97 protein-coding genes (2 of these 97 running past the window's edge) are annotated in these 115343 nt (G+C 51.4%); 48 read left to right on the forward strand and 49 right to left on the reverse strand.

Annotated features, from left to right (window positions below; all coding sequences use genetic code 11):
- The 3 genes from QWY20_RS02555 to QWY20_RS02565 form a co-directional block, all read right to left on the reverse strand.
- Window positions 1-489: the 5' end (the start) of a metallophosphoesterase family protein gene (locus tag QWY20_RS02555; RefSeq protein ID WP_330127464.1), read on the reverse strand. Its footprint begins 549 nt before the window's first position; 489 of the gene's 1038 nt are visible here — the first part of the coding sequence; it begins with the start codon at window positions 487-489; the stop codon falls past the left edge of the window.
- 1 nt (window position 490) lies between these two features.
- A complete protein-coding gene (locus QWY20_RS02560) occupies window positions 491-1444 on the reverse strand; it encodes a phosphodiester glycosidase family protein (protein ID WP_330127465.1) in 954 nt (317 codons plus the stop codon).
- Window positions 1445-1516: 72 nt separating this feature from the next.
- Window positions 1517-3031 (reverse strand): C39 family peptidase, encoded by a 1515-nt coding sequence (locus QWY20_RS02565; RefSeq protein WP_330127466.1) that lies wholly within the window; start codon window positions 3029-3031, stop codon window positions 1517-1519.
- A 345-nt stretch (window positions 3032-3376) separates the two neighbouring features.
- Here QWY20_RS02565 and QWY20_RS02570 point away from each other — a divergent pair, with 345 nt between their 5' ends.
- From QWY20_RS02570 to QWY20_RS02585, 4 genes are all read left to right on the forward strand, one after another.
- Window positions 3377-3706, forward strand: a complete 330-nt coding sequence (locus tag QWY20_RS02570; protein ID WP_330127467.1) for a tetratricopeptide repeat protein — start codon at window positions 3377-3379, stop codon at window positions 3704-3706.
- The gene (locus QWY20_RS02575) at window positions 3700-3969 is read left to right on the forward strand and encodes a hypothetical protein (RefSeq protein ID WP_330127468.1); all 270 of its coding nucleotides are present in this window, start codon (window positions 3700-3702) and stop codon (window positions 3967-3969) included. The genes QWY20_RS02570 and QWY20_RS02575 overlap by 7 nt, the downstream gene beginning before the upstream one ends.
- A 118-nt stretch (window positions 3970-4087) precedes the next feature.
- A complete protein-coding gene (locus QWY20_RS02580; RefSeq protein WP_330127469.1) occupies window positions 4088-4339 on the forward strand; it encodes a type II toxin-antitoxin system Phd/YefM family antitoxin in 252 nt (83 codons plus the stop codon).
- The gene (locus tag QWY20_RS02585; RefSeq protein ID WP_330127470.1) at window positions 4336-4590 is read left to right on the forward strand and encodes a Txe/YoeB family addiction module toxin; all 255 of its coding nucleotides are present in this window, start codon (window positions 4336-4338) and stop codon (window positions 4588-4590) included. Before QWY20_RS02580 ends, QWY20_RS02585 begins: the two co-directional genes overlap by 4 nt.
- A 135-nt stretch (window positions 4591-4725) precedes the next feature.
- Here the strand turns inward: QWY20_RS02585 and QWY20_RS02590 are convergent, their stop codons facing one another.
- Complete coding sequence (locus QWY20_RS02590) at window positions 4726-5082, reverse strand: thiol-disulfide oxidoreductase DCC family protein (RefSeq protein ID WP_330127471.1); 357 nt, start codon at window positions 5080-5082, stop codon at window positions 4726-4728.
- 268 nt (window positions 5083-5350) lie between these two features.
- On the opposite strand from QWY20_RS02590, the gene QWY20_RS02595 reads away from it, so the two are divergent.
- Genes QWY20_RS02595 through QWY20_RS02605 form a run of 3 tightly spaced genes read left to right on the forward strand, consistent with a single transcriptional unit; the run spans window position 5351 to window position 12761 of the window.
- Window positions 5351-6409 carry an efflux RND transporter periplasmic adaptor subunit gene (locus QWY20_RS02595; RefSeq protein WP_330127472.1) on the forward strand — a complete coding sequence of 353 codons (1059 nt, stop codon included), beginning with the start codon at window positions 5351-5353 and terminating at the stop codon, window positions 6407-6409.
- Window positions 6410-6418: 9 nt separating this feature from the next.
- Window positions 6419-9706: an efflux RND transporter permease subunit gene (locus QWY20_RS02600; RefSeq protein ID WP_330127473.1), complete on the forward strand. Its 3288-nt coding sequence runs from the start codon at window positions 6419-6421 to the stop codon at window positions 9704-9706.
- On the forward strand, window positions 9699-12761 hold the full coding sequence (locus QWY20_RS02605) for an efflux RND transporter permease subunit (protein ID WP_330127474.1): 3063 nt from the start codon (window positions 9699-9701) through the stop codon (window positions 12759-12761). Before QWY20_RS02600 ends, QWY20_RS02605 begins: the two co-directional genes overlap by 8 nt.
- Before the next feature lie 32 nt (window positions 12762-12793).
- Here the strand turns inward: QWY20_RS02605 and QWY20_RS02610 are convergent, their stop codons facing one another.
- Genes QWY20_RS02610 through QWY20_RS02620 form a run of 3 tightly spaced genes read right to left on the reverse strand, consistent with a single transcriptional unit; the run spans window position 12794 to window position 17928 of the window.
- Entirely contained in the window at window positions 12794-14239 is a 1446-nt protein-coding gene (locus QWY20_RS02610; protein ID WP_330127475.1) for a YfcC family protein, read from the reverse strand.
- A gap of 8 nt (window positions 14240-14247) precedes the next feature.
- Window positions 14248-15126 carry an N-formylglutamate amidohydrolase gene (locus tag QWY20_RS02615; RefSeq protein WP_330127476.1) on the reverse strand — a complete coding sequence of 293 codons (879 nt, stop codon included), beginning with the start codon at window positions 15124-15126 and terminating at the stop codon, window positions 14248-14250.
- A gap of 60 nt (window positions 15127-15186) precedes the next feature.
- Complete coding sequence (locus QWY20_RS02620; protein ID WP_330127477.1) at window positions 15187-17928, reverse strand: TonB-dependent receptor; 2742 nt, start codon at window positions 17926-17928, stop codon at window positions 15187-15189.
- Between the two features lie 123 nt (window positions 17929-18051).
- Here QWY20_RS02620 and QWY20_RS02625 point away from each other — a divergent pair, with 123 nt between their 5' ends.
- The 3 genes from QWY20_RS02625 (at window position 18052) to QWY20_RS02635 (ending at window position 22097) form a co-directional block, all read left to right on the forward strand.
- Window positions 18052-18942, forward strand: coding sequence for a LysR family transcriptional regulator (locus QWY20_RS02625; RefSeq protein WP_330127478.1), 891 nt, complete (start codon window positions 18052-18054; stop codon window positions 18940-18942).
- Between the two features lie 176 nt (window positions 18943-19118).
- On the forward strand, window positions 19119-20183 hold the full coding sequence (locus tag QWY20_RS02630) for a sulfate/molybdate ABC transporter ATP-binding protein (RefSeq protein ID WP_330127479.1): 1065 nt from the start codon (window positions 19119-19121) through the stop codon (window positions 20181-20183).
- A 75-nt stretch (window positions 20184-20258) separates the two neighbouring features.
- Window positions 20259-22097, forward strand: coding sequence for an SLC13 family permease (locus tag QWY20_RS02635; protein ID WP_330127480.1), 1839 nt, complete (start codon window positions 20259-20261; stop codon window positions 22095-22097).
- A 32-nt stretch (window positions 22098-22129) separates the two neighbouring features.
- Here QWY20_RS02635 and cysW read toward each other — a convergent pair whose 3' ends face one another.
- The 7 genes from cysW to QWY20_RS02670 all read right to left on the reverse strand — a co-directional run bounded on the left by cysW (window position 22130) and on the right by QWY20_RS02670 (window position 29967).
- Complete coding sequence (cysW, locus tag QWY20_RS02640) at window positions 22130-22963, reverse strand: sulfate/thiosulfate ABC transporter permease CysW (RefSeq protein WP_330127481.1); 834 nt, start codon at window positions 22961-22963, stop codon at window positions 22130-22132.
- Window positions 22960-23805, reverse strand: coding sequence for a sulfate/thiosulfate ABC transporter permease CysT (gene cysT, locus QWY20_RS02645; protein WP_330127482.1), 846 nt, complete (start codon window positions 23803-23805; stop codon window positions 22960-22962). The genes cysW and cysT overlap by 4 nt, the downstream gene beginning before the upstream one ends.
- Before the next feature lie 18 nt (window positions 23806-23823).
- On the reverse strand, window positions 23824-24831 hold the full coding sequence (cysP, locus tag QWY20_RS02650; RefSeq protein ID WP_330127483.1) for a thiosulfate ABC transporter substrate-binding protein CysP: 1008 nt from the start codon (window positions 24829-24831) through the stop codon (window positions 23824-23826).
- A gap of 121 nt (window positions 24832-24952) precedes the next feature.
- A complete protein-coding gene (gene chrA / locus QWY20_RS02655; protein ID WP_330127484.1) occupies window positions 24953-26236 on the reverse strand; it encodes a chromate efflux transporter in 1284 nt (427 codons plus the stop codon).
- 81 nt (window positions 26237-26317) lie between these two features.
- Entirely contained in the window at window positions 26318-27409 is a 1092-nt protein-coding gene (locus QWY20_RS02660; RefSeq protein ID WP_330127485.1) for a C39 family peptidase, read from the reverse strand.
- A gap of 113 nt (window positions 27410-27522) precedes the next feature.
- Entirely contained in the window at window positions 27523-28947 is a 1425-nt protein-coding gene (locus tag QWY20_RS02665) for an aminotransferase (RefSeq protein WP_330127486.1), read from the reverse strand.
- A 120-nt stretch (window positions 28948-29067) separates the two neighbouring features.
- Entirely contained in the window at window positions 29068-29967 is a 900-nt protein-coding gene (locus QWY20_RS02670; protein WP_330127487.1) for a LysR family transcriptional regulator, read from the reverse strand.
- Window positions 29968-30129: 162 nt separating this feature from the next.
- Here QWY20_RS02670 and QWY20_RS02675 point away from each other — a divergent pair, with 162 nt between their 5' ends.
- A complete protein-coding gene (locus QWY20_RS02675; protein ID WP_330127488.1) occupies window positions 30130-32544 on the forward strand; it encodes a TonB-dependent receptor in 2415 nt (804 codons plus the stop codon).
- Window positions 32545-32605: 61 nt separating this feature from the next.
- On the forward strand, window positions 32606-33772 hold the full coding sequence (locus QWY20_RS02680) for an MFS transporter (RefSeq protein WP_330127489.1): 1167 nt from the start codon (window positions 32606-32608) through the stop codon (window positions 33770-33772).
- 82 nt (window positions 33773-33854) lie between these two features.
- Here QWY20_RS02680 and QWY20_RS02685 read toward each other — a convergent pair whose 3' ends face one another.
- The 5 genes from QWY20_RS02685 to QWY20_RS02705 form a co-directional block, all read right to left on the reverse strand.
- Entirely contained in the window at window positions 33855-35723 is a 1869-nt protein-coding gene (locus tag QWY20_RS02685) for a C39 family peptidase (protein WP_330127491.1), read from the reverse strand.
- A gap of 378 nt (window positions 35724-36101) precedes the next feature.
- The gene (locus tag QWY20_RS02690) at window positions 36102-39311 is read right to left on the reverse strand and encodes an amidohydrolase family protein (protein ID WP_330127492.1); all 3210 of its coding nucleotides are present in this window, start codon (window positions 39309-39311) and stop codon (window positions 36102-36104) included.
- 599 nt (window positions 39312-39910) lie between these two features.
- Window positions 39911-41140, reverse strand: a complete 1230-nt coding sequence (locus tag QWY20_RS02695; protein ID WP_330127493.1) for an ABC transporter permease — start codon at window positions 41138-41140, stop codon at window positions 39911-39913.
- The gene (locus tag QWY20_RS02700; RefSeq protein WP_330127494.1) at window positions 41137-41886 is read right to left on the reverse strand and encodes an ABC transporter ATP-binding protein; all 750 of its coding nucleotides are present in this window, start codon (window positions 41884-41886) and stop codon (window positions 41137-41139) included. Before QWY20_RS02700 ends, QWY20_RS02695 begins: the two co-directional genes overlap by 4 nt.
- Entirely contained in the window at window positions 41883-43322 is a 1440-nt protein-coding gene (locus QWY20_RS02705) for an efflux RND transporter periplasmic adaptor subunit (RefSeq protein ID WP_330127495.1), read from the reverse strand. Before QWY20_RS02705 ends, QWY20_RS02700 begins: the two co-directional genes overlap by 4 nt.
- A gap of 179 nt (window positions 43323-43501) precedes the next feature.
- On the opposite strand from QWY20_RS02705, the gene QWY20_RS02710 reads away from it, so the two are divergent.
- From QWY20_RS02710 to QWY20_RS02725, 4 genes are read left to right on the forward strand one after another with little or no spacing between them, the layout of a single operon-like run.
- Window positions 43502-46126: a S8 family peptidase gene (locus tag QWY20_RS02710; RefSeq protein ID WP_330127496.1), complete on the forward strand. Its 2625-nt coding sequence runs from the start codon at window positions 43502-43504 to the stop codon at window positions 46124-46126.
- Between the two features lie 29 nt (window positions 46127-46155).
- On the forward strand, window positions 46156-47847 hold the full coding sequence (locus tag QWY20_RS02715) for an NAD-dependent malic enzyme (protein ID WP_330127497.1): 1692 nt from the start codon (window positions 46156-46158) through the stop codon (window positions 47845-47847).
- 30 nt (window positions 47848-47877) lie between these two features.
- Window positions 47878-48366 carry a hypothetical protein gene (locus QWY20_RS02720; protein WP_330127498.1) on the forward strand — a complete coding sequence of 163 codons (489 nt, stop codon included), beginning with the start codon at window positions 47878-47880 and terminating at the stop codon, window positions 48364-48366.
- Between the two features lie 5 nt (window positions 48367-48371).
- Window positions 48372-49550 (forward strand): serine hydrolase domain-containing protein, encoded by a 1179-nt coding sequence (locus QWY20_RS02725; protein WP_330127499.1) that lies wholly within the window; start codon window positions 48372-48374, stop codon window positions 49548-49550.
- 15 nt (window positions 49551-49565) lie between these two features.
- Here QWY20_RS02725 and QWY20_RS02730 read toward each other — a convergent pair whose 3' ends face one another.
- The gene (locus QWY20_RS02730) at window positions 49566-49982 is read right to left on the reverse strand and encodes a DUF3429 domain-containing protein (RefSeq protein WP_330127500.1); all 417 of its coding nucleotides are present in this window, start codon (window positions 49980-49982) and stop codon (window positions 49566-49568) included.
- 50 nt (window positions 49983-50032) lie between these two features.
- Window positions 50033-50875: a putative RNA methyltransferase gene (locus tag QWY20_RS02735; protein WP_330127501.1), complete on the reverse strand. Its 843-nt coding sequence runs from the start codon at window positions 50873-50875 to the stop codon at window positions 50033-50035.
- 100 nt (window positions 50876-50975) lie between these two features.
- On the opposite strand from QWY20_RS02735, the gene QWY20_RS02740 reads away from it, so the two are divergent.
- The 5 genes from QWY20_RS02740 (at window position 50976) to QWY20_RS02760 (ending at window position 53944) form a co-directional block, all read left to right on the forward strand.
- Complete coding sequence (locus tag QWY20_RS02740) at window positions 50976-51302, forward strand: DUF440 family protein (protein WP_330127502.1); 327 nt, start codon at window positions 50976-50978, stop codon at window positions 51300-51302.
- Window positions 51303-51458: 156 nt separating this feature from the next.
- Entirely contained in the window at window positions 51459-52004 is a 546-nt protein-coding gene (locus QWY20_RS02745) for a hydrolase (protein ID WP_330127503.1), read from the forward strand.
- A 66-nt stretch (window positions 52005-52070) separates the two neighbouring features.
- On the forward strand, window positions 52071-52715 hold the full coding sequence (locus QWY20_RS02750; RefSeq protein ID WP_330127504.1) for an energy transducer TonB: 645 nt from the start codon (window positions 52071-52073) through the stop codon (window positions 52713-52715).
- Window positions 52716-52749: 34 nt separating this feature from the next.
- A complete protein-coding gene (locus QWY20_RS02755) occupies window positions 52750-53310 on the forward strand; it encodes a sigma-70 family RNA polymerase sigma factor (RefSeq protein ID WP_330127505.1) in 561 nt (186 codons plus the stop codon).
- Window positions 53303-53944: a hypothetical protein gene (locus QWY20_RS02760; protein ID WP_330127506.1), complete on the forward strand. Its 642-nt coding sequence runs from the start codon at window positions 53303-53305 to the stop codon at window positions 53942-53944. Before QWY20_RS02755 ends, QWY20_RS02760 begins: the two co-directional genes overlap by 8 nt.
- Here the strand turns inward: QWY20_RS02760 and QWY20_RS02765 are convergent.
- Together QWY20_RS02765 and QWY20_RS02770 are read right to left on the reverse strand one after the other, a co-directional pair.
- Complete coding sequence (locus QWY20_RS02765; protein ID WP_330127507.1) at window positions 53941-54735, reverse strand: S1/P1 nuclease; 795 nt, start codon at window positions 54733-54735, stop codon at window positions 53941-53943. The genes QWY20_RS02760 and QWY20_RS02765 overlap by 4 nt on opposite strands.
- 4 nt (window positions 54736-54739) lie before the next feature.
- On the reverse strand, window positions 54740-55591 hold the full coding sequence (locus tag QWY20_RS02770; RefSeq protein WP_330127638.1) for a 23S rRNA (adenine(2030)-N(6))-methyltransferase RlmJ: 852 nt from the start codon (window positions 55589-55591) through the stop codon (window positions 54740-54742).
- A 104-nt stretch (window positions 55592-55695) separates the two neighbouring features.
- Between QWY20_RS02770 and QWY20_RS02775 the strand changes: the two genes are divergently transcribed.
- Window positions 55696-56616 carry a tRNA/rRNA methyltransferase gene (locus tag QWY20_RS02775; protein WP_330127508.1) on the forward strand — a complete coding sequence of 307 codons (921 nt, stop codon included), beginning with the start codon at window positions 55696-55698 and terminating at the stop codon, window positions 56614-56616.
- A 59-nt stretch (window positions 56617-56675) separates the two neighbouring features.
- Here QWY20_RS02775 and QWY20_RS02780 read toward each other — a convergent pair whose 3' ends face one another.
- Window positions 56676-57062, reverse strand: a complete 387-nt coding sequence (locus QWY20_RS02780) for a hypothetical protein (protein WP_330127509.1) — start codon at window positions 57060-57062, stop codon at window positions 56676-56678.
- Between the two features lie 263 nt (window positions 57063-57325).
- Here QWY20_RS02780 and QWY20_RS02785 point away from each other — a divergent pair, with 263 nt between their 5' ends.
- Complete coding sequence (locus QWY20_RS02785; RefSeq protein ID WP_330127510.1) at window positions 57326-58777, forward strand: KAP family P-loop NTPase fold protein; 1452 nt, start codon at window positions 57326-57328, stop codon at window positions 58775-58777.
- 78 nt (window positions 58778-58855) lie between these two features.
- Here QWY20_RS02785 and QWY20_RS02790 read toward each other — a convergent pair whose 3' ends face one another.
- From QWY20_RS02790 to metK, 17 genes are all read right to left on the reverse strand, one after another.
- Window positions 58856-59524 carry a DNA-methyltransferase gene (locus QWY20_RS02790; RefSeq protein ID WP_330127511.1) on the reverse strand — a complete coding sequence of 223 codons (669 nt, stop codon included), beginning with the start codon at window positions 59522-59524 and terminating at the stop codon, window positions 58856-58858.
- A 446-nt stretch (window positions 59525-59970) separates the two neighbouring features.
- Window positions 59971-61197 (reverse strand): sugar phosphate nucleotidyltransferase, encoded by a 1227-nt coding sequence (locus QWY20_RS02795; RefSeq protein ID WP_330127512.1) that lies wholly within the window; start codon window positions 61195-61197, stop codon window positions 59971-59973.
- A 108-nt stretch (window positions 61198-61305) separates the two neighbouring features.
- Window positions 61306-62037: a LytR/AlgR family response regulator transcription factor gene (locus QWY20_RS02800; RefSeq protein WP_330127513.1), complete on the reverse strand. Its 732-nt coding sequence runs from the start codon at window positions 62035-62037 to the stop codon at window positions 61306-61308.
- On the reverse strand, window positions 62015-63148 hold the full coding sequence (locus QWY20_RS02805; RefSeq protein WP_330127514.1) for a sensor histidine kinase: 1134 nt from the start codon (window positions 63146-63148) through the stop codon (window positions 62015-62017). The genes QWY20_RS02800 and QWY20_RS02805 overlap by 23 nt, the downstream gene beginning before the upstream one ends.
- Window positions 63141-64379, reverse strand: a complete 1239-nt coding sequence (locus QWY20_RS02810) for an ABC transporter permease (protein WP_091342302.1) — start codon at window positions 64377-64379, stop codon at window positions 63141-63143. Before QWY20_RS02810 ends, QWY20_RS02805 begins: the two co-directional genes overlap by 8 nt.
- Window positions 64372-65082 (reverse strand): ABC transporter ATP-binding protein, encoded by a 711-nt coding sequence (locus QWY20_RS02815; RefSeq protein WP_330127515.1) that lies wholly within the window; start codon window positions 65080-65082, stop codon window positions 64372-64374. The genes QWY20_RS02810 and QWY20_RS02815 overlap by 8 nt, the downstream gene beginning before the upstream one ends.
- 1 nt (window position 65083) lies before the next feature.
- Window positions 65084-66235: an efflux RND transporter periplasmic adaptor subunit gene (locus QWY20_RS02820; RefSeq protein WP_330127516.1), complete on the reverse strand. Its 1152-nt coding sequence runs from the start codon at window positions 66233-66235 to the stop codon at window positions 65084-65086.
- Between the two features lie 12 nt (window positions 66236-66247).
- Window positions 66248-66943: a YIP1 family protein gene (locus QWY20_RS02825; protein WP_330127517.1), complete on the reverse strand. Its 696-nt coding sequence runs from the start codon at window positions 66941-66943 to the stop codon at window positions 66248-66250.
- Window positions 66936-67190: a superinfection immunity protein gene (locus tag QWY20_RS02830; protein ID WP_330127518.1), complete on the reverse strand. Its 255-nt coding sequence runs from the start codon at window positions 67188-67190 to the stop codon at window positions 66936-66938. Before QWY20_RS02830 ends, QWY20_RS02825 begins: the two co-directional genes overlap by 8 nt.
- A gap of 162 nt (window positions 67191-67352) precedes the next feature.
- Window positions 67353-67598, reverse strand: a complete 246-nt coding sequence (locus QWY20_RS02835) for a DUF1653 domain-containing protein (protein ID WP_330127519.1) — start codon at window positions 67596-67598, stop codon at window positions 67353-67355.
- Window positions 67582-68010 (reverse strand): Holliday junction resolvase RuvX, encoded by a 429-nt coding sequence (gene ruvX, locus QWY20_RS02840; RefSeq protein ID WP_330127520.1) that lies wholly within the window; start codon window positions 68008-68010, stop codon window positions 67582-67584. The genes QWY20_RS02835 and ruvX overlap by 17 nt, the downstream gene beginning before the upstream one ends.
- Window positions 68010-68567 (reverse strand): YqgE/AlgH family protein, encoded by a 558-nt coding sequence (locus tag QWY20_RS02845; RefSeq protein WP_330127521.1) that lies wholly within the window; start codon window positions 68565-68567, stop codon window positions 68010-68012. The genes ruvX and QWY20_RS02845 overlap by 1 nt, the downstream gene beginning before the upstream one ends.
- Before the next feature lie 60 nt (window positions 68568-68627).
- Window positions 68628-69581, reverse strand: a complete 954-nt coding sequence (gshB, locus tag QWY20_RS02850; RefSeq protein WP_330127522.1) for a glutathione synthase — start codon at window positions 69579-69581, stop codon at window positions 68628-68630.
- Between the two features lie 7 nt (window positions 69582-69588).
- A complete protein-coding gene (rsmE, locus tag QWY20_RS02855; protein WP_330127523.1) occupies window positions 69589-70314 on the reverse strand; it encodes a 16S rRNA (uracil(1498)-N(3))-methyltransferase in 726 nt (241 codons plus the stop codon).
- Between the two features lie 106 nt (window positions 70315-70420).
- Complete coding sequence (locus QWY20_RS02860; protein ID WP_330127524.1) at window positions 70421-71377, reverse strand: hypothetical protein; 957 nt, start codon at window positions 71375-71377, stop codon at window positions 70421-70423.
- 249 nt (window positions 71378-71626) lie between these two features.
- The gene (locus QWY20_RS02865; RefSeq protein WP_330127525.1) at window positions 71627-73198 is read right to left on the reverse strand and encodes an AbgT family transporter; all 1572 of its coding nucleotides are present in this window, start codon (window positions 73196-73198) and stop codon (window positions 71627-71629) included.
- Window positions 73199-73414: 216 nt separating this feature from the next.
- Window positions 73415-74563 carry a methionine adenosyltransferase gene (metK, locus tag QWY20_RS02870; RefSeq protein WP_330127526.1) on the reverse strand — a complete coding sequence of 383 codons (1149 nt, stop codon included), beginning with the start codon at window positions 74561-74563 and terminating at the stop codon, window positions 73415-73417.
- Window positions 74564-74887: 324 nt separating this feature from the next.
- Between metK and tkt the strand changes: the two genes are divergently transcribed.
- From tkt to QWY20_RS02945, 15 genes are all read left to right on the forward strand, one after another.
- Window positions 74888-76888 (forward strand): transketolase, encoded by a 2001-nt coding sequence (gene tkt / locus QWY20_RS02875; RefSeq protein ID WP_330127527.1) that lies wholly within the window; start codon window positions 74888-74890, stop codon window positions 76886-76888.
- Window positions 76889-76939: 51 nt separating this feature from the next.
- Window positions 76940-77962: an erythrose-4-phosphate dehydrogenase gene (epd, locus tag QWY20_RS02880; protein ID WP_330127528.1), complete on the forward strand. Its 1023-nt coding sequence runs from the start codon at window positions 76940-76942 to the stop codon at window positions 77960-77962.
- Window positions 77963-77989: 27 nt separating this feature from the next.
- Window positions 77990-79174 (forward strand): phosphoglycerate kinase, encoded by a 1185-nt coding sequence (locus QWY20_RS02885; RefSeq protein ID WP_330127529.1) that lies wholly within the window; start codon window positions 77990-77992, stop codon window positions 79172-79174.
- 64 nt (window positions 79175-79238) lie between these two features.
- Window positions 79239-80276: a class II fructose-bisphosphate aldolase gene (gene fba / locus QWY20_RS02890; RefSeq protein ID WP_330127530.1), complete on the forward strand. Its 1038-nt coding sequence runs from the start codon at window positions 79239-79241 to the stop codon at window positions 80274-80276.
- A gap of 327 nt (window positions 80277-80603) precedes the next feature.
- Complete coding sequence (locus tag QWY20_RS02895; protein WP_330127531.1) at window positions 80604-81362, forward strand: DUF3450 domain-containing protein; 759 nt, start codon at window positions 80604-80606, stop codon at window positions 81360-81362.
- A 7-nt stretch (window positions 81363-81369) separates the two neighbouring features.
- Complete coding sequence (locus tag QWY20_RS02900; RefSeq protein ID WP_330127532.1) at window positions 81370-82737, forward strand: MotA/TolQ/ExbB proton channel family protein; 1368 nt, start codon at window positions 81370-81372, stop codon at window positions 82735-82737.
- 2 nt (window positions 82738-82739) lie between these two features.
- Window positions 82740-83264, forward strand: coding sequence for a MotA/TolQ/ExbB proton channel family protein (locus tag QWY20_RS02905; protein ID WP_091342575.1), 525 nt, complete (start codon window positions 82740-82742; stop codon window positions 83262-83264).
- 12 nt (window positions 83265-83276) lie between these two features.
- Window positions 83277-83675, forward strand: coding sequence for an ExbD/TolR family protein (locus tag QWY20_RS02910; RefSeq protein ID WP_091342266.1), 399 nt, complete (start codon window positions 83277-83279; stop codon window positions 83673-83675).
- A gap of 4 nt (window positions 83676-83679) precedes the next feature.
- On the forward strand, window positions 83680-84300 hold the full coding sequence (locus QWY20_RS02915; protein ID WP_330127533.1) for an energy transducer TonB: 621 nt from the start codon (window positions 83680-83682) through the stop codon (window positions 84298-84300).
- A complete protein-coding gene (locus QWY20_RS02920) occupies window positions 84300-85574 on the forward strand; it encodes a tetratricopeptide repeat protein (protein ID WP_330127534.1) in 1275 nt (424 codons plus the stop codon). Before QWY20_RS02915 ends, QWY20_RS02920 begins: the two co-directional genes overlap by 1 nt.
- Window positions 85575-86283: 709 nt before the next feature.
- Window positions 86284-86472: a hypothetical protein gene (locus tag QWY20_RS02925; protein WP_330127535.1), complete on the forward strand. Its 189-nt coding sequence runs from the start codon at window positions 86284-86286 to the stop codon at window positions 86470-86472.
- Window positions 86473-86564: 92 nt separating this feature from the next.
- Window positions 86565-87083, forward strand: coding sequence for a glycine-rich domain-containing protein (locus QWY20_RS02930; protein WP_330127536.1), 519 nt, complete (start codon window positions 86565-86567; stop codon window positions 87081-87083).
- Window positions 87084-87100: 17 nt separating this feature from the next.
- A complete protein-coding gene (locus QWY20_RS02935; RefSeq protein WP_330127537.1) occupies window positions 87101-87286 on the forward strand; it encodes a hypothetical protein in 186 nt (61 codons plus the stop codon).
- Window positions 87287-87682: 396 nt separating this feature from the next.
- On the forward strand, window positions 87683-88924 hold the full coding sequence (locus QWY20_RS02940) for an HlyD family efflux transporter periplasmic adaptor subunit (RefSeq protein WP_330127538.1): 1242 nt from the start codon (window positions 87683-87685) through the stop codon (window positions 88922-88924).
- On the forward strand, window positions 88924-91008 hold the full coding sequence (locus QWY20_RS02945; RefSeq protein ID WP_330127539.1) for a peptidase domain-containing ABC transporter: 2085 nt from the start codon (window positions 88924-88926) through the stop codon (window positions 91006-91008). The genes QWY20_RS02940 and QWY20_RS02945 overlap by 1 nt, the downstream gene beginning before the upstream one ends.
- 3 nt (window positions 91009-91011) lie before the next feature.
- On the opposite strand, the gene prsR is transcribed toward QWY20_RS02945, so the two are convergent.
- The 3 genes from prsR to QWY20_RS02960 are packed head-to-tail and all read right to left on the reverse strand — an operon-like array spanning window position 91012 to window position 95185.
- Window positions 91012-92379, reverse strand: coding sequence for a PEP-CTERM-box response regulator transcription factor (gene prsR / locus QWY20_RS02950; RefSeq protein WP_330127540.1), 1368 nt, complete (start codon window positions 92377-92379; stop codon window positions 91012-91014).
- A 26-nt stretch (window positions 92380-92405) separates the two neighbouring features.
- A complete protein-coding gene (gene prsK / locus QWY20_RS02955; protein ID WP_330127541.1) occupies window positions 92406-94430 on the reverse strand; it encodes an XrtA/PEP-CTERM system histidine kinase PrsK in 2025 nt (674 codons plus the stop codon).
- A 14-nt stretch (window positions 94431-94444) separates the two neighbouring features.
- Window positions 94445-95185 carry a S1 family peptidase gene (locus tag QWY20_RS02960; protein ID WP_330127542.1) on the reverse strand — a complete coding sequence of 247 codons (741 nt, stop codon included), beginning with the start codon at window positions 95183-95185 and terminating at the stop codon, window positions 94445-94447.
- Between the two features lie 112 nt (window positions 95186-95297).
- Here QWY20_RS02960 and QWY20_RS02965 point away from each other — a divergent pair, with 112 nt between their 5' ends.
- The 5 genes from QWY20_RS02965 to QWY20_RS02985 all read left to right on the forward strand — a co-directional run bounded on the left by QWY20_RS02965 (window position 95298) and on the right by QWY20_RS02985 (window position 100016).
- Complete coding sequence (locus QWY20_RS02965) at window positions 95298-96140, forward strand: patatin-like phospholipase family protein (protein WP_330127543.1); 843 nt, start codon at window positions 95298-95300, stop codon at window positions 96138-96140.
- A 55-nt stretch (window positions 96141-96195) separates the two neighbouring features.
- On the forward strand, window positions 96196-97071 hold the full coding sequence (locus QWY20_RS02970; protein WP_330127544.1) for a PEP-CTERM/exosortase system-associated acyltransferase: 876 nt from the start codon (window positions 96196-96198) through the stop codon (window positions 97069-97071).
- Window positions 97072-97118: 47 nt separating this feature from the next.
- The gene (locus tag QWY20_RS02975; protein WP_330127545.1) at window positions 97119-97988 is read left to right on the forward strand and encodes a ThiF family adenylyltransferase; all 870 of its coding nucleotides are present in this window, start codon (window positions 97119-97121) and stop codon (window positions 97986-97988) included.
- A 146-nt stretch (window positions 97989-98134) separates the two neighbouring features.
- Window positions 98135-98953, forward strand: a complete 819-nt coding sequence (locus tag QWY20_RS02980; protein WP_330127546.1) for a PEP-CTERM sorting domain-containing protein — start codon at window positions 98135-98137, stop codon at window positions 98951-98953.
- Between the two features lie 307 nt (window positions 98954-99260).
- Window positions 99261-100016, forward strand: a complete 756-nt coding sequence (locus tag QWY20_RS02985; RefSeq protein ID WP_330127639.1) for a PEP-CTERM/exosortase system-associated acyltransferase — start codon at window positions 99261-99263, stop codon at window positions 100014-100016.
- Between the two features lie 97 nt (window positions 100017-100113).
- On the opposite strand, the gene prsT is transcribed toward QWY20_RS02985, so the two are convergent.
- Genes prsT through xrt form a run of 3 tightly spaced genes read right to left on the reverse strand, consistent with a single transcriptional unit; the run spans window position 100114 to window position 105611 of the window.
- Window positions 100114-102870 carry an XrtA/PEP-CTERM system TPR-repeat protein PrsT gene (gene prsT, locus QWY20_RS02990; protein WP_330127547.1) on the reverse strand — a complete coding sequence of 919 codons (2757 nt, stop codon included), beginning with the start codon at window positions 102868-102870 and terminating at the stop codon, window positions 100114-100116.
- A 24-nt stretch (window positions 102871-102894) separates the two neighbouring features.
- Window positions 102895-104139: a UDP-N-acetyl-D-mannosamine dehydrogenase gene (gene wecC / locus QWY20_RS02995; RefSeq protein WP_330127548.1), complete on the reverse strand. Its 1245-nt coding sequence runs from the start codon at window positions 104137-104139 to the stop codon at window positions 102895-102897.
- Between the two features lie 47 nt (window positions 104140-104186).
- Window positions 104187-105611 carry an exosortase gene (xrt, locus tag QWY20_RS03000; protein ID WP_330127549.1) on the reverse strand — a complete coding sequence of 475 codons (1425 nt, stop codon included), beginning with the start codon at window positions 105609-105611 and terminating at the stop codon, window positions 104187-104189.
- A 139-nt stretch (window positions 105612-105750) separates the two neighbouring features.
- Here xrt and QWY20_RS03005 point away from each other — a divergent pair, with 139 nt between their 5' ends.
- The gene (locus QWY20_RS03005; RefSeq protein ID WP_330127550.1) at window positions 105751-107049 is read left to right on the forward strand and encodes a hypothetical protein; all 1299 of its coding nucleotides are present in this window, start codon (window positions 105751-105753) and stop codon (window positions 107047-107049) included.
- A 16-nt stretch (window positions 107050-107065) separates the two neighbouring features.
- Here the strand turns inward: QWY20_RS03005 and QWY20_RS03010 are convergent, their stop codons facing one another.
- Window positions 107066-108010, reverse strand: coding sequence for an endonuclease/exonuclease/phosphatase family protein (locus tag QWY20_RS03010; protein WP_330127551.1), 945 nt, complete (start codon window positions 108008-108010; stop codon window positions 107066-107068).
- Window positions 108011-108184: 174 nt separating this feature from the next.
- Between QWY20_RS03010 and wecB the strand changes: the two genes are divergently transcribed.
- From wecB to QWY20_RS03025, 3 genes are read left to right on the forward strand one after another with little or no spacing between them, the layout of a single operon-like run.
- Window positions 108185-109336, forward strand: coding sequence for a non-hydrolyzing UDP-N-acetylglucosamine 2-epimerase (wecB, locus tag QWY20_RS03015; protein ID WP_330127552.1), 1152 nt, complete (start codon window positions 108185-108187; stop codon window positions 109334-109336).
- A gap of 23 nt (window positions 109337-109359) precedes the next feature.
- A complete protein-coding gene (tviB, locus tag QWY20_RS03020; protein WP_330127553.1) occupies window positions 109360-110646 on the forward strand; it encodes a Vi polysaccharide biosynthesis UDP-N-acetylglucosamine C-6 dehydrogenase TviB in 1287 nt (428 codons plus the stop codon).
- 16 nt (window positions 110647-110662) lie between these two features.
- Window positions 110663-111682 (forward strand): SDR family oxidoreductase, encoded by a 1020-nt coding sequence (locus QWY20_RS03025; RefSeq protein ID WP_330127554.1) that lies wholly within the window; start codon window positions 110663-110665, stop codon window positions 111680-111682.
- A gap of 82 nt (window positions 111683-111764) precedes the next feature.
- On the opposite strand, the gene QWY20_RS03030 is transcribed toward QWY20_RS03025, so the two are convergent.
- A complete protein-coding gene (locus QWY20_RS03030) occupies window positions 111765-114212 on the reverse strand; it encodes a hypothetical protein (RefSeq protein ID WP_330127555.1) in 2448 nt (815 codons plus the stop codon).
- Between the two features lie 210 nt (window positions 114213-114422).
- On the opposite strand from QWY20_RS03030, the gene QWY20_RS03035 reads away from it, so the two are divergent.
- On the forward strand, window positions 114423-115343 hold the 5' portion of the coding sequence (locus tag QWY20_RS03035; protein WP_330127556.1) for an alkaline phosphatase family protein. It continues 432 nt past the right edge of the window; only the first 921 of its 1353 coding nucleotides appear in the window; it begins with the start codon at window positions 114423-114425; the stop codon falls past the right edge of the window.

Here is a 115343-nt window from a genome sequence, read left to right on the forward strand (position 1 = left end):
GCTGTAATAAAAGGGATAATGGCTATCATCCAGCAGCTGCAAATCAGAACTCTGTGGCCGATGTCTTTGCCAAAACTGTTCGGCTTGCTGTCGCTCCATCGCAAAAAGGTAATGACCAAGGGGGCTCAAAGCACGGGAACCATCATGATTCCCTATGACGGGTAGCCACACTCCTCCTTGTTGCTGAATGGGGTGCAGCATGTATTGCTCAAACGCATACCACATGCGGTTGACTTGATGTGAAGACAGCTCTTTTTTTTGACCGGCGATAACATCCCCAATTGATAAAATCAGTTGAGGCTGACGTTCCAGCGTCAATTGCAACCATTGTTGACTTAAAAGAGGGTACTCGGTGCTGCCGTAGCGGCCATTGATATCACCCATCAGTGCAATTCGAAGTGCTGTGTTTTGCTCTGAGGCTGTTACCTCCATTGCTGTGGCAGCACCAGGCAGGAGTAGCAATAGACTGGTTAGTAACGTGGTAAACATATTACTCTTCCTGCAAGATAGTTAATGCGATAGGCACTGGTCGAAATTGATTAAATACCGATGTTTCCAGCACCTGCAGGGCACTTGAGCCGCCACCATCCAGGTTGATAGCACCTTCTATATCTAAATCAAGCAAATGTTTGGGCAGTTCTGTTAAGGTCATGGCATTGCTAACAACCAGCAGAATCTCTCCCTGTGCCGTGAAGCCGATGGCGGTTCTGGGGCGAATATCGTTCAGCTCTACGCCTGAACCCCAAAAAATTTCTTCATCGTAACTTAGGGTAACAGCACCATTTTTGAGCAACACAGGGCCTCCTCCAATTGCCATTTTCAACGCTGGTAACTGCTCCCCCTCGTCAGAGCGTGGTGCGGGAAGTGGTGTATCAGAATTGCGTTGGTAAGGAAGAGGCTGCGAGTAATGACGAATATCCGTCTTTTGATCGCCAAAATGGTAAATCCAGCCAACATCACTACGCCCTTCAGTATCCAACCAAAATAGTGCGCGCATTACTGGATAACTTTTATTGTAACGGGTTAAAGCAGCGATATTTTTGCTAAGCACTTCTTCTCCATAAACCGCAGCAGAGTATGGCTGACTTCCTCCAAAATAACCGCCATTGATAGCACCCATCAATCCAGGGAGCTGGATTTGATCCAGCGTTTGTGCCGGTGAAAGGCGAACCGGAGCCAGGGCAAGTGGAGCATTGGCGTCAAGCCGGATGTACCAGGCTGAAAATGATGTGCTTCCGGGTTTATGGCCTTGATAAAATTGCATGCCGGTGGGTAAGTTTTCATTGTCTTGCAATTGCCAGACAATACGATCGCTAATTGGCGCAGGCTCCCGGGCCACACTGTCTTCTGCGCTGCTGCCACAACCAATTAGCAAGTAAACCACAATCACTATTCCGGTTGACTTTCGAATTTGATGCAGTCTGCTTATCAATAATTGAATCATGAAAACGTTCTCCGTTTAGGGCAATGAAGCAGCACTGTAACAGCAGCGCTGCGGACCAAAGAGCAGTCAGAGCTACGGGGAAACTTGCAACAGATGAAGCCAAAGATCATCGCCTGTACTGTTATCATTAATCGCGTGCTCAAACTCGGCTTTGGGATAACGGAGATGAAATCCGGAGACCGAGGTATCGTAGCTGCCGGGCTTGGACAGATCCCATTGCCCATAGGGATCGTTGACGGTGTAATAGTCACCATCATAGCCTGTGACGACTAAAATATGGCCGGAGGCGGTGAACCAACCATGCACAATGGCTGGCAAACCTTGTGCAACGTGCTGTTGCAACTGAGAAAAAGTTCCATTGGTTAGGCCGGTAGAGCGCGCAGCAATGTTTGCTTCTTCTGCAAGGGTATTAAAAGCAGCGGTGAGCTCGGGCACCGTTTGCAGCAGGCCAAAGCGTTGATAGAGTTGATCTGGCACCCGGTTGGTATCAGATGGCGTTGTTATACCAAAAAAGTCAGTCACCATGGCCAGCGAGGTGACGCTGCAACTGGCTGCTGGTTGGTAATGATTATCCAGTTGGTGGTAGTAAGGTACCATTGGCAACGACGAACGTTCTACCAGTTGTAGGTTGTGTTCTGCACAGTTATTGGGTTGGTATTCCAGTTGCTGCCAGTTCATATTTTCCACCGCATGCGCCAGGCTGGCATCAGCAATGCGCCACAAGGATGCATTCGGGCCAGCATGCTGTACAAAGGTGTCCAACTGCTCAGCGGTTAAAATATTGTCCTCGTGCGAAACAATATGCCAGATTGGTTTTGTAGCACCTAAAGCTTGGTACTCGCAATCCCCTTGCCGAATGGTCTCGGCAATATCGCTTAGATAGTTGCCACCCCATTTTTCCACATAGGTTTGCGGCATATGCGCATCGACGTACTGATCGATAATGCCAATATTCATGCCTTGATCTTGCGGATTGCCCCAACTGGTAGCGACCAGCAAAAAGCGGTTATCCACCAGGCCCTCGGCCCTGGCCTGACGTAGCTTTAGATGGTAGGCCTGAAAGAGTTCATGCAAGGGTTCATCTTTACGGTTGAATTCTTCTTCGATGTCCAGCACAAAACCTTGGTAGCCAACCAGTGCTGCCGCATAGAGCATATCAGCTTGCTCATCATACGAATGGATATCGTTGTAGGTCCAGGCCCAGGGCTCAATGCCTGCATCTTTGTAGTACTGAAGATTGGCCGGTTCACAGGCATCCTGCCATTCACCACAAAAAACGCCGTCCTCTTCAAAACGAATTTTGTTGCTTTGCCAGCGATAGTTAATGTCGCTGATCTTGATAAAAACGCGTTTGACGCCAAGGTCAGCTAAGTAAGCCGCCATATCGGCATGATTATTTCGAACCAGGCCGGGTTGATCGATGTACCAGATCCAGGCGCCTAATTTATTCTCTGCAACGGCCACCAGTTCAACCTCATCTTCTGGTGGCGTTGGGGGCAGGGATGTCTCAGGCGCAGGAGGGCTATCATTGCTGCCGCCACATGCGGTGAGCATTAAAAAAATAACAACGAGAGTCAGCAGTTTCATCGGTTTTCCTTAGAGTATTGGTATTCTAAATGCCGATCACATGGCCTGTGCCTCTGAAGTGGTGGCTTTGCTACTTGTGCCAAGTCCACCATGGCAGTGTTGTGTCATGGGCCTAAGTCGTCATCGAGCTATCACCTTAAGGAATATAAATTCACCATAGAAATGACTTCCTATCGGCTTTTACGATAGATTCAAGACACTCCATGTGTTGATCTGTGGGGCGGTATGAATAATGCATTTTTAAAAACAGGTTACATTTTGTTTCATAATGCTGCTTTTATCTTTGTCCAGCACAGCGTTATCCTTCGTAAGGTGACCTTTTACTTTTCATAAGGAGCAGCCAGCATGGCTGGAATCAATACACTTCTTTTCAGCGCCGTACTCTGCTGGAGCGGTATCAGTTTGGCCGCTGCTTCACCCCTGGAGCAAGCCAGAGCATTATTGGAGCAAGAGGACTATCAGCAACTGAATGTGTTGTTGGAGCCGGCACAGCGCCGGTACCGGCGTGATGCCAGTTATTGGTACTTGCTGGGCCGGGCTGCTATGGGCTTGTCGGATACCGCTGCGGCAGAAAAGCACCTGAAAAAAGCCACTGAGCTGCAAAGCGATAGAGCCGAGTATCAATTCTGGACGGTCAAAGCAGCTGCAATCAGGCACAAAACGTCAATATGCTAAGAGCACGAGGCTTTGCCACTCGCTGCCGCGATGCCTTTGCGGCAGCTGCGACACTGGAGCCGGAAAATATCAGCTACCAGCGGGCGTTGGCTCAGTTTCATATTCAGGCTCCTGCCATTGCCGGTGGCGATAGAAAAGAGGCCTTATTGATTGCACAACGTATTCGGCAATTTGATGCGCTGCAAAGCGATTTGCTGGAGCCATTAAAAGCCAGCAGCCAGGATCAGCGGATTTTGGCCGAGATCAATAAGCTTTCGATTTAAATAGTGCGATGATTGGTTGCCGAAGTTGCTACCAAAATGGTTACCGGGCAGCGCATTGATAAATGCCGATTTGTACTGTATTCTGTCCATGTTCAACATCCTGTACAGGGGTAATCGAGTGGATGCCATTAGCTATACTGCCGCCAGAACCAACCTGGCAAAAACCATGCAGCAGGTCTGTGAAGACCATGCTCCGGTCATTATCACCCGCAATAAGGCGCAATCCGTGGTGATGATCTCGCTTGAGGATTATGAAGCGCTGCAAGAAACGGCTTATCTGCTTCGTGTACCCACCAATGCCCGGCGTTTGCTGGAGTCCATTGCGGAGCTGGAGCAAGGCGGGGGCCAGGAAAAGGAACTGCTTGAATGAAGCTGATCTTCTCCGAGCATGCCTGGGAAGATTATCTGTACTGGCAGAAAACCGACAAAAAGATCATCAGCCGCATCAACAAGCTGATCAAGGAAGTAGGGCGGGAACCCTTTGCGGGCGTCGGTAAACCAGAGCCGCTGAAACACAACCTTGCAGGGTACTGGTCCCGGCGTATCAACGAAGAGCACCGCATGGTGTACAAGGTCACGGATAGCGCCTTGCTGATTGCTCAGCTTCGATATCACTACTGATGTACCAGGTTAATACACTCTAAACTTACTAAGACTGAGCGATACCGCGAGCAGGTGGATTGTCGTAGCGGCAAGAGATCCAGCATATACGGCCTGCTCAAATGCCGTGCCAGCGATACGACAATTTGGAGCACTCTAGAGCCGCCCCTCCCGCGCCAGACGGCGGTGCACCCAATGCCGGTATAGCCAGGAAAGAATAGAACGTATTAGCGGCAGACCAATCAACCAGCCCAGCCAGCGGTAGCCGGGCAGGCGGGATAGCAGCAACTGGTAGGCTGGCAGGGCACAGAGTATCTGTCCTTGCTCATCCTGGACATGCAGCTCAAGGAGTGCAGCGCGCGGCTCGATGCCGAGTGCCCGTAGTTCGTCGTCACGCCCGTTGATATCCAGCCATTCGACCTGCACACCCTGACCGGCATGTTTCTGATACCAGGCCCGGTCGCGCACACAGCCCGGGCAGGCACCGTCGTAAAAAACCACTATTTTTGGCATCGCTGCTGTTCTCAAAGACACTGTCGAATCTCAAACACTATGCCATAGTGTGGCCATTAGCACCAAGCCTGGCAGGTTGCTGCATCGGTGAATAATTTGACCAAAAAAGTGGGGGATTTGACCATTTAAGAAAAAAACACCAGACATCTTATCTCATCTCTAATTAATTATTTTATTTTAATTCATGATGTTATGGTGTTTTTGTTGTGTTGGCACGATGGCTGCACTAGCTGGTGAAATGATTCAGCTCTTAGCAAGGAACACCATCATGCATAAACTTCTCTTCATCAGCGCACTATTCACCGCCGGTCTGGTTTTAACCGGTTGCAATCAGGCGCAAAGTAGTCCTAACAAAGCCTCGGCAGATGACATCGCCATTCCGGTGGAAGTGGCCATCAGTCGCCAGGGCGAAATCAGCAGCAGCTACCGCACCACCACGACTTTGGCGGCCACCGAAGAGGCGGATCTGATCAGCAAGGCCAGTGGCGTGATTGAAAAAATTCTGGTCGAAGAAGGCGATGCGGTAGAGGCCGGTCAGCTGCTGGCGGTGCTGGATAACGAGCGGCAGCGGCTGATGCTGGCCAAAGAGCGGGCCGAGCTAAGCCGGCTGGAAGGCGAGTTGCAACGCATGAGCGAAATGCATCAGCGCCAGCTGGTCAGCACCGAGGTGTACGACAAACTTCGCTGGCAGCTGGATGCCACCAAAGCAGCGGTTGATCTGGCCGAACTGGCGCTGGCTGAAACCGAAATCCGCGCCCCTTTTGCCGGGGTGATTTCGCGCCGTTATGCCAGAACCGGCCAGCTGATCAATCAGTTTACCGGCAAATCGCTGTTTCATCTGATTTCCAATCAACGGCTGGAAGCGGTGGTGCACCTGCCAGAGCAGCAGTTGGCACAGGCCAGAGTAGGCCAGGGCGTGTTGCTGCAGCTGGCCGGCCATGCGCCACTGCGGGCCGAGCTGAATCGCATTGCTCCGGTGGTGGATGCGCAATCCGGTACCGTGCGGGCGACCTTGCTGCTGGACAACCAGCATGGCCAACTGCGCCCAGGGCTCTTTGCGCAGGTCGAAGTGCAGTTTGATGTCAAAACCGATGCCTTGCTGATCCCGAAACGGGCGCTGATGAGCAGCGACAACCAGCACAGTGTCTATGTGCTGGACAGCGAAGGCCGGGTGCAGCGCCAAACCCTGGTGCTGGGCTATCAGGCTGAGCAGGCGGTAGAGGTGGTATCTGGTCTTGAGAGCGGCCAGCAGGTGGTGATTGCCGGTCATGCTGCGCTGAAAAATGACAGCCTGGTGCAGGTTGTTCACACCCGCGATTTTCACTAAGGACGCCCTATGAAACTGGTTGATGTCGCGGTTGCCCGCCCTGTTGCTATCTGGATGTTTACTTTTGGTATCCTGTTGTTTGGTCTGGTGTCGTTAAGCCGTTTGGCGGTGAATTTATTACCGGACTTGTCCTACCCAACCCTGACGCTGCGCACCGAGTTTGCTGGCGCAGCGCCGGCCGAAGTGGAGCAGCTGATCAGCAAGCCGATTGAAGAAGCGCTTGGCGTGGTCAAAGGCGTGCGCCGGGTGCAGTCGGTGTCACGGGCGGGTCGCTCCGATGTGGTGCTGGAATTTGACTGGGGCACCGATATGGATCTGGCCAGCATGGATGTGCGGGAAAAGCTCGACATTCTGATGCTGCCACTCGATAGCGACAAACCGGTGTTGCTGCGTTTTAACCCCAATCTGGAGCCGGTGCTGCGACTGGCGCTAAGCCGCGAGCAAGGCCTGCAGAGCGAACGCCAACTGGTCGAACTGCGCACCTTTGCCGACGAAGAATTACGCCGTTGGATGGAAGCCCTGCCGGGTGTGGCGGCGGTCCGGCCGGATGGTGGTCTGAGCCAGGAAATTCAGGTGCTGGTCGACCCGAACAAACTCAGCCAGTTGCAATTGGATGTGCATTTGATCAGCAGCCGGCTAAAGCAGGAAAACCTCAATCTGGCCGGTGGCCGCTTAGAAACGCCGGGCTACGATTACCTAGTACGCACCATCAATCAGTTTCAGCAACTTAGCGATATGGAAAATCTGTACCTGACCACCATTGATGGCAGCCGCATTTTACTGAAAGACGTGGCTGAAGTGCGTGATGCCTTCGCCGACAGGCGCAGTGTCACCTATGTTAATGGCCAGGAAGCGATTGAAGTCGCCATCTACAAAGAAGGCGATGCCAACACCGTCGAGGTCGCCGAGCGGGTGCTGGCCGAGCTGCCCAGGCTGCAACAGCGGCTACCGGCCGGGTATCAACTGACGCTGGTGTACGATCAGTCGGCCTTTATCAAGCAAGCCATTGCCGATGTCAAATCCGCTGCCATGATAGGTGGCGCTTTGGCGATGTTGGTGCTCTATCTGTTTTTGCGCAATGTCTGGGCAACCGTGATTATTTCGGTGTCCATTCCGGTGTCGGTGATTGCCACCTTTAATTTGATGTATGGCCAGGGCATTACCCTGAATATGATGAGCCTGGGCGGCATTGCGCTGGCGGTCGGTTTGCTGGTCGATAACGCCATCGTGGTGCTGGAGAACATTGCCCGTCACCGGGAGCTGGGTGCGGATGCGCCGACGGCGGCCCGCAAAGGCACCGGCGAGGTGGCCATGGCCATTACCGCTTCAACACTGACCACAGTAGCGGTGTTTTTCCCGCTGGTTTTTGTCGAGGGCATTGCCGGCCAGCTGTTTCGTGATCAGGCGTTAACCGTTACTTTTGCGCTGCTGGTGTCTTTGCTGGTGGCGCTGACCTTAATTCCAACCATGGCAGCGCGGCAGTTGCGCCGCCCGCAAGCTTCTGGCGATGCAGATTTATTGGCAGAACCAGCAAGTTTCCGCTGGTTGCCTGAGCGCTGGTACCAGTGGCCACTGATGCCGCTGCGCTGGGTGCTGAAAGGACTGCAGACGTCGCTGCAAGCGGTACTGGCCTTACTATTGCTGCTATGGCGGGCGCTTGGCTGGTTATTGGGACGTCTGTTCTCGCCTTTACTCTGGCTGGTGCAGGGCGCTTTGCGCCACCTGACCACGGCCTATCGCACACTGTTGGGGCTGGCGCTGCAAGCCAAGCTCGCCACTATCGGCATCACCTTGGTACTGGCCGCGCTTTGCTACAGTGTGCTGCCACGCCTCGGTGCCAATGTGCTGCCGGAAATGGCGCAGGGCGAGTTTTACGTGGAAGTGCAATTGCCGATTGGCTCGGCCATCGAGCAAACCGATGCGCTGATGACCGAACTGGCGGTCTTTGCCGCGGCCTTGCCGGAAATTGAGCGCAGTTATGGCCAGGCCGGTACTGGTAGTCAGATGACGGTGGATCCAAGCATTGGCGGCAGTCACTGGGGGCGCCTGTCGCTGGTATTGGCTGGTGGCGCCGATCCGGCGGCCGAAGCGCGTAGCATTGAGCAGCTGCGCAGCTTCCTGGCGCGTTACCCTGATGTGCAGGCCCGCTTTGAGCGGCCGCAGCTGCTGAGTTTTAGCACACCGCTGGAAATTGAGCTGGCCGGTTACGAGCTGGCCGAGCTAAAAAACGCAGCCGATGCACTGGTGCAGCGCTTGCAGCAGGAAGGACGTTTTAGCGACGTGAAAAGCAGTCTGCGTCCCGGTCAACCGGAGCTGACGCTGTACTTTGATCACAGCCGGCTGGCACAGCTTGGCCTGACGGCCCGAGAAGTGGCGCAGCGGGTGGCTGTCTATGTTGGTGGCGATGTCGCCGGTCAGTTTTCAGTGCAGGATCGGAAAATTGATATCCGGGTGCGGCTGGACGAGGCTTACCGTCAAACCGAGCAGCAGTTGGCGGAGCTGGTGATTAACCCCGGCAGTGCCACGCCACTGCCACTGGCTGCAGTAGCCGATATTCGCCGTGAACTCGGCCCCAGCGAAATCACCCGCATTGCCCAGCAGCGGGTGGCTGTGGTCAGCGCCAATCTGGCTTATGGTGATCTGGAGCAGGCCACCCAGCTGGCGCGTCAGCTGCTGGCCGAGCAAATGCTGCCCTTTGGCGTGGTGGCCGAAGTTGTCGGGCAAAGTGAAGAAATGAGCCGGGCTTACCAGTCCTTGCTGATGGCCTTGTTGCTGGCGGTGTTCCTGGTGTATCTGGTGATGGCCTCGCAGTTCGAAAATCTGCTGCAGCCACTGGTGATCCTGTTCACCGTGCCGCTGGCAGGTGCCGGTGCGATTCTTGGGCTCTGGCTGACCGGCACCGGCTTGTCGGTCATTGTCTTTATTGGTCTTATCATGCTGGCCGGTATTGTGGTCAACAACGCCATCGTACTGATTGATCGCATCAATCAACTGCGCCAAAACGGTTTGGCGCTGGCCGATGCGGTGCTGCAAGCCGGCGAGAGTCGTTTGCGCCCGGTACTGATGACCACCCTGACCACGGTGCTGGGCTTGCTGCCACTGGCTCTTGGCACCGGCGAAGGCAGTGAGGTACGGGCACCGATGGCCATTACCGTGATCTTTGGCCTCTTGCTTTCTACCTTGCTGACGCTGGTGTTTATTCCGGTGCTGTATGCGCTGGTGAGCCCGGATCGTGCGCCTGGCACTGAGCCGGCAGCAACCGATGCTGCTGATTTGCCGGAGGTGCAGCATGACTGAGCAACCATTGGCCATAACCCGGCTGGCACTCAGCCGGCCCATTACCGTCTGCATGTTGTGCATTTCGTTGCTGCTGTTTGGCGTGCTGGCCAGCCGTTTGTTGCCGCTGGAAAAATTCCCCGGCATCGACATTCCTGAGATCTACATTCAGGCGCCATACCCCAATGCCACCCCGGCCGAGATCGAGCGCTTGATCACCCGGCCAATTGAAGAAGCACTGGCAACGGTCTCAGGTATTCAGCAGATGCGCAGTTTCTCCAATGAAAACAGCGCCGATATCTCGCTAATGTTTAACTGGGACGAGCCTATCCGCAGTAAAAACATGGAAGTACGGGAGCGGCTGGATGCAGTACGCGCAGAGTTGCCAACTGATCTGGAGCGGGTTTTTGTGTTTCAGTTTAATACCGACGACATGCCGATTTTCCAGCTGCGTATTTCCAGTGAGCGGGACTTAGCCCTGGCCTACGATTTGCTCGAACAGCACATTAAGCGCCCGTTGGAGCGGGTGCCTGGGGTGTCGAAAGTCGAACTCTATGGCGTGGATAAACGTCAGGTCATTATCCGGCTCGATCCGGCCCGGTTGCATGCACTCAATGTCGATCCGGCGCAGTTGCTGGCGCAGCTGCGGCAAAGCAACTTTGCCATCACTGCCGGCAGTTTGCAAAACCCGGAGCAGCATATGCTGGTCAAGCCGGTCGGTGAGTTTCGCTCGCTGAGCGAAATTGAGCGCCTGCCCATTCGCCCCGGCCTGCAGCTATCCGATGTGGCAACGGTGGCGCTGGAGCTACCAAAACGCGAGGATGGCCGGCATTTAAACCAGACTTACGCCGTTGGCATGAATGTGTTTAAAGACTCCGGTGCCAATCTGGTCGAGGTGGCCGATGCCGCCATGGCGGTGGTGCGTGCCGCCGATCAAAATCCGGCCTTTGCCGGCATTCAGCTCTATGTGATGGACGATATGGCCAAGGGCGTGACGTCCTCGCTGCGTGATTTGCTGCTGGCCGGCAGCATCGGGGCGGGCTTGTCCTTTGTGGTATTGTTCTTATTCTTGCGCCACCTGGCCACCACTTTGGTGGTGGTGCTGTCGGTGCCTGCCGCCATCATAATGGCACTGGGTGCGATGTATTTTCTTGGGTATAGCTTAAATATCCTTAGCATGATGGGGCTGATGCTGGCTATTGGCATGCTGGTGGATAATGCCGTGGTGGTGACCGAAAGCATTTTCCGTGAGCGCGCCGCAGGCGGCGATGTGCGGGCAGCCACCGAGCGGGGCGTGCGCCGGGTCAGCCTGGCGGTACTGGCGGGTACTGCCACCACTGCCATCGTATTTTTGCCCAACATCATTGGCCAGAAAATGGATCTGACCATTTTCCTTGAGCATGTCGCCATTGCCATCTGCTTGTGTCTGGGTATTTCTTTGGTGCTGGCGCTTAGTTTAATACCGCTGTTAACCACCCGGCTGAAAGTACCGGAGCAGGATGGCGCCAAATCTGCTTTTGGGGAGCGTCGCTATGCCAGGCTGCTTGGCGCTGTGATGCGCTTTCCGAAACTGTCCGGTCTGTTGGCCTTGCTGGTGCTTGGCAGCATTGTGATCCCGCTTGGTCAGGTGGGCAGTGGCGATGGTGATATGGAAGACAACAGCCGGATCTTTCTGAATTACCGGGTGCAGGGCAATTACAGCCTGGAAGAAGTGCGGGCCGAAGTCAGCCAGATGGAAGCCTTCCTGTACGACAACCAGCAGCGTTTTCACATTGAGTCGGTCTACAGCTATTACCGGGCTGGCTACGCCATTTCGATTATTCTGTTAAAAGACGACTTGCCGATGCCATTGGCCCAGTTGCGTCAGCAAATTCAGGCCGACTGGCCGGCGTTGGTGCGCTCGCGGCCATCCTTTAGTTTTGGCGGCGGCGGGGGCGGTTTGCAATTGCATCTGCTGGGCCCTTCCACTGAGGTCTTGCTGGAGCAGGCAGCGATGCTGGAGCCGATGCTCAGCAGCCTGGCTGCGCTTGATAACGTTAGCTCCGATCTGGAGCGGGGTCAGCAGGAAGTGCAAATTGTGCTGAACAAAGATGAACTGGCGCGACTGGACCTACCCGCCAGTCTGGTGGCCGAGCGGGTCGCGCTGGCGCTGCGTGGTGCCAATCTGCGAACCTACCGCACTGAACAGCAGGGTGAAGTGCAGCTGCGGGTGCAGTTTGATGAGCGCATCAGCCAGTCGTTGGCCGAGCTGGCAGCTCTGCCCATCCTGGTACAGGCGGGCAGTAGCATTCAGTTGCAGCAATTGGCCGAGCTCAACATAGCCCCACGGCTATCGCGCATTGGCCGGTTGAACCGTCAAACCGGCATCGCGCTCAGCATGAGCCTGGCCGATGGCGCTACCCTGGAGCAGGCGCAGCAACAAATCCGCCAGCTGATGCAGCAAGTTGATTTACCGGCTGGTTATCAGTGGTCTTTTCATGGTGCTTTTCAGCGCCACGATGAAGCGCAGCAGGTGATGCTGGTCAATATGCTGCTGGCGGTAGCGATGATCTACATTGTAATGGCCGCCTTGTTTGAGTCCTTGCTGCTGCCCAATGCGGTAATTGGCTCCTTGCTGTTTTCACTGGTCGGGGTGTTCTGGACCTTCCTGCTGACCGGTACCTCGATGAGCATTATGGGCATGATTGGTATGCTGGTGCTAATGGGCATCGTGGTGAATAACGGCATCGTGCTGGTCGATCGCATCAATCAGGAGCGGCAATTGCAGCCAGAGACAGCACTGAAAGAGGTGATTATCTTAGCCTGCAGCGCACGGCTCAGACCCATTCTGATGACGGTATCGACCACAGTGCTTGGTTTGTTGCCACTGGCACTGGGCGGTACTCAGCTGGCCGGCGATGGCCCAAGCTACGCCCCAATGGCCATTGCCATTATCGGCGGCCTGCTGTTTTCCACCTTAACCAGTTTGCTGCTGGTGCCACTGACCTACTACGCACTGGTTCGGCTGCGTGAAGCAACCAGCCGGCTGCTGCAAGGCAGTAGCCGTTGGGCGAATAAGGTGTGGCAAGTGCAGTAATGCTGGAATCAGAAGCTAAAGGCCGTCCTGAGTTAGTACCCGATCAGCACGGCCATCACCAGCATCAGCATGGCCAGCACAATGTAGATGCCGACCAGTGGCATCACAAAGCGTGCCCAACTGGTCCAGGATACCTGGGCTGTCGCAAGGTAAGCCAGTAGGGTGCCGGATGTCGGGGTGAAAATGGTGGTGATACCATTACCGAATAAAAAGGCTAGTACGGTGGTATTTGGAGTGATGCCGACCAGCTGGCCGATGGGGCCGAGAATGGGCATGCTAACCGCTGCCTGTCCTGAGGTGGAAGGGATCAGAAAATCAAGCAGCAACTGCGAGATAAACATCCCTTGCACGGCGATTAGCGGATTGTCTTCACCCACCATGCTGGTAAGGTGAAAAATCACAGTATCAAGGATTTGGCCATTTTGCAGTGTGACGGCAATGGCAAAGGCCACACCAATCAAAATCGCCGCCAGCAGAATTTTTCGCATGCCCTCAACAAAAGCATCGGCGGCACCATTGGCACCCAGACCACTGATGCAGGCCAGGATCACGGCTAGAGCGATGTAAAACGCCGTTAACTGCTGATTACGCCACTCGTAAGTGGTGGAGCCATACACCAGCATGGCGATGCCAATGGCCAGCGTGATCAGCATCAGGGCATGACGTTTGCTGAGCGGGGCGCTGTCAAACTCGATCTTGATGCTGGGATCGAAACCTTCGCGTTTGATCATCAGCATCATAAACACAATACCCACCAGAGTGAACACCACAAAAGCGACTAAGCGCATGCTGATGCCGCTGAATACCGGCACATCCACCAGCGGTTGAGCCACGGTAAGCGCGACCGGATTGGTGACCGAAGCCAAAAAGCCTGCCTTGACCGGAATGGTCAGGATCGCCAGTCCCATCAGGTTGGATAAACCGAGCCGGCGTGCCATTTCAACCATCAGCGGAATAATTAGCAGGTACTCGGAGGCAAGACCAAGAAAGGTACTGCCGGCAGCAAACACCACCATCAGGGATGGGACCAGCAAATACACATTGCCGCGCAAGGCACCCAGCAAGCGCTCCAATCCGGCCGTGACAGAACCGGCTTTGGTCATAATGCCGAACATTCCTCCAATGATCAGCACCATAAAAATCAGATTGGCACCACGCTCCAGCCCTTGCGGGATCGCCAGCAACAATTGAATTGCACTGACCGGCTGTGCCTGGGTTGGATCGTCCGTTACCCGCCATAGATTGGCCAGACTGTTGTCTTTTACCTGACTCTGGAAGGAACCGGGCACAACCAGATTGCCATCCCGCTCAAAGCTGCCGGCGCCAACCAGGTAGGTCAGAGCGCCTGCCAGCAGCAAAATACTAAGCAAAATTATAATGGGGTTATTGCCTTTGTGCTGCTTGCTCAGGGCTGCCGGCGGCAGATCCTCTGTCTTACTGAGCTGCGCAGTGAGTTTCTCGCTATCGTTGTTTGACATGCTGGCTCTCAACTAGGTAAAGCAAAATCGGACTTTGCCAGCTTTGCCTGAATAAATTCGGCAATCGAGGCACTGACCTGATGTAAATCAGCCTGAAAGCCGTTAAACAGATGATTTTTACGAAATGTTGCTTCATCCATATAAAGTTGCCGGTTTATTTCAATTTGCACGCTGTGAAAATGCTGCGCTGGTTTGCCGTAGGCCCGCACACAATGGCCGCCTTTGTAAGGATGGTTCACAGCCACACTGTAGCCAAGCCGCTGAAAACTATGTTGGATGCAGTCGGTAAAGTCAGGATCACAGCTGCTGCCATCGGCATCCCCCAGCACAATATCAGGTCTTGCTGTATCGGCATCAATATTCATCGCATTGCCGCGTGATTTCATGGAATGGCAATCGATGTGCCAAACACTGCCGTAGCGATGGTGCAGGTCCTGCAAGAGCGTACGCAGTTGTCGATGGTAAGGTTGATAATAGTCGCGTATGCGCTGTTGTACAGCAGCAACGCTTAACGGCGCTGCATACAGCGGCCGCCCGGGCAGAGCAAAACGACGGATCAAGCCCATACCCCGTTCACTGTAACGGCTTGGTTGCAACGACTCTGGCCAGGGTTCGGCCAGCAGTGCAGGATCTAAATCGTTTGGTGCCCGGTTTAAATCGATGTACATCCTGGATGCTTTGGCCGCTAGCAACCAGGCACCCAGTTGGGTGGCTGGTTGCCAGAGTTCGTCGACAAAGGCATCCCAGCCGGTTTTAAGCTCATCCAATGTGACCTGGTGGGCGAAATCAGCTGGCAACTCAAATCCACTGTGGGGGGAGTCAAACACCAGAGGCAAAGGCGTGGCCGTGCGTGGCGGGAAAACGGTAAAATTACTGGGTGCTGACATGCAAAATCTCCTGTCTGGCAACGACTGGACGGGCACCTATGCTGTACCCGCCCATAGCCATTAGAAATCGTAACTAAGCTGAACGTAGATAAAACGGCCTACCGCATTGTAGGTTTGTTGATCAAAGTTTATGTTCAGGTTGGTTCGCGATGTTGGCGGTTGCTTGTCGGTCAGATTATTGATGCCAACTTTGATACCTGCACCATTGTCAAAGTTGTAGCCAGCGAATACCGAGTGGTACACCATCGAACCGATGCTCAGAGGTTCGCCGGCAAAGGTTTCGGTGGTATCGCCAATGTAGCGCAATGAGTATCCGGCAGACCAGGCTTCCTGGCGCCATTGAGCCGACAGGAAACCACGCCAGGTCGGGAAAGCTTCACGTGAGGCGGCAGTGCCTTTTTTATCAACCTCGACAAAGGTACCATCCGGCAGGGTGGAAGACTCGACAAACTTGTTCAGTCGTGACAGATTGGCGGCCAGATCCCAGCGTCCCTGATCGGTATTTAACCGGTAACGCACTACTGCATCCATACCGGACACTTCGGTTTTGTTCAGATTGACCGGGCCATCCACAATATTAAGGATTTCACCGCTGGCGGCACGCTGGATCACTCCGCAATTGCGGTTGGTGGTGGCGCAGAGATCCAGCAGATTCTGCGTGCCGAAGGTACTGATGGTGTTGTCGATTTGAATGTTGTACCAATCCAGCGTCAGGCTAAAGCCATCCAGCTGCGCCGGGGTATACACCAGACCAAACGAGATATTTTCTGAGGTTTCCGGTTCCAGCAAGATGTTGCCGCCTACGGTAATAGGCACATTGGCTTCGTTCTGTGTGTAGCCAGCGGGTACACCGCTGCAACCAGGCAAACCGGCATTGTCGGCACAGGGATCATTCACCGGGGCAAAGGACTCGCGCTCGCCTTCATACAGTTCGAGAATCGAGGGTGCCCGAAAGCCTTCTGCCCAGGTAGCACGCAGCATTAAATCGGCCACCGGACGATACAGGATGCCGGCTTTGCTGTTGACGGTGCTGCCAAAGGTACTGTAGTCAGAAAAGCGGCTGGCCAGATTGACTTCAAGGTGATGGGCCATGGCATGGCCAGACAGCAATGGAATACTTAGTTCGGCGTAGGCTTCGTACAAATCGTAGCTACCGACGGTGCCCGTTCTTGGCGCTGACGACGTTGTGTTGAAGGTGTTCACTCTGGGAGCCGAGTTAATGATGCTATCCGGCACATCGGTGCCTGACTCTTTGCGGTACTCCATCCCTGCGGCCAGCAGCAGATCGCCCGCCGGTAAATCGGCGATGCTGTTGGTAATGTTAAAGCGCAGGTGCTGTTGTTTGGCTTCGTTGCTATCTTCACCGGTAAAGTTGATGTAGTTCACCATGTCCGGCGTCAGGGTATTAAACAGGTTGACCGGCACACAGCCTGACAGTAAATCGCTGACATCTGCTGTCAGGCCTGTCGTATTACAGGCCCGCATGCCCAGAGCCAGTTTATCCAGATGCAGTTGATTGTTGGAAACAAAAGTAGCTTTATTGCGGGCAAAAGAGGCAAAGATATCCCAGTGCCAGTCACTGGCGGTATAGCCTTCCAGCCCAATACCAAAGCGGGTGGTATCCACGGTCTGGGCATTGACCCGCAGGCCGTTATCGACAAAGAAGTTAGTGGCAACAAAATCGCTGCCGCTGAGCTCTACCCCAAAAGGGTTCACGCTGGGATCATTGGCGACGATAAAACCACGACTGCCATTGACCACCGGGATGGCCGCCGAAAATTGCTGATCGGATTCGCGGCGGTTGTACACAGCTTCAATGCGCAGCCGGGTGTCTTCCGAAATACCAAGCTGGCCCAGTTCAAACACCCCCTGGCCATACAAGCTCAGCCGGCGGCTTGGACCAACCACGTAATTGTCATGGTAGCGATTGAAGCGATCATTGGCACTGGCCGGACGCCAGCTGCTTAGTTGGTTGCCATCACTGCCGGGATCTCGGGTGATACCCTGGGCCGGAATATCAAAACCGAACACTGAGCTCAGCGCATTACTGCGAAACAACCCTTCGCCAGAGCCCAAAGATAAACCGTTCAATGGAATGGCCGTCAGTTCGCGATCCTGGGTTAAAATTGGTTTTTGATCGGCGAAGCTGGCAACCAGCATCAGGTTGTGGTTGCCAAGATCCTGACCGAGCCGTAAATCCAGATTCAGGGTTTCCCGGTCGCCGTGCGAGGTTTGGCCGTAATAGGCTTTGGCATGCACGCCGGTAAAATCTTTAAAGGTATGAATGTTGACCACGCCAGCGATGGCATCGGCACCATAAATGGCGGTGGCACCATCTTGCAGCACTTCTACCCGTTCAATCATGGCAAAGGGAATGCTGTTCAAATCAACAAAATCACGGAAACCACGGGTACCTGCGCCATTGACCCAGCGGTTGCCATTCACCAGTACCAGGGAGCGGTTTTCACCCAGGTTACGCAGGTTGATGCTGGCACTGCCATGGCTGGTTCCGGCCGAGCCATTGTCATTCAGGCTGGCACCGACGGAAGGGAGCTCCTGCAACACTTCACCAATGGAGACCGCGCCTTTAAGATCCAGATCGTCGCGCTCAAAACTCTGAATGGGGCTGGCTTCGGTTTCACCCCGGCGTAAAATGCGTGAGCCAGTGACTGAAATCACCTCGACGTTATTGTCTGCAGCGCTGCCGGTGTTGCTGACATCGGCCTGAGCCTGGCCTTGCAGTGCAAAAGCACTGAGGATGGCGGCCGTCAGCATGGATTTGTTGAAATGTCCTGTTGTCATGGGATTCCCCTATCGTTGTTATCATCAACACTGCAATCAGTGTCTGTGCGAAATTTAAGCTAGCAAAGCCCTATGACCTATGCAATATTATTAGAAATGCGCATAAACACATAATAAACTGTTATGGAATCATTGAACCTGAAAAGCCTGGAGTGCTTCCAGGCCATTTTACAAACCGGCTCGGCCACGGCCGCAGCAAAACAGCTGGCCATTACCCAGCCAGCCGTAAGCCGGCTGATCCAGGTGTTGGAGCAGCAACTGGGGTTTGCCTTGTTTTATCGGGAGCACAGCCGGCTGACGCCAACCGATGAAGCGCGGTATCTGGAGCAAGAAATCTCTTTGCTGCTCAGCAGTGTGGATCGTTTTAAGGCATTGGCCGACTCGGTGGCCAAGTCGGAACTGGGCTCCTTGAAAATCGTCGCTCCGGCTAGCTTCAGTGCCGGCCCTCTGGCCAACGTGGTTGCCAGTTTTATGGCGCAGTATCCGTCGGTATCGCTCAGCATCGATGCGCACAGCCCACAGATGGCACGCGAGCTGGTGGCCCATCGCTCCGTGGATTGTGGCTTTATTCAATTGCCGGAAAGTCACCCAGGCCTGGTGTGCCAGCCGCTGCTGAGCAGCAATTTGGTCTGCGCTGTGCCCAGCCAGCATCCATTGGCTCAGGCAGCTGCTATTGAATTGAAGCAATTGGCGGCAGAACCTCTGATCATGCTGGGGCAGGGCCGGCCAACCCGGGTCCGGCTGGAAAATGAGTTCAAAAAAGCCGGGGTGAGCATGCAAGTGCGGCTGGAAACCCATACGGTGGCGACCGCCTGTGCTTATGTAAAAAAGGGCCTTGGCATTGCTATTTTAAACGAGGTGTTGGCCGAGCAATACTGCGATCAACAACTGGTTCTGGTGCCTCTGCTGCCGCAGATCCAGCACCATTATGGTTTTATTTATTCCGCCTATGCTCCGATGCCACGGCTGGTAGCCCGGTTTTACCAGCACTGTTTGGTGCATTTTAAGGTGTAGCGTTGGCAGAGTAGGCTCTTTCCATGGCATGACAAGTGCCTAATATTTCTGGTTATACGCTTTAGTTATCAAATTAGTCAATATCAGTATTTTTCATTCTTAAGTGGGCTGGGTATGATGATTTAGTAACGTGTACTGGTCTTACACTAGGGTCAGTTTTTGGTAAAAGGAAATAGATGAGCATTCGTATTGAAGGTATTCAAAAGCGCTTTGGCGATTTTGTCGCGCTGGATAACCTTGATCTCAGCATTCGAAGCGGTGAGCTAACTGCCTTGCTGGGGCCGTCCGGCTCTGGCAAAACCACTTTGCTGCGGATTATTGCCGGGCTGGAGCAGGCTGATAGCGGCCGGGTGCACTTTAACGAGCAGGATATCACCGGCCAGCACGTCAGTGAGCGGGGCGTTGGCTTCGTGTTTCAGCACTATGCGCTCTTTAAGCACATGACGGTGTTTGACAACGTGGCTTATGGTTTAACGGTAAAGCCGAAAAAGCTGCGGCCATCCAAAGCAGAGATCGATAAAAAAGTACGGGAGCTGCTGGAGCTGGTGCAGCTGGGCTGGACGGCAGAGCGTTATCCGGCTCAGTTATCCGGCGGGCAGCGCCAGCGCATTGCACTGGCACGGGCATTGGCGGTAGAGCCCAAAGTCTTGCTGCTGGATGAGCCTTTTGGTGCGCTGGATGCCAAAGTGCGCGCTGAGCTCCGTCGCTGGCTTCGCCGTTTGCACGATGAAATTCACATTACCAGCATCTTTGTCACCCACGATCAGGAAGAAGCGCTGGAAGTGGCTGATCGCATTGTGGTGATGAATAAAGGCCGCATTGAGCAGGAAGGGAGCCCGGATGAGGTGTACGACAAACCGGCCAATCCTTTTGTCTATGAATTTTTGGGCAATGTGAACCTGTTTCGGGCCCGGGTGCAGCAAGGCAAAAGCCGGATTGGCACAGAAGAAGTCCCATCGCCAGAGCACAGCCAGGCTGAAGAGCAGCAGGGGTTTGCCTATGTTCGCCCGCACGAAATTGATGTCTTTACCGAGGCGCACCGCGACCGCATTGCGGTCACCCTGGATCTGATCACCCTGGTGGGGCCAACGGCCCGGTTGGAAGTGCTAACGACAGATGATCAGCAGCTGATCCACATTGAACTGCCGAAAGAGCACTTCAAGGCCCTCAATTTGCAACAGGGCGATACCGCCTGGATCAAGCCCCGTTACAGCCAGGTCTTTTTAGGCGAAGGCATTTAAATCAGCCTGATTCAACAGGTATTTTGGTTTACCATTAGGCTTTGAGTGTTGCTTTAGAATCGGAGCCTGTCCCTTATGAACGCAGAGTTGCTGTTAGTCTTGGCTATGTTGTTGCTCTGCATGGGCTGTTTTGCCGCCAACAAGCCCCGAACCGATGTGGTTGCTCTGGTGGTGCTGGCGGTGTTTCCTTTAACCGGCCTGTTGACCGTGCAACAAACGCTGGCCGGTTTTAGCGATCCTGCGGTCATTTTGATTGCTGCGCTCTTTGTGGTGGGGGATGGTTTGGTCCGAACCGGCATTGTCTACCGTTTAGGCGACTGGCTGGTCCGGGTGTCGGGCAATAGCGAAATCCGTTTGTTGATCTTGCTGATGCTGTCGGTAGCGGTTCTGGGCTCCATTATGAGTTCCACCGGCGTGGTGGCGATTTTTATTCCGGTGGTGCTGAGCATCTGTGCCCGGCTCAATATTGCGCCCGGTCGGTTGATGATGCCGCTGGCTTTTGCAGCCCTGATCAGTGGTATGCAAACCCTGGTTGCGACACCGCCCAATATGGTGGTGCAAAGCGAACTGCAGCGCCAGGGCATGGATGGTTTTCATTTCTTTAGTTTTACCCCGATAGGCCTGGTGGTACTGCTGATGGGGGGGGGCTACATGCTGTTGGCCCGCCGCTGGTTAAACCCCCAGCTGGAAGCCGGACAAAGCGGTGCGCCACGCTTAAAGCTGAGTGATCTGGCCCGGAACTATCGTTTAAAAGAGCGTGAGCTGCGACTGAAAGTGTTGCCTGGCTCCCCTTTACTGGAGCAGCAGCTGAATGAGCTGGCGCTGCGCAAAGAGTTTGGCATCAATGTGGTGGCTATTGAGCGCCAGCAACGCTTTCGTACCTTGCTGCTGAATGCCACCGGCAATACGCTGGTGCAAGCTGGGGATATCTTGCTGGTGGACTTGGCCGATCCTTCGATGGAGTTGCTGCCAAGTTGTCAGCATCTGGGCCTGGAGCCGCAGCCGCTCAGTCACTCGTACTTTTCGTTTCATGCCCATGAGCTTGGCTTGGCCGAAGTGGCTTTTCCTCCTGAGTCCTCGTTGCCGGGCAAAACCATTCAGCAACTGGCTTTTCGTAGCCAGTACAAACTGAATGTGGTGGGGCTGCGCCGTAAGGGGGAGGCTTTGCTGGGCGTGTTGGTGGATGAGGTATTACAGCCTGCTGATAAGCTGTTGGTCGCCGGCAACTGGAAAGATATTCACCAGCTGCAGCAACAAAGCCGGGATTTTCTGGTGCTTAGCTTGCCTGCCGAAGTGGATGAAGTCACCCCGGCTGCCCGTAAAGCGCCGCACGCATTGTTTTGTCTGGCCTTGATGGTGCTGCTGATGGTCAGCGGTGTGGTACCCAATGTGATAGCGGCCCTGATCACCTGCTTGTTGATGGGCGCTTTGCGCTGCATCGATCTGAACAGCGCCTACAAAGCGATCCACTGGCCCAGCCTGATCTTAATTGTGGGGATGTTGCCATTTGCGTTAGCGCTGCAGCAGACCGGCGGCATCGATTTGGCGGTTAGCAGCCTGCTCTACCTGGTCGGTGAACGGGGAGAATATGCACTTCTGGCGGCACTCTTTGTGCTGACTGCTGTCACCGGCTCCTTTGTCTCCAATACGGCGACGGCGGTGTTGATGGCCCCGGTGGCGGTCTCCCTGGCCAACAGTCTGGGCGCTTCGCCGTATCCTTTTGCCATGATGGTGGCGGTGGCGGCTTCGGCGGCTTTTATGACGCCGGTCTCTTCCCCAATCAATACGCTGGTGTTGCAGCCGGGGAAATACCGCTTTTTCGACTTTGTGCGGATTGGCACTCCGTTTACTGGCTTGGTGCTTGTGGTCAGTGTGCTGCTGGTACCGGTGCTGTTTCCGCTTTACCCGGCCTGAGGCAACCGCAACCTAAAGCAGCAGCAATTCTGTCAGGTGCTTTCCCGCGCCAGTTTCCACTGCAAAAAGGCTTTGACCACCAAAGTGGCGATGGCAATCAGGGTCAAAATGGCCGCAGCAATAAAGGCACCGGCGGTGTTGTAGTCCTGTTGCAGCAACTCAATGTGCAGTGGCAAAGTGTTGGTCTGGCCGCGAATGGTGCCGGATACCACCGACACAGCGCCAAACTCACCGACAGCGCGGGCATTGGTCAGAATCACACCATACAGCAGGGCCCAGCGGATATTGGGCAGGGTAATGTCCCAGAACACCTTCCAGCCGCTGGCACCCAGCAGCACGGCGGCTTCTTCCTGCTCGGTGCCAAGCGTAGACATCAAAGGCACCAGCTCCCTTACTACAAAGGGGCAGGACACAAAGACCGTCACCATCACCAGGCCGGGCCAGGCGAACATCAGTTGTAAGTCGTATTGATCCAGCAGGTTGGCAAAAGGCCCGTTGGCACCATAAAGCAGCAAATACAGCAAACCGGCCACCACAGGGGAGACTGCAAAAGGAATGTCAATCAGCGTCAGCAGTAAGCGGCGGCCGGGAAAGGTAAAACGGGTGACACACCAGGCAATCAGGGTGCCAAACACCAGATTAATCGGCACCGTCAGGCCAGCGACAAACAAGGTCAGACCAATGGCGTGCAACATATCCGGCTCGGTCAGATTGTGCCAAAGCCCACCCAAGCCGGCCGACATGGCGGCGACAAAAATAAACACCAGTGGGATCACCAGCAGCAGCACCGTTAAGGTAACGCCGGTGCCAATCAAGACCGGGCGCAGCCAGCGCTGCTGGCTGTTCAGTTGGTTAGCGGGCTTCATTTTAAGCCCCCGGTGATGTGCTGGTAGCGCTGCTGAATGCCATTGATGATAAAGAGCAGCAGCAAAGAGGCCAGCAGCACCACACTGGCAATGGCCGCAGCAGCAGCATAGTCAAATTCCTGCAGCCGGATAAAGATCATCAGCGAGGTGACTTCGGTTTGCCACGGCAGGTTGCCGGCAATAAAAATCACTGCACCAAACTCGCCTAGGCTGCGGGTAAAGGCCAGTGCGGTGCCGGTTAGTAGGGCCGGTTTAATTTCCGGCAAAATAATGCGGAAAAAGGTCTGAAAGGGGCTGGAGCCTAAGGTCGCAGCAGCTTCTTCGTACTCGGGGCCAAACTCTTCCAGCACCGGCTGCACGGTGCGCACCACAAAGGGCACACTGGTAAAAATCATCGCCAGTACAATGCCAAGCCAGGTGTAGGATACCTTAATATCCCACAGCGCCAGGTACTGGCCGAGCCAGCCCTGAGTGGAGAAAATAGCCGCCAGCGTCAGGCCGGCAACGGCCGTTGGCAAGGCAAAGGGCAGGTCCATCAGCCCATCCAGCAGTACCCGGCCGGGGAAGCGGTAACGGGTTAAAATCCAGGCCATCAACAGGCCAAAGAACAAATTAAAGATGCTGGCGACCAGAGCGGCTGAGGTAGTGACTTTGTAGGAGGCGACCACCCGCGGATCGCTGATGATGGCCCAGTACTCGGCCCAGCTCAGCTGCGCCGTTTGCACCACCAAACCGGTGATGGGCAATAAAATCACCAGGCTGATAAAAAACAAGCTGCTGCCAAGGCTGATGGTAAAGCCTGGCAGCACCCGTTTGCTGCGATTCGCCACAGATCCTAGCATCTTAGCAACGCACTCCGCTTAACGACGCCGACGGCCTTCAGCCAGCAGCCGATCCAGCTCGGCGTTGTTGGCAAAATGTTCACGATTGACCTGCTCCCAGCTGCCAAACACGGCTTCCACCGTAAACAGCTCGGTGGCAGGGAATTGCTCGGCCACTTCGGCTTTCACCGTGTCGTGATGTACCCGGTAATAGTAGCTGGCCAGCAGCCGTTGCGCCGCTTCACTGTACAAAAACTCCAGATAGGCTTTGGCCTGGGTTTCGGTGCCGTTGCGACGGACATTGCGATCAATCCAGGCCACCGGAAATTCGGCCAGCACATTGGTCGGCGGTACCACACGCTGCAGGCCCAGATCCGGATACTGTTTGATGATGTTGTTCACTTCGGATTCAAAGGTGATCAAGACATCGCCGAGATTGCGGTCAATAAAAGAGGTGGTTGCACCGCGGCCGCCGGTATCAAACACCGCGACCCGGGCTAAAAACTCGGTCATCCAGGCGCGGGCAGCCTCGCGGTCATCGCCAAAGCGTTGCAGTGCATCGCCATAGGCGGCCAGGTAAGTGTAGCGAGCATTGCCGGAGGTTTTCGGGTTAGGGAATACCAGGCTGACGCCCTCTTTGGTCAAATCTTCCCAGCTTTGAATGCCTTTCGGATTGCCTTTACGTACTAAAAACGCCATGGTGGAGTAGTAAGGCGAGGCATTGTTTGGCAAACGTTCACGCCAGTTTTCCGGCAGCAGGTTGCCGCGCTGGTGCAGAATATCGATGTCAGTGCTTTGGTTAAAGGTCACCACATCGGCACGCAGCCCCTGAATAATGGCCTGCGCCTGGCGAGACGAGCCGCCATGCGACTGATTGATGGTGAGGGTTTCGCCGGTTTGCTGCTGCCAGTGCTGCACAAACAGCGGATTAATGTCGGCAAACAGTTCACGGGCAATGTCGTAGCTGCTGTTCAGCAGCTCTTTGGCCTGCAGTGGCAGCGCCAGTTGGGCTCCGAGCAGGGCAGCAGTCAGTAAAATAGCGCGCATAGCAACTCCGAAATAGGCTTTGATTCAGCTAAGTTTAATATGCGCTGCAGTTACCACAAAACGAAATGCTAGTCCGTTTTGTTCTAGATAAGATGCAAAGGTGATAATCTACCCCCCTGCGTTAACCAACCAGCAATTGCCAGCCCATGCCCAGCAAAGCGCAGCTGCCGAGCAGAGTAAAAAGCCCACGTTTGAAGCCAAACAACAACAAGCAGGCAACAAGCGTCAGCGCCAGCATGGCAAGATTGATGCTAGCTAGCTCTGGCAACAGCAAGCGCAGGCCATAGCCCTCCAGAACCTGGCGCTCGGCAAAGAGCACATTCAAACCAAACCACAACGCCAGATTGGCAATCACGCCCACTACAGCGGCGGTAATACCCGCCAGCGCTTTGGACAGCGCCTGATGATGGCGCAGCTTTTCGACGTAGGGTGCTCCGGCAAAGATCCAGACAAAGCAGGGCAAAAAGGTGACCCAGGTAGTGAGAAATGCGGCCAGCACAGCGCCACCAATGCCGTACTCCCGAAAGCCAGCCAGAAAACCAACAAATTGGGTGACCAGGATCAGCGGGCCGGGCGTGGTTTCGGCCAGCCCCAGGCCATCGACCATTTCACCGGGTTGCAGCCAGCCGTAGTGCTCAACCCCTTGTTGGGCGACATAACCCAGCACCGCATAGGCACCACCAAAGGTGACTACGGCCAGCTTGGAGAAAAACAGCGCCAACTGGCTGAAAACCTGATCGCCACCCAGCAACCACAACAGGCCAAAGACGGTCAGGGCCCAAAGCGCCGCACAGCCAATTGCCGCCGTTTTGGTGCCGGGGCGAAGCTCGGGCGATAACGATTGCGCTGGTTCAGGTGCTGCGCTTGCCGGGGAAAGCCTGGCACTGAGGTAACCCACCAAGCCTGCTCCAAGCACCACCAGTGGAAACGGCAGGTTAAACGCAAACAGGGCGACAAAACCGCCGATGGCAAGAGCCCAGGCCAGCCGGTTTTTCAGCGCTTTCTGGCTGATGCGAAACAAGGCTTGCAGCACGATGGCCAGTACCGCCGCTTTTAAACCAAAGAACAATCCCTGCACCAGGGAGACATCGCCCAGCAGCACATAGAGCAAGGAAAGCCCTAAAATCAGCACAGCACCGGGGACAATAAACAAAATACCGGCCACCAGGCCGCCCTTAACGCCATGCAACAGCCAGCCGATGTAGGTCGCCAGTTGCTGAGCCTCGGGCCCGGGCAGCATCATGCAGTAATTGAGCGCATGCAAAAAACGGGCTTCATCGACCCAGCGTTTTTCTTCCACCAAAATGCGATGCATCAGGGCAATTTGTCCGGCCGGGCCGCCAAAACTCAGCAGGCCTATGCGCCACCAGACGGCCAGGGCTTCACGAAAGGAGATATCGGACATCAGCAAGGACTTTTCGTTATTTTAAAACAACAGTATAGCGATTTTTTCCGTGAATCCTATGACAAGGGTATGACAGCGGCTTCAGAGCGAACACAGTTCCGGCTTTACCCGTAACCCCGCCTGAAAATCCGCTGCCGGAATGGCCTCGGTTTTCACCACCCCTTGGTTGGACGTGACCCGGTGAATGTACTGGCCGTTGCCGGTGGCGATGCCAACGTGGGTGATGACGCCTTCAGCCCAGTTGCCATAGGTGTTTTGTAAAAACACCAGATCGCCGGGCTGCAGATCATCGATCTGCTCAATGCGCTGGCCAAACTCGTCACTGGCCAGGGAGTCCGCATGGGTCGGGTGCAACCGATCGTCCGGGCCTAGAAGATGGAGATCCCAGGGTGCCTGGGTTTGCAGTGTGGCAAAATGAGCGCCACAGGCGGCTTGCAGCACGGTACGGGTCCAGTTCATGCATTGCTCGGCCTGGCCCACCCGGTAATCCTGGCCTTGCCACAGCAGTGCTGTTTGATGGATCTGTTGGCCACTCGCTGACCAGTCGTTGGTGCTGCGAAACATGTGCAGCCAGAGATCGTCGCCAGTGCCGTTGTCGTTAATGGCGTATTCAAAGGCCGCTTGCGGGTAGCGGATGTTTTCTCCGGAGACACTGCTGTCGTAGCTGCCTCTTTTTTGCAGATCCCAGCGACCATAAGGGTCGTGTACGATGTAGTACCCCTCGTCAAAATCGGTGACCACTACAATATGACCGGATGGGGTGAACCAGCCATGCACAATCACCGGTCTGCCGGCGGCAAGCTCCGCCTGCAGCTGCATCAGAGTGCCATGCTCCAGGCTGTGAGCGCGCATCGGGCTGCCGGCTTCGGCTGCCAATGCATTAAAGCCCTGCTGTAAGGCCGGCACAGTTTGCAGCAAACCAAAGCGCTGATACAGCTGGTCGGAGACCGTGGTTTCTGCGTTTGGATCTGTGATGCCAAAGTAGCTGGTGATCATGGCCAGGGAGGTCAGGCTGCAACTGGCATGAGGCCGGTGTTGATTGTCCAGCTGACTGAAAAAGGGCACGGCTGACTGCGAAACCGGTTGCTCAGTCTGTGGTGGCAGGCTGTGACAGCCAGTCAAAAAAGAAGCAGCAAAAAGCAGCACAAGGGCGCGACCTGAAAACATAAGCATAAAACCTCTTTGCTGTGGTGGTAGCTGGATTCATTCCAGCTTAAGCAGTATCAAGCAGCGATGGCAAATGAGCTTCCATCGGCCAGACCGATAAAAGTGCTGAAGCTGCCGTGTTAAGCGCGCTTTTGTTGCTGGCTGGCCGGCAAGTGACCTTCTGCCTGCAAGTCGACGATGGTGCGCTCGATGGCCTGGCGCAAGGTGCGGACTATGGTGTCAACCTGCTCTTTGGTGATGGTCAGCGGGGGCGACATCACATTCAGGTGCACTATGGGCCGGACAATAAGCCCCAAGGCTTCGGCATGATCCGAGATGCGTTTACCTATATCCAGCTCTTCCGGGAACAAGGCTTTGCTGACTTTATCACGCACATTCTCGACGCAGACCATCAGTTGCATCCCCCGTACCTGGCCAACGATGGGTAAATCTTCCAGCGTTCTCATTTGCTGCTGAAAATAGGGGCCTATCTGCTGTACCCGCTGCAGCAATTGTTCGCGCTCAATGATGTCAATGTTTTTCAGCGCAGCAGCGCAAGCAATCGGGTGGCCGGAGTAGGTAAAGCCATGCGCAAAGCAGCGGCCATGACCGGGTTCGCTGATCACCTGATGGATGCGATCCGAGTAAATGCAGGCCCCCAGTGGCTGATAGCCGGAGGTCAGGCCTTTGGCGGTGGTAATGATATCCGGTTTGATGCCAAACCGATCCCAGGAGGCAAACCAGTGGCCGAGCCGGCCGAAAGACGTGACCACTTCATCCGATACATACAGAATGTCGTATTTTTTGCAAAGGGCCCAGCTGGCCTGATGGTACCCCTCGGGCGGCACGATAACGCCACCGGCACCCAAAATGGGTTCGGCAAAAAAAGCGGCCACCCGATCGGGCCCAATGGTTAAGATGGTGCTTTCCATTTCATCCAGCAGTTGCTGAAGGTACTCGGCTTCACTCAGCCCGGCAGGGGCGCGGTAATAATTGGGGCAAGACAGGTGGTGAATAAAGTCCGTGATAAAATCAAACTCAGGTGGATGATCACCGGCTTTACCGCCTATCGACATCGACAGATAAGTACTGCCGTGGTAAGAATTTTTGCGCGATAAAATATGCTTTTTCTCTGGCTTGCCCCGGCAGTTCTGGTAGTACTGGATCAGGCGGTAGGCGCTGTCCACTGCGGTGGAGCCGCCACAGGTAAAAATGACATGATTCAGATCGCCCGGTGCCAGCCCAGCCAGTTTGGCGGCCAATTGCGTGGCCGGAATATTGGTCATATCGACAAAGGGATTGGCAAATGCCATGGTGCGGCATTGCTCGGCGATGGCATCGGCCATTTCGCTGCGGCCGAGGCCAATGTTGGTGCACCAAAGGCCACCGACGGCATCGAGATAACGTTTGCCATGGCTGTCGGTAATGTAGCACCCTTCGGCGCTGGCAATCGGCAAGGCGCCTTGCTCGGCAAAAACATCGAATACAGTCCAGGGGTGGGTGAAGTGCTGTTTATCCAACTCAACCAGTTGGTCGGTGCTGGTGGCAGCGTTGTGCAACGTCATGGCAGTTTCCTGTAGCGGTTTGCCCGGATAGGGCCTTGGCTAAGTTATAACCAAGGCGGCCTGGCAACAGCATTCCCTGTACAGGCAAGGTGGCGCGTGAAGCGCCCCCCTGAATGGGGGTTATTGCTTACTAAATTCGATGCCGTGTTCGGTCAGCCGGTCCAGCAGCCATTGCAGCCCCTGACCAACCGGGCCTTCACTTTTCCAGATCATATCGACGCAATGCGGAAAAGACACCGCCTGATGGCTGGTGGGCAGTTTGATCAACGCACCGCTTTGCAGTTGCGGTTTGATCAAGTTCAGCGGCAGCTCGGCCCAGCCAAAGCCTTGCTGTACTGCCTGGATCAGCAGGGTGGAGCTGTTGGTGAACCAGATGTTGGTGGATAAGTCCGAGTCGAAGCGGCGAAAACCACTACTTGGATCGGTAATACGCAGGTGGCGGTACTGCGATAAATCGTAGGGGGTTACGGAGGACAGTTGTGCCAATGGGTGGCTGCTGCTGACCACAGTGCCATAGTGCACATGGGAAATGCCCCGAAAAGCGCACTCTTCCGGGTAGTCGTCCTGGCTGATGGCAATGGCCAGATCCACCTCGCCGTTTTGGATCAACTGGTAGCCCTGATGGTGGCTGGCTTTTAACAGCATCAGGGCGGTATTGGGAAACTGCTCTTTAAACTCACTGACCACCGCCAGGATCATCTCTACCGGCAACGCCATATCGTCAAAAGCCAGCGCAATTTCGGTTTCCACATCCTGATTCAGATTCTGAATGCGGTGCATCAGGTTGTTGTAGCTTTTTAGCACCGACTTAATGTCGTTCAACAGTGCCAGGCCTTCAGCCGTCAGTGGTGGTGTGCGTTTGCTGCGGTCAAACACCTCAAAACCGACATCAATTTCCAGGTTGCTGATAAGACCACTGATGGAGGATTGGGCTTTACCCAGTTTGCGTGCGGCAGCCGAGAAGCTGCCGGTCTCAACCGTGGTTAAAAATGCCTGGAGTTGTTCAAATGAAAGTTGCATACCGCTAACCTCAAACTATCGCTTAAACCTATAGAAACTAACTGTACAGGGAATGTTGAACTGGTTAATCCTGACCATCGGCGAGCAAGAATTCATCAATGTAGCAGGATTTATTTGCTTGTACATTAAAACAATAGCCGGGCAACAGGAAGGAAATTCAGCATGTTACCATTTAAAAAACGAGAACTTAGCTTATGGATATCAGCCATGCTGGTGTCCGGGGCCGTAATTGCCACCGAAGCGGAGCAAGGCGAAGACGCGCAAAAAAAAGCACAGTCGATTGAGCGGATCACCGTAACCGGCACAGGCCGGCCCAAGATGGCATCGGAAATTCCGATGAATATCACGGCGATGACCGAGGCTGAACTGCGGGAAAACAACATCGCTAGTTTAAAGGATTTGATTGCCGACAGTGTGGAAATTCATGCACCGGATAACAGCGCCCGCTTTGCCGACTCGGTCTCGGTGCGTGGTCTGAATGTTGCCGGGGTCAACGCCAATAATCTGCAGCAGTTTATCCGCACGACCATGGCGTATTATCTGGATGCCACGCCCTTGCCGAACATCAATTACCGCATCAAAGATGTGGCCCGGGTTGAACAGCTGATTGGCCCACAAGGTACTCTGTATGGTGCAGGCAGTTTAGGGGGCACCATCCGCTACATCACCAATGAACCGGTGCTGGAAGAGTTTCAGTTCGATTTTAATACCAACTTCTATCAGACCAAAGGCGGTGGCATCAGCAACGATACCGATGTGGTGTTTAATATTCCGATGGGGGAGCGTTTCGCCGCCCGCTTATCGCTGGCCCGGTTGGATGAAAAAGGCTTTACCGATCGCCAGGTGAATCCAAGTTGGGTAGCACCTGGCGAAGGTTTCCCGGGTAATCCCAACCCGAATCAAACCCTGTACAAACGGGATGACTGGCAGGAAGTGACCGGTGGCCGTTTAACCCTGCTTTGGCAGGTGAGCGATGATTTACGGCTGAAATACAGCCGTACCCAGCAGGACCAGTTGGCGCATGGTACCCGAGGTGCCAGCCGGTTGCCGGTAGATCGAGCCTGTGAGGGGATCGACGATTGTACCTTTACCTCCTTTGATACCCCTTTTCAGTACAATGATCGTACTGTGGTGTCGCGCTTCGAAGAGTTTGCCGATCGTGACCTGAAAATGGACTCATTCGATATCGATTGGGATTTAGGCTTTGCCACCCTGACCAGCAGTACCGCCAATTACCGCGACAGCAGTGTTGGCCAGGCCGATTACGCCGGTGCAGGCAACAGTTTTTATGGCTGGGTTCCGGGCCTGGCGCTGGCCGATGGCAACGACTCGGCCTACATGACCTTTGATAACAGCTACCGCGGCATCAGCCACGAAAGCCGTTTAACTTCCAGCATTGAGGGGCCCTGGAGCTGGATTGTTGGGGTTTACCACACCAACCAGCGTCGCAACTACAAGTTTTCTGAGTGGTTTGAGCGGTTGGATGAAATCGCCAGTCAGGTTGGTTGGCTGGGTTTTGACAGGGCAACCGCCGGTGGCAATGTCGGTGAGGGCTACCGCGAAGATTTGGGTAGCAAGTACAAAGAGACCGCTTTTTTTGGTGAAGTGGGTTACGACATCACGGAAAAATGGAATGTGACGGTGGGTGCCCGGGTGTTTAACTACACCGATATTGGCTCTGGTTTTATCCGTGACTATCTGGGCCCAACCGACTCGGACCGCGATTTTAAAGGCAGTGGCAGCGGTGAGAGTTTCTTTAAATTCAATACCGCTTACTTCTTTAGCGATGAAATCCTGGGGTATTTTACCTACTCGCAGGGTTTTCGCCGTGGTGGGACCAACTCGTTTCGTGAAGACAACGGCCGGCCGGTGGCGGAAGATGCCCAGTTTTATGAACCGGACTCGACCGACAACTACGAGCTGGGGGTAAAAGGCTTTTTGGCCGATGGCTTCTTTGTGCAGGCCAATGTTTATCAAATCCAATGGAACAATGTGCAGACTTACTTCTCGCAAACCATTGAAGACTTTTTCCCGGTCAATGGCACCACCAATGGGCCGGATGCCAAAACCCGCGGCGCTGAGCTGAGCATGCGCTACTATCTGACCGACAATTTGATGCTGACCTATTCTACGGCAACCACCAAAGGCACCTGGGATGAAACCGTCACCAAGTGCGTGTACGAAGAAAGTGTTGCCAACAACGAATGCCGTACCTGGATGAAAGGGGGCTCTTTAGGCGGCAACCCGAAGTGGCGGCATAACTTTGGTGTGCGTTACACCGCCGATCTGGACAATGGCATGTCACTCTGGGGCAGTGTCAATGGCCGCTATGTTGGCAAGGTACAAAACGACCGGCAGGATAACCCGGATGCAGCGACCTTTGAGTATCCGTCTTTTACCACCTTTAGCGCTAACCTTGGCCTTGGTAAAGACAACTGGGATGTGCGGCTTTGGGCAACTAATCTGACCAACAGCGATGCCATTGTATCTAACCAAAACTCTGGTATTCTGGGCCGTAGAACCATAGCGCTAACACCAAGAACCATTGGTTTAAGCTTCTCCTACAGTTATTTTTAATGGGTGAGTGGTAACCATAAAGTGAGGCTTCGGCCTCACTTTTGCATTCAGGAGGTTGTTGATGTTGTCTCTGATCTGGCGGCCCGCCGCTGCTACCGATTTTGATTTTCCCCAGTACATCGGTGTGATGCTGATTGCCATGATGGGCGCTTCGGTCACCATCTTGATGCCGTTGTTGGTGGGGGCTTTTACCGACAGTGGTTTGTTCAGCACGGCTCAGGTGGGCTTTCTGGCTTCGGCCGAGGTTGCCGGTATTTTGATGTCCAGTGCTTCGGCTTTGTTCTGGGTGCGCCGTATTCAATGGTTGCGCTTTGTGCAGTTCAGTCTGGCTGTTTTTATCGGCTGCAACCTGCTGACCAGCTGGGTGAGCAGCTTTGAGCTGGTACTGGTCCTGCGCTTCAGTGCTGGTCTTGCTTGTGGCGTGTCCTATGCCATCGCGCTGGCAGCGCTGGGTGATCAAAGCCGGGTGGATAAAACCTTTGCTGTGATGGTGACCATCCAGGTGTTTTTTGGCACCTTAGGCTTTGCCTTGCTGCCTTACGTGATTGCGCCTTTTGGTTATACCGGTATTTATCAGTGCTTTAATTTATTTCTGTTGTTGGCTTTGCTGCTCAGCTTTATCAGCTTTCCGGTCAATCAGAAACCACAAACCGCTTTTCGTCTTGACTTGCAAGGCCGCTGGCTGGCGGCAGCTCTGGTGTTCGCCGGTACCATTGCTTATTACTTTGCCCAGGGCACCGTCTGGGCCTACCTGGAGCGTATTGGGGTGCATGCTGGCTTAACGGTGGCGGAAGTGGGCGCTATTCTTGGAGCTGGCTTTGCCATCAGCGCCATCGGCTCCATGCTATCCAGCTGGTTTGTTGCCCGTATTGGCCGCAATGCCTCCTTGCTGATCACGGCCGCAGTACAGCTGCCATGCCTGGCCGCCTTGTATTGGATGAGCGAGGGCCATGCCTGGGCTATTTATGCGGTAGCCACCATTGTCTACCAGGTGTTCTGGAGCTTTATCGTGCCCATTATGATGGCAATTTTTAATGATGTGGATAAAAGCGGCCGCTTGATCGTGTTTTGCGTCACGGCCTTTAAAATTGGTCTGGTGTTGGGGCCACCGGCTGCAGCTCTCACTATTCGCCTGACCAGTATCCATGAGGTGCTTTGGTTAGGTGCTGTGGCTATCGCAGTCAGTGTGGTTTGTTTAATGGCATCCAATCGATTGTTGCAGCGCTAAGTTGCTTTGTTGTCATCAATAACATCGGATGATGACCTTACCAAAAAAGCCGGGTTGCCCCGGCTTTTTTGTGCTTCAGTAGTTATTGAAAGGTGTGCAACCAGAGATCATTGCCAGTGCCATTGTCATTGATGGCATATTCAAACGCTGCTTTTGGGTAACGAACGCCCTTGCCAGATTTGCTGGTATCGTAGCTGCCCCATTTTTGCAGGTTCCAGACTCCAAAGGGATCGTTGACCGTGTAATGACTGCCATCAAACCCGGTTACCACCAGAATATGGCCTGGAGAGGTGAACCAGCCATGCACTATGGTGGGGATACCGGCACTGGCCAATTGCTGCAACTGCGCAATGGTGCCGTTGGTGGTGCCATGATTGCGCAAGGGGTTGCCTTGTTCCTGCGCTATGGTGTTAAAACCCCAAACCAGAGCGGGCACGGTTTGCAGCAAGCCGAAACGATTGTACAAATAATCCGGTGTGCGCTGGCCCAGTGCGTTGGGATCGGTCAGGCCGAAATAGTCGGTGACCATTGCCAGCGAGGTCACGCTGCAGGCACTGTAAGGCTGGGACTGGTTTAATTTTTGATCCCAGTAAGGCACTTGTGCCGGTTGCGGTGGGGCTGGCGGTGGTGTGCTGCCTTCCAGGTAGGCGGTCATGTCGTTGTTGCCTGCCGAACAACGAACATTGCCGTCAAATTGCTCACGGTGCCAGTTCACTTGTTGCCAGTCTTGCCAGACACTTTGTGGAATGGAGCCACCCGGTACCCGCCAAACGGAGGCGTTGGGCCCAGCCACGTTCATAAAGGTATTCAGCTGCGAAGGCGTGATATCGCCATACTCGGTAGACACAATATGCCAGATCGGTTTGGTGGCCCCCATAGCCCGGTATTCGCAGTTGCCTTCTTCAATCCAGTATTTGGCATTGGCCATGTAAGCGCCACCCCAGACTTCCAGATAGGTTTGCGGCATATGGGCATCGACGTACTGATCGATAATATCGACCCGCATGCCATGGTCAGAAGGGTTGCCCCAGGTCGTCGCGGCCAATGGGAAATTGGCGTTGGCATGGCCGTCGGCTACCGCCTGGTTACGAGCGCTGTGAAACGCCTGAAACAATTGGTGCAGCTCGGTGGTTTTGTGGTTGAACTCGACTTCGACATCGGTAATAAAACCAACATAGCCATACTGGGCAGCCAGGTAGAGTGCATTGGCCTGAGCGGCATAGTTGCCCGGGTAATTGTACGCCCAGGCCCAGGGTTCGATGCCTTTATCTTTGTAGATTTGGGTGGTTTGAGTGGAGCAGGCATCGGGGAATAATGAGCAACTGGCGGTATTGTCAGCGATTTTAATAAACACCCGTTTTACGCCAAGTGCCGCCAGCTCGTTAGCCAGTTGTTGATGGCTTTTATTTAAGCCTGCTTCATCAATGTACCACAGCCAGGCGCCAAACTGATTGCTCAAAGGCGCTGGGCTACCCGGTAAGCTGGTGCTTTTTACCCAGTTGTAAAAACTGGCCGACCAGCGGGTGGTGTAGCAGGCGGTGCCGCCATTTAAATACTCGCAGGTAGCGACTTCATCGGCGGTGAAATTACCATACACATTGTTTGGGGCATCGCTCAGGCTTTCAAAACAATGGCCGCCGTAACTGGGCGAGCGGACAGAGCCAATTGGGCAGTCGTTAGTGCCACGAATTGCTGTGGCAAAAGGTTTCGCCCAGCGCAGTACGTTAATGGTATGACTACCCACTGAGTAGGGTTCTGGCGTGGTGCAGGCACTGCCACCACCGTAAGCGATGCAGTTATCCACCATGGCTTTGGTGAAGGGGCCATACAGGTTGTCATCATCGGCACAAAAGCTCAGTTGATGGTCGAATTCAGTGTTATCGGGGCAGGCTGCAAAGGCTGCAGATGAAAATCCCAGTACACCAAGCAAGAGTAAAGTGTTTAAACGCATTGGTTATCTCCGGTGTGATTTTTTGTTGTCCTGGAGTGCACTACGAAAGGATCCGTCGCTTTCAGCGAGCGGCAAACGGTTGGGTTGCCAGTCCTGACTATAAAATAGGGATAGATAATGAAAAAAATGATAGCCATCGGTTATGGCGATGAAACGAAAAAAGCTCATCCTTGAGCGGAATGTCAATCAGGAACACCAGTGCCAGTTGCTTTGGATCCTGTGCTGTCGAGGTGGGAGAGACGCCAAACAGCAGCAAGTGCAGACTGACGGAAGCAGCTTAGCCGCTTTAACCGATGAATAAAAAATAGTCACCATCGGCTCAGGCGATAAAAAAGGCCAGCAGAGGCTGGCCTTGAAGAGAGCGTTTGTGAATGAACATTAATTCCTGGGTTCAAACTCAAACGGCTGACGTGGCCGTTCTCGCAGGCCAATTTCGTTCATACTTTCAGCATCAAACAAGCGGCCATTGACCATGGTGTAGCGCACCCGATCACTGACGCGGATGTTTTCCAATGGGTTGCCATCAATCACGATCAAATCGGCAAGCTTGCCGACCTCAATGCTGCCGAGTTGATGATCCATGCCAAAGGTAATGGCCGGGTTGATGGTGGCGGTGCGCAGGGCTTCCAATGGTGTCATGCCGCCCTGGGCGAACATCCAGATCTCCCAGTGCGCGCCTAAGCCTTCGCGCTGGCCATGGGCACCGATATTGGCCAGGATGCCACGATCGGACATTTGCTTGGCGGTTTCCACCACCGCAAAGTGGTTGTAGTGATGCTCGGGCGCTTTTTCCCGCCGCATGCTGCGTGGTGCCAGCCGGTCCATCGGCACGTAACGGCTGAGCCGCGGGTGTTGCCAGACTTCGGTGGTGTCGTACCAGTAGTTTTCCCCCCAGATGCCGCCATAAGCGACGTTCAGCGTGGGGGTGTAAGCCATGCTGCTGGCTTCCCACAGTTGCAATACATCTTCGTACACCCGGGCCGAGGGCAGGGCATGCTCCAGCGTGGTGTGGCCATCGACCAGCATGGTCAGGTTGTGTTGCAGCAAGGAGCCGCCTTCCGGTACCACCATCATGCCCATCTCACGGGCAGCCTGGATCACTTGCTGGCGCTGATCACGCCGCGGCTGGTTGTAGCTTTTTACCGTGAAAGCGCCCACTTTTTGCAACCGCTCAAGGTGAAATTTGGCATCATCCAGACTGTCGATGTGCGAGGTAAAGCCAGGGATCTCTGCACCATAAATAATGGCACCGGTTGAGAAAATACGCGGCCCGGCGATGTGGCCGGCCTGCTGCATTTCACTGGCGGTAAAAATTTCCCGGGTGTTGTTGGACGGATCGTGAATGCTGGTCACCCCGAAAGTGAGACCGGCGTAGTTCAGCCAGTTTTGCTGCGGGATGATCTGATTCGCCCCCTGCGCGCCATGGGCATGCGCATCGAACAGGCCTGGCATCAGGGTTTTGCCGCTGATATCAAACACCTTGGCGCCGCGCGGAATGCTGACCGCATCGCGGCTGCCGACAGCGGCAATTTTGTTGTTGGTGATAAGCACCACTGCGTCCTGCAGCACTTCATCGCCATTCATGGTAATGACCTGGCCGCCAACAAAAGCCACGGAGCCCTGCGGGATATCGGCCGGCACACTAAAGCCCAGCGAGGTGCCATTTTCGGCGGCAAAGTCGGTTGGTTGTTGCTGATCAAACAAGCCAGCTACCGAAGTGTGGTACAGCTCAGGGCCTAAGGTCCAGTACAGGTGCTGGCTATCGGCGGTCCAGCTGATGTGCTCGCCAGCCCGCACCGACAGCTGGCGTACCGGGAACTGGCGGTCGCTGCCGCTGATGTTGATCACACTGCCGCGCTCAACAAAAGGCGTGACGAATACTTTAAAGCGATCGGTAAAAGCCAGCAGTTTGCCATTGGGCGCTACTTTAAACTCGGTGCCGTGCGCTGCGGTGTACAGCACCCGCTCTTCCTGGGTGGTTAAATCGATGCTGATCAAGGCCGGGCCACCGCGGTTGGCCATGGCGTAGACCCGGTCACTGCGCTCGCCAAACATCGGCATGCTGCCCTGACGGCTTAACAGCTGTGGCTCACCGCCGCCGACCGGTACCTGATACAAGCCGGTATGCAGCGACCACTGCCGTGGCAGAATGCTGCCAGCACCGGTCTTGCGGTACACCACGGTGCGGCCATCCGGGCTAAAGGTTGGCTCAACGTATTTGCCAGGCTCGGACACCAGCTCGGTGACGCGATTGTTGCGCAGGTTTAACAGCTTGACCCGGCCTTGCTGCTGATCGTTCCAACTGGTGTACACCAGTTGGCGGCCATCGCGGCTAAACTGCGGGTAGAATTCAAATTCGTCGTTTTGCCGGGTGAGCCGCCGTGGCCGTGGGTTGTCGATGTCGGTCAGGTATAAGTGCCCCAATGCAGAAAATACGGCCCGTTTGCCATCCGGTGACACCTGCACAAAACGCAGCATCTTCACATCGACGTCGGTTTTATCCAGATCCTGTTGTACCCGCAGCGCGGTCTGGATTTGCTTTTCGGTATCAACCTGGAAAGGGATCTGAGCCAGTTCACGGCTGCGCACATCGATTTTATGCAGCTTGCCAGCGGCCCAAAACACGATATGGCGGTTATCCGGGGTCCAGCTGAGCGTGGGGTAAACGCCATGAATGGCCCAGGTTTCCTGCATATCGCGCTCTAAACCACCGTACAGTTCAATTTGCTCACCGCTTTGGGTGTCGTACAAGAACAAGGTACTTTGAAAATCACGCCGGCTGATGTACGCCAGATAACGGCCATCATGCGATGGCGTTGGCCGGATAGCGCCACCACGGCCGCCGATAATGGTGTCTATTTCACCGGTCTCCAGCTCAAAGCGCTTGATGCTGTAGATGCCGGACTCAGAGTCCTTGCTGTAGTGAAAGGTTTGGCCCGGGGTGTCGTCTTGCGAAAAATAGACGTACTTGCCATCGGGCGAAAAGGCCGGCTCGCCGAGATCTTTTTGCTGATTGGGCCGTGCCGTCAGCATCACACCGCTGCCGCCGGTTTTATGATACAGCCAGATTTCGCCAGCACCTAACGAGCGGGTGCCGGTAAAGTGCTTACGACCGACCAGAAACTCGCCGTCCGGGCTCCAGGCCGGGCTGTTCAGTAAACGGAAGCTCTCGTTGGTCACCTGCTGGGCATTGCTGCCATCCAGATCCATGATCCAGAGGTTGTCGCCACCGCCCTGATCGCTGGTAAAGGCAATTTGTTTGCCATCGGGGCTAAAACGCGGCTGCATATTCCATGCAATGTCGTTGGTCAGTGCTGTGGCGGTACCGCCGCTGATCGGCATGGTGTAAATATCGCCCAGCAAATCAAACACCAGGGTGTTGCCATCCGGGCTGACATCGACATTCATCCAGGTCCCCTGGCTGGTGGAAATGCTAACGGTTTCAAACTCGCCCATTGGCTGATTGACTTGCCAGCCTTTGGTTTCGTTTGCATCGTTTGCGGTGTTATTTGCTTCTTCAGCCAGCAGCGGCGCACTACCGAGCAGCGCACTGACGGCCAGCGCCAGCAGAGTTTTAGAGGTGGTCATAACAGGTTCCTGAGTTGGTTGTGCTGTTTTATTGTGGTTATAAGGCAACCATGCCACAAAATCTGCAGCAGGTTAAGCTGCTAGCAAGAGAAATAGGACTAACGCGATGGATTTGGCGATTACTGCCGGCTTGTGAGTAAACAGTCGTGATGCATGAGCATCTTTTGTAATAATAATTGAATTTTTGCTATGGGGTAGTTAAGGTTGTCGTCTTGAATGATAGCTGAGTGAATCAATATTTCGGCATAAAGGGTGGCTTTCCTTCATGATAAACGGCCAAGTATCTGCAGGGTAAGCAAAAAATTAATAAACGCGAAATAGGTAAAAAGGAGAAACTGTGGGGATTAATGTTGAAGCAGTATCGATGATATTAATTATATTATTTATTATCATATTTATAATGCCAGCGATTTTAGCGTGGTTGTGGAATTGGACAATGCCAGAAGTCTTTAGACTAAAAGAAATTACCTACTGGCAGTCATTTCGATTAATTATTATCAGTGCGATTTTGTTCAGCCCGGGAATTTTTAATTTTTCTGGGTAAATAGTTAGAAAGCGTGTTGAATCAACGCGCTTTCTTTTTTACCCATGCCGCTTTTTTACTCATGCCGCAGCGCATCAATCGGCTGTAGCTTAGAGGCTTTGCGGGCCGGGTAGTAGCCAAAGAAAATGCCAATCAGTGCCGAGAAGCCGATGCTCAGCAGTACCACCTCCGGTTGAATAATGGCGGTGAAACCAGCGAATTTCTCCAGGCTGCGGGTCACTAGTACCGCAATGCTCAGCCCCAGAGTGCCGCCTAAACTGCACAGCAGCATGGCCTCGATGAGAAACTGCCGCATAATATCGCCGGGCTCAGCGCCCACCGCCATTCGCAGGCCGATTTCACGCGTGCGCTCGGTGACCGACACCAGCATAATATTCATAATGCCAATCCCCCCCACCAGCAAGGACACCGAGGCCACGGCAGCCAGCAGGCCGTTAAAAATTTGCATGGTGCGGGCACGGGTTTCCACCATTTCCGATAAGTTGCGGATCTGAAAAGGCGCATCGCTGCCGGTGGTGCGCATCCGCTGGCGCAGCAAGGCTTCCATCTCTTGCTCTACCAATGCCATATCGCGCTCATCGGCAACTTGCACAATTAATGATCGTACAGCCCGTGGGCTGGCTAAGGTCATACCGGCAATGCGTTTACGCACCGTATCCAGCGGCATAAAAATTAAGTCATCCTGATCGTTGCCCTGAGTATTCTGACCCTTGGCATCCAATACCCCAATCACCGTAACCGGCGTACGATCAACCCGGATGGTCTGGCCAATCGGATCGGAAGCACCGAACAGCTCACGCTGGACAGTGGCACCGATAATAGCCACCCGGCCAGCACTGCTGAGCTCAGCAGCTGAAAACTCACGGCCTTGCGCCAGTTGCCAGTTTTGCGCCGGGAAAATACGGTTATCGACGCCACGCACGCTCGGCGCCCAGTTCATGTTGCCGTAAATCACCTGGGCATTGGCCCAGATGGTCGGCGCTGCCACACTGACCTGAGGAATTTGCTGCTCAATGGCCTCGGCATCCATTTCGGTTAAGGTTTGCACCGAACCGCTGGCACCACGGGCCCCCGAGCTGGCACGCCCGCGGGCAAACACCACAAACACATTGCCGCCCAGGTTCTTAATTTGCTGATCGACCTCGTGCTGAGCACCAGCCCCTAACGCCAGCATAATAATCACCGCGGCCACACCAATAATAATGCCCAGCATGGTCAGGATACTGCGCATTAAATTGACCTGCAGGGCCACCCAGGCCACCTTGCATAGCATCCACCATTTCATGCCAGCCCCTCCTGTTGTTTCTGTGCCCGGTAGCGGGCTAAATGCTCGCTGGCAGACTCGGCTTTTACCCGTTTGTCACTTTGCAAACGGCCATCGCGGAAAATCAGTTGCCGGCTGGCAAAAGCAGCCACCTCTGGCTCATGGGTGACCAGCACAATGGTTTTTCCTTCCTGATTCAGTTGTTGAAACAACTGCATGATTTCCAGGCCGGTTTCGGTATCCAGAGCGCCGGTGGGCTCATCGGCCAGCACCACAGCGGGCTGATTGACCAAAGCACGGGCAATGGCGACCCGTTGCTGCTGACCACCGGAGAGCTGGGACGGGTGATGGTCCATCCGCTCGGCCAGGCCAACCCGGCGCAGACACTCAGTGGCAAAATCCTGATTGCCATCGTGATCCTTGCGGTACAACAGCGGCAACAGTACGTTATCCAGCGCTGTAGTGCGGGGCAGCAGATTAAACTGCTGAAAGACAAAACCGATGTAGCGGTTGCGAATACGGGCCAGCTCGGCGGCGGATAAATGGGTGACGTTTTCACCCTGAATGCGGATTTCCCCGGAGCTGGGCGAGTCCAGGCAGCCCAGCATATTCATAAAGGTCGATTTGCCTGAACCCGACGGGCCCATTACGGCAATAAACTCGCCTTGCTGAATTTGCACATCCACCCCTGCCAGTGCCTGCACTTGCTGCGAGCCCATGCGGTAGGTTTTGGTTAGCCCCAGGCTTTCAATGACCGGCTGGCTCATCGCTCTGTCCTCACCGCCCGCACGATGACCTGTTCTTGTTCGCTGAGTTCGCCGGAAAGCAGCTCGGTAAACTCATCGTTGGCAAGGCCCACCCGCACCCGGCGCAGTTCAGGCTCCTGGCGGGCATTTAGCACCCAAACCTCGGCCATGCGGCCTTGTTCACCGCGGCCCTGCGTTTGCTGGCGTTGCTCGGCCATCAGGCTCTGATAACGGCTGAATTCTTCCTCACTCAGCACCAGTCGCAGTTCATTGGTCAGCGCTTGGCGGGCCTGTTGAAACGCCTGGCGAGGGTTACTCATCGGGTTGTTGCTTTGCTGGCTACGAAGTTGCTGCAGGTTCTGATTAAACTCTTGCAGCATGCGCCGTACCTGGCGTTCTTTATCGGCCGGTAAATCCAGTTGACGCAGCAGCTCGGCAGTGCGATCAGCCGGCTGCTGGCCGCTTTGCTGCGCACCCGCCGGGCGAAAACGCAGCGCAGCATTCGGAATGCGCAGTACATCCTGCTGCTGACCAATGATAAAGTTTAAGTTTGCCGTCATCCCCGGCAGCAACAACTGCTGGCGGTTGGGTGCATCAATAATCACTTTGTAGGTCACCACATTGGCGACATTGGTGGCGGCTTTACGTACCTGCGATACTACGCCCTGGAACTGCCGGTCCGGGTGGGCATCGACCTGAAAGCGCACCTGCTGGCCGGCTTCGATTTTGCCGATATCGGCTTCATCGACATCGGCTTCGATTTGCATCTGCGACAAATCCTGCGCAATGGTAAAGAGGGTGGGAGCCGATAAACTGGCGGCCACGGTTTGACCAACATCCACCTGACGGTCAATCACAGTGCCATTGACCGGTGAACGGATTTGAGTGCGATCCAAATCCAGTTGGTGTTGCTCCAGTTGCGCCTGGCGCTGTGTCAGCTGGGCTTTGGCGCTTTGCAGCTGAGCCTGGCTGACTAAGATTTGCGCTTTGGCCACTTCATAATTGGCCAGTGCATTGTCCACCTCGGTTTGGTTGGTCAGATTCTGCTGCATCAGCTGCAACTGGCGCTGATAAGCCCGCTCCAGTCGCACTAGTTCAGCCTCGGCTTTTACCAGATTGGCTTCTTGCTGAATGACATTGGCTTCGCTCATTTGAATATCGGCTTCGGCCTGGCGAACCCGGGCCTGAAAGCTACGGTCATCCAACCGGGCGATCAGCTGCCCTTGCTCGACATCGGCGTTAAAATCAGCGTAAATTGCGGTAATGAGGCCGGATACTTCCGAGCCCACTTCCACCGTGACCACGGCCCGGGTAGTGCCTGCGGTATTGACCACACTTTCGATATCCCCACGGCTTAGTGCCTGAGTTTGATAGACTAATCGCTCACTGGAGGACGATGGCCACCATAAGAAAACAACAACAGCGACTACCACAGCCGCACTGATCCAATAGCGCACAGACTTCTCCTCATTCCAATCACTTGGTTATATGCAGACTATAGAAAGCTTTGCTTTTTGCGCCAATACCATACAGCGTAAAGGTTGTGTAAAGCTGTGTGCTTTACCCTGAAAAATGATCGCTTGGTCGCATACTAAGGTACTATGATTACAGAGTGGTAGATTGAAAGAGGTTGCTGATGAGCAAAAGTGCATGGTTGTTTGGTGGGCTGATGTTGGGGGTAAGTCTGGCATCGGTTCAAGCTGAGCCGCTGGCCAGGGACTATCATCCTGAACGGTTGATCATAACCTTTACCACCAGTACAGCGGGCAACGAGCGTTTGCAAGCCCAATCAATTCAGGCGGAATTAACCGAGCCGTTGCAGCAGCAACTTCAGCAAGCCAGGCGTTTTAGCCAATTTACAGAAAAAGCCGTGGTGCGTCGTCCGGCAGGTATCAGCCTGCAACAAGCTAAAGCAGAACTGCAGGCCATGCCGGACGTTCGCTCGGTCGAGCTGGATTACAAAGTACGCAAGACCCAGCTGCCGAATGATCCCCGTTATTCCCAACAATGGTATTTGCAGGCATTGCCAGGTATTCAGGCGGAGCAGGCCTGGTCAGAAACTACCGGCAATCAACAATTAGTGGTGGCGGTGATTGATACGGGGGTCGATTACAATCATCCTGATCTGGCCGCAAATATTTGGCAGAACCCGCTCGAGCAAGTCAATGGTCAGGATGACAGTGGTAATGGTTACATTGACGATATCCGCGGCATAGATACCGCTAACGATACCTCGGATCCAATGGATGATGATGGCCATGGCACGCTGATCGCCGGCATTATTGCGGCAGCAGGCAACAACAACAGAGGCATCGCCGGGGTCAACTGGCAGCTGCAGATTTTGCCGTGCAAATTCCTGGATGACTTAGGAGAGGGTTTTACCAGCGATGCCATCGAGTGCCTGGATTATATTCTCGATTTAAAAGTGAATCATGGCATTCCGATCGTTGCCACCAACAACTCCTGGGGCTCGCCAAGTTTTTCAGAAGCCCTGTATCAGGCGGTGCAGCGACACCATGATGCTGGTATCTTGTTTGTCGCCAGTGCCGGCAACAGCGCCAGCAGCCTGCCATTTTATCCGGCCGCTTTTGATTTGCCGAATGTGATCAGTGTGGCGGCGCATGATGAGGATGGCCAATTGGCTGACTTCAGTAACTTTGGTCGGGCTCATGTTAGTTTGTCTGCTCCTGGTGTTCGTATGGTGAGCACGCATCTGGACAATGGTTATGCCATCTCATCCGGCACTTCGATGGCGGCCCCGGTGGTCACCGGTTTGGCTGCCTTGTTAAAATCGGCCCGGCCCGAATTGGATACCCAGGCCTTGAAACATCATCTGTTGGTGGGTAGTGCTGCTGCCAGTGACAGCCGCATTGAGCGTTACACCATGACCGGCCAGCTTGCCTTGGCGGCGGATGGCAATGATGGCGCCTTTCGCTGCACCTCCCAGCAGTTGCTGCGGCGGCTCAAACCCACTACCGATATTGTGTATTTAACGGCGGATAGTTGGCTGGATATTGAGCTGCTTGGTATCAATTGCTTTGGCTCCGAGCCAGTCGCAGATATTGTGGTGATACCCACTGACGAGCGCATAGTGCTGCGTGATGACGGGAGCAACCAGGATCGCTTTGCTGGTGATGGCATTCATAGCGGGCGTTGGTGGTTTGATGGCACGCCAGCCACTCTGCAATTCCCGGATGGCGAGGTGCGGGTAGAGATGCAGCAAATGAGTTTTTGCGCCGAACAAAATGTGACCCAAGTGCCGCTCGCCAGCTGCGATGCCCTGGTGGCCTTCTTTTATCAAACCGAGGGGCCTGGCTGGTTTGAACGCAGTGGCTGGTTGCAGCACAATAGGGTGTGCGACTGGTATGGTGTCAGTTGTCAGCAGGGTGACATTACAGTGCTGGAACTGGCGCAAAATAACCTAAGCGGCCAGTTCCAGCTTGATTTTAGCGCGCTGCCAATGCTGGCTGTGCTGGATCTGGCAGGAAACAGCCTGACCGGTACCATTCCTGCCAGCATTGAAGCCGCCAGCCGCTTGCAACAGCTTGATCTGAGTAACAATGGCTTCAGTGGCGCTTTACCCGCAGCCCTCGGGCAATTGAATGCATTGCAACAGCTGGTGTTGACCGATAATTTTTTCAGTGGTGGCCTGCCTTCGGTGGTTGGCAATTTAACCAACCTGAACTGGCTGGATGTGTCGGACAATAATTTGCAGGGTACTTTGCCAGCAAGTCTTACCCAACTTAACCAATTGCAAGGCTTTAGCTATCTGGATACCCGCTTGTGTGAGCCACGCAACAGCGCTTATTACCAGTGGCTGCAAGCCATTGGCTTTTTGGACGTGAATCAGGATTGCCCGAATCAGGTTCCTGTAGTGTCTGCCGGCACCGCCCGCACGGTCAGTGCTGGCAGTCAGGTGCAATTGCAAGGCAGTGCCAGCGATGCCGATGGCGAACTATTAAGTTATCGCTGGCAGCAAATCTCAGGTCCGACTGTACAGCTTAGCAACACGGAGACTCTGCAAGCCAGCTTTATCAGCCCGGTCTCTGCTCAGACGCAAACTCTGCGTTTTCGGTTGACGGCCAGCGATTTGCGCACCAGCAGCAGCGCCGAAGTCAGCATTACCGTGCAACCCCAGGCCCGGGGCGCCGGGGCAAGCAGTAGCTCTGGTGGTGGCTTGCTCTGGCTCCTCCCTGCGTTGCTTGTGCTGATGATTGGCCGCTGCTGGCGCAATCGGGTATACTCCGCCGCCAGCTTATGAACAGATTTTCAGGATAAGGAACCGCAGTTATGACGACCAGGCACCAAGGTCCGCTCTATATTCCCTATGCCGGCCCGGCTTTGCTGGAAACGCCATTGCTCAACAAAGGCAGCGCCTTTAGTAAAGAAGAGCGCGAGGCCTTTAATCTGACTGGTTTATTGCCACCGCGCTACGAGAGCATCGAAGAGCAGGTCAAGCGCGCCTACATGCAGTATTCCAGTTTTGAGAGCACCATCAACAAGCACATTTATCTGCGGGCTATTCAGGATAAAAACGAAACACTGTTTTTCCGTCTGGTGCAGCAGCATTTGCCGGAAATGTTGCCGATTATCTACACGCCTACGGTAGGCGATGCCTGTGAAAAGTTCTCTGATATCTACCGCAGTAAGCGTGGTTTGTTTGTCTCGTATGAAGAGCGCGATCAACTGGACGCGATTTTGCGCAACGCCACCAAGCCCAAAGTAAAAGTGATTGTGGTGACGGATGGGGAACGGGTGCTGGGCCTTGGCGATCAGGGTATTGGTGGCATGGGTATCTCCATCGGTAAGTTGTCCTTGTACACCGCCTGTGGCGGCATCAGCCCGGCCTATACGCTGCCGGTGGCACTGGATGTGGGCACCAACAATGAAAAGCTACTGAACGATCCGATGTACATGGGTGCACGGCACAAACGCATTGGTCAGGCTGAGTACGATGCTTTTGTCGAAAAATTCATGCAGGCGGTGTACAAACGCTGGCCGGATGTGATGGTGCAGTTTGAAGACTTTGCTCAGCCCAACGCCATGCCGATTTTGCAGCGCTACCGCGATCGTTATTGTTGCTTTAACGACGACATTCAGGGTACCGCTGCGGTGACCGTGGGTTCCTTGCTGGCCGCAAGCCGGGCCAAGGGGCAGCGGTTGTCTGAGCAAAAAGTGGTTTTTGTCGGTGCTGGTTCTGCTGGCTGTGGTATTGCCGAGCAAGTGATTACCCAGATGATGGCCGAGGGCCTGACGGATGCAGAAGCGCGCAGCCGTATTTACATGGTTGATCGTTTTGGTTTATTAAGCGAGGGTATGGCTGATTTGCGGGACTTCCAGCAAAAGCTGGTGCAGTCCAAAGCGGCCTTAGCTGACTGGAGCTACAGTGGCGATTATCCCTCGCTGCTGGATGTGATGCACTGCGCCGAGCCTACTGTGTTGATTGGGGTGTCTGGTCAGCCGGGGCTTTTCAGTGAGCAGGTAGTGCGGGCCATGCATAAAGGCTGCAAAACACCGGTTATTTTTCCGCTGAGTAATCCTTCGCGTCAGGTAGAAGCGACCCCGGAACAAGTGATTGCCTGGACCGGTGGCGATGTGATCATCGCCACCGGCAGCCCCTTTAAGCCGGTGCAGTATCAGGGCAAAAGCTATCCGATAGCACAGTGCAATAACAGTTACATTTTCCCGGGCATTGGTTTGGGTGTGATTGCGGTAAAAGCGAAGCGCATCAGTGATGAGATGCTGATGGCCGCCAGTGAAACCCTGGGTGCAGCCTCACCACTGGCCAATACCGGTGAAGGGGAGTTGCTGCCATCGCTGACTGCTTTGGCTGAGCTTAGCAAACGTATTGCCTTTGCCGTGGGCAAAGTAGCGCAGCAACAGGGTTTGGCACTTGAAATCAGTGACAATCAGTTGCAGGATAGCATCGAGGCCAACTTCTGGCGGCCTGAATACCGCCAGTATAAACGCGTAAGCTTCTAAGACCTGAAGCAAAAAGAACCGGAGGGACCGATGAAAACATCGATGATAACGCTAGCCCTGACGCTCATGTTAGGTTGTAATCTGGCTCAAGGTTCAGAGTTGCCAAGCAGTAACCACTGGTTGCTGGAAGCCGCCTCTGATAAAGAGCGCTTTGCCCGGATTGAAAAGATGTTTGCAGGCTTCTCCGGAGCTATGGCTGAGGTCGGCGCGCGTTATCAGCACAGCTACGATGCGATTGTGGATGAAAATTACCCACTGGCCACTTATCACTGGGATAAGTTGGGTGCTGCCATTGAGCTGGGCTACTTCCGGCGACCTGGCCGGGCTGACAATGCCAAAACGATGTTTTTGCAAACGGCCTGGCCAGAGCTGACGCAAGCCTTGGCTGATGGCGATAAAACCAAGATCCAGCGTAGCTTTTTGCAAGCACGCTCTGCCTGTATGGCTTGTCATGCGGCTGAACAGGTCCCTTTTATGAACGAGCAGCCTTTGTTCCGTCAGACGGCAGAGTTTAAGTAGCTTTTATGAAAACACTTGTCTGCACAGTTATTGGGTTCATCAGTGTTAGCTTCATCGCCGCACTGCAGGCAGCGCCGGTTGCTGATGTGGCCGAGTATTTTGATCGACACTTTGAGCAGCAACTGGCCGAGCATCAGATCCCGGGTGGCGTATACGCCGTGATTGAAGGCAATCAGATTGTGCGGGTACGTGGTTTTGGTGTGCGGGCGCGGGGCTCTACTGATCCGGTCGATCCTTTTACGGTGTTTCGGATTGCTTCGGTGTCCAAAACCTTTGCCGCAGGTTTGGCAGCGGTGCTGGCAGAGCAGGGCTACTTTAACTGGGATGATCCTGTGGTGAATTATGTACCGGATTTCTCGTTTCGTTCTGCCCGCTACAACCAAGCCTTGCAAGTTGAGCACTTGCTGGCACAAACCACAGGTGTGATCCCCAACGCCTACGACAACATGATTGAAGCCAATGTGTTGCCAGAGCGGATCCTGCCGCACTTCAGACAGCTGGATCCGATGTGTACCCCCGGCGAATGCTATGGTTACCAGAATGTGCTGTTCAGCCTGATTGAACCCATAGTGCAGCAAACCACCCAAAAAGATTACGCTACCCTGATGCAGGAGCTGATTTTCGAGCCCTTGCAGATGCCAACCGCCTCTGTGGGGATGGATCCTTTTATGGCGACAGAAAACAAAGCCATGCCGCATGTACGGGCACGGGGTGGCTGGTACCAGAGTACCGTGGTACCAAGCTACTACCGCTTTGCACCCGCTGCCGGGGTGAATGCCAGCGCCATCGATTTAAGCCACTGGGTGATGGCACAACTGGGCCATTATCCGGAGGTGATGCCAGAGCATTTACTGGCCAACATCACCGATAAGCGGGTGCGTACGGTGCGGGATTTACGCCGCGGTCACTGGCGGCAGTTTATCCGGGATGCGCATTATGCACTGGGCTGGCGGGTCTATCAGTTTGGCGATGAAGAGCTGGTGTACCATGGCGGTTGGGTGCGGGGCTTCCGAGCCGACGTGGCTTATTCACGGGACCGTCAGGTAGGCCTGGTGATTTTGCTCAATGCCGAAAGCAATATTGTCAGCGAACTGAGTACCTACTTTTGGTCCAGAGTGTTTGATGCTATTCATTTAGCCGAAGCAGAGCAACTCAGCGAATTGCTCACCACGGAAGAGGACTAAAAGCCAGCAGTGCGGTTAACCACTAAAGATAGCGCCTAAAATTAACGCAGGCAGAATGGCAGCCGTTAAGATCCCCCGCAGTTGGCGGTACCAGGCAGGCATGGTCGCTGGGGGATTCTGGTACTCACGCAGCCAGACCCAGCCAAAACCGGCAGCCAGCACAATCAGCGCTGGTTGGTAGGGGGAGATCAATGCCAGCCAGCCAAGCAAAGTGGGCACTACACTAAATACATAACTGCGTCTGGCCTGGGTTTGATCCGGCAGTTGCATCGCCATGCCCCAATGTACAGCCCCCAAAAAGCTTAAAATCACCGCACCATAACCAATCAGGGCGACCAGCGCCAACTGGCTTTGCGGCCATAACAGCACGGCCAAGAGGCTCAGATAAAAGGGCAGAATGCCGGCAAATCCAAGGATACGGGGGTAGCTCACAGTGTACTCCTGTTTACTTCATCTTTTATTCCATACGGCCCTTATTGTCATCAGGATCCATACTGGTAGCTATCAATATAGAAATCGGCTTGCAGCTGCGTCAAGCTTTGGCAAAGTTGCTGCTTTTGCTCTGCAGGCAGTTTCCAGCCAAGCGGGGTCATCTCCAGCAGGCTCAGATACGCATCTGCCCCTAGCTGTTCCAACACAAAGCGGCAGTGTTGGCGCCTTTGGTGCAAAAAGCCTGGCTGGGGCTGGATCGCATCGCTGTGCAGCCGAACCTCGGAGTAAATCGCTTGCTTGAACTGCAATAAATGCTCCGGTGCCGCACTCACCAGCAGTAGATGACCACCAGGGCGCAGGCACCGTGTTACCTCGGCCAGTTCAAAGGGGGCGCACAGCACCAGCATGGCGTCAAACTGCTGATCGCGGTATGGCAGCGCCTTGGCGCTGGCCACGCAAAAGGCGATGTTCGGATAGCGTTTTGCTGCCAGCTGAATCGCGCTTTTGGAGATATCCATGCCAGCAAACTCTGTGTCTGGCAAAGCTGCCTGCAACTGGCCACTGTAATAGCCCTCACCGCAGCCTGAGTCCAATACCTGGCTGGGTGCCAACTGTTGGAACTGCTCACTCAGCATCTGCACCAAAGGCTGATAGGCACCGGACTCTAAAAACTGTCGCCGTTGCTGCAGCATGGCTTTGCTGTCACCCGGTTGCTTCGAGTTTTTATGCTGCACCGGCAACAGATTGAGGTAGCCTTCTTTAGCCAGATCAAAGTGATGCCGGTTTACACAACGATAGGAACTTTGTGCTGGCTCGCTATGTTCAGCGGTGAGTGGCTCATGGCACAGTGGGCAGCGGTACAAAGAACTGGCGTGAGGCAAAGTGCTGGTCATTGGGTTTATCGGTGCAATTACAATGCTGCTATAGTATCAGGCTGTGTCTTGCTGGGAAACTTGCTATCATAAGGTCAGCGAAATTCTTTGGAACATTACCATGTCAAATCACTTACAGTGGTCGCTGGATGAGCTGTGCGATCACGCTTTTGATATCTTTGAAGAACTGGCCTCAGACAACCTGAGTGCCGCTGACTACACCGAGTACCAGCAACAGCATCTGAGCCGCGGTTTTGTTGATTTAAAAACCCCGGATGACAGCTGGGAAGAGCTCTATCCGCTGGCCCTTGCCGATGGCGATTACGTTGAAGCCTGGATTGGTTTATCCGCTGAAGCCGGCGAAGCCGATAAGGTACTGGCCCGTTTACTGCTGAATAAAGACAAAGATGAGTCCGAGTGTTTTGCGCAGTGGCGCGGCCAGAGCTAACTAGTTTTATTCTGAAACGGCATCCCTGCACTGCGTGACTACCCGCCTTTCAGGGCGGGCACTAACGACCTCGTCAATCGCTGCTACGACCAAGGTCGACTGGCGACAGGGCGCTGGTTTTGTCACTCTATTCGAATACTTGCCCTGGAGAACGCTATGCTGATAGACCGTGACCAAAGCCTGGTGCTACTGATTGATATTCAACAGCGGCTGGCACCTGCCATTGCCGATAACCGTGAGGTCGAGAATGCTGCGGCCTGGGTACTGCAAGTTGCCCTTCAACTGGATGTGCCGATTCTGGCTACCGAGCAATATCCGGCCGGTTTAGGCCATACAGTCCCGGTATTGGCGGAGCTTCTGCCCGGCGATGTAGTGCTGCAGAAAATGCATTTTAGTGCCTACAAAGAAACGGCCATTCGCCAGAGGCTCATTGAATTAGAGCGCAGGCAGATTATTGTGCTGGGTACTGAAACCCATGTCTGTGTACTGCAAAGCGTGCTGGATCTGCTGGCGGCAGGCTTTCAGCTGTATGTGGTGGAAGATGCGGTAGGCTCGCGCGATCCCTTGCACAAACAACAAGGGCTGCAGCGGATGCAACAAGCCGGTGCTGTCATTATTAACCGGGAAATGCTGGCCTTTGAATGGCTGGAATGCGCCGGTACCGAAACCTTTAAGCGCATTCATCAGGGTTGGATCCGTTAAAAAAATTTAACCCCATTTGGACTCCTCAGTCGTCTAAGCAATAACACCACCCTGAGGAGTCTTGCTATGACCAGTTTCACCTACCCCGAGCCGTTCACTGCTGCCAAATTGTCCCGTTTAAGCTTGTGCTTTTGCACTGCAATCAGCGTGACTTTTGCCTTATTTTTATTGATGCACCATTTGGTAAAAGCCCCAATCGGGGTTCGTCCGCCGCCTGAGCCAAGCATTGCTGTCACTGTCTACCAAACGCCGGAGGAACAACCTACCGTGATTCGCCAACCTCTGCCGCCGCGTCCGGACATCATTCAGCCCGAAGTGATGACCATGCACTCAGAGCCAACCGATCAGTTGGTGGATCTGACCACGCGTTTTACGCCTGGATTTGACGGTTTCAGGGTCGATCCGCCTAGCCGGGGAGGGATAGGTCTGAGAGATGCCAGTGCCAATCCGTTGGTCAGGGTAGAGCCAAGGTATCCGGTGGATGCTGCCCGTCAGGGCATCAGTGGCTGGGTACAGCTGCGCTTTAACGTGGATGAGGCAGGCAATGTGCAGGATGTTGAAGTACTGGCAGCTGAGCCGGCCAATGTGTTTAACCGGGAAGCGATGCGGGCGTTGCGGCGCTGGAAGTATCAACCTCAGGTCATTGATGGCAAAGCGGTAAAGCAAACCAACCTGCAGGTACAACTCGATTTTACGCTGGAAGCCAACTAAGCTGAAACAACAGACTGGTAAGAGGAGTGTGCCTATGCTGTCGATCCCCCTGAGCTGGGCTGGCACCTTGTGCCCGGACCAACTGATGCAACACTATCAGAAAACGGGTGCCTCAAAATGGCTGGATGGTTTAATCCAGCACTGTGGCGATGATCTGTACCACTTTATCTTGCGTCAGTCCGATCCAACTCTGGCGCAGGACATCTGCCAGCAAACCTGGCTGAAAGTGATGGAAAAAAGACACAGCTTTCGGGCGGACAGCCGTTTCAAAACCTGGCTGTTCAGTATGGCCCGAAATGCCTTGCTGGATGAATTAAAGCGGCAGCAACGCTGGCAATCATCGACCTGCCCGGAGCAGTTAGCACAACCAGAATCTGTATCTTCGTCATCTTGTCCGGCAGCGCGGCAGCAGCGTTTTGAACACGCTTTACGGCTGTTGCCCTTCCTGCAACGGGAGGCGCTGATGTTGCAGCTGGAAGGGTTCTCGGTCGGGCAAATTGCAAAGATTACCAACGAATTGGACGAAACTGTGAAAAGCCGGCTGCGCTATGCGCGTCGATTTTTGCAGGCGCGTGTGGGAGAGCATGATGAATAAGCAGACACCTTCTGAGCATGACGCGCTGCAGTCATTGTACCAACAGGTCAAACAAGCGCATAAGATGCCAGCGATGTTAAAACGCCAGCTGTTGGCCGAGTGCGAAGCCAGAGACAAGCAGCCTGCTGCCTGGCGAAGCTGGTGGCAGCTCTCGCAGTTGGTGGTAGGCTGTGCTGCCATGCTGTTGTTGCTCAGTTGGATGCCATGGTCGCCAACCTCAGATTTGTACCAGATTGAATTGACGGCCAGTATGGATTACCAGCAGGTGCAGTATCACCGTTTGGCAGACACTCATCAGGCAGCTCGTGAGGATAGGTTGCAGCAGCTGTGGCAACGTCAGCAAGAACAATTGCAACGAGGCCACGCCATATACACCCGCACAGCGCAGTTGCAGCAGCAGGAGGCCAGTTGGCAATTGACGATTTGCGATGAATTGCAATTGAATCTCAGCAAGGAGCTGGTGGCCCAATTGCAGCTGGGGCAAAGCATTCCATCCTACAGAGGCACACAATGGGTGGAATTGGAATTGGCGGCAAATGGCCAGGTGTTGGCGATCCGGGCCACCGAACAGGTGCTGCATTGCCCGCAAAGCAAAGCGGGCAGGGTGTTGGTACTGCCTGCTAGGGCAGGTTAATTCGCCTCAGGCTCTGGCCAAAGTTGCTGCAGCAGCCAGGCCAGCCGTGCTGCGGCTTGCAGCAAGCGGGTTTCGATGGTGTGCTGGTGATGCAAGGCGTAACGCTCATCCAGCGGCTTGCCAGGCTGGTGCTCTGCGTAGATCTGTTTGACAATGGCAACCGACTCATTGGCCCAGTCCAGCACATCGCCTTGCTGCCATTGCTGCAAGTTGGTTTCATTCAAGCGCGGGCGTAACCGGTCGATGCTGGCCTGGTAATCACGAAAGCCCAGTTGCAGCAAAATACTGGTATCCCAGATGCCATGCAGGTTGCGTACTTCACCCATAAAAATCACACCGATGTCGTTGCCACCGCGGTCAAAATCGTAGCCAACGTGCAGGGGTTGGTGCAAGTCACCGACAAAGTGACTGAGAAATTTCAGCGACTCAGCTGCTTTGGCCGACTGACTGTCTTGCTGTAACAAGGCATAGTGCTCGTTAATGGCAGAGAGTACGCAGCCATAGTCCGGGCAATGGTCCATGCTAACAGCCTGATCCTCCAGGCGGATATTGACATAATGATGCGGCCTTGCGAAGTCGTATTGCTCCTGGCCACGCAGTTGATCGGCCCAGACGCAGGCCGGCGGAAAGCTGTCAAAGTCGGTATGCGCCAACAATGCATCCAGCCGTTGTTGCTGGCTGACAGACAGTTGCTCATAGGCCAGTTCGCAAATCATGCGATGGCCAATCTGACCAAAAGCCAGGCTGGCGCCGGAAAATAGCAGCACAAAGAGTCCCAATAAAACACGCATTCGGTTACGCCTCCGCAATCAATTGAGTCACCTGCGCCGGGCCGGCATCGCCCAGCTGTTGTTGCAGCCAGGGCAGAAAGGCCCGGCATTGCTCGGCCAGCAAATAAGGTGGGTTGATCACCAGCATGCCGCTGCCGGTCATGCCAAAGCCTGCGCTGTCTGCTTTGGGGCACCACTCAATACGCAGCAGGTCTGTCACTGGCAGGGCGGCAACCTGGGCCACAAAACGCTCGATATGAGGCCGGTCAATCACCGGGTACCAGATGGCGTAGCAACCGGTGGCAAAGCGCTGCAGTGCAAGCTGCAGACCTTTGACCACATCGTCGTACTCATGGCTGAGTTCATAAGGCGGGTCGATCAATACCAGACCGCGGCGTGCCAGTGGTGGCAGCATGGCTTTGATCCCGGCCCAGGCATCCATCTTTTCAATCCGGCAGTGTTTGCGTTTGCCAAGGTGCTGGCTCAGCAAGCCGTAATCGGTTGGGTGCAGCTCGGTCAGTTGCAGCGCATCCTGCGGTCTTAGTAATTGAGCGGCGATGGATGGTGAACCCGGGTAAAACTCCAGCGCACCGTCCGGGTTCAATTGCTGCATCAGACGCAAATAACGCCCTACCGGGCCATCTTCCAACGCCGTTGGCACCGCCTGGTTAAATAACACGCCAATGCCGCTCTGATACTCGCCGGTTTTACTGGCATGTTCGCCGCTCAGGCTGTACAGGCCAGCCCCTGAGTGGGTATCGTGGTAGCAAAACGGCTTATCCTTGCGCTTTAGGTATTCAAGAATAGCAACCTGCACCAGATGTTTTAGCACATCGGCGAAATTGCCGGCATGAAAGCTGTGGCGATAGCTGAGCATGGCAAACAACCAGTCATAAAAAGGGGGCGCTAGCATACTCTGTTCTGGTGGTTTTGTCATGCCAGCTGCTACAATAGCGTTTTTTATGCATCTCAAGGTTGTTTATGTCCGGCGCTCCCTCTTCCAAACGTCCTGCTGCCCGCCCCGCGCGTGCCAAGAGCGCAAAACCCTGGGCCGAGAAATCCAGCAAGAATGCCTCCCAAAAAACCAAGCGGCCTACGCAGCCAGCGGCTGCCAGAACAGCGAAAGCAGCGCCAGAGCGGGCGGTATCGCCAAGGGCGGCCGAGCAAAAAATTTATGGTGAAAAAGCCTGTCAGGTGCTGTTTGCCAGGCGGCCGGAAGCCATTATCCGGTTGTATCTGAATCAACAGCAGGCGCCAAAATGTGCCGCCATGATGAAGTACCTGGCCAAAGCCAAAAAGGCTTATCACCTGGTGGAGGATACCGAGCTGGATAAGCTGGCTGGTAGTCAGCACCATGGTGGTATTGTGATGCTGGTGCAGCAACCCGAGTCGTTGCCGCTGCATCGTTACCTGCGTCAGCAAAAAGACGCCAACAGTGATTTGATCCTGGCGATGGATGGCGTCAGTAACCCGCACAACCTGGGGGCCATTGCCCGTACCTGCGCCCATTTTGGTGTCAAAGCCATCCTGTTGCCGGAGGCGCAGTTGCTGTATTCGGGTGCGTCGGTACGCACTGCAGCCGGTGGCGCCGAGTTTGTGCAGGCGGTGCACTGTGAAAAGCTACCGGAAGCGCTGCTGCTGTGCCGTCAGGCTGGTTATCAGTTGATGAGCACCTCCAGTCACCAGGGCGAGTCTTTGTATCAAGCGACTTTGCCAGCCAAAGCGGTGATGGTGTTTGGCGAAGAGATGTTTGGTGTTTCCAAAGCGGTGGCACAAAAAGCCGATACCCTGCTGCGGATCCCCGGCACAGATCAGGTTGAATCGTTGAATGTGAGTGTAGCGGCAGCCTTGATTATTGGCGAGTGGTACCGCCAGCATGGTAGTATTTCGAAAATGAAATGAATAAGGCCATATGTATGTAGCCAACCTGAGGGATCCCCACGAATTTAAAGCCCATAGTATCAGCTCTTTTCCAGTGCGACCATTTGTAGCAAGGTCAGTGAGCGACCTTCCAAGGCGAGGCTGGCTCGTAAAATGTGGTTCTGCTTCTTAGTATCGGCATTGCTCCAGTCCACTAGGATGATGGGGTGCTTACTGTTTGCCAGAATTGCTCTGGTCATCAATGCATAGATGCAAGGCATTTCAGCCAGGAGTTTGTTGTTGCTGAGCAGCCGGTCTGCCCGTTTGATGCTGTATTTTTCGCAGGTATCGCTGTCAATGCCCCGGCCAATTGCGGTAACCGTACAGCGCTGATGCTGCAGCAAGCTTTGCGTTGCCGAAAGTAGTGATGAAAATCTGGTCTTATGCATCCGTGTAGGGGTGACAAAAGAGAGAAAATGAGCGAGCATAGTTTTCACATTCATGGCTGTTAGTGGTATGTTTTTTTTGGCGAAAGATCAGATCGTGAACGGCCATGAATGTTCCCTTCTCGCCTAAATTTTTGTTTTAACTAGCCCATTTGTGGGGATACCTCAGGTAGCCAACAAGAACCAACACATATAATGCAGAATTACTGTATAAATAATTAAGTGACAACGTTCACATTTCTAGATTTAGAATGATTTTTAGAAAAGCATAAATCGTAATTCACTTTATAAGGAACATTTACTACATGCAGACTATAAACTGCAAACACAAGGAATGGCTAAGTCAATATACATTTGATAATTGCAAATTAGATCGTGGTGATTATGGCAAGTTCCTTAAAAATTACCTAATGGGTGAGCGCGATGGTTTTGTTCTAAATTTGAACGGTGCCTGGGGTACAGGAAAAACCGAGTTTCTTAGACGACTGTATTCTTTATTCATCAGTGAAGATCATCCGGTAATTTATATTGATGCTTGGGAAAGTGATTTTTCCGAGATGCCTTTATCTGTTGTATCAAGCGAATTATTGAGCCAGCTTTCTACGGTAAACGACCATATTGGAGCTGAGTTAACTAAGGTCGGCGAATTTTTAGGTAAGGCTGTAAAAGGAGCAATTATAGGCGGTGCCGGCTTATTGTCTAAGCATCTTTTAGCAGATACAACCATCGGAAATGAGATGGCTAAGGCATTATTTGAGAAAAAGCCAAATGACTTTCTTGATGATATCAAGCATGAGCATGTTGAGCAGATTGAGGCTATAAAGTGCATTCGTCGTGAATTAGGAAATCTAGCTGAAGTAATCAATAAAAATTATGGACTTTCACTTCCAGTAATCGTTTTAGTCGACGAGTTGGACAGGTGTCGTCCAAGCTATGCAATTGAAATGCTTGAAGTTATTAAGCATTTTTTTACTACAAAAAACTTCGTATTTGTTGTGGCGACTGATACACAACAGTTACGACAGTCAATAAAGTCTGTTTATGGATCGGAGTTTGACTCAACAACTTATTTAAGGCGTTTCTTTAATAGAGAAGCCAGGATGGATGAGCCTAAATTAGAAAGTTATGTAAAACTATCAATGCTGTCGATTGATAATTATGATGACAAAGTTGTCCTTTATCCAGATGTGAAAAACTCTGTATTAGAGAGTGTGCATGAATACTTAGCTTGGTTAGGGAAAGCTTATACGTTGAGTTTAAGAGATCTAGATCAATTGATAAATAAGTTTAATGCTTGCTTAAGGTCCGCATTAAGTAGCTATGAATCTTCACAGCGAGTGCAAGTAATAAATATATTTTCATTAATTGTAGCAATTATCGAATTTGATAAAGATTTCGAACGATTTAACCAGCGAAAGAATTATACTCCAATAATTGAAGGTAACTTTAATGATTTTACTGTTGGTTCAGGAGGAAATGCTACTAAACTATCAAAATTTTATGAATTGAGCATGCTTTGTTCAGTTAAGCATAAAGTTAGACAGCAAGGGAACTTCGGACGTGATGTTGAGCTAGATGTATTAGGTAATTATAAAATAAATTTTATCGGTAGCCAGAGTAAATTTAATGGATTATCTGGAAAAGCGTTAGTTAATATTGGTAACTTGTTTAATGAGTATTCGGATAATGGAAGTGCAAGAGTTTGGTTGTGGGAAGATTATCAAAAAATAGTCAAACTTGCAGGACTGATTAAGTAAATTTGAAAAGAAAACACATCAAATCTGTCGGCTATAACTTTTAATTTTGTAATGAACTATAACTGAAATTTTTGAGAGCTAGCTTTCTTGACTTTTTAGTCGATCAATGAAGTGTTCGTGTGCAGAGTTTGAAATATCACACCCAAGATACCTTCTGGATAAGTTACTTGCTGCGATCAAAGTGGAGCCAGAGCCGAAAAATGCATCTGCTACTAATTCATCCACATTAGAGCTTTGTTTTATTAATATCTCCAAAAGGCCGACAGGTTTTTCTGTGGGATAGCCTTGCCAAATACGCTTAAATTCTAATATGTCTGGCACGCTGAGATCATTTAGTTTTCTTTTCCCTTTCTCAAAAAAAAGTATGAACTCATAACGAGCTCTATAATGATATCCCATTCCAATCGAACACTTATCCCAAACAATAGGCTTCCAGAACTTGAAGCCTGCTTTTTCAGCTAGGGGTTTAGCTATAAACATTGTCTCTTGATCACAGAAGAGATAAAAATGCGAATTACGTTTGAGTACACGATAAATTTCGATGAATAGCTCTTCAAATCTTTTATTTGGAAATATATTAAACCATTCGTTACTAGAGGACTTACTCTTCTTCAAGCGGGTGGTCGTGCCAATTTTTCGATGCTTCTCAAGTGATTCGTATGGTGGATCGGTGATAAATAGATCGATGCTTTCATCTGCAAGATTACTTAACCACTCAACGGCATCTAACTTAAAAATATAAGGCATCTATCAGTCCGGAAACAGCAAAAGTACGTAATCTAACATATTAAGGCAGGAACAACACTACCCTGCCAATTTTTTGGCTATATACATTTTGGATGATTAGCTTTGCAGTGAAGTATCCTACATTCTCGACAATATGATTGAACTCTTATTGTTCCGTCTCCCATGTTTCTGAGACCAAAAAGTCTTACTACTTCTTCTTTGGTATTTGCTCTCTTGGTACAACCTCTGCACGGACAGTTAGCTTTAGACAAGTCTGGCATTTTTTTAACTCCTATGTTTATAAAGCCTTATAATATATAAGGTCTAATTGGCTATTTTCAAGTCAATCTCTACTAGTGATGAAAAATTTCCGTGACTCTTTGTGGCTAAATTTTAATGGTGTAGCTACATTTGTCTGGGAGGTAATATGCGTTAATTATTGGCGAGTGGTACCGCCAGCATGCTGGCTAGTGCAGATCATGTAAAGTGCTGATACCCGCCTGATTGCTACTGACGATCACCAGGCCAGACGGCAGTCGCTGATAGCGCTGACTATCGAGCCTGGCATTGAAACCTATGCTGCTGTGTTCAGCGATACGGCAGTTCTCGGTTACAATCACGTTGCGCAATTTGCTGTTGGCACCCACCTCGACCTGGCCCATCAACACGCAATCTTCCAGCTCCGCCCCCTGATGAATACGGCAATGGCTGCCAATGACCGAGTGGCGGATGCTGGCGGCCGAAAGCTCGCAGCCGGCACCAATCAGGCTGTCCTGGATGTTGCTATTACTGGAACCTGCAAAGTAGCTCGGGGCCACCGGTTCTTTACCAAAGACCGGCCAGTGCTCATTGTGCAGCCGGACCGCCGGGTTTGGCCCCAGTAAATCCATATGCGCCTGGAAAAATGCATCCTGGGTGCCGACATCCCGCCAGTAATGCTGGCGTTCACCTGGTACCAAGTTATTTGAAAAATCATAGACATACACTGGCTCTTTCGGATGCATAGCCGGAATAATATCGTGGCCAAAATCGTGGCGGGACAGCATTTTTTTTGCATCTTGCTGCAACGACTGAAACAAACAGTAGCGGTTAAACAGGTAATTACCCATCGACACCAGCACCATGCCGTTGCTATCAACCAGATGCTTAATTTGGTGTAGCCTCGGCTTTTCGTAAAAACCGGTGACGCGTTGGTTGCTGTCCATGGCAATCACACCAAATTGTGGAGCCAGCTCAGCCGGCACCGGCATAGCGGCTATGGTCATGCAGGCATCGTGTTTCAGATGAAAGTCCAGCATCTGGCGAAAATCCATTTTGTATACGTGATCGGCACTGAGCACCAACAGGTGGGTCGCCTGGCTGTATTCAAACTGTTGCAGTTGCTGAAACACCGCACCGGCAGTGCCCTTGAGTTTACTTTCTCTGGTTTTGACCAGATGAAGATCGGCCGGGCATCGTTGTTTCGACCATTGCTGGTGCAAGTAGTGGTGCAAACCGTCTACCTGATATTGTCCGAGCACCCAGAGCTCATCGCAACCTGAATTGATGCAGTTGCTGAGCACAAAATCAATGACCCGGTAATGGCCAGCAAATGGAATGGCAGGCTTGGCGCAGTGGTTGGTGAGTGGCCGCAGGCGGCTGCCCTGGCCTCCGGCCAGAATAATACACCCCAACCGCTGATGCTGCTGTGCCATGCTGCTACTCCGCTAGTCTGCTGATGATGGAGTTTAGGTATAGCAAAAGCTGGCAGGAATGCTTTGAGCTGCATCATATAAAATGGTGATATTTTGTACAAATTGGATTTAAAACGCCGAAAACCATTGCTTGAGTTGTTGTGCCTGGCGCCGGCTTACTTCAATGTGTTGGCCATCATTGAGTACTGCCAGCAGGCTGCCAGTGGCGATGCCTGGTTCAATATGGGCGATGGCGTCAATCCGCACTATATCGGAGCGACTGACTTTAAAGAAATACTCTGGATTTAGCTTTTGTTCAATCCGGGCCAGTGAACTGTGCAAAAAGCTTTTCCCATGCGGGGTATAGACAGCAGCATGATTGCCGATGCTTTCAAAGCGGATGATTTCATGCAGGCGCACAATTCGATTGATGTCGCCAAATTTCAGCAAAATGCCATGCTGTTCGGGCAGATAGTGCTGGTGGGTTGCAAGGTTGCTGGCTTCCGGCTGCTTGTCTGCCTGCAAGCGCTGCATGGTTTGAGCCAGCCGGGCTGGCGCGATGGGTTTGAGCAGGTAATCCACCGCATTCAGGCCAAAGGCATCCAGTGCATAGCTATCATAGGCGGTGCAAAACACAAAACGCACCTGTGGCGGCAGGGTAGCGGCCAGCTCCAGTCCGGTTACTTCCGGCATTTGTATATCCAAAAATACCAGCTCTGGTTCTTCTTGCGCCAGTAGTTTTAAGGCCTCTTTGGCATTGGCTGCCTCACCGATAAGCTGACACTCCGGGTGAGCTTTTAGCAAACGTTTTAATTCGCTGCGGGCCAATCGCTCATCATCAACGATCAGGGTGCGTAACATAAGGCAGCTCCAGGGTGATGTGAAACACGGTGTTACTTTGTTCCAGCTGAATACGGGCTTTGTCGCCATGCATCAGCTGCAGTCGTTTGTGGCAATTGCGCAATCCGGTGCCGGTAGAGCTTTGGTTGGATTGGGCCCCGACGCTGTTGCGCAGCGACAACTGCCAGCTGGTATCAAGCTTTTGGGCGGTTAACTCAATAAAACCTGGTTCCGGATTCGGGCTAATGCCATGCTTGATGGCATTTTCCAGCAGGGTTAGCAGCATCAGGGTAGGCAACGGCTGCTGCCACAGGCTGTCATCGATGTTTACTGTGAGCTGTAGCCGTTGCTCTAAGCGGATTTGTTCAATGTGCAGATAGGTCTGACAGAGCTGCCACTCTTCTTGCAAGCTGCTGGTGGGACGCAGATGAGCTTGCAAATGCACCCGGAACAGCTCCGATAGCTGGGTCAGAGTATCGGCGGCTTTGTGCTGGTCTTCAAAAATCAACGCCCGAATGCTGTTTAGGGTATTGAATAGAAAGTGTGGACTTAGCTGGTTGGTCAGCTGCTGCAAGCGGGCTTGCTGCATTTCCTGCTCCAGGGCTTTACGGCTTTGCCGCATCTGCCAGCCCAGGTACACCAGGCTCCAGAACAAAAATAAGCTGAAATGCATCAGCCACAGCATAGTGATTAAGGTGGCCAGAGAGAACTGCATTTGCAGGCCATCGACACTGTCTTTATTGACAAGAGTCACTTGCTGCATATTGGTTTCAGCCAGCGCTGGGATAGCGGATGCAAAGGTACTTATCAAAGCCAGTAAAAATGCAGCCAGGCTAAGCCAGCCAAATAGTTGAAGTACTCCACCTAAGCTAAAACCACGCTGGTAATGGATGCGCAGAGGTGGCCGTACCAGGAAGTGACTTAAGACAATAAAACCGGTCGCTTCCAACAGATAGCGCGCAAAAAACAGCTGCAGCAACTGCGGCTCTGCATCTTGCAAAAACGGCAGGGTATAAATTAGGTAAAACAGCAGGTAAAGCACAAAGGTAAGCACCTGCCCAAGACGGTAGGGCTTACTGCTTTGCCAGCACAATCGCCAGTGTTGCTGCCAGATAGAGGATGGCTTATTCATAACGTAGCGCATCAATCGGGTTTAATCTGGAAGCTTTAATGGCTGGCGCTAAGCCAAAGACCACGCCAATCATGGTCGTAAAGCCAATGGATAACAGGATAGCCCACAGTGGCACCAGTGCCTCTGGCATAGCGGGCAGCATTAGACCGATAAAACTGGCTATACCTGCACCCAGGGCCAAACCGATAATCCCACCAAACAATGACAGCACCAGAGCTTCGACTAAAAACTGCAGCAAAATAAACTGGGGCGTGGCCCCCAGGGCTTTGACGATGCCGATCTCACGGGTGCGCTCGGTTACCGAGACCAGCATGATGTTCATCACGCCAATGCCACCAACCAATAAGCTGATGCTGACCACACCACCTGCTACCAGTGTAATACTGCGGGTAATGCTGTTGAATTGGTCGATCATCCGTTCGGCACTAATAAACTCGAAGGGATCCGGATCGTCGGGCGCCAGTTTATGTCGCTGTCGCAAGATGCTGCGCATTTGTTGTTGCACCTGCTCAGGATTGGCTCCGGCAGCAGGACGAAATAAGATATCAATGTTGCGGGCAGCCCGCTCGCCATTCAATGCCCGAATGGTACTAAAGGGGGCAATGATGTAATTGTCCTGATCAAAGCCAAACAAGCTGCCGCGGCTTTCGGCGACGCCAATAATCCGGAACCAGTCGCCCGATAAATTAATGAACTCGCCAACCGGGTTGTCGGGTAAATCCAGCTTTTGGATCAATGAACTGCCAATAAATGCGACCCGCCGTCTGCGGTCATCATCGCTGCTGGATAAAAAGCGTCCAAGCTCCGGATACACCCGCACCACATTCTGATAACTGCTGTCGGTGCCAATGATTTGGGTTTGAGCACTGTTACGGCCATAGTGTACCTGGGAGCCCATGCTAAAGGCTTGCATGGTGGCCGTCATATCCTCGACTTGAGAGACCCGGCTCTTTAACGTCAGAAAATCATCATGGTGCAATCGGTTGAACTGTCCAAGCATTTGCTGGTTGGTGGGGGTGTAGGCGCGTAAGGTTACCATATCGCTGCCTAAATCATCCAACTGGCTGGTAATGCTGTGGCTAAGCCCCTGCATAATGGCCACCACGGTAATCACTGCGGCAACCCCGATAATGATTCCGAGCGTGGTAAGGGCACTGCGCAGTGCATGTGCGCGGATAGAAGCAAAAGCTGCCTTGGTGCCTTCAAAGCTGGCATGAAGCAGTTTAAACATGCAGTTGCGCTCCCTGATCGTTTCGAATATCCTCGGCCACCTGGCCATCGACCAGTCGGATCACGCGCTGGCAATGATCGGCAATGTCTTGCTCGTGGGTCACCAGAATGATGGTATGGCCTTCCTGATGCAGCTGATCAAACAGGGCCATAATGTCTTTGGTGGTTTTGCTGTCGAGGTTACCGGTGGGCTCATCACCCAGCAAAATTCGAGGCCGGGTGACCAGTGCTCTGGCAATGGCAACACGCTGGCGCTGGCCGCCGGACAACTGGTTGGGAAGATGCCCGGTTTTATCGGCCAGGCCAACGCGTTGCAATGCTTCGAGTGCCATGGCTTGCCGGGTTTTGTTGGGCATCAGCCGATACACCAAGGGTTGCATCACATTGGCCAGCACTGTGGCGCGGGGTAACAGATTGAAGCTTTGAAAGATAAAACCAACGGCTTCGTTGCGCAGCTCTGCCAGTTCAGTTTCATTCAGGGTGGCGACATCGTGTTCACCCAACTGGTATTGGCCAGAGGTTGGGGTATCCAGGCAGCCCAGTACGTTCATCAAGGTTGATTTTCCAGAGCCGGATGGGCCGATAATGGCCACGTAATCGTTTTCTGCAATGCAAAGGTCAATATTGCGTAAGGCATAAAACATTTCGTCTGCCATCAGGTAACTTTTATTGACCTGGTGCAAACGGATCACATTGCTGGCCATGTTAATACTCCTGCAGGGTGGCCCGGATGCGGCTGCCATCCTGAATGCGCAGCAGGGTACGGGCAGGGCCAATAATGACTTGTTCATCCAGGCTTAAACCAGACTGAACTTCCTGGGCGATGTCGGTAGCCAGCCCCAGCGAGACGGAGCGTTTGCTGGCCTGGCCATCCACTACTGTCCAGACAAAGCTCTGGTCTCCGTCCTTTTGCACGGCGGCAATAGGGATCTGCAAACCCGCTTCTTGTTCCGACAGGATGATTTCCGCCCGACAGCTCATGCCCGGGTACAGCGCGATATCGTCAGGCTGCAGCAACACTTTGACCCGAAACGACAAGCTTTGGCTTTGATTCATGTAGCGGGCTGAGGTTGCAATCTGAATCACTTCGCCGGGGATAGCCTGATGCGGGTAAGCCGCCGCAAAGATCTCTGCCCGTTGTCCAAGGTGCACATTGGCAATATCGGCTTCATCAACCCGCAGCTCCGCCAGAATGGCACTGGGATCAGCTAAGGTCATCAAAGGTGAGCCAATGATATTGGTACTGCCGGCAATCACGGTTTCGCCGGGTTTGATATCGACGGTGGACAGCAAGCCGGCAATGGGCGCCCGGTAAATGGTTTTACTAAGATTATCTTCGGCCATAGTGAGGCTGGCTTTGCCTTGCTCAAGTGCCGCCTGGGCTGCGGCTACATTGATATGAGCAATATCCAGCTGACTTTGCAGGCTGTCGATGGTTTCCTGCTGCACCAGACCACTGCGATGCATTTGTTGTTGACGGGCGAACTGACGCTCAAGGTCCGCCAGTTGCGCTTTGGCTCGCTCAATATCTATTTGCTGGCTGCGCACCAAAGCACGGGTTCTGCTGACATCAGCTTCAAAGGCGGTCGGGTCTAATCGCATCAGTACCTGGCCTTTTTCCACCATGTCGCCTTCGTCCACCAGCACTTCCAATACCCGGCCGGTGACTTCAGAGCGGATCTGGATTTGGGTATTAAACTCCAGATTGCCGGAAGCCAGAATGCTATCGGCCAGAGCGCCTTCGGTGACCAGGGCGGTGGTCACGCTAATGGCTTGTTGCGACTGACGGTACTGACTGAGCGCAATAAGGGCTACCAGGGTTGCACCAATCAGCAGGAGAAGCAGCAATTTTTTCATGATGGTTCCCGGTTAAATAAACACAGCCCATAGGCCGAAAATAACCAGCAGTGGGATAGCGGCTAACAGACTACTCTTGGCAACACTGTAACCACTCCAGCTGCGCAGACCTACAGCAAATAAGGCGGTGATCCACAGATAGATTAAGTTCAGTTGTTCAGCCCAGTTATACCAAGCTTGTCCGGGCTCCAGGCCTAACAGCAATTGGTTTACCGACAGATAATTGACCGCAGTCAAAGGCATGTTTGGATTGCTGCTAACCAGAACCAATACCATCAAACCCAGCATATTCAAAATGCCTGGCATGTTGCTCCAAACGGCCATCGCATACCAGTCACCATAAGAACGTTTTTGTCCGGGGTTGCCTACCAGCATCAAGTAACCGGCCATGATCGCCAGCATAATTGGGGTCATTACCAGTGTACCGCCAACAGCAAAGATGCCGGTTTTATCCGCCATATGTCCCATCAAAGCCCGGCTTTCTTCAATCTCTGCTGGTGTCATGTTATGCGCCACGGCGGCTAGCTGCTGCTCGACAATCCACTCCGGGCTCATGCCAGCATAAAACCACCACATACCAAGCGCAGTGATGAAAATAATCAATAAAAATGCCAGCCAGCTCCAGCCCTTTTTATCTGGTAATGCATTGAATAATTGTTTGGGGGCAACAAAAATGTCGACTAACCCGTGTGCGGCAGATTTACTCATGGTGTTTACTCCGTGTTGATTCGATTAATTTCCCACTGATTGCAACGCCAATCAGCGCGCACCAGGCAATGACAGAAAAACCGGCCGGGATATTGGCCAAAGCGATTTTGCCAAGATGTCGACGGTTAAAGGCTACCGCTAACAGGGTTGGAACAAAATAAATCGCTAAAAACAGCGGCACAAACCAGATTAAAAAGGTCAGATTACTTTGTTGCAGTGTGTGCGCCCATTCGGTTGTATCAAACATAACACCCTCCAGACCATCAGCTAAGTTGAAATATGTAACGATCTTTTACAATCGCTGTTGTCGATGTCGGGGAGCATAGCAATGGCGTGACCATGAAAAGCAAAAAAGATGATAAGTGGCAAAATAACGGGATTTTCGGCAAATCGAGTAGGGGAACTGCGTTTATTCAGGCAGCGTATCGCCGAGATAACGAAAACGAGGGATCAAAGCACCTTGGTGTGATACCTGTTCACAAAACATCGCAAGGGGCCGTGCCCACAGAGCGCGCTCACCATAAAGCGGCCGGTAAATAACCAGCCATTCTTCGGTTTCACTGTGGCGGGCCAGATCCAGTACCTGATAAAAAGGGCCTTTGTAATGCTGGTAATAGCCGGGCTGAATGAGGAGATTATCAGGCTCGGTTTTCATACCAGCTCTCAAAAATAAGCACTGCCGAGACGCTATCGACTTTGTCTTTGCTGAGGTTACGAAAACCACCTTCGGCAAAGAGCTGTTGCCTGGCGTCGGCAGTGGTCAGGCGTTCGTCATGCAGTTCGACCGGCAGCCCAAAGCGGCCATGCAGCCGGTTGGCAAATTTTCGGGTGCGTACGGTAAACTCCTGCTCCGTACCATCCATATTCAGCGGCAAACCAACTACTAACAGATCCGGTTGCCACTCCTTAAGCAGTTTTTCAATCTGGTCCCAATCCGGAATCCCATCGCGGGCTTTCAGTGCAGCCAGTACACTGGCGCTGCCGGTCAGCTCCTGACCGATAGCAACGCCAATGCTTTTGGTGCCGTAATCAAAGGTAAGTACTGAGCGGTGTTTATCTGTACTCATTAAGCATGTCCTGCGGTACTGCTCAGTTGCCAGGTTTCAATGCCCATTTTTTTGGTGGCAGCCTGCCATTTGTAGGCATGGGCCAGGTCAAAAATAATGCTGCTATCGGCTGGGATCACCAGCCAGGAGTTGTCGGCGATTTCCTGTTCCAGTTGACCGGCCACCCAGCCGGCATACCCCAAAGCCAGTAAAAATTTATCCGGCCCATCGGAAGTCGTCAGGGACTGCAAAATATCTTTGGAGGTGGTGATCATCAGATCATCGTCCAACTGCATGCTACTCATATAGCCTGGCTGTGCTTTGTGCAGCACAAAGCCTCGATCGGCCTGTACCGGGCCGCCGGCACAGACGGCCTGTTCTGTGATCGGGTTTTTTGGATCAAACTCGATATCCAGTTGCTGCAGTAAGTCGCCAATGGTGGCTTTCAGTGGGTGATTAATCACGATACCCATGGCGCCGTCTTCATTGTGTTCACAGATATAAGTCACGCTGCGTTGAAAAAATGGGTCTTGCAGCGATGGCATAGCGATCAAAAAGTGATGCTCAAAGGTATTCATGCTGCGCTCCTTATTCGCTACCAGCCAACGGTATTGTTGGCTGGGAACAGACTAGGTACTTCAATTACCGAGCAACTGTTCGATGGCATCAAACAACTGACCGGTGATATGCACGGGAGCTTCGGCTTCAATTTCCCGCACGCAGGTGGGGCTGGTGACATTGATCTCAGTTAGTTTATCACCAATGATATCCAAACCCACAAAAATAAGTCCTTTCGCTTTCAAGGTGGGGCCAACGGCTTCGGCAATGGCCCGGTCGCTGTCGCTGAGTGGCCGCACTTCACCACGGCCGCCAGCAGCTAAATTGCCGCGAGTTTCGCCTTTCGCCGGGATCCGGGCCAGCACATAAGGGATAGGTTCACCATTAACCATTAAAATGCGTTTGTCGCCCTCGCTGATGGCTGGCACAAACTGCTGAGCCATGGCATAGCGGCTGTTGTGAGCGGTCAGGGTTTCCAGCACCACGCCAACATTGGGATCATCGGCTTTCAGGCGGAAAATGGAAGCGCCACCCATGCCATCAAGTGGCTTGATGATGACATCCTGATGAGCTTGCCAGAAAGATTTTAAGCGGGCCGAGTCGCGGCTAACCAGAGTTTTCGGTGTGTATTGGCTAAACCAGCTGGTGTAGAGTTTTTCATTGGCATCGCGCAGGCTTTGTGGTTTGTTCACGATCAGACAGCCTTGTTGCTCGGCCAGCTCCAGCATATAGGTGGCGTAGATGTACTCGGTATCAAACGGCGGATCTTTACGCATCAAGATGGCGTCCAGTTCGCCCAGCGCAATATCCTGCTCCTGACCAAACTGATACCAGTTGGCTGGGTCTTCCTCCACCATCAACAAGCGTGAGCGCGCGCGGGCTTGCCCTTCCAGCAAGTACAAGTCTGCCATTTCCATGTAATGAATGGTGTAGCCACGGCGCTGGGCTTCCAGCAACATGGCGAAACTGGTGTCTTTCTTGATGGTGATGTCCGCAATAGGGTCCATCACAATACCGATGTTAAGTGCTGTCATAAGATCCTCAGGCGAGATCGCCAAATTGCAGCTGCAGGGCACTGATGGCCGTGAGCGCTGCGGTTTCGGTTCGTAATACGCGAGGGCCAAGCCGAATGCCCAGATAACCAGCTGCCAGAGCAGCTGTCATTTCCTGCTCGCTAAAGCCACCCTCCGGGCCTATCATCAGACGAATACTTTGGGCTGGCGTTAATGTCTTAATGGTGTCGCTGGCCCATGGATGCAAGGTCAGCTTTAGATCTTTTGTTGGTTCAGCCAGCCAAGCTGTCAGTGGCAACGCCGGCAGAACTTTGGGTATCAGGCTGCGGCCCGATTGCTCGCAGGCAGAGTGCACAATTTTTTGCCATTGCTGCTGCTTTTTCTCGAGCCGTTCACCATCCAGCTTCACGCCACAGCGCTCAGAGAACAGTGGGGTAATGGCACTTACGCCAAGTTCGACCGCTTTTTGAATGGCAAAGTCCATTCGATCACCACGTGAAATGACCTGCCCCAGGTGCAAATGCAAGCTGGACTCGGTCTCATTAAGCTCTGATCCAGTAATCGAAATCAGCACCTGCTTTTTGTTCACTTGATCAATAGTGGCCGCATAATTTTTGCCATTGCCATTAAAAAGCTGCAAAGCATCGCCTGGCTGCATTCGCAGCACCCGCCCAACATGAGCAGCAGCATCGTCAGGTAAAGCCAGGGACTGAGTAGTAAGTGGTAAGTCGACAAAGATTCTTGGGATACGCATAAAACAGCACGGTTAGTGACCATAGTTGTATGGTAGCAATTTGCCGGGCATAGCCAAAGAAAAACCCGCCGTAGCGGGTTTTGTTATACTGTAAATTTTTCTGACATTAGCGACGGAATAGACGTAGTGCCAGCAAACCTATACCCATTATTGCAATTGAGGCAGGGGTTGGAACTGGGGTAGTGGTTGTTGTTTGAATTGGGTCGCGTGCCGCCACACCAACATGCGACAGGCCACTGCCAAATACACTGGTATCCCATGTACCTGCAAAGGCAAATGGGGTATTGAATGGGGCGTCGAGGCCAGTATTGCCTAAATTGAAAATCTCATTCTGGAAAATTGCGGCAAAATTAAAGTTAAACACTGCCCACTCAGTTCCTGCTTTAAAAGTAAAAGCCAGCATATCAAAAGTGGAGCGATTATCACCCAGAGCACCCTGAACTAATGAGATGATGTCTGGCGTCGTCACCAGAGACCAGGTACCAGTCTTGCAATCGCCGGTGCAATCAAAACGAATATCCAACACATCAGCCAAATCAAGCGGGTTACTGCCTTTAATGCTTTCATAGGAGAACGCAGAACCGATATCTTGCTTGCCTAATGTGATCCAACCTGGATCTACGGGATCGTCTTTGTCTTTAAGACCCATCAATAGACCACTGATATCATCCAGACCGGTTGCATCTTTAAGGAACTGTTCTGGGTCTATTAACCGCTTAGTTTGAGCATTAGGGCCTTGACCTCCCCAGCTATAAATACCACCATTTAACAGTCCGTCACCTAACCAGCCACGATTTGGATCTGCTTTATCAATAATACTGCCAATATTGCTTGGCTCGGAAAATAGCCCCATACAATTGGTAGCTATGTAGTCACTTTTGAGTAAATTGTTGTCAGTAAAGTAGTCTGAGTCATAAGCCGTATTGCTATGATCAGCTGCCAGGGTTGTCAGCGATGTCAATTTAACACTACCGGTTGTACATAGGGGAGAAGCATTTGCGGTAGACATCAAGAATGCGCAACCTGCAACAAGTGCAACCCCCGTAACAAATAAAGTTTTCATAGTCATTTCCTTAAGGCTTTGTCTGCCGGGCCAGACTTACTTGGTAATCCGGACTTACATCCTTTTGTGCTATGCCTTAAAAGTTAGCAAAAAACAGACCATTATTTTTTTCTTATATAAATTAGAAAATTACAATGCAAGGCCAGGTGTATGCTGGTCTAAATGTAAACAGAACTGACATAAGAGACCGGAATACATAAAAAAACCCTGTCATGCCTGACAGGGTTTTTTGCCTTGCTTGTTGACCAATTAACCAGCAGGGAAACTATGGCTGGCACCGACACCTAACGGGATATCAAAGCCCCAGAACAGCAGCAAGAAAGCCGTCCAGCAGATTAGGAAGGCTACGGTAAAGGGCAGCATCAGGGAGATGAGGGTACCGATACCACTGGATTTAACATACTTCTGGCAGAACACCACGATCAGTGGGAAGTAGGGTAGCAGTGGGGTGATGATATTGGTGCTTGAGTCACCGACCCGGTAAGCCGCCTGCGTCAAATCTGGTGATACACCAAGCTCCATCAGCATCGGCACCATAATGGCACCAATTAAGGCCCACTTGGCCGAAGCCGAGCCGACCATCAGGTTGACAAAACCGGTCAGCAGCACAATACCAATCAGGGTAAAGCCCATCGGGAAGGCCATTTCTTTTAACCAGTTGGCGCCTTTAATGGCCATCAGCGCACCCAGGTTGGATTGACCAAAGGCATAGATAAACTGAGCACAGAAAAAGGCCATCACAATGTAATAGCCCATGCCGCTCATGGCTTTGCTCATGCCTTCAACGATATCACGATGACTACGCACCGTTCCTGCTACATAGCCATAAACCACACCAGGGATTAAGAAGAAGATAAAGATTAACGAAACAATAGAGCGCATCAATGGGGCGGCTGCATCAGCCAGCTCACCGGAGTCGGCTCGCCAGGCAGAACCTTCTGGCAGGGCAGAAATAACCAGCAACACAAAGGCGCCTACCATTGATAAAGCAGCCCACATCAGTCCTTTTTTCTCACGGCTGGTAAGCTCATCCATCACCGGCAAGTCGGCCGCATCGGCGTCAACCTGAGTATTTTTCAGGCGCGGTTCAATCACTTTATCGGTCAGGAACCAACCCACCAGAATCACTAAGAACGTTGAGGCGGTGGTAAAGTAAAAGTTGTTCAGCGGGTTGATCACCAGATCAGCTGCAGCCGGATGCGCAGACAAATTCACCGCTTCCTGGGTAAAAGCTGCCAGCATCGGATCCAGGCTGGATGGGATAAAGAAGGTTGCTGAAAAACCACCGGAGACACCGGCAAATGCTGCAGCAATACCGGCCAAAGGGTGACGGCCAGCAGCATAGAAAATTACCGCTCCGAGTGGAATCACCAAGACATAACCAGCATCGACCGCCACGTGGCTAAGAATACCAACAGCAATCAGCACTGGGGTAAGCAACATTTTGGGAGTGACACTTAAAATGGAGCGTAGGCCGGCATTGATAAAACCGGTGTGCTCAGACACACCAAGGCCTAGCATCGCAACCAATACGATACCCAGTGGAGCAAAGGTCACGAAAGTATTGACCATGCGGGAGGTAAACTCAGTAAGTGAACTGCCTGCCAGCAGGTTAGCAATTTGAATGGACTCGCCGGTGCGTGGGTCAACTTCATTGAAGCTAACGCCAGACAGCAACCAGGATGCGACCCAGACAAACACCATCAAAAGGGCAAATAAAATAGCTGGATCGGGTAGCTTGTTGCCGACTACTTCAATCGCGTTTAAGGCGCGATTGAGCATGCTCTGCTTTTCAGCTGGAGCGGCCTGTTGTGCGGACATAGGTTTTCCTTGTAATTTTTATGGGACGAGCGTGCGCCGTGTTCCCCTGAAACTTCGTTTTAATTAGCGGTCTGAACATCAGTACTCAGACAAGGCTGCCTTATCATACACAAAAAACAGCCGGGTGAAACTGTTGACGATGGCTCTTTAGCCGTGCTTTAGCCAGAAAAAAGGAGAGCCTGAGCTCTCCTTTTCATAGCAGCTCTCACTGCTGGCTTATTTGGCGTACTGACGCAACGCTTCAGCTTTGTCAGTTTGCTCCCACGGGAACTCATTGCGACCAAAGTGACCATAGGCCGCTGTTGGCAGGTAGATAGGACGCTCGAGTTGCAGCATGTCAATCAGGCCGTATGGGCGCAGATCAAAATGCTCGCGGATCAATCCAATCAGATGGCTTTCTTCCAGCTTGCTGGTACCAAAGGTTTCCACGCTGATAGAGGTAGGCTCAGCCACACCAATGGCGTAAGAGACCTGAATTTCACAGCGATCGGCCAGGCCGGCAGCCACAATGTTCTTTGCAACATAACGGGCAGCGTAAGCCGCTGAGCGATCTACCTTGGATGGATCTTTACCAGAGAAAGCACCACCACCGTGACGAGCCATACCGCCATAGGTATCCACAATGATCTTACGACCGGTCAGGCCACAGTCGCCCATAGGGCCACCAATCACAAAACGACCGGTTGGGTTAATAAAAAATTTGGTTTGACTGGTCAACCACTCGCCTGGCAATACCGGCTTGATGATTTCTTCCATCACCGCTTCGCGCAGATCGTCAGTACTGATGGTGTCGCAATGCTGAGTGGACAGCACCACCGCATCAATACCCACCGGCTTGCCATCTTCATAGATAAAGCTAAGCTGAGACTTAGCATCCGGACGCAACCAGGGCAGGGTACCATTTTTGCGTACCTGGGCCTGGCGCTGAACTAAACGGTGTGAGTAAGTAATAGGCGCTGGCATCAGCACGTCGGTTTCATTACTGGCATAGCCAAACATTAGGCCTTGATCGCCGGCACCTTGTTCCTTTGGATCGGCACGATCAACACCCTGGTTGATATCCGGTGATTGCTTGCCAATGGCATTGAGTACAGCACAGGAGTCCGCATCAAAGCCCATATCGGAATGCACATAACCGATTTCGCGCACGGTTTTACGGGTCAGCTCTTCAATATCGACCCAGGCGCTGGTGCTGATTTCGCCGCCCACCAACACCATACCGGTTTTCACGAAGGTTTCGCAGGCAACCCGCGCCTTAGGATCTTGTGCCAGAATGGCATCCAGCACCGCATCAGAGATCTGATCGGCGATTTTATCCGGATGTCCTTCGGATACGGATTCAGAAGTAAAGATATGTTGTGCCATGGGCCTGTTATCCATTAAAAAAAGTTAAATACATAGCGCCCGCTGCAAAGGGTGTCCAGTGCGGGTGCCGATTTATAACGGCTATTTTAGAGAAATCGATCACACTTGGCTAGAAAAAGTTGACGGCCAGACGTCTTTGACGCTGTATTCACCAGTCGAAGAGGTGATTTTAAATTTGCCATTGGCCGATGGCTGGGCGAAAATACGCAGCACAAAAAGCAGGGCAGCAAGACCCTGTCGCATACTCACGGTATAACAGCACTATTTCAGGGTGATGGCTTTGCCATGACTCGAGCCAATTTTTTCAACTACCCAGGAGTTAGCATGCCATCTCGTAAACAACTCGCCAACGCCATTCGTGCCCTTAGCATGGATGCGGTTCAAAAAGCCAACTCAGGTCATCCGGGTGCCCCTATGGGTATGGCGGATATTGCTGAAGTGCTGTGGCGTGATTTTTTAAAGCACAACCCGCACAACCCGAACTGGGCAGATCGCGATCGCTTTGTGCTGTCGAACGGCCACGGCTCCATGCTGTTGTATTCGCTGCTGCATTTATCCGGTTATGAGCTTGGCATCGAAGATCTGAAACAATTCCGCCAGTTGCACTCCAAAACACCAGGCCACCCTGAGTATGGCTACGCACCAGGCGTCGAAACCACCACAGGCCCGCTAGGTCAGGGCATCACCAATGCGGTGGGTATGGCGATTGCCGAGAAATCGCTGGCGGCCCAGTTTAACCGGCCAGGTCATGAGCTGGTTGATCACTTTACTTATGTGTTCCTCGGCGATGGTTGCCTGATGGAAGGGATTTCGCACGAAGCTTGCTCGCTGGCGGGCACTTTAGGTTTGGGTAAGCTGATTGCTTTCTGGGATGACAACGGTATTTCGATTGATGGCGAAGTGGAAGGTTGGTTTACCGATGATACGCCGGCACGTTTTAAAGCCTATGGTTGGCAGGTGATTGAATCGGTCGATGGCCATGATGCGCAGGCAGTAAAAGCTGCTATCGAGCAGGCGCAAGCTGAAACCGGCAAGCCAACCCTGATTTGCTGCAAAACCGTGATTGGTTACGGTGCACCCAACAAAGGTGGCAGCCATGATTGTCATGGTGCACCGCTCGGTGATGCTGAAATTGCAGCCAGCCGTGAATTCTTACAATGGCCGCACGCCCCTTTTGAGATCCCGGCAGATATCTACGCCGACTGGGATGCCAAAGCCAAAGGGCAGCTGGCCGAGCAAAACTGGCAACAAAAGCTGGCTGCTTACCGGGCTGCACATCCTGAGCTAGCCGCTGAGTTTGAACGCCGTAACAGTGGCGAGCTGCCTGCCAACTGGGCCGAGCAAAGTGCTGCCTACATCGAAAAACTGCAAGCGAACCCAGCGAACGTTGCAACACGCAAAGCGTCGCAAAATGCACTGAATGCCTTTGGCCCGTTGTTGCCTGAGTTTATGGGCGGTTCAGCCGATTTAGCCGGCTCCAACCTCACCATCTGGTCAGGTTCAAAACCACTGACGCACAACGATGCCAGCGGTAACTACATTTATTACGGCGTGCGCGAATTTGGTATGTCGGCCATTATGAATGGTATTGCACTGCATGGCGGCTTTGTGCCCTATGGCGCAACTTTCCTGATGTTTATGGAATACGCCCGCAATGCAGTGCGGATGGCCGCGCTGATGAAACAAAGGGTGATTTTTGTCTACACTCACGACTCCATTGGTTTGGGCGAAGATGGCCCAACCCACCAGCCGGTTGAACAATTGGCGGCACTGCGTGCCACGCCTAACCTGATGAACTGGCGCCCGTGCGACCAGGTCGAGTCTGCTGTTGCCTGGCAAGCAGCCATTGAGCGCACGGAAGGCCCAACCAGCTTGATCTTTACCCGTCAGGGCTTACCGCAGCAAGAGCGAAGCGCAGAGCAACTGGCAGCGATTCGCCGTGGTGGTTATGTGCTGCTGGATTGTGCAGGCACGCCGGAACTGATCCTGATGGCAACTGGCTCCGAAGTGCAATTGGCGATGAGCGCTGCGCAGCAACTGCAGCAAGAAGGCCGCAAAGTGCGGGTGGTATCGATGCCATCCACCGATGTATTTGATGCGCAGGATGCCAGCTACCGCGAACAAGTCCTGCCGGCTGCCGTCAGCCGCCGTATTGCGGTGGAAGCCGGGATTATGGATGGCTGGTACAAGTACGTGGGATTGAATGGCAAAGTCATCGGTATGACCGGCTTTGGTGAGTCGGCGCCTGCCGAGCAGTTGTTTACTTATTTTGGCATCACCAGCGATAAGGTGCTGGCCGCTGCCCGTGAGCTACTTAATCAGTAACAGACACAAGGACAGCCTGGGCTGTCCTTTTTTCTAAGGAGCATGAAACGAATGCCCAGTTCGCAAGAACCTATTCGTGTTGCTATCAATGGTTTCGGCCGTATTGGCCGTAATATTGTTCGGGCGTTGTACGAGTCAGGTCGGCAAGATATCCGGGTGGTTGCCATCAATGAGCTGGCTGATGCCAAAGGGGTGGCGCATTTATTGAAGTACGACACCTCGCATGGTCGCTTTGCTGCGGATGTGCAGCGGGTAGAGCAGGGTATTTCAGTGAATGGGGATCTGATCCTGCTCTTTGCTGAGGCAGATCCGAGTGAGCTTCCCTGGCAAGAGCTTGGCATTGATGTGGTGTTGGAGTGTACCGGTGTGTTTCATTCACGTCAGCATGCCAGCTGGCATCTGGAGGCTGGCGCTAAAAAGGTGTTGTTCTCGCATCCAGCCGATGCCGATGTCGATGCTACGGTGATATTTGGGATTAATCAGCAGCACCTGACACCAGCGATGCAGATTGTCTCCAATGGTTCTTGCACCACCAACTGTGTGGTGCCGGTGTTGCAATTGCTGGACGATGTTTATGGCATTGAAAGTGGCACCATCACCACCATCCATGCCTCAATGCATGATCAGCAGGTGATCGATGCTTACCATACCGATTTACGCCGTACCAGAGCCGCTAGTCAGTCGATTATTCCGGTCGATACCAAGTTAGCGCTTGGCATTGAGCGTATTTTGCCGCAATTGGCCGGTCGCTTTGAAGCCATTGCTGTACGGGTGCCAACGGTGAATGTTACGGCGATGGATGTCAGTCTTACCTTGCATCAGGATGTCACCCCAGCCGCGATCAATCAGGTGTTGCAACGCGCTGGCAAGGCGCAGCTGGCCGGGATTTTGGATTACACCGAAGAGCCTTTGGTGTCGGTAGATTTCAATCACAACTCGCACTCCTGCATTGTCGATGGCTCGCTTACCCGGGTCAGTCACAAACGGCTGGTAAAATGCCTGTTGTGGTGTGACAACGAGTGGGGCTTTGCCCATCGGATGCTGGATACAGCCAGGGCCATGATGGCCTGTTGATAGAATTTATTTGATAGGGAGAAACTCATGACGGTTTTACAGATGACTAAGCTGGAACTTAGCGGCAAGCGAGTGCTTATCCGGGAAGACTTGAATGTACCGGTGAAAGACGGCGCTGTGACCTCCGATGCGCGCTTAAGAGCAGCACTTCCGACCATTGAGCTGGCCTTGGCGCAAGGGGCCGCTGTGATGGTGATGTCGCATCTCGGTCGCCCGGAGGAAGGCGTGTACAGTGAAGAGGCTTCGATGCAACCGGTAGTGGCCTGGTTGCAACAGGCACTGAAGGTTCCGGTTCGGTTAGCGCGTGATTATCTGAATGGCGTTGATGCCAAGCCAGGTGAATTGGTGGTGTTTGAAAACGTCCGATTCAATACTGGCGAGAAGAAAAACGACGATGCACTGGCGCAAAAGCTGGCAGCACTGTGCGATATCTTTGTGATGGATGCCTTTGGCACGGCGCATCGTGCTCAGGCGTCCACTCATGGCGTTGCCAAATATGCACCCATTGCCTGTGCCGGCCCATTACTGGCAAATGAGCTGGATGCCCTGGCCAAAGCGCTACAAAATCCGAAACGGCCGCTGGTGGCTATTGTCGGCGGCTCTAAAGTGTCAACCAAACTTACGGTGCTCGAGTCGTTATCCGGCGTGGTCGATCAACTGATAGTTGGCGGTGGTATTGCCAATACCTTTATCGCGGCATCTGGCCATGGCGTTGGCAAATCTTTGTGTGAAGATGACTTAATCCCGGAAGCAAAGCGTCTGATGGCTGCAGCAGAAGCACGTGGTGCCAGCATCCCTGTGCCGTCCGATGTGAAGACTGGCAAAGCCTTCAGCGCCGACACACCCGCAGAGCTTAAAGCTGTGAATGATATTGCCAACGATGACATGGTGTTTGATATTGGCCCTGTGACGACGGCTGCCTTGGTGAAGCTTCTGAAAAGTGCCGGCACCATTGTCTGGAATGGCCCGGTCGGCGTGTTTGAATTCGACCAGTTTGCTGCAGGTACTGAAGCCATTGCCAACGCCATTGCCGAAAGCCCGGCGTTTTCCATCGCAGGCGGTGGTGATACCTTAGCGGCCATTGATAAATACGGCATAGCGGACAAAATGTCATACATTTCGACCGGTGGCGGCGCTTTCCTCGAGTTTCTGGAAGGCAAAACTCTGCCAGCAGTCGCTATACTGGAAGAACGGGCGCGGACAGCGCTATAAAATATTAAAAAACATAAGCTCAAAGAGCATTGATAACTTTGTACCCTAACAGAGAGAGGATCTCATGGCACTTATATCATTACGTCAGATGCTGGATCATGCTGCAGAGCATGGCTATGGTGTACCGGCATTTAATGTCAACAATCTGGAGCAAATGCGCGCTATTATGCTGGCTGCGGATCAAACCGATAGCCCGGTCATTGTGCAGGCCTCGGCTGGAGCCCGCAAATACGCTGGAGCGCCTTTTCTGCGCCACCTGATCCTGGCGGCCATTGAAGAGTTTCCACATATTCCGGTGGTGATGCATCAGGATCATGGCACCTCCATGGCCGTCTGCCAGCGCTCCATTCAGCTGGGCTTTTCATCGGTAATGATGGATGGCTCGCTGGGCGAAGATGGCAAAACGCCGATGGATTATGACTACAATGTCGCGGTGACCAAGAGTGTGGTCGATATTGCGCATGCCTGTGGCGTGTCGGTAGAAGGTGAGCTGGGCTGTTTGGGCTCGCTGGAAACGGGAACCGCCGGTGAGGAAGATGGTATCGGTGCTGAAGGGGTGCTGACCCACGACCAAATGCTGACCGATCCGGATGAGGCTTTTGAATTTGTCAAAGCTACCGGAGTAGATGCCCTGGCGATTGCTTGCGGAACATCCCATGGTGCTTACAAGTTCAGTCGGCCGCCAACAGGGGATATTCTGGCCATTGATCGCATCAAAGCCATTCATGCCAAAATTCCTAACACACACCTGGTGATGCACGGGTCGTCCTCGGTACCGCAAGAGTGGTTGAAAGTGATCAATGAGTTTGGTGGCGAAATCCCGGAAACCTATGGTGTGCCGGTAGAACAAATTCTGGAAGGCATCAAGCATGGTGTGCGGAAAGTGAATATTGATACCGATCTGCGTCTGGCTTCCACGGGTGCCATCCGACGCTTTTTGGCGCAGCATCCGGCTGAGTTTGACCCTCGCAAATTCCTGCAGGCTTCTACTAAAGCCATGACTGAAATTTGTGTTGCACGCTACGAAGCTTTTGGCTGTGCTGGCAATGGCAGTAAGATCAAACCAGTGAGTTTAGAGGCTATGGTTGGTTTCTACAGCTAAAGTACTGGATTGTCTGTTTATTGCTCGCTTTGTTTAATAAAGTTTAAGTAGAAAAAAAGCAGGGTTTTAATAACGCATAAACACGACTTAAAACTGCATAAATAAGCAACATTTGAATTAGTGGCAAAGCCCGTTGTCGTATTGACAATGGGCTTTTTAGCTGTAATGATGCTTGTGGTTTACCCTCTAACCAGGGCTCTCTATTCGTGGTCATTGCACTGGGTTGAAGTGCCATTGTCATTGGCCTGGCAGTAGTTTGAGAAAAGCCCTAAACTCCAGGTTACGTTAATCAGCAATTATTGGTTGGGAACTATGCTTAACAATAAAATGAGTAAAAGTCTTATCGCATCGGCTTTTGCCGGTGTCTTCGCCTTTTCCGGCGGAGCGATGGCGAATTCCGGCTTAGAACAAATCCATCAGGAAAATAGCCAAATCATTCGTGAAGCCGTCCGCTCACAGGAACGCATTAACACGATTTACGAGCAAACTCAGGATCTGCTGGGTCAGTATCGTCAAGTAGTCGACCAAACCGATAGCCTGACAGTCTACAACGACTTCCTGCAAACCCTGGTTAACGACCAACAGCGCCAAATCAACTCCATCCAGCGCCAGATCGACACTCTGGAAGATACCCGTCGTGGTACTGTCCCGCTGATGTTTAAAATGATTGATGCGCTGGAAGAGTTTGTGAAAAACGACATTCCACTGCGCACCGAACGCCGCATGGAGCGCGTTGAGCGCCTGCGTGAAGTGATGGCTCGTTCAGATGTGCAATTATCTGAACAGTACCGCCAAATTATGGAAGCCTACAGCATCGAAGCTGGATATGGCTCTGAGCTTGCTGCTTTCCAGGGAACTCTGAACCTGGGTGGCAATGAATTAACCGTTGATTACGTGCACCTGGGCCGGTTGGCGTTGATGGCAATGTCACTGGATGGCAGCAATGCCTGGCACTGGAATCGTCAAACCAACAGCTGGGAACAGTTGCCGGATAGTTTCCTGAATGGCGTTAGCGATTTTATCAAAATGGCCCGTCGTGAAATTAACTTTGATATGGCACGCGTACCACTAATCGCAGCGGAGTAAGACGAAAATGAGAACCTTATTAAAATCCTTAATCGTTGCTGTTGCGGTGACTGCTACTGCCAGCATGGCATTTGATGCTTCTGCCAATACTAACAGGCTGGATCAAATCCTTGAGCAAGTGAAGCGTGAGCGTCAGTTGGAAGGGCGTGTGAACCAAGAGCGTGAGCAAGCCTTTATCAATGCTCGCCAGGATCAACAACGCTTGTTAAACGAAGCACGCCGTGCTTTGGCCAATCAGGAAGCTCGTGGTGAGCGCCTGCAAAAAGAATACGCCGATAACGACATTCTGATTGCGCAAAAAGAGCAAGAACTGATTGCAGCTCAGGGTACCCTGGGTGAGTTATTCGGTATGGTGCGTGGTAGTGCCAGCGATGCCATTGGTGTTGTTTCTACCTCTATTGTTAGTGCTCAGTACCCAGGCCGTCACGAGCCACTGCGTGGTCTGGCTGCTGCAACTGAGCTGCCAACCATTCCTGAAATGGAAGATCTGTGGGTTGCTTTGCTGACTGAAATGGTTGAGTCCGCCAAAATCTCCAAGTTTGACGCTGAAGTCGTTAATCTGGATGGTGGTACTTCTACTCAGCGTGTGACTCGTTTCGGTTCTTTCCACGTGACCACAGATCGTGATTACCTGTACTACAATGCCGATACCAATCAGTTGCAACCGCTGGGCCGTGCACCAATTTCCCGTGTTCATAACTCAGTGTCTGATTTCCACAATGCTCGTCCTGGTACCCTGACCAATCTGTTTGTTGACCCAACCAAAGGCAACAGCATTCTGCGTCTGAACCAGCAGCGCGCTACCTTGATGGAGTACTACCACCAGGGTAAATTTGTAGGTTACTTGATCACAGTGTTGCTGGTTATTGGTTTACTGATTGCTATTGAGCGCTTCGTGGTACTGTCACTGGTTGGTGGCAAGATCCGTGCTCAGCTGAAAAATCTGTCCAATCCTTCCGATGGCAACCCGCTGGGTCGTATCCTGAAGGTCTACCACAACAACAAATCTGCTGATGTGGAGAACCTTGAGCTGAAGCTGGATGAAGCCATCTTGCGTGAAACGCCGAAAGTTGAGCGCGGCATCAGCATGATTAAACTTTTTGCTGCGGTTGCCCCTCTAATGGGTCTGTTGGGTACGGTTATCGGTATGATCATGACCTTCCAAACCATTACTCTGTACGGTACTGGTGACCCGAAACTGATGGCAGGTGACATCTCTCTGGCCTTGGTCACTACAGCTCTGGGTCTGATTGCGGCATTGCCACTGATCTTCGCTCACAGCATTGTTGCCACCAAAGCCAAATCTGTGCTTCACGTACTGGATGAGCAAAGCGCTGGTATCATTGCTGCTCATGCGGAGAAGGAGAAAGCCTAATGATGCTCCAGCTGATTGAGCTGTGGGAATCGGTACAGGATTTTATTCATACCGGGGGCAATGTCTTGTACATTGTCGCCCTGGTGCTCTTCATCATGTGGTTCTTAATGTTAGAGCGCTACTGGTATCTGAAAGCGGTTTTCCCAAAGGAAAAGAAAGCGATTATCGCCCGTTGGGATGCCCGTGAAGACACTACGTCTTGGTATGCTCATAAAATCCGTGATACCTGGATTTCTGAAGCAACGACAAAAATTGACCAGAATATGCTGCTGATAAAGACACTGGTCGCTATGTGTCCGCTGATCGGACTACTGGGTACCGTAACTGGAATGATTGCTGTGTTTGATGTGATGGCAACGCAAGGTACAGGTAACCCGAGAACCATGGCGTCTGGTATCTCCATGGCTACTATCCCGACAATGTCAGGCATGGTAGCTGCACTTTCCGGGGTCTTTTTCAGCTCGCGGTTAGAAATCAGAGCAAAGCGGGAAAAAGCAAGCTTGGTTGATAGCTTACCGCATCATTAAAGAGAGATTTTTATGGCACGTAAACGTATTCGTGAAGACGACGAGGCCCAGATCGACATTACGCCGATGATGGATATCGTTTTCATTATGTTGATCTTCTTTATCGTGACAACTTCATTCGTGAAAGAGGCCGGTATTGATGTGAACAAACCTGAGTCTACTCAGGCCCAGCAAAAACCAAGCGCCACCATCTTTATTGCTATTCGTCCGAATGGTGAAATCTGGATGGACCGTCGGATGGTCGATGTCGAGCGGGTTGCCGCCAACATTGAGCGTCTGGTTGCTGAGTCGCCGACTGATACCATCATCATTCAGGCAGACAAAGAAACGCAGCATGGCCGGGTCATGGAAGTCATGGATCAAATCAAAGCGGCAGGTGATTACATCATCACGATCGCCGGGGAGCAGTGATACTATGGCACGTTTACTAACATCGCTATTTCTTGGTGCTGTGGTAACGTTTCTATTGTTCTTGTTAATGGCGACCCTGGTCAAAGGGACCGGGGAGCGTCGCGATAACGAGCAAGAGCGGATTGTTGTAGAAATTAATACCACGCCGCCAGATATGGATACGCAGGTGCGCCGGCCACCACCACCGCCGCCACCGCCACCACCAGCGCAGCCGCCTCAGCAGCCGCAGACACCTCCGGAGCAAACCGATGTGTCAGGTGCCGTAGGGTTTAATATGCCTGGGCTGGACCTGGGTGGTGCATCCGGTGGTATCGGTGATCCATCTGGTGCATTGATGCGGGATGGGGATGCGCAACCAATCGTAAGGATTGAGCCTCGCTATCCGGTACAGGCCGCACGTGATGGTTTGCAAGGTTGGGTTCGGTTAAGCTTTAGCATTATGGAAGACGGTAGTGTTGATAACGTCGAAGTGCTTGAAGCAGAACCTCGCCGGGTGTTTGACCGTGAAGCAATTCGTGCCCTGCGCCGCTGGCGTTATCAGCCACGTATTGTGGATGGACGCCCACAGCAACAGCATGGCTTGACAGTTCAGCTGGACTTTACGCTTGATATGGCCGGAGGTTGATGATGACTAAGTTAACAAAACTCAGCTCAGCACTGGCAATGGCTTTTGCATTAACTGCAGGTTCGTTTTACGTACCGGCAAGTTTGGCGGAAACAGCAGCGCAACAACAACAGCGTATCCAAGAGCGTAAAGATCGCCGCAGCCAGGTCGTGACCGAGCGGACTGGACGTTCTTTAAGCCGAGCAATAGATCTTTATAACGAAGATAAAGCTCAGGAAGCATTGCAAGTCTTGTTAGAAACCCGAACCAGCTCTGACTTTGATCGTGCCTTTGTTGACAGATTAATTGGTCAGTTGTACGTTGGAATTGATAATGCCAAAGCAATAGATTATCTGCAACGAGCTGCACGACCAGATATTTTAAGCTTTACTGATCAGTCTTCAACACTTGAAAATATCGGTAACTTGCTTATTCAAGAAGGGCACTATGAGCAAGCTGTTGAGGCTTACCGTAAGTGGATGCACTTCACTGGTGAGCAAAGGCATGATATCTACTTTCGGATAGCTGGCGCTTATCTTCAGATGGAGCAGTATGACAATGCTGTTCAACCCATTGACCGTGCTTTGGCGTTGTCTGATGAACCGCGTGAGAACTACTATCAGGCAAAGTTAAGTGCTTTGTACGGTGCTCAGCGTATTCCTGAAGCGACCCGAGTACTAGAGCAAATGGTTACTTTGTTTCCAGACAGTGCTCAATGGTGGTTTTATCTGGGAAATACGTACCAGATGCAGGAGGACTTCCAAAAGTCACTTTCGGCACTGCGGGTTGCTAACCTACTTGGCTACCTTGAATCACGTACCCACTTTCAGATGTTTGGTCAAACGTTTGCCAACAATGAGATGTCTTTCAAAGCTGCAAAAACGTTTGAAGACAAGATGAAAGCGGGTGTGATTCCCGAGAATCGTCAGATTCTAATGGCAATTGCCAGTAACTATCAGGCAGCTCGTGAGTATGCTAAAGCGGCAGAGTTTTACGGTCGTGCCGGGCAGTTAGATAATGACGCTGAGGCTTTCCGTCGTCAAGGCGAGGCCTATTTAGCAATCCAACGTTATCGGAACGCTATTACTGCCTTCAATCGTGCGATCGAGTTGAATGTGGATAATCCTGGCCGGGTACATATGAGCTTAACGTCTGCTCATTTTTATCTGGAGCAATATCCGCAAGCTTTGGCTGCAGTGCAACAGGCTCGTCGTGATTCGGCACTAGCCCGTCAGGCGCGCAGTTGGGAAGACTACATTCGTGAAAAAGCGAAACAGAAGGGTGTTAACCTTTAACTCTCCTTGATTTATATTTCTAGCTGGTGAGTTATACCGCACTGCATTAATAACGAAAAAATCCCCAAGTTTATAACTTGGGGATTTTTTATTGTGTTGTAACAGAGGAAGAGTTCAGGTTAGGAAGTTTTATAAAGCAGAAGCACAAGCATGCACTGGCGTTTTTGTTCTATGCTCATTCTTTATTGCAGTTACTAGCTCAGAGTTACCAAATTCTATTACTTTTTAAGTTATCAATGACCTATCAGACTTATGAAGCTAACTCATAGAGTTTTAATGGGCTAGACTAGGCCCTACCTTAAAGTCTTTTTACACTAATTTAGTTATCTTAATAATCCGTATAAATTTGATTTGTAGTAATTTACGACTATAAATTTTCAGTCGGTTTCTATTCGAAAGTGTTTTTTGATTGATTCGATTAAACTATGATAAAAGCATGATAAATAATTGATCTCTCTTATCAAGTTGCTGTCTTATCGATATGATAAGCCTTCCATCGCTTGTGCTTCTGCATAATTTTCTGTGCAGCTTGAATATTTTTTTAAATTGTGTCAAAAATTACTTAACTTTTGTATGTTATGCTATTTATATGGATGCGAATCCACTTTAGTCTATTATTTACCGAAGTCCGAAGTCTTTGAGACGCAGATTTACTGTTAAAATAAAAAGCTAGGCTGGTGGGGTTTACTAATTTTATGGAGAAATTTTTATGAAAAATACCAAAGTGGAAGCTACACATAATTCAGTTTCTAATGAAAAGGATTTAATTATTGAAGAGGCCATGCTGAAGCTTGTTTCAGGTGGTGGTAATATTTGCAATGTTAATTGGTGTAGTATAGATGGAAGGGATCTGTGTAGCACGAATATTTGCCATATTGACAATATAAGACAGCCTTAATTAGGTTTAGCTATAAATATAGCTGGACGGGTTGGCTATGTATAGTCAACCCATACATTTTATATTTTGGTTTTAAGTATTGGAATTTTGTTATGCAAAGTATTAAGTGTCCTCCACTTGAAGAGTTATTGTCCTATGAAAATGATAGAGTTTTAGGTAGGTTTAGTAAGATTTATGGGATCCAGTTGTCTGATTCGAAAGATATATTTGATAATTTATTACGATGGCTTTGGTTGAACTCATATGAAATGGAGGCTGCGCATAATAAGGGTATACCAATTGATACGTCAACAGCAGTAATTGATGAGATGTGGCATAATTTTATTTTATTCTCGCGCGATTACACCGAGTTTTGCCACAAATATTTTGGGTGTTATATACACCATCAGCCTATGACTGGAAAATCTAGTAATAATTCAAAATCAGAAGATTATGATTCTGAAACTATACAAATCAAACATGATGAATTTAAAGAAGATAAAAGGAAACAGCTGGAGCTTATTTATGAAACGATGGGTGCTGAGATTTTTTCAGTTTGGTATTTAGAGTATCCTGAGCGCTACTCTGTAAAAAAATTAGCTCAAATGCATTTGGATACAATAACTAACTAACTGGGGAGCCTTTAATTATGGAAAAAATAAATTTTGATATTCAGTGTGAACAACAGCTGCAAGATAAAGAACATAAAATCGATTTAGCACTAGCTAAACTCGTTTCTGCTGGTGCTTTGAGTAATGATGTTCTCTGCCTTCCTGATGATGGGAAATGTCAACCAGGCCGCTGTATTTGTATGGTTATTCAAGATGAAAAATAACAAGCTGGTGATTAAGCTTTAATCCGACTCTGTGAAAGTGGCTTTATTATCGGAGCATCTATGCTTATATTTATTGGAGATGGTGAGTTTTGAATAATATTATTCTTAATTTTTTACTGTGTTGAAAAGTTTCATTTCACTTCTGCTCCTGTTCCAGTAGTATGCTTAAAGCAAATAATCAGTCAGGAGGGATGAACACCGTGATGGATGCTTCTTGTTATAAGCTAATGCTACTTTATAGGTGCTTATGTCAATGCTGAATTGTTTATTTTTTATATTATTTGTTGGTGGGAGGTGGCGTGACAGTTGGTTTTAATTTTCTGGAATTCCCACTTCGTTAAATATAGTGGCTTTGAACTGCTTCCTATACATTAATTATATCTTAGCTGAATTATCATGAGATCTCTTTTCCGTGAGCAAGTCCTGGCTCAGCAATCACAGCGTATGCAAGGTGAGGTCAGTCTGGTGCAGGTGCCTGCTCTTGCCTGGTTGACAGGCTTGATTGCTTTTATTGTGGTGTGCTCTCTGGTGTTTTTACTGAGTGGCAGTTACAGCCGTAAAACTGTGGTATTTGGCGTTTTGCAACCCCAGCAGGGCGTAATACGGGTGCAAACCTCTCAGCCGGGTATGGTCCAGCAATTGTTAGTGCAAGAAGGGGAGCGGGTAGAGGCTGGCCAGCCTTTGCTGGAGTTGACCATGCAACACTTCTCGTCGGAACACTCTGAGCTGAATGCTTCTTTGCAGCAGGAGCTGGCCGCTATTCTGGCTAATCTGGAGCTGCAGAAGCAGCAGGAAATCGACCGGCAGCGAATTCGCTTGCAAGAGATCACAGAACGAATTGCCAGTGCGCAGCAACAATTGAGCCAGATTGAACAGCAACAGAGCACGTTTCAACTACGGTTGGAGCTCAACCAGCATTTGGTGGAACAAATATCTCAATTATCGGGCACGGGTTTTATTTCCAATCTGGAATTAAGCCGTCAACAAGATACTTTGCTTTCGTTGCAGCAGCAGGAGCAGGCGCTGCAGGGGCAGCGACTGACACTGAAGGAGCAACTGAAGCAGCAGCAGAGCCTGCTGCAACAGCTACCGCTAGACCACCAAGCTACTCTTGGTCAGTTGGAAAATCAAATTTCAGAATTGCGCAATCAACAAACACGTTTGCAGCATGAGCAGCGCAGCGTGATAACTGCACCCAAAGCTGGCGTGGTCAGTGGTGTTCTTCCAAGGTCGGGCCATTTTATGAATGCTGGCAGTAACATTCTGAGCTTACTGCCTGATGGTGCTGAACTGGAAGCCATTGTCTATGTGCCAACGCGGGCAATCAGTTTCATTGATACCGGACAGGAGGTTCGATTGCGCTTTCATGCCTTTCCATACGAACGCTTTGGAGTTCATCAGGGGCATGTGCATGAAATCAGTCAAACGGTGCTCTTACCTGACGAGGTGATTGATATGCAGCTTACTGAGCCGAGCTATCGGGTTAGGGTCAGCTTGAGCAAACAACAGGTACGGGCGTACAACCGAGAGCTTCCGCTGCGGGCAGGAATGACATTGGATGGGGATATCATTACCGAGCGCCGCAGTCTGCTGCAATGGCTGTTCGATCCAATTTATAGCCTTAAAGGACAGTTGTAATGCAGGCCATGACCGAGAAACTGACATTTTGGCAGCGTAGTAGCCTGCCGATGGTCCATCAAACCGAGGCGGCGGAGTGTGGGTTGGCCTGTATGGCGATGGTCGCCGGCTTTCATGGCTATCAAGCCAGCCTGAATGAGTTACGGCAAAAGTTTTCGCTGTCGATTGAAGGCTGTACTTTGCTTGATCTGATGAATTTTTCCGAAAAATTACAGTTGTCCAGCCGACCACTCAGAATTGAGCTGGACGATCTGGCGGCACTGAAAACGCCCTGTATTTTGCACTGGGACTTAAATCATTTTGTCGTCCTGAAGTCCGTGCGGGGCGGTCAGGTGGTGATCCATGATCCTGCGATGGGCTTACGCAAGTTAACTTGGGAAGAAACCAGTAAACACTTTACCGGCATAGCGCTAGAGCTGATGCCGACCAATGAGTTTACGCTGAAGTCTGGTCAAGCTCGTTTGGGCCTGTCGAATTTCTGGTCGAAAATTACTGGGTTAAAACGCTCACTGCTGTTGCTGTTTACCCTATCGATTCTGCTGCAGGTATTTACCCTGGTAGCACCTTATTACATGCAGTTGGTAGTGGATGATGTGATTCTGACCAGTGACACCAGCTTGCTACTGGTGCTTGCTTTAGGCTTTGCCATGGTGTTGCTGTTTGAAGTGACGACCAGTGCCGTGCGTGGTTTTGTGTTGTTGCACTTTGGCAGTCTGCTTAACATTCAGATGGCGGGGAGTTTATTTCATCACCTGATCCGACTGCCGCTCAGTTACTTTGAAAAGCGGCATATGGGCGATGTGGTCTCTCGCTTTGGCTCCTTGCGTCAGGTTCGGGAGTTGTTAACTACGGGAGTGATAGAAGCCTTAATCGATGGCCTGATGGCGCTAGCGATTCTGGCTGTGATTCTGATGTATAGCCCTATGCTAAGCTTGGTAGTGGTAGTAGCGGTGCTGCTGTACGCCGGTTTTCGGCTAGCGATGTATCGCTCCTTGCGTGCGGTTTCTGAAAAGGAAATCCTGGCCCAGGCCAAAGAGAACTCCAACTTTATGGAAACAGTACGCGGTATTCAGACCATCAAATTGTTTGGCTCGGAAGCCAAGCGTGAAGGTTTGTGGCAAAACCACTTTATTGATGCAACCAACCAGTCCATTCGTCTTGGGGTTTTCAATATTTCTTACCAAACCGTCAACCGCCTGCTGTTTGGTCTGGAGAATATTCTGGTGGTCTATTTGGCTGTGCGGTTGGTGCTGGCTGGTGGCTTTAGTACTGGTATGTTGTTCGCTTTTATGGCTTATAAAAGCCAGTTTATGGATAGAATGGCTCGCTTGGTCGAAAAGATGATTCAATTTCGTATGCTCAGCCTACACTTTGAACGATTGGGTGATATTGCCCTGACTAGCAAAGAGCAGGTCCACCCAGAGCAAGAGCGTGAACCGCGATTGCTGGATGGCCGGCTGGAACTGCAGAATATCTCTTTCTCTTACAGCGATGTGACCAAGCCGGTATTACAGGATGTTAGCCTGGTGATTGAACCTGGTGAGTCGGTTGCGTTGGTTGGCCCTTCAGGCTGCGGCAAAACCACCTTAATGAAAGTGATGTTGGGCTTGTTGCAGCCAACGGAAGGTGAGGTACTGATCGACGGCATATCGCTGTCTCAGTTGGGCTTGGCCAACTATCGACGACAGATTGCCGCGGTGATGCAGGATGATCAGCTGTTGTCCGGCTCTATTCGCGACAACATCGTGTTCTTTGAAGAGCAATTTGATATGCGCCGTGTGGTTGAGTGCGCCCAGATGGCTGCGGTGCATCAGGATATCGAGCAAATGCCGATGGGCTACAACAGCCTGATCGGTGATATGGGCTCTGCCCTGTCGGGTGGGCAGAAGCAACGTATTCTGCTGGCTAGGGCGTTGTACCGTCAGCCGCGTATCCTGTTTATGGATGAAGCGACCAGTCATTTGGATACGCAAACTGAATCTTTTGTCAGCAAAGCCATTCAGCAGCTTAATATCACCCGGGTAGTGATAGCTCACCGACCAGAGACCATTGCTTCGGTGGACCGGGTGATTGAGTTGTATTGAGTATCAGCTGTCACTGGTAGCTTCGCTGTTACGCAAATCCAGCATGCGGTATTTATCAATCAACGAATAAAGGGTAGGTCGGGTGACTCCTAGCAGATCAGCGGTTTTTGATAAGTTACCGTTACTCAGTGCGTAGGCTTCCCGAATGGCCTGGCTTTCTGCATCTTCGCGAACTTTACGCAGCGTTCTTGGCGTATTTTGCTCACTGCTTGCTGTTAGGCCAAGATCATCGGCGGTGATTTGTTTGCTATCGGCCAGGATCACAGCGGATTTCAGCTTATTCTGCAGCTCACGGATATTCCCTGGCCAACGGTGGCTGAGCAGTGCCTGAATGGCATCTTCAGAAAAGGTGTGTACCTGGGTTTTGAATTCTTGATTAAACTTATGCAGCAGGGCTTTGGCAATGATCAGTACATCCTGACCACGGTCACGCAATGGTGGGATAAACAATGTCATTTCACTGACCCGGTAATACAAATCTTCCCGGAATGTCTGCTCAGTCACCATCTCCGCTAAATTGCGGTGTGTGGCACAAATGACCCGTACGTCCACCTCAATCACCTGGCGGCCACCTAAACGTTCTATCACCCGCTCTTGTAAAAAACGCAACATTTTAGCTTGCAGGCTCAATGGCATATCGCCTATCTCATCGAGCAGCAAGGTACCACCGTTGGCGCATTCAATCTTACCCAGGGTTGTTTTGTTGGCACCGGTGAAAGCTCCTTTCTCATAACCAAACAACTCACTTTCCAGCAAGTTTTCCGGAATGGATGCACAGTTAATAGCAACAAAGGGTTTATCGGCACGGGGGCTTTGTTTATGGATACTACGGGCAAAAACCTCTTTGCCGGTACCGCTTTCCCCTTGCAGCAAGGTGGTAATTTCGGTGGGCGCTATTTTTTCCACCATACGACAGGCTTTTAAAATAGACTCGCTGTTCCCGATAATATCTTGTTGATGCAAACCGGAGTGACGCAGGTAACGGTTTTCCTGTTCCAGCGCACTCAGCTTAAATGCTCTGGCGAGAATAACGCTCAGTACATCAGGATCAATGGGTTTTTGATAATAGTCGTAAGCACCAAGATTGACGGCTTTTAAGGCATGCTCTTTGTCGGTATTGCCGGTGATAATGATGACCTTGCACTCAGGATGAATGGCCAGAATATCGGTCAAACAAGCCAAACCTTCTGAAGCATTGCTGGGATCGGGCGGCAGGCCAAGATCCAGGGTGACCACCGCAGGTTCATAGCGGCGAACCTGGGTTAGGGCAGAGCTTCGGTCTTCAGCAAACACAAGCTCATAATCGGGCAAACTCCATTTCAGTTGTTTTTGAATACCCAGATCATCTTCGACGATTAACAGTGTTTTCATGGCACAATCCTTGTCATTCTTATAGGTTAGTTTAAAGGAAGTCGCATGGTAAAGGTAGTCCCAAAGTTTGGCTTACTTTTGACCGACAGGGTTCCCCCTAGCTGTTCAACAAACACCAGAGCATCGTAGGCCCCAATACCCATACCGGCATTGCCTTTGGTGGAGTCAAATGGCTTGAATAAACGCTGTTGAATAAAATCAGCGCTCATACCACACCCCGTATCGCTAATCTGCAGAACCAGCTGGTCTGCTTCTTTGTTAAGCTCAAGCCACACGTCACCATCCTCTGCTGTGGCGTACTGTGCATTATCGATCAAATGAAACAATACATTCGCGAAGCGCTCTTTATCCAGTGACAGTGCGACCTGTTCGTGCTGACGCAGCACAGGTAGTGGCAATTGTCCCTGGCAACGACTGTGGATCAGTTGGGTGATCAAGTCACCCACGTCAAAGCGCGATTGATTTTCTTCGCTGCGCTCTTTATTCATCAACTGCGCCAGCATTTTATCCATTCGTCGTTTGCTGGAGGCTATGGTGTCAAAGGCATCGTCAATAAATTCCGGATTATCTTTATGGCGCTCAGCGTTTCTCAGCAGTAAGCCAAGCTGCGCGGTAATGTTTTTTACATCGTGCACGACAAAAGCAGACATCCGGCTAAAAGCTGCAAATTGGGCATTTTCCATCAGTTTGGTATTGGCTTCGAGCAGAAATAAATAACTGGCGATTTGCTCGGTAACGGCTATTAAATAATCTTTCAGTTCCCAGTTTAACTTGAGTTGCAGCTGGGGTTCAGCATCCAGCAAGCACAAACCCCATAAGCCATCTTTGGCATGGATTGGAATAATAAGTTGTGTGTAAATCACGGCTTTAACCGGTTGCAGACTGGAAACAAAAGGATCTTTGCTCTGCTTTAAATCAATAATCCAGTGGTTGTGTTGATGGTCCTGAATGTAGCGCTGCAAAATAGCTTGTTCATCCGCCGTGAGCTCCGGCCGGTTTATTCGGGCTAATGCTTTAGGTTGCTGTTGGTATCGTAGCAAGATCCCCTTGGTATAACCAATTGCTTGCAACCAGCTTGCCAGTGCTTCCTGATGCACATTGTCTTTATTCACATCGATTTGACGCAGCCGGTGGGTCAGCTCCAGCCACTTGACGCGGTAATCAAAGGTATTTTCAAAGAAGTGTTTTTCAATAAATACTTTCAATTTCCGGCGTATGCTGTCAGATAGGACCAAAGCGGCCAGTAGGGCAAAGCCAAGTACCACAAAGGTCGCTTGCAATAATTCTGACCAGGCGCCTCCGCTAAAGCGAATGTAAAAGCCCGCCAGTGCGAGCATGCAAAGGTAAACCCCGGCAGCCAATACCAGTGAGCTTTGCATCACGATATCACGCGAAATATAGACCCGGATATTCCAGGCTTTGATCCGACGTACGGCAATGACCAACATCGGCAGCATCAACAACTGGACATAACTTCGCGCCGACCATAATTGCGCATCGATCCGCTGAAACAGGCTGCCTTCTGCCAGCAATACAAAATCAAACAGCACCGAGACGCTCAGCGCAAAGATAAGGGGTTTGTATTGCCAACGTGCTTCGCCAGCACGGCGATACAAGGCTTCCAACAAAGCCAGCACAAAGATACACAACAACAACTGGCCGCTAAGCAGCAGATGCAGCGGTACCCATTGCAGCTGAGCCAGCATAGTCCAGCTGACGAGCAGGATGCCACTTAGCCAGACAATTTTACGCTGCAAAAATCTGGACAGCTGTGGCTGGTTATTATGCAGCGCAGCATAGAGAAAAAGAATCAGCAGCAGTAAGCGGCTGTTTTCTAACCAGAGGGAGCCGGTCGACTGATAAGGCGGTGGGGTGGTGAATGCATACAGCAAGGCCCAGCCCATGGTGGCCAAAGCATAGCCCATCAATAATGTCCGAGGCACATTGCGGGCTTTGACGGTCAGTAATAAGGTGAAGAAAAACAAATATCCGGTTGCGGCCAGCGCAAAACCAATTGTATCCAGCGCAAGCTGGCCCCAGAACTCCTGCATACTAACTCCGCAGTTTAAGGCTGTTGCAACAGCTGCCGGACGTAACGTACCGGAATGGCATAACTGATCCCGCTGGGATCACTCAGCACGGCCTCCCGGGTTGTTTTTACATGCACCATATTGATGACACCGATGACTTCTCCGCTGTCCTGGTGAACTAAGGGGCTGCCACTATTGCCAGGATAAGCGGTGGCATCCAATTGGTAGATAAGGTAAGGTTCGCGCAACCGGCGCAGGGCCTGAATATGCAGATCCCGAGAGTTATCAGCCGGGATAGCGATGGGGGTGATGGCTGAAATAATACCTTGATGTGTTGCCGGGTGAAGGCCCAGTACATTCAATATTGGAAAGCCGGTAAAGGCAATCCGACTGCCTTCTGGTTGCAGCTCATCCCTGGCAAGCGTTAATGCTGGCAATGCCTGCTCAATATCGACAATGGCCAGGTCGTACTCAGGAGCGTTACGGTGCTTAACAATACGGTGTATGGTGATATCGCGGGCTGAGCCTGAAATCACTACGTACTCTTCACGGCGGGACTCATCCAAAGTTCTGCCTATGACATGATAGTTCGTCACCACCTGTTTGCCATCACCGACGACAAAGCCGGTGCCAACAAAATTAATTCTTGGCGAGGCTGATGGGTTATGAATGGCAATGCCCACCACCGAAGGCTTAATTTGAGGAATTAAATCAACCAGTGACGAGGCCTGAACCGAGCAGCAAAACAAAAGCATCCAACCGACAAGCAAACGCATTTTTATCATCCTTGGTCTAAACTCAGATCTGAACTTAAGCAGTTCACCATATCTGAGTGTATCGTATTGTGTTGCTTTTGCAAAAACGATCAAGCCACGCAAGGAAAAAGCCATGCTGGTAAAGCCATTAGAACGTGAAATCGTGCCGATTTTCTCCGGAGGCGGCACCCGTTTGTGTTGTTATATTGGGATTCTGATGGCATTAAAAGAAATGCGCCTGCACTTTCATCATCTGGTTGGCGTTTCCGGTGGTAGCATTGTGGCGGCTTTATATGCCGCTGGCTGGAAGCTGGATGCCATTAAAGTGCTTGCTATGAATACAGATTTCAGACAGTTTAAAGAAATATCGTTCTGGTCCCTGGTGCGAACAGGGGGCTTATCGGATGGCAATCGTTTTGAACAATGGTTAGATGAAAAGCTGGATGGCAGAACCTTTACTGATTTAGAACTGGACTTGCATGTGTTAGCAACGGATATCAATGGAGGAGGGCCTGTTGTGTTTAATAAAGCGCTGACACCTCATTTGAAAGTATCGCAGGCTATCCGCTACTCGATGTCTATTCCATTGCTCTTTTCCTTCAAAGACTTCCAAAATCACGTGATGGCAGATGGAGTGATTTTATCCGAAGATGCTCTGCATAAAGACTGGTCTGGCCGTCATGTGCCAGCTGTTTGTTTTCGTTTAAAAAGCGACGCAGAGGAAAAACCCGTTCTAAAAAATCGCTTTTTTCCGCTGATTTCTTACATTAACATGTTGATTCAAACCTTTATGAATGCGGTATCACGTGAGTATGTGCATGCGGAGTACTGGCATAACACCGTGCTTATCAACACCGGGGATGTGTCATCGGTTGATTTTAGCTTATCACTTGAAACCAAGCTTCATCTGCTTCGCCTTGGTTATCAAACCACGATGGATGTGATTCCGCTAAAATTAAACTGGCTTCGGCAATAAACTAAAGCCATACTAAGATGAACCTGAACTGAACCTTAGGCAGCAATGACGGACCATGAAAAAACTAAGAACCCTTGCTGAAAAGCCCATCATAGGTGGCGTGGTAAAAAAAGCAATGACATCACTGGCCAGCAATGATGCTAAGGTCATTTCCAGGCATTTTTCACAGTATTTACGGCCGCAAATTGCAACGACCGATGAGTTAAAGCACGAAGTCTATCATTTGCGGCACCAGGTCTATTGTGAAGAGCTGCACTTTGAAGACATTAAAGAAAGCTATGAAGAGTGTGATGAGTTCGATGCCCGGGCTATTCACTGCTTTGTGCGTCACCTCAGCTCGAAAAAGCTGGCGGGAACGGTACGCCTGATTGCGTCAAACTCAGCGCAAGAACTGCTGCCCCTGGAGCAGTTTTGTGGGCATGCCATTGAACATCCTGAACTGTCTCCGATGAACTTCCCGCGCGAGTCCATTTGCGAAATTTCCCGCCTGGCAGTACCGGAGGATTTTCGTAAACGGTCGATTGATAAATTCAAAGGGGCTGCCACCGGTGCCATCAATGAGCAGGTATTTTCGGAGACTGAGCTGCGTTGTTTCCCCTACATAGCCATTTGCCTGTATCTGGCTGCAACAGCGATGGCGATGCAAACCAAGCGTTATCATGGTTTTGTCATGATGGAGCCACGGCTGGCACGAAGCTTAACCTTTGTTGGTATTCAGTTTCAGCAAATTGGTAAGCTGATAGAGTTCCATGGTAAGCGAGCTCCTTTTTACATCGATGCGCGGGAACTGCGTAATAACCTAAGCCCCGGTTACCTGAGATTGCTTGAGTCGGTCGAGCGTGATCTGATTCAATCGGGTGGTTTAAAGTCACTAACTGAATCCAGACAAGGCCAGGGGTTTTCACTTAATCCAATAATTTCTGCTCCTTAGCAGCAATCACTTCTTGTAAGAATTGCTGCTCATTCGATGAGGCATGCATGTTTGATTATCACCAGGCATTTTCCCGCAACATAGGTTGGGTTACTGAACAAGAACAGGCCAGGCTCAGGCAGTGCAAAGTCGCCATAGCAGGTGCTGGTGGTGTTGGTAGTGCGCACTTGCTGACACTCACCCGGCTTGGGATCAGCCGTTTCAGTATTTCCGATTTTGATCAATTTGAGATCCATAACTTCAATCGCCAGGCTGGTGCCATGATGTCCACCATCGACCAGGATAAAGTGGAAGTGATGGAGCGTTTGGCGCGTGATATTAACCCTGAGCTTACTATCGACAGTTACCCACAGGGCATCAATGCCAGTAATGTGGATGCATTCCTTGATGGGGTTGATGTGTACGTTGATAGCCTGGATTTTTTTGCGCTTGAAGCGCGTAAGCTGGTTTTTGCCGCCTGCACAGCCAAAGGCATTCCGATTGTCACCGCAGCTCCGCTTGGCATGGGCAGTGCGTTGCTGTGCTTTATGCCTGGGCAGATGACCTTTGAGCAGTATTTTTGTTTTGAAGGGCGTTCTGAGCTGGATCAATACATCCAGTTTTTGATTGGCTTGTCCCCCTCGATGTTGCAACTCCCATACCTGGTAGATAAAAGTCGGGTTGATTTTAAAGCCCGTAAAGGCCCGTCTACTATCATGGGAGTTCAGCTTTGCGCTGGAATGGCTGCGACCTATGCACTAAAAATTCTGTTGCAACGTGGCGATATAGTTGCGGCGCCTTATGGCCTGCATTTTGATGCGTACCGCAACAAGCTGAAGAAGACCTGGCGGCCATTTGGTAATAAGGGGTTATTGCCCCGCTTGATGTTCGCCATTGCCAAGCGAACCGTTACTCGTGAAAACTCAGCAGCTGTCTAGTTTTTTTACACGCCGAAACTATTTAGAAATGTCTCTGTTATTAAGTGATTGTTTTATATGGGGGTAAAGGTTTTGATTGGAGTTGGCACAGGATCTGCATTAATACTGGCAACAGAAACTTTCATGTTCGATTAAGGAAATTAGAAATGAAAAAGTTAGCCTCTTTAATAGCAGCTTCAGCAATGTTTGCAGGAAGTGCAATCGCTTCACCAATGTACATGGATTTATCTTCACTGATCACTCCATCTGGTGCCTGGGGTAGTCAGACTGCTGCGTTTGATCGCTTCAACTTGAATACATTTAGCCCAGTATCAACGTATTTTTCAGAAACCGGAGTTGTTCAGACCGGTGATTTAGTCACTGATTCCGCTTCAGGTATTGTGACTAATCTGAGTGGTGCCGGTACCCTTATGGATAGTGCTGGTTACGGTCTTGACTGGAACTTGCAGTTGTCTTGGGAGCTTTCAGGCGTTGCTGTAGTATCCACTGATGCTAACAATAACACCATCTACCAAGGTATTTTTAATAGCGGTAATGTTATTTTCACCATTAACGAACTGTCTGGTGCGGTTCCAACTGGCAACTCGTGGGATGTATTGAACTTATCTGTTTTTGGTTCAGGTTTCATCAACAACGGTGTAGGCATTCAGATCAATAGTGAGATCAGCAGTGTTGCTCAAGGGGTGTTCTTTACCACTTACAACAACAGAGACTTCTTTGATTACTTCACTTCAGGTGATTTTTTCTTAGCAATCGGTCAAGCAGACATCTCTAACCTGAACAATGCGCCTGTTTGTAGCCAAAATCAGAATGCTGATGGTTTCTTTGAGTGTTCACGTACTACTACGGTAGGTACAGCATCTATCTTCACTCAAGTACCTGAGCCAACTTCAGTGGCTATCTTGGGTGCTGGTTTGCTGGGTATGGGCTTCGCTGCCCGCCGCCGTCGCAACAAAGCAGCTTAATATTTGTTGCCTGATAAAAAGCCAGTCTCAATGACTGGCTTTTTTCTGATTAAAATATATGGTTCAGCGCTGGTTAATTCAGCATTGCTTAAAGTTAACTTTTTTTATCTTGCCCCGTAAAACCGGTATGTAGATTTCAGTGGTTTGGGGTATATTAAATAACTGTCAGGACAAGGTGAGCTGGTTCACCAACCTCAAGGATGACTTCGCATTTTAAGCGCCCTTCAAAACAAGGCAGGGCGGTAAAGCTGCAGCAACAATCAATCGTACAATAGCTGCAAGCGGTTTTATCATTGAGGGATACATTATTAATAACTTCTTTGACTACTTCGAGCTGGTGTTGGCCACGACACCAGAGCAAAAGCGTGATGTCTATAAAATCCGTTATCAGGTGTATTGTGAAGAGTTGGCTTATGAAGATAAAAGTCAGTTTAAGCAGCCACTTGAACGTGATTGTTTTGATGGGCACTCTCACCACTTTCTCATTCGCCATCGCCGAACAGGCTTAGCTGCGGGCACTGCCCGTTGTGTTTTGCCATTTGATGAGTTTGGCCACAAACAATCGTTACCTTCCGAGTTGTTTTGCAGCAAGGCTTTGGATGAAAACATCATTACAGCTTTAGGCTTACGTCGGGGCGATTATTCAGAGGTGTCCCGTATTGCGATCCGGGCAGAGTTTCGTCGGCGTATTACACTGGACCATCAGGTTTATCTGGATCACCAAGCTTACGAGTTCACTCAGGACGAGTTAAAAAGCTTCTCTCACATTGCCATCTGTTTGTACTTTGCTTTAGCCGCCTACTTTCATCTGCGCTCAGATATCCCTGCTCTGCTGGCAATGATGGAGCCGCGTCTGATGAAACACTTAAACCGGGCGGGGATTTATTTTCAGCCTGCTGGCATTTTGATGGATTATCACGGCATACGCCAACCTTTTATCCTTTACAAAGAAGACTTGATCAGCAACATCAAGCCTTTATTCAAGCCATTTTTTGATACCGTTTACCAGTTAATGGCTAATGAGTTAAGTATCGGTGAGCCTCTGGCACTTGAGATTGCTTAACCGCATTCAGACGGCAGCCTGACCAATAAAAAAATGCCTGTCCGTTTTACGGACAGGCATTTTTTGTGAGTGAGCTTTTACAGCTGCTAAAAACTATTTAGGGTAACTGCCTTTGCAGCCTTGATTGTCGTTCCAGCACTGCAGGATCATCACTGATAATTTTAGCCAACACTTCTCTGGCTTTAGCAGCCTGATTGGTTTTAGTAAGTGCCTCAGCATAATTTAACATCACTTCCACATGATTAGGACGCAGGCTAAGCGAGTGCTCGAACTGCTTTAAGGCTTGTTGAGGCTGGTCTAGCTTTAACAACACCTTGCCGTAAGTATCAATGATATCAGGATGGTTGGGTACTAACTCCATGGCCCGTTCTGCATATTGCTTGGCAGCGGCTGCCTGGCCTTGCTCAGTGAGCAACCATGCATAGTTGTTCAAGGCGACCACATTGTTTGGCTCTTGCTCCAGTAAGGTGTGATACATTTGCATCGCCTGTTCGGCATCTGTTTTGAGCATTAAAGTCGCATAGTAAGTATCCAGGTTGTGACTGGAGCCATGCTGCTCCATATGCCGTTGTACAAAGTTCTTCGCACGCTGATCCGAGAATGAGTTTGCCAGGTTTACAGCAATAAACATCGCTGTTTCATGGCTTGGAACCTCGGCATAACTGTTTTGAAATGCCTGCAATGACTGTGATGAGTTACCACGGATTAACTCCAATCTGCCTTTTAAAAACTGCAGTTCCGGAGTATTGGCCATTTCAGCAGGCAGGTTGTTGATCACGGCCACCGCTTGATCAAGACGCTGTAGCTGGCTAAGTAAGGTAATTTGAGCAACAATCAGGCGAGGATGCGCCGGATGGCTCACCAGCAAGCGATTGATGAGTTCTAACGCGGCGTCACGCTCATTGTTCAGGGTTAATGCATTGGCGTAGGTATAGCCTGCCTGGACATTCTGAGGCTGCTGACGATGCCAGCGCTCTGCTGCCTGAACGGCAGCGGGTAGCCGACCTAATCGTTGCAATGACTCTATCAGCAATAAATGATGGACCACAGGGGTGGATTGGTTCTGCGGATTGATGTCGCTTAGCAAATCCACCACTTGTTGAAAGTTTTGCTGATCATGAGCAACCCTGGCACGGAGTAGGCGGGCAGGGTAGATTTGTTCATTTTGCCGGAATAACTGATCAATACGCCTTGCGGCATCCGCAGTATCTTGCCGTGCTTTGCCCACTGCATAGTACTGCTCGAGGCCGGCAAGATATTGAGGATGCTGGTCGAGCATGGTTTTTAGCTGCTGGTTCGCTGCCGCAAGATCCTGCTTCTGAACATGCACCATAGCCTGTAAAAGCGATGAAAATGGGTTCAGAGGTTTGACTTGTAAAGCTTGATTGGTCAATTGCATGGCATCGTCAAAACGTTGCTGTAAGAAATGTGCGTAGGCTTGCAGGTTATAGCCTGCGACCTGCATTTCCGGATCTTCAATCCATTGATTGGCGAGTTCCGAGGCCTTCTCAAACTCACCTTGTTGCAGGTACGTCACTGCCAGAACCAGCCGGGTTTGGTTGATGCTGGGGTCCAGGTCCAATGCACGCTCAAGGTCGCGGATACCCGCTTCGCGCTGGCTATCAATGCCCAGTCGAATGGTACCAATGGTGGTTAAGCCGGTGGCATCCATAGGAGCTTGCCGCTCGTACTGGCTGAGTAAGTCTTCTGCCGTGCCCATGGAACCACGACGCACCAATTCAGCGGCAGTGCTTGCTACAAGCTGAAGGTTCTGCTCACTTTCCGGCATGCTGGCGAGAGTTTTTCGTGCTTCTTCGGTTTCTCCGGCCCGCAGTTGCAGTAAGATATACAAGCGTTGCGCATCAGGCACCTGATGCAGTTGGTCGCGTATAGGCTCAAGATGCCTCAACGCCTGTGACTCCAGTCCAAGCCGTACCGATGACACAGCCGCAATCACACGGGCTCTTGAGCCGACTAAACCATGACGAATGGCTTTTTCACTGTGTTCTTTTGCACCTTCGAAGTCATCTTTTTGAAATCGCACCAGAGACTTTAAATAGTTTGCCATCGGCTGATCAGGGAACAGACGAAGCAACTGATTCAGGTGATTTTCAGACTCATCCAATTGACCGTCACGCACATAGGCCTGAGCCAGCAGCAAGCGGGCCAGATGCATGCTGGGCGCCTGCTCAACGTAACTTTTCAGGTTCACTATGGCATCAGGGATGTTTTCTTGCGCAAGCTGAATTTTTCCTTGCAAATGCAAAGCCTCAGCATGCAACTCGCTGTCTGTTGCTATGCTACTTAAATAGCTGAGAGCCTCTGGGGTTTCTTGCGAAGCCAACTTCAGGTGCGCGTTAGCAAATGCGGCAATGTCTGCATAGCTCGATGCGGCTAGCTTCTCGAAGTGCAACAGACCTGCGGGTGTGTCCCCTAATTCAATTTCTGATAGCGCGCGGTAACTATCCACCAACTCACGGGTTCGCTGGCTCAGGCTGTCTGAGTCACTAAAAGCAGCGATTGCAGCGGCATGATTACCCACCAGGTAGTGAGTTAACACCAGCAGCAAGGCAATGTCTTCTTCAGGCGCACCATACCGCAAAGCCCGCTCTAACTCACGCTCTGCCGAGGCAATATCCCCACTTTTTTTAAGGGCTAGCCCGAGCGCTACACGAAAGCGATAGTCTTCAGGTTCTTGCTGTATGGCAGAGCGAAGCTCTATGATAGCCGCACTGTACTGCTGACTTGCAATGTAGTTTTGCGCGTCCTGGTAGTGTTCAGCACTGTCTTTCTTGCTACAGGCTGTTAGCAGTGCCAGCAAAGCAAGACTTGAAACCAACCGTGTTCTTTTCATCTTTGTCTCTCCTTAGGGAGGTAATCAGCCAAATAGGCCTCGGGTGTCAATCACAACTTTTGCTGCGACATCACCGGGTTTTAACGATTTAAATTGTTTGTGATCGACCAACACCACCAGAATGTGGGCGCGCTCTAAAGCTTCCTGCAAGCTAACCAGCTGGGAGCTATAAGCTTGGTATTGTTTTGGCAATGCATGTATGTTGGGTTCTACCCACAAAACCTCACCCACTTGCTGCTCAGTGAGCTCTTTTGCAATATCCAGTGCCGGGCTCTCACGCAAGTCATCAATGTCCGCTTTAAATGCAAGCCCCAGGCAAGCAATGACGGGTTTCTTAAATTCATCGGCCGCTTTTTTCACCCGATCCATCACATAGTGGGGTTTGGCATCATTGACTTCGCGCGCCAGCCGGATCATCTTCGCGTGTTCGGGCGCGGAGTCGACAATGAACCATGGATCCACCGCAATGCAGTGTCCACCCACTCCAGGCCCAGGGCTTAAAATATTCACCCGCGGGTGACGGTTTGCCAGTTGAATTAAGTCCCACACGTTAATTTTTAGCTGATCACAGATCATTGACAGTTCATTGGCAAAGGCGATGTTGACATCACGGAACGAGTTTTCTGTCAGCTTTGCCATCTCCGCAGTACGGGCGTCTGTCAGTAAGCACTCACCCCGGACAAATAACTGATAAAGCGCCATAGCTTGTTGTGCACATCGTGTGCTGATACCACCAATAATGCGGTCATTGCTCACCAACTCTTGTAGCACACGCCCAGGAAGCACGCGCTCCGGGCAATGCGCAATCGCAACATCCGATTGATCAGCATTTTGGTGTGGCATGGTGAGGTCAGGTCGAAGCTTCGCCAACCAATGGGAAATTTTTTCAGTGGTACCAACGGGCGATGTAGACTCAAGAATGATTAAGTTGCCTTTCTCGATATAAGGCGCAATGCTTTGCACAGCAGCTTCAATGTAACTCAAGTCAGGTTTTTTATCGTCTTTAAACGGGGTAGGGACGGCAATCATAAAAACATCTGCTGCCTCTGGCTTGGTATCCGCGCGAAGCTTTCCGGTAGAAACAGCGGCCTGAACCAGCATATCGAGATCGGGTTCAACGATATGAATTTTACCCTGATTAATGGTATCAACAGCATGTTGGGAAATATCCACTCCGTGGACCTGAACTCCCCGTGAAGCAATGACAGCAGCGGTAGGGAGACCAATATACCCCAAGCCGATAACTGCCACTTTTGATACTACCTGCATGACACAACTCCTTTAAAATAATGCTGTTCGATACAATTTATGCAAATCTATGACTTAGATGCTTGTAACAGTATATCTTGCTCAGCGCTGCAGACATCACTCTGGCAATACATAAAGAACCAGTATAACTCGGTTTGCTGGTTCAGTCTGAGTGCTTGCAGCAAACGGTACATCCGCATTTTGACACCGGAAACGGACCTGTGCTGACCGATTTGATGCCAATAGTACACAAGGCCATACTCACCTGATGGCGATCGAACCCGGATCCAGGCAGCATCGCCCGTCGACTCAAAGCTTTGTTGGTACCAACCCTCCGGTACCATGTGATTCAGATAATAATTTGAGCGACGAGAGTCTTCAAAGCCATAAAATATGTAGTGCTGCATCCATACCTCATGCTCACCTTCCCGATGCAGACGTTGATGAAACTCATCAACCGCAAACAGGCGAGGGCTTATGGTGGTAAAGGCACGGCTTTGTGGCTCCGCCGTCACATCAATCGCTGCTATCGGGTAGATGGGGGTGCCCGGAGTTATGATATTCACCGTCAGGGTAGAAACTATCAGCAAAGGGAGAAAAACAGCTGCAATATAAATTGGTTTGAATGGGGTTTTAGCCGCTGGCTCTGCTGCAGGTGTCAGCGCTTTATCACGATCTAAGAAGCTGCCAAAATAAAACAGCAGTGCAATAAAAGGCACATACAAATACCAGCCAAAGGTATTGTGGTCTTCCATTAATGAGCTTTGCATCTCGGTGTAGTCACCAATCAGGATCAGCAGCACAATGCGAATCCAGTTGGTGACCAGCGAGCCAACAATGGCCAGTGTGAAGAAAATCAGAATGCTGCGCAGGCGTTTTAAGTTTAAAAATGAAAAAATCACACTAAGGGCAAGTGATACAATAAAGTACCGCAAACCACTGCAGCCATCCGCTATTTCAAAGGTTCCTGCTGGAATATAGACAAAATTTCCTTCAACAAAAGTTGGCACATGCGTCCAGCGCATGATTTCAGTAACAGTGACCACGGATATTTTCTGCAGGACACCATTCAGTGCCATCCAGATGGGCGTAATGAACCATAATAAGCTGGCCGGTACTATCACGCTGGCATTTGGCCGGTAAATGCTAATTAAAGCGAAGATCACCACTAAGGGTAAGAGTAGCCGGCTTAGTATGTTCTGCTGAGCGAGCTGTAGAATCAAAAAGCACAGTAAGCTCGCTGCAAAAAGCAAAAATAACAGCGGGCGCCATTCAAGCACTAACTGTTGTTGCTTCCAGGCTCGCCAGTACAGAAAAACCATCACGAAGGGCAGTAGATAGGCATGCGAGTAAGTCCCATCATCAAAACTGTAAGAGCGTAAATCCGCAATGATGGAGGGGTTCGCCAGGAAAAAAAGTAGAAAGATACCCGCTATAGGGAGTAAGGTGCCTAACCGGATGGGTGCACTGGGGTTATTCTCCTTCTGAACCACGGTATTAATCCTTTAATAACAGCGTTGGATTAGGCTAAACTATCGCCTGTCAAAGGTCAATGATAACCCTGCGAAAGCGCTCAGCAACCACAGTGTTTTGCCGTCGCAATCAGCACCCTGGTGTGTCAAAGATAAATATATGGACGTATTGAATGCCTGGAGCATCTATTTGAAGAAGTGTCTCAAACTCTTTGGTTGGTTTTTTCTGCTGGTGCTGATTGCTGTATTCATACTCTTAGTACTCGCTTTGCAAACCAAGCCTCTGGTAGTCAGTAGCTACACGGTGACACCGGGAACGGCACAGAGCGCGGAGCAGCTTGCCCTGCGTATGCACCGGGCTTACAACAACACCGAGCTCACGATTACTGCAGATGAAGCCAATGCTTTAATTGCGATAGCCAGACGCTTGTACCCAACGGTACATGGGCGTGTGAATATTGGCAATCAACAGCTGCTGGCTGCGGCCAGTGTGCCACTGGTGCAGGATAAACTGTACCTGAATGTCTCGGTGTTGTTGTTGCCTTCCAAAAAAGGGCTGGCTGTGCATGAGGTGCGGGTAGGTCAGTTACGAGTATCTGGGGCTCTGACGTTAAAAATGGCTGAGTGGATTGGCAACCGATACCTGCCACCCGAAGGTGCCACACAGTTATTAGCTGCAATTCAGGAAGTGTCCTTTCAGCAAGACGAATTGTGGGTACGGTATCAGCTGCCGGAGCAATTTCAGCCTGATCAGGTTGTCAGGCTTCGCGATCAGTGGCAACCGTATGGCGATCCAAAACATATTCAACATTACTATCAACTGTTGGCACAACACAAAGCAGATAGCCTGGTTTTGTCGGATTATTTGCAGGTACTCTTTACCGAAGCAGCCTATCGTTCGCAGCACCAAGGTTCGGCCGTAGCAGAAAATCAGGCGGCTCTGCTGGCACTGGGTGTTTTCTTTGGCACCTCAAAACTTGAATTATTGCTGGGTGATGTTCGGCAAAACAGCCACTATGCTAGCTCACCGCCTCGAGTAACTTTAGCTGGCCGGCTTGATTTGCAACAACACTTTGTTTATTCCGCGGTCATAAAAACCCTGACCAATAAAAACATTGGGTTTTTAGCCGGTGAAATGAAAGAACTGCTGGATGCAAACCCTGGTGGCAGTGGCTTTAGTTTTGTCGATTTGCTGGCAGACATGGCTGGTGTTCGTTTTGCTGAGATCGCGCTTCAATCAGAAAAATCGGCTCGCGCTTTACAACAAATCATCGTTGATAACGGATTAAATGACATCGATTTACTCCCTGACTTTTCAACCTTACCCGAAGGCCTTTATTACGATGCATTCAGGGATAACTTTGATACAGTCGAATCTGAACAATACCAATTAATGCTAAAGCACATTAATCAGGCTTTGATTGAGCTTCCCGTTTATCGGCTTCTTAATGCAGAATAATCCCTCATCCTAGTTGTTATTTAATGGCGATTTCAACAATCAAAGGTTTGTGATCGCTACCCATGGCTGGGTGAGTCTGGCTGGATATAACCGCTAAATCATCGCTTACTAACAGGTGATCAATACGGGCCCTTAGGAAACGACTGTATTTAGTGTGACCTAAGCCTATACCCGCAAGCCGAAAGCTGTTAGGCCAATGCTTCCAATGTTCTCTGTAAATACGACTTTGTTGGGTTAAATTAAAATCACCGCCGATGATCACTTTCCTGGTATCCTCCTGGACGAGCTGACTGGCGATCATGCTTTCAATGCTTTTGTCTCTATGAAATCGTATAAAGCGCTGATAATTGCTGCGCGGTGCCGCCAACAGATCAATACCATGTCTTGGAGTATTCAGGTGCAAATTAACAACTTGAAAGGTGGTTCCTGCTACAGCAAGCTCATAATGCGTTGCATAATAGCCGTAGCCGTCCAAAGGGCGTCTATCCAACTGCCTTACCGCTACAAGCTGATGCTGAGTTAGCAAACAGAGTTGGCCATGGCAGTCCAGATACAACCCATCGGGTAGGTGTTGCCGCAGCGTACCCGGTGAGCTCTCTTGCAATAGCAACGCATCTAATTGCTCTTGTTGGTACCATCTCAGAATATCTGCCGGCTTAGCCATGCCTGAACCAGCATTGAATGTTGCAAAGCGGTACAGCGTGCGTTCGGCGGGCTGTTTCTGCCAGACGTTCAAGTGCAGATCCAAAACCAATACTACATTCAGCACAGAAATCATGAGCAAAATGAGCCAGTGCTTCGGCCTAAACCATGGCAGAAAGAGCAAGATACAAGGCAGAAACACCAGCCAGCGTGGGGAATAATCAACCAGGGTAATAATAGGCTGCATCGCTAGTGGCAATGGAAGATACAAGAAGGCCCAATAGAGGATGCTGAGTATGTAGTAGAAGCCAACAACCATCTCTTACTGTTTCCTTTTGTCAGTTGCCAGCATGCTTTTACCTATGCAAATTATCTTTGCACGAATAAGCCTATAGGCACTCTCGGAAGACTTTGGTAAGCTATACCAAATAAGTTTGAAATCATGGATGTGACCATAGCAGGTCTGGTCTTTACCAACAAGGAAGCTGAATTGATGTTGAAAACCCTTACCGTGTTCGGAACCCGCCCGGAAGCCATCAAAATGGCACCTTTGGTCAATGCACTGAATGGCGCTGCAGGCATTGAAAATAAAGTCTGTGTGACCGGGCAGCACCGGGAAATGCTGGACCAGGTGTTGGCTTTGTTTGACATAGAGCCTGATTACGATCTCAATATCATGAAACCCGGCCAGGATTTGTTTGATGTCACCATTCATATTCTGGAGCGCATTAAAGCAGTACTTCGCGAGTTCAAACCAGACCTGGTATTGGTGCATGGGGATACCAGTACCACCTTTGCCACAGCACTTGCTTGTTATTATGAAAAAGTAGCGGTTGGTCATGTCGAAGCCGGACTTCGTACGGGCAATCTTTATAGTCCCTGGCCGGAAGAAGCGAATCGCCAACTAACCGGGGTGATCACTAAACTGCATTTTGCTCCCACCGAGACGGCACAAAAAAACTTAGTGGCAGAAGGGAAAGACCCTGCCGGCATTTGGGTCACTGGCAATACCGTGATCGATGCCTTGTTATCTGTCGTGGCTAAGTTTGAACATTCCCCGCAAGACTTTACCGAGATGGCAAAACAGTTGCCTTGGGGGGGGGCGCACAAGCGGATGGTGCTGATTACCGGTCATCGCCGTGAGAGCTTTGGCTCCGGGTTTGAAAATATTTGTGCCGCGCTGAACCTGTTGGCAAATCGCTATCCGGATTGCGACTTTGTTTACCCGGTGCACTTAAACCCGAATGTACGTGAGCCAGTGTTTCGTTTACTGGGTGGGCAAAGCAATGTGCATCTGATAGAGCCACAGGATTACCTGCCATTTGTGTATCTGATGCGTCAATCCTATCTGGTGTTAACAGACTCTGGCGGTATTCAGGAAGAAGCGCCCTCCCTGGGTAAGCCAGTACTGGTGATGCGTGATACCACGGAGCGGCCGGAAGCCGTAACAGCGGGAACCGTCGTGTTGGTTGGTACCAATACAGACACTATTGTCCGTGAGGTATCGCGTTTAATGGATGATGCACACTGGTATCAACAAATGAGTGTTGCTCACAACCCGTATGGTGATGGCAAAGCCTGCCAGCGTATTGTTGAAGCAATCTTGCAGCAACATCAGGTGGGCGGTATCCACCCAGGTCAGTAATTTTTGCAGCATCAGGACGAACTATGAACCACGGATTCTCACTTGCAAACCTGAAAATTGCCGTCATTGGCCTTGGCTATGTTGGCTTACCACTGGCCGTTGAATTTGGCAAAAAATTCACGACCCTGGGTTTTGATATCCAGCCGAAACGGATTGAAGCCCTGCAGCAGGGCATTGATCATACCTTAGAAGTGGAAAAAGCGGAGTTGGCTGAAGCTGAGCATCTGAGCTTCAGCTGCGATCCGGCGGCATTAGCACAAGCCAACTTCTTTATTGTGACAGTTCCTACACCGATTGACCGTCATCGTCAGCCGGACTTAACCCCTTTGATTAAAGCGTCGGAAACACTGGGCTCAGTGATCAAAGCCGGTGACATCGTGGTGTATGAGTCGACCGTTTATCCCGGTGCGACCGAAGAAGACTGCCTGCCGGTGATTGAACGTATTTCTGGGCTGCGCTTTAATCAGGATTTTTTTGCTGGCTACAGCCCGGAGCGGATTAATCCGGGTGACAAAGAACACCGGGTGACCAGCATCAAAAAAGTAACCTCGGGTTCCACACCCGAGGTCGCTGATTTTATCGACCAGGTCTACGCCAGCATCATTACAGCCGGCACCTACAAGGCCAGCAGCATCAAAGTCGCCGAGGCGGCAAAAGTGATCGAGAACACTCAGCGTGATCTAAATATCGCTCTGGTAAATGAGCTGGCAGTCATTTTTAGTAAGTTGAACATTGATACCGAGGAAGTACTCCTGGCTGCCGGCACCAAGTGGAACTTCTTGCCATTCCGGCCAGGCCTGGTCGGTGGGCACTGCATCGGCGTGGACCCGTATTACCTGACGCACAAAGCACAGTCGATTGGTTATCATCCGGAAGTGATCCTGGCTGGCCGGCGCATTAACGATGGTATGCCCAAGTTTGTAGTGTCGTCACTGGTCAAAACCATGCTGAAAAAGCGCATTCAGGTGCAGGGTGCCCGGGTGCTGGTGCTGGGACTGACATTCAAAGAAAACTGCCCGGACATCCGTAATACCAAGGTGATTGATGTGGTGCATGAACTGCAGGATTATGGCATGCAGGCCGATGTGTACGATCCCTGGGTATCCGCCGAGGATGCACGGCATGAGTACGGCCTGGAACTTTGTACCACACCACAGCACTCAGCCTATGATGCGGTGATCCTGGCGGTTGCTCACCAGGCATTTAAAGACATGGGAACTGAGCAGATCCTGGGCTTTGCCAAAGACAACCATGTGTTGTACGACCTGAAATACGTGCTGGACCCAGCCAAGGTAGAACTGCGTTTTTAACCCAAGGATGAGAACCATGAGTATGTATCAGGAAAAACTGGAACGTTTACAACAAGCACCAAAACGCTGGCTGATTACAGGCTGTGCCGGCTTTATTGGTTCCAATTTATTGGAAGTGTTGCTGCGGCATGATCAGTTCGTGGTGGGCCTGGATAACTTCGCGACCGGCTATCAGCGCAATCTGGATCAGGTAAAGGCGCTGGTCACGCCAGAGCAGTGGCAGCGTTTTCAGTTTATTGAAGGTGATATTTGCCAGCCAGAGCATTGCCAGCAAGCCTGTGAAGGTGTGGATTACGTGTTGCATCAGGCGGCGCTTGGCTCTGTTCCTCGCTCGATTGAAGATCCGGCTCGCACCAACGCCGCCAATATTACCGGCTTTTTAAACATGCTGATTGCGGCCCGGGATGCCGGGGTGCAAAGCTTTGTCTATGCCGCGTCCAGCTCGACTTATGGCGATCATCCGGCACTGCCCAAAGTAGAAGACAACATCGGCAAGCCATTGTCTCCTTATGCAGTCACCAAGTACGTCAATGAACTGTATGCCGATGTATTTTCCCGCACTTATCAATTTCATTGCACCGGTCTGCGTTATTTTAATGTGTTTGGCCCAAGACAGGATCCGAACGGGGCTTATGCTGCGGTGATCCCGAAGTGGACGGCAGCCATGATCGCCGGTGATGATGTGGCGATTAATGGCGATGGTGAAACCAGCCGCGATTTTTGCTTCATTGCCAATGCGGTGCAGGCCAACATTCTGGCGGCAGTGACCCAGCTAGAGCGCAGTGAAGTCTTCAACGTGGCCGTTGGTGACCGCACCAGTTTGAATCAGTTGTTTAGCGCGATTCAGCAAAGTTTACTACAACATGGGGTGGGCTACAGCAAAGCACCGGTGTACCGGGATTTCAGGGCTGGTGATGTACGCCATTCCCAGGCTGATATTAGCAAAGCACATACAATGCTGGGTTATCAACCAGAATACAAAGTGCAACACGGCCTTGAGCAGGCCATGCCGTGGTATTTGGCATTAAGCCGTTAAAACAGCTATCACTTACTTTAGCGGCTGCACATCTTTCACTCAAATCAATCACTGTGAAAGTGGCAGCCGTTCACACTGTAACTCATAATTTTATGACAACTAACCCATCTTCAGTTGCCTGATGCGTGTTGTTACCGGAGTTATTCGTAGGCGTGAGCTCTATCAACCTTCCTTGCTGCGCCACATCAACATGCACACGAGCCTCTGGTTGCCAGCCCAGGATATACAAGGATTGAATAGCAACATTTTCCGGTATGCTTAATTGCAGGAAGCTTTCTTTAGGTTGATCAGGGAAGCGGCTAAACAGCACTAAAGTACTTTCTCGGATAAAGCCAGCTCCAAACCAATGATCGGAATTGAGAGTTCCATTTTCAATGTTCATGATGAACTTTTCTTGCGGTTGGAACCCGGTGTTTAGCTCCAGCTGGTCATTACTTTCAACATTGTTATAAATTAACGGCGCTTTACCAGTTGCCCCCTCAAACTCAAAATAGGTCAGTACCTCGGTATGAACTTGTGGTTGAGCCGGACTTATTTTTAGCCGCCATTTGCGCTGATTATCCGGCACTGAATGCTGGGTCTCGTTGGCCCAGAACTCCCTTCCATCCACTTTGCGAATATTGGCTTGTTCTGGCCAGGCAACTTGATAATAACCAATCATCTCATTGGTTTGTATGCGGAAGCCCTGAACAGCAAACTCATGCTCTACCGGTTCGCCCTGAAAAAGTTGGTTCACTGTGACCTGGCGAATGTATTCATCCCCCCGTTGCAGCCCTAATTCAGGCTTATATTGCTGCAAGTCCCGAATTTGATTAGGCAGCGTCCGCACATTGTCAAAAATAGCCAAAGTTTGCTCCCCAATCAGAGCAACCTGGCGAGTTACAAGCTCAGCATAAGTTGTCGCAAAGTAGCCTGACATATTATAAATATCAGTTGCTTCAGCCGAGATTAGGGTAATAGACCCATCTTGAAATATAGTTCGATAAAAGCCATTGCCAAGAGCTCTTCCTGTTGGGTTTGCAGAACCTTCCAGGGTTGCATTCTCAATAAGTAGTGTATTATGAGCATCACTACGTGCTCCAGCGGCACTATAGCCAGTGACTTGTTTGGTTATCCACACTCCACGGTGAGCTACATCAATATTCAACGCATCGGAATGCTCGTGGTCTACTCTGCTGCGGCGGGTGATAAAATACAAGCTGGTTGCATCGGCTTCCCAACTGCTTCTGGCAGAGATTAAGCCAACTCCTGGAGCAAAATGAAGCTTGGAGAGGCTAGTTGGTGCTGCTGGCTTGGATGGTTGCTGGTAAAAGAGTACTCTTTCAATCCCTGGATGCAAGGACACCTGTAAATGACCTGCGGTTTCAAGTTGGTTCTCTAGCCAGCTCTGCAACTGTGGCCTGACTTCAGACCCCTGAAGTAACTCTGTTAGGTACAAAGCAAATTGGTATCGTCCATCATGAAAAACGGGCCGATAGTCGCGCCCTTGCTCCACCGAACCGAACTGATAAACGCCCGTAGAACCTGGTAAGGTGTGCTGGATCAGGGCTGCAGCGGCGTGCTCAGCATATTCTGAAGGGAATGGCAAATCACGTAGATCTCGGTTAATCAAAAATACTCGCATCCAATGCAACTGAGTGCGAGGGCTGTAGTCGGACCCTTCAGCCCACACGCCTCCAGCCATAATATCATGCATGTAATAGTCCACTACAAAGCGCTGAAGCATGGTATCAGCGACAGAGAGGCTAAGTTCAGCAAGCTCTTGATAGCTTTCATTTTGTTGCAAGATATAGCCAAACAGCGTCAGATTTTCTGCAATAGCGGCAGTCTTATCTGTGTCTGTGAACCGATATCCATGAAAATCGTTTTGGTGATTGGTGTAATCCAGCCAATGCTCTGTCCAGGTGGCTATATGCTGCTCTGCGACAGAACGCTCTTCCTGATTGAAAGCAAACCGAAGCCAGGCATAAGAAATTGCAATTCGGTTGCCACCGGTTCTGAAGCCATTACGGTTTGTGAAGCTGCGCCATCCAACATCTGGGTCTGAAAAATAACCTTGCCATAAAAGCCTTTTGCCTTGCTCAAGATAGTCTTCATCGCCAGTAAGATGATATCCCAGTGCATAAGCTTTCGCATATTCGCCCGAATTATAAGGGGTACGGCCAAGGTAGGTATTCAACCAGCTGCGCATTGCAAGAAATGCACTATCATCTTCCTCAAGTTGTCTTCTTAATTGTTCAATACGGTTGGGTAGCAAAAAGAGCGTCGTTTCTGCATGAGCCCAATAGACGGGCGGTTCGGAAGGGTCGCTGTTGTCAGCAGAACCATCATCGTTGTTATCGTCTTCACTGCCATCGTCATTGTCGTGGTCACCATCACCATCACCATCATCGTCATCGTCATCGTCATCGCCTCCATCTACAGGGGGGATAACAATGCTGCTTGGTGGTGGGGCGTCATTATTTCCGCCACAGGCCGCAAGGAAAAGCCCTGCTATACAAAGTGCGGCCAGAAGAGATAGCTTAGTCATGCCTGATACCCATGTTCTTTAATAACGAGCTTAGTCCCTTTAGTCTAGCGGAGTTCGGAGTTATTGTCTTGCTTCACTCGGTCTTGACTGGGTTTGAGCCAGCGCAAAGAAACCTAATTTAATCGAGCTAAGAGGGTGCATCCGGGGCTGATTGGTGTAAAATACATCAATAGTTGGCCCCTTATTGACTGAAAGCAGCAGGAATCTATTATGGATGATAGTAAGCGCGTAATTCTTCTTGAATTCAATGAACTTTGCCCTCAATTGCTCGACCGCTTTATGCAGGCTGGCGAGCTGCCGAACTTTTCTAAGTTGCACCAAAGCGCCGATGTCTATGTGACCGATGCTAAATGTGAGGTGGAATATTTGGAGCCATGGATCCAATGGGTAACACTGCATACTGGCCTGCCTTATGAAAAACATCAGGTGTTTCGCTTAGGGCAAGCACAAAATCTACAGCATGACTCTATTTGGGATGTGCTGGCCAAGCACAACAAAACCAGTTGGTTATGCGGCAGTATGAATACCAAATGGGATGCCAACGACGACAAGATCACTGCGCTGCCTGATCCCTGGAGCATTGATGTGATGGCATCGCCAGATAGCCTGCAACCTTTTTATCAGTTTGTGCGGGCCAATGTGCAGGAGCACAGCAATACCAACTTTAAGTTATCTGCTGGGGATTATGCGCGCTTTCTGTGGTTTATGCTGCGCCATGGTCTGAGCTTTACAACCAGCAAAAAGTTGGCCGGCATGCTTTGGAAGCAACTAACCAAGGCCGAAGACCGCTGGAAAAAAGCCACGGTGCTCGACTGGTTGCAGTTCGATGTGTTTAAACACGTGTATCAGCAGCAAAAACCACACTTTGCTACCTTCTTCTCCAACAGTACCGCGCATTTTCAGCACAAGTTCTGGCGTTACATGGAGCCGGAGAAATTTCCACTTAAACCCTCCGATGCAGAGATAAAAAAATACGGCGGGGCAGTGCTTTATGCCTACAAAAATCACGATGCGCTGATAGGTGAGGTACTCAAGCTGGCAGACAAAGACACGGTGGTTATTTTATCTTCAGCCCTTAGCCAGCAACCCTATACTTTGAAAGACGAGGAGGGCGGCAAGCGTTTCTACCGG

It is taken from the genome of Alkalimonas cellulosilytica (genome assembly GCF_036325985.1).
GTDB lineage: Bacteria > Pseudomonadota > Gammaproteobacteria > Enterobacterales > Alteromonadaceae > Alkalimonas > Alkalimonas cellulosilytica.

Bases quoted from the DNA above. Each gene is read 5' to 3' on its own strand.
- QWY20_RS02815 (WP_330127515.1), bottom strand. From the start codon at position 65,082: ATGGCCAGCAATGTGATCCGTTTGCACCAGGTCAATAAAAGTTACCTG.
- QWY20_RS02570 (WP_330127467.1), top strand. From the start codon at position 3,377: ATGGCTGGAATCAATACACTTCTTTTCAGCGCCGTACTCTGCTGGAGC.
- gshB (WP_330127522.1), bottom strand. From the start codon at position 69,581: ATGACAGCACTTAACATCGGTATTGTGATGGACCCTATTGCGGACATC.
- QWY20_RS02560 (WP_330127465.1), bottom strand. From the start codon at position 1,444: ATGATTCAATTATTGATAAGCAGACTGCATCAAATTCGAAAGTCAACC.
- QWY20_RS02965 (WP_330127543.1), top strand. From the start codon at position 95,298: ATGCTGGTAAAGCCATTAGAACGTGAAATCGTGCCGATTTTCTCCGGA.
- QWY20_RS03005 (WP_330127550.1), top strand. From the start codon at position 105,751: ATGGACGTATTGAATGCCTGGAGCATCTATTTGAAGAAGTGTCTCAAA.
- QWY20_RS02710 (WP_330127496.1), top strand. From the start codon at position 43,502: ATGAGCAAAAGTGCATGGTTGTTTGGTGGGCTGATGTTGGGGGTAAGT.
- QWY20_RS02740 (WP_330127502.1), top strand. From the start codon at position 50,976: ATGTCAAATCACTTACAGTGGTCGCTGGATGAGCTGTGCGATCACGCT.
- wecC (WP_330127548.1), bottom strand. From the start codon at position 104,139: ATGCAGGTAGTATCAAAAGTGGCAGTTATCGGCTTGGGGTATATTGGT.
- QWY20_RS02980 (WP_330127546.1), top strand. From the start codon at position 98,135: ATGAAAAAGTTAGCCTCTTTAATAGCAGCTTCAGCAATGTTTGCAGGA.
- cysP (WP_330127483.1), bottom strand. From the start codon at position 24,831: ATGCGCGCTATTTTACTGACTGCTGCCCTGCTCGGAGCCCAACTGGCG.
- QWY20_RS02735 (WP_330127501.1), bottom strand. From the start codon at position 50,875: ATGACCAGCACTTTGCCTCACGCCAGTTCTTTGTACCGCTGCCCACTG.
- QWY20_RS02765 (WP_330127507.1), bottom strand. From the start codon at position 54,735: ATGCGTGTTTTATTGGGACTCTTTGTGCTGCTATTTTCCGGCGCCAGC.
- QWY20_RS02755 (WP_330127505.1), top strand. From the start codon at position 52,750: ATGCTGTCGATCCCCCTGAGCTGGGCTGGCACCTTGTGCCCGGACCAA.
- QWY20_RS02905 (WP_091342575.1), top strand. From the start codon at position 82,740: ATGCTCCAGCTGATTGAGCTGTGGGAATCGGTACAGGATTTTATTCAT.
- QWY20_RS02680 (WP_330127489.1), top strand. From the start codon at position 32,606: ATGTTGTCTCTGATCTGGCGGCCCGCCGCTGCTACCGATTTTGATTTT.
- epd (WP_330127528.1), top strand. From the start codon at position 76,940: ATGCCCAGTTCGCAAGAACCTATTCGTGTTGCTATCAATGGTTTCGGC.
- tkt (WP_330127527.1), top strand. From the start codon at position 74,888: ATGCCATCTCGTAAACAACTCGCCAACGCCATTCGTGCCCTTAGCATG.
- QWY20_RS02670 (WP_330127487.1), bottom strand. From the start codon at position 29,967: ATGCAACTTTCATTTGAACAACTCCAGGCATTTTTAACCACGGTTGAG.
- QWY20_RS02715 (WP_330127497.1), top strand. From the start codon at position 46,156: ATGACGACCAGGCACCAAGGTCCGCTCTATATTCCCTATGCCGGCCCG.
- cysW (WP_330127481.1), bottom strand. From the start codon at position 22,963: ATGAAGCCCGCTAACCAACTGAACAGCCAGCAGCGCTGGCTGCGCCCG.
- QWY20_RS02685 (WP_330127491.1), bottom strand. From the start codon at position 35,723: ATGCGTTTAAACACTTTACTCTTGCTTGGTGTACTGGGATTTTCATCT.
- fba (WP_330127530.1), top strand. From the start codon at position 79,239: ATGGCACTTATATCATTACGTCAGATGCTGGATCATGCTGCAGAGCAT.
- QWY20_RS02925 (WP_330127535.1), top strand. From the start codon at position 86,284: ATGAAAAATACCAAAGTGGAAGCTACACATAATTCAGTTTCTAATGAA.
- QWY20_RS02660 (WP_330127485.1), bottom strand. From the start codon at position 27,409: ATGCTTATGTTTTCAGGTCGCGCCCTTGTGCTGCTTTTTGCTGCTTCT.
- QWY20_RS02960 (WP_330127542.1), bottom strand. From the start codon at position 95,185: ATGCGTTTGCTTGTCGGTTGGATGCTTTTGTTTTGCTGCTCGGTTCAG.
- QWY20_RS02935 (WP_330127537.1), top strand. From the start codon at position 87,101: ATGGAAAAAATAAATTTTGATATTCAGTGTGAACAACAGCTGCAAGAT.
- QWY20_RS02810 (WP_091342302.1), bottom strand. From the start codon at position 64,379: ATGTTTAAACTGCTTCATGCCAGCTTTGAAGGCACCAAGGCAGCTTTT.
- QWY20_RS02575 (WP_330127468.1), top strand. From the start codon at position 3,700: ATGCTAAGAGCACGAGGCTTTGCCACTCGCTGCCGCGATGCCTTTGCG.
- QWY20_RS02620 (WP_330127477.1), bottom strand. From the start codon at position 17,928: ATGACAACAGGACATTTCAACAAATCCATGCTGACGGCCGCCATCCTC.
- QWY20_RS02625 (WP_330127478.1), top strand. From the start codon at position 18,052: ATGGAATCATTGAACCTGAAAAGCCTGGAGTGCTTCCAGGCCATTTTA.
- QWY20_RS02820 (WP_330127516.1), bottom strand. From the start codon at position 66,235: ATGAAAAAATTGCTGCTTCTCCTGCTGATTGGTGCAACCCTGGTAGCC.
- QWY20_RS02920 (WP_330127534.1), top strand. From the start codon at position 84,300: ATGATGACTAAGTTAACAAAACTCAGCTCAGCACTGGCAATGGCTTTT.
- QWY20_RS02790 (WP_330127511.1), bottom strand. From the start codon at position 59,524: ATGCCTTATATTTTTAAGTTAGATGCCGTTGAGTGGTTAAGTAATCTT.
- QWY20_RS02585 (WP_330127470.1), top strand. From the start codon at position 4,336: ATGAAGCTGATCTTCTCCGAGCATGCCTGGGAAGATTATCTGTACTGG.
- cysT (WP_330127482.1), bottom strand. From the start codon at position 23,805: ATGCTAGGATCTGTGGCGAATCGCAGCAAACGGGTGCTGCCAGGCTTT.
- prsK (WP_330127541.1), bottom strand. From the start codon at position 94,430: ATGCAGGAGTTCTGGGGCCAGCTTGCGCTGGATACAATTGGTTTTGCG.
- QWY20_RS02725 (WP_330127499.1), top strand. From the start codon at position 48,372: ATGAAAACACTTGTCTGCACAGTTATTGGGTTCATCAGTGTTAGCTTC.
- QWY20_RS02770 (WP_330127638.1), bottom strand. From the start codon at position 55,591: ATGCTCAGCTATCGCCACAGCTTTCATGCCGGCAATTTCGCCGATGTG.
- QWY20_RS02940 (WP_330127538.1), top strand. From the start codon at position 87,683: ATGAGATCTCTTTTCCGTGAGCAAGTCCTGGCTCAGCAATCACAGCGT.
- QWY20_RS02590 (WP_330127471.1), bottom strand. From the start codon at position 5,082: ATGCCAAAAATAGTGGTTTTTTACGACGGTGCCTGCCCGGGCTGTGTG.
- QWY20_RS02700 (WP_330127494.1), bottom strand. From the start codon at position 41,886: ATGAGCCAGCCGGTCATTGAAAGCCTGGGGCTAACCAAAACCTACCGC.
- QWY20_RS02605 (WP_330127474.1), top strand. From the start codon at position 9,699: ATGACTGAGCAACCATTGGCCATAACCCGGCTGGCACTCAGCCGGCCC.
- QWY20_RS03025 (WP_330127554.1), top strand. From the start codon at position 110,663: ATGAGTATGTATCAGGAAAAACTGGAACGTTTACAACAAGCACCAAAA.
- rsmE (WP_330127523.1), bottom strand. From the start codon at position 70,314: ATGCGTATCCCAAGAATCTTTGTCGACTTACCACTTACTACTCAGTCC.
- QWY20_RS02780 (WP_330127509.1), bottom strand. From the start codon at position 57,062: ATGCTCGCTCATTTTCTCTCTTTTGTCACCCCTACACGGATGCATAAG.
- QWY20_RS02915 (WP_330127533.1), top strand. From the start codon at position 83,680: ATGGCACGTTTACTAACATCGCTATTTCTTGGTGCTGTGGTAACGTTT.
- QWY20_RS02595 (WP_330127472.1), top strand. From the start codon at position 5,351: ATGCATAAACTTCTCTTCATCAGCGCACTATTCACCGCCGGTCTGGTT.
- QWY20_RS02745 (WP_330127503.1), top strand. From the start codon at position 51,459: ATGCTGATAGACCGTGACCAAAGCCTGGTGCTACTGATTGATATTCAA.
- QWY20_RS02795 (WP_330127512.1), bottom strand. From the start codon at position 61,197: ATGGCACAGCAGCATCAGCGGTTGGGGTGTATTATTCTGGCCGGAGGC.
- QWY20_RS02610 (WP_330127475.1), bottom strand. From the start codon at position 14,239: ATGTCAAACAACGATAGCGAGAAACTCACTGCGCAGCTCAGTAAGACA.
- QWY20_RS02835 (WP_330127519.1), bottom strand. From the start codon at position 67,598: ATGAAAACCGAGCCTGATAATCTCCTCATTCAGCCCGGCTATTACCAG.
- QWY20_RS02860 (WP_330127524.1), bottom strand. From the start codon at position 71,377: ATGAAAACTTTATTTGTTACGGGGGTTGCACTTGTTGCAGGTTGCGCA.
- QWY20_RS03010 (WP_330127551.1), bottom strand. From the start codon at position 108,010: ATGGTTGTTGGCTTCTACTACATACTCAGCATCCTCTATTGGGCCTTC.
- QWY20_RS02785 (WP_330127510.1), top strand. From the start codon at position 57,326: ATGCAGACTATAAACTGCAAACACAAGGAATGGCTAAGTCAATATACA.
- QWY20_RS02975 (WP_330127545.1), top strand. From the start codon at position 97,119: ATGTTTGATTATCACCAGGCATTTTCCCGCAACATAGGTTGGGTTACT.
- QWY20_RS02565 (WP_330127466.1), bottom strand. From the start codon at position 3,031: ATGAAACTGCTGACTCTCGTTGTTATTTTTTTAATGCTCACCGCATGT.
- wecB (WP_330127552.1), top strand. From the start codon at position 108,185: ATGTTGAAAACCCTTACCGTGTTCGGAACCCGCCCGGAAGCCATCAAA.
- QWY20_RS02910 (WP_091342266.1), top strand. From the start codon at position 83,277: ATGGCACGTAAACGTATTCGTGAAGACGACGAGGCCCAGATCGACATT.
- QWY20_RS02615 (WP_330127476.1), bottom strand. From the start codon at position 15,126: ATGTCAGCACCCAGTAATTTTACCGTTTTCCCGCCACGCACGGCCACG.
- QWY20_RS02600 (WP_330127473.1), top strand. From the start codon at position 6,419: ATGAAACTGGTTGATGTCGCGGTTGCCCGCCCTGTTGCTATCTGGATG.
- QWY20_RS02895 (WP_330127531.1), top strand. From the start codon at position 80,604: ATGAGTAAAAGTCTTATCGCATCGGCTTTTGCCGGTGTCTTCGCCTTT.
- QWY20_RS02885 (WP_330127529.1), top strand. From the start codon at position 77,990: ATGACGGTTTTACAGATGACTAAGCTGGAACTTAGCGGCAAGCGAGTG.
- chrA (WP_330127484.1), bottom strand. From the start codon at position 26,236: ATGTCCGATATCTCCTTTCGTGAAGCCCTGGCCGTCTGGTGGCGCATA.
- prsT (WP_330127547.1), bottom strand. From the start codon at position 102,870: ATGAAAAGAACACGGTTGGTTTCAAGTCTTGCTTTGCTGGCACTGCTA.
- tviB (WP_330127553.1), top strand. From the start codon at position 109,360: ATGAACCACGGATTCTCACTTGCAAACCTGAAAATTGCCGTCATTGGC.
- QWY20_RS02690 (WP_330127492.1), bottom strand. From the start codon at position 39,311: ATGACCACCTCTAAAACTCTGCTGGCGCTGGCCGTCAGTGCGCTGCTC.
- QWY20_RS03030 (WP_330127555.1), bottom strand. From the start codon at position 114,212: ATGACTAAGCTATCTCTTCTGGCCGCACTTTGTATAGCAGGGCTTTTC.
- QWY20_RS02845 (WP_330127521.1), bottom strand. From the start codon at position 68,567: ATGAATACCTTTGAGCATCACTTTTTGATCGCTATGCCATCGCTGCAA.
- QWY20_RS02945 (WP_330127539.1), top strand. From the start codon at position 88,924: ATGCAGGCCATGACCGAGAAACTGACATTTTGGCAGCGTAGTAGCCTG.
- QWY20_RS02805 (WP_330127514.1), bottom strand. From the start codon at position 63,148: ATGAATAAGCCATCCTCTATCTGGCAGCAACACTGGCGATTGTGCTGG.
- QWY20_RS02775 (WP_330127508.1), top strand. From the start codon at position 55,696: ATGTCCGGCGCTCCCTCTTCCAAACGTCCTGCTGCCCGCCCCGCGCGT.
- QWY20_RS02970 (WP_330127544.1), top strand. From the start codon at position 96,196: ATGAAAAAACTAAGAACCCTTGCTGAAAAGCCCATCATAGGTGGCGTG.
- ruvX (WP_330127520.1), bottom strand. From the start codon at position 68,010: ATGAGTACAGATAAACACCGCTCAGTACTTACCTTTGATTACGGCACC.
- QWY20_RS02930 (WP_330127536.1), top strand. From the start codon at position 86,565: ATGCAAAGTATTAAGTGTCCTCCACTTGAAGAGTTATTGTCCTATGAA.
- QWY20_RS02675 (WP_330127488.1), top strand. From the start codon at position 30,130: ATGTTACCATTTAAAAAACGAGAACTTAGCTTATGGATATCAGCCATG.
- QWY20_RS02750 (WP_330127504.1), top strand. From the start codon at position 52,071: ATGACCAGTTTCACCTACCCCGAGCCGTTCACTGCTGCCAAATTGTCC.
- QWY20_RS02695 (WP_330127493.1), bottom strand. From the start codon at position 41,140: ATGAAATGGTGGATGCTATGCAAGGTGGCCTGGGTGGCCCTGCAGGTC.
- QWY20_RS02720 (WP_330127498.1), top strand. From the start codon at position 47,878: ATGAAAACATCGATGATAACGCTAGCCCTGACGCTCATGTTAGGTTGT.
- QWY20_RS02825 (WP_330127517.1), bottom strand. From the start codon at position 66,943: ATGAGTAAATCTGCCGCACACGGGTTAGTCGACATTTTTGTTGCCCCC.
- QWY20_RS02760 (WP_330127506.1), top strand. From the start codon at position 53,303: ATGAATAAGCAGACACCTTCTGAGCATGACGCGCTGCAGTCATTGTAC.
- QWY20_RS02635 (WP_330127480.1), top strand. From the start codon at position 20,259: ATGAACGCAGAGTTGCTGTTAGTCTTGGCTATGTTGTTGCTCTGCATG.
- QWY20_RS02665 (WP_330127486.1), bottom strand. From the start codon at position 28,947: ATGACGTTGCACAACGCTGCCACCAGCACCGACCAACTGGTTGAGTTG.
- QWY20_RS02800 (WP_330127513.1), bottom strand. From the start codon at position 62,037: ATGTTACGCACCCTGATCGTTGATGATGAGCGATTGGCCCGCAGCGAA.
- prsR (WP_330127540.1), bottom strand. From the start codon at position 92,379: ATGAAAACACTGTTAATCGTCGAAGATGATCTGGGTATTCAAAAACAA.
- QWY20_RS02630 (WP_330127479.1), top strand. From the start codon at position 19,119: ATGAGCATTCGTATTGAAGGTATTCAAAAGCGCTTTGGCGATTTTGTC.
- QWY20_RS02865 (WP_330127525.1), bottom strand. From the start codon at position 73,198: ATGTCCGCACAACAGGCCGCTCCAGCTGAAAAGCAGAGCATGCTCAAT.
- metK (WP_330127526.1), bottom strand. From the start codon at position 74,563: ATGGCACAACATATCTTTACTTCTGAATCCGTATCCGAAGGACATCCG.
- QWY20_RS02830 (WP_330127518.1), bottom strand. From the start codon at position 67,190: ATGTTTGATACAACCGAATGGGCGCACACACTGCAACAAAGTAATCTG.
- QWY20_RS02900 (WP_330127532.1), top strand. From the start codon at position 81,370: ATGAGAACCTTATTAAAATCCTTAATCGTTGCTGTTGCGGTGACTGCT.